Source organism: Microbacterium sp. SD291, assembly GCF_017355365.1.
Lineage (GTDB): Bacteria > Actinomycetota > Actinomycetes > Actinomycetales > Microbacteriaceae > Microbacterium.
This window is the reverse complement of record NZ_JADIJR010000008.1, coordinates 1-110,120: the sequence shown is the minus strand read 5'-3', so window position 1 is coordinate 110,120 and position 110,120 is coordinate 1. Positions and strand designations below refer to the sequence as shown.

Annotated in this window: 112 protein-coding genes, 1 tRNA gene and 4 pseudogenes (1 of these 117 running past the window's edge); 45 read left to right on the top strand and 72 right to left on the bottom strand. The window is 70.2% G+C overall.

What is annotated here, in order from left to right; translation table 11 throughout:
- Positions 1–323, top strand: the 3' portion of a protein-coding gene (locus tag IPV10_RS17300; protein WP_307861077.1) for an AraC family transcriptional regulator. 130 nt of this gene lie to the left of the window's left edge; 323 of the gene's 453 nt are visible here — the last part of the coding sequence; its start codon lies off the left edge, out of view; its stop codon occupies positions 321–323.
- A gap of 163 nt (positions 324–486) precedes the next feature.
- Here the strand turns inward: IPV10_RS17300 and IPV10_RS06745 are convergent, their stop codons facing one another.
- Positions 487–1,677, bottom strand: coding sequence for an MFS transporter (locus tag IPV10_RS06745; protein WP_207481835.1), 1,191 nt, complete (start codon positions 1,675–1,677; stop codon positions 487–489).
- Positions 1,678–1,913: 236 nt separating this feature from the next.
- Here IPV10_RS06745 and IPV10_RS06740 point away from each other — a divergent pair, with 236 nt between their 5' ends.
- A complete protein-coding gene (locus IPV10_RS06740; RefSeq protein ID WP_207481833.1) occupies positions 1,914–2,744 on the top strand; it encodes a serine protein kinase RIO in 831 nt (276 codons plus the stop codon).
- Positions 2,745–3,040: 296 nt separating this feature from the next.
- Here the strand turns inward: IPV10_RS06740 and speB are convergent, their stop codons facing one another.
- From speB to IPV10_RS06725, 3 genes are read right to left on the bottom strand one after another with little or no spacing between them, the layout of a single operon-like run.
- On the bottom strand, positions 3,041–3,988 hold the full coding sequence (speB, locus tag IPV10_RS06735; protein ID WP_207481831.1) for an agmatinase: 948 nt from the start codon (positions 3,986–3,988) through the stop codon (positions 3,041–3,043).
- Between the two features lie 25 nt (positions 3,989–4,013).
- Positions 4,014–5,612, bottom strand: coding sequence for a thiamine pyrophosphate-binding protein (locus tag IPV10_RS06730; protein ID WP_207481829.1), 1,599 nt, complete (start codon positions 5,610–5,612; stop codon positions 4,014–4,016).
- Positions 5,613–5,619: 7 nt separating this feature from the next.
- A complete protein-coding gene (locus IPV10_RS06725) occupies positions 5,620–7,290 on the bottom strand; it encodes an amidohydrolase (RefSeq protein ID WP_207481827.1) in 1,671 nt (556 codons plus the stop codon).
- Between the two features lie 45 nt (positions 7,291–7,335).
- Here IPV10_RS06725 and IPV10_RS06720 point away from each other — a divergent pair, with 45 nt between their 5' ends.
- The gene (locus tag IPV10_RS06720; protein ID WP_242684710.1) at positions 7,336–7,602 is read left to right on the top strand and encodes a hypothetical protein; all 267 of its coding nucleotides are present in this window, start codon (positions 7,336–7,338) and stop codon (positions 7,600–7,602) included.
- Between the two features lie 4 nt (positions 7,603–7,606).
- Here the strand turns inward: IPV10_RS06720 and IPV10_RS06715 are convergent, their stop codons facing one another.
- Entirely contained in the window at positions 7,607–8,182 is a 576-nt protein-coding gene (locus IPV10_RS06715) for an ATP-dependent endonuclease (protein WP_207481825.1), read from the bottom strand.
- 82 nt (positions 8,183–8,264) lie between these two features.
- Here IPV10_RS06715 and IPV10_RS06710 point away from each other — a divergent pair, with 82 nt between their 5' ends.
- Positions 8,265–9,665 (top strand): MFS transporter, encoded by a 1,401-nt coding sequence (locus IPV10_RS06710; RefSeq protein WP_242684709.1) that lies wholly within the window; start codon positions 8,265–8,267, stop codon positions 9,663–9,665.
- Between the two features lie 6 nt (positions 9,666–9,671).
- On the opposite strand, the gene IPV10_RS16945 is transcribed toward IPV10_RS06710, so the two are convergent.
- A complete protein-coding gene (locus IPV10_RS16945; RefSeq protein ID WP_307861076.1) occupies positions 9,672–10,229 on the bottom strand; it encodes a MarR family winged helix-turn-helix transcriptional regulator in 558 nt (185 codons plus the stop codon).
- Positions 10,230–10,334: 105 nt separating this feature from the next.
- Here IPV10_RS16945 and IPV10_RS06700 point away from each other — a divergent pair, with 105 nt between their 5' ends.
- Entirely contained in the window at positions 10,335–11,072 is a 738-nt protein-coding gene (locus IPV10_RS06700; RefSeq protein ID WP_207481824.1) for a MarR family winged helix-turn-helix transcriptional regulator, read from the top strand.
- 64 nt (positions 11,073–11,136) lie between these two features.
- On the opposite strand, the gene IPV10_RS06695 is transcribed toward IPV10_RS06700, so the two are convergent.
- Together IPV10_RS06695 and dcd are read right to left on the bottom strand one after the other, a co-directional pair.
- Complete coding sequence (locus tag IPV10_RS06695; RefSeq protein WP_207481822.1) at positions 11,137–11,907, bottom strand: hypothetical protein; 771 nt, start codon at positions 11,905–11,907, stop codon at positions 11,137–11,139.
- Positions 11,885–12,490, bottom strand: a complete 606-nt coding sequence (gene dcd / locus IPV10_RS06690; RefSeq protein ID WP_207481820.1) for a dCTP deaminase — start codon at positions 12,488–12,490, stop codon at positions 11,885–11,887. The genes IPV10_RS06695 and dcd overlap by 23 nt, the downstream gene beginning before the upstream one ends.
- A 93-nt stretch (positions 12,491–12,583) precedes the next feature.
- Here dcd and IPV10_RS06685 point away from each other — a divergent pair.
- Positions 12,584–12,657: transfer RNA gene (locus IPV10_RS06685), tRNA-Gly, on the top strand.
- A 209-nt stretch (positions 12,658–12,866) separates the two neighbouring features.
- Here IPV10_RS06685 and IPV10_RS06680 read toward each other — a convergent pair.
- The 3 genes from IPV10_RS06680 to IPV10_RS06670 form a co-directional block, all read right to left on the bottom strand.
- Entirely contained in the window at positions 12,867–13,511 is a 645-nt protein-coding gene (locus IPV10_RS06680) for an MIP/aquaporin family protein (protein ID WP_207481818.1), read from the bottom strand.
- 174 nt (positions 13,512–13,685) lie between these two features.
- Entirely contained in the window at positions 13,686–14,702 is a 1,017-nt protein-coding gene (corA, locus tag IPV10_RS06675; RefSeq protein ID WP_207481816.1) for a magnesium/cobalt transporter CorA, read from the bottom strand.
- A gap of 37 nt (positions 14,703–14,739) precedes the next feature.
- Positions 14,740–16,026 (bottom strand): serine hydrolase, encoded by a 1,287-nt coding sequence (locus tag IPV10_RS06670; RefSeq protein WP_207481814.1) that lies wholly within the window; start codon positions 16,024–16,026, stop codon positions 14,740–14,742.
- 104 nt (positions 16,027–16,130) lie between these two features.
- Here IPV10_RS06670 and IPV10_RS06665 point away from each other — a divergent pair, with 104 nt between their 5' ends.
- Together IPV10_RS06665 and IPV10_RS06660 are read left to right on the top strand one after the other, a co-directional pair.
- Positions 16,131–16,478 (top strand): DUF2470 domain-containing protein, encoded by a 348-nt coding sequence (locus IPV10_RS06665; protein WP_207481812.1) that lies wholly within the window; start codon positions 16,131–16,133, stop codon positions 16,476–16,478.
- A 32-nt stretch (positions 16,479–16,510) separates the two neighbouring features.
- A complete protein-coding gene (locus tag IPV10_RS06660; protein WP_207481810.1) occupies positions 16,511–17,158 on the top strand; it encodes a heme oxygenase (biliverdin-producing) in 648 nt (215 codons plus the stop codon).
- 88 nt (positions 17,159–17,246) lie between these two features.
- Here the strand turns inward: IPV10_RS06660 and IPV10_RS06655 are convergent, their stop codons facing one another.
- Positions 17,247–18,653: an ATP-dependent RecD-like DNA helicase gene (locus tag IPV10_RS06655; protein WP_207481806.1), complete on the bottom strand. Its 1,407-nt coding sequence runs from the start codon at positions 18,651–18,653 to the stop codon at positions 17,247–17,249.
- A 114-nt stretch (positions 18,654–18,767) separates the two neighbouring features.
- Here IPV10_RS06655 and IPV10_RS06650 point away from each other — a divergent pair, with 114 nt between their 5' ends.
- Complete coding sequence (locus tag IPV10_RS06650) at positions 18,768–19,838, top strand: hypothetical protein (RefSeq protein ID WP_207481804.1); 1,071 nt, start codon at positions 18,768–18,770, stop codon at positions 19,836–19,838.
- A gap of 253 nt (positions 19,839–20,091) precedes the next feature.
- On the opposite strand, the gene IPV10_RS06645 is transcribed toward IPV10_RS06650, so the two are convergent.
- The 10 genes from IPV10_RS06645 to IPV10_RS06600 form a co-directional block, all read right to left on the bottom strand.
- Entirely contained in the window at positions 20,092–22,065 is a 1,974-nt protein-coding gene (locus IPV10_RS06645; protein ID WP_207481892.1) for a cytochrome c oxidase assembly protein, read from the bottom strand.
- A 143-nt stretch (positions 22,066–22,208) separates the two neighbouring features.
- Complete coding sequence (locus IPV10_RS06640; RefSeq protein ID WP_045257248.1) at positions 22,209–22,496, bottom strand: HU family DNA-binding protein; 288 nt, start codon at positions 22,494–22,496, stop codon at positions 22,209–22,211.
- 309 nt (positions 22,497–22,805) lie between these two features.
- Positions 22,806–23,111: a 30S ribosomal protein S14 gene (gene rpsN, locus IPV10_RS06635; protein ID WP_017829734.1), complete on the bottom strand. Its 306-nt coding sequence runs from the start codon at positions 23,109–23,111 to the stop codon at positions 22,806–22,808.
- A gap of 3 nt (positions 23,112–23,114) precedes the next feature.
- Positions 23,115–23,285, bottom strand: a complete 171-nt coding sequence (rpmG, locus tag IPV10_RS06630; RefSeq protein ID WP_017203558.1) for a 50S ribosomal protein L33 — start codon at positions 23,283–23,285, stop codon at positions 23,115–23,117.
- Positions 23,285–23,521, bottom strand: a complete 237-nt coding sequence (rpmB, locus tag IPV10_RS06625; protein WP_017203559.1) for a 50S ribosomal protein L28 — start codon at positions 23,519–23,521, stop codon at positions 23,285–23,287. The genes rpmG and rpmB overlap by 1 nt, the downstream gene beginning before the upstream one ends.
- Before the next feature lie 158 nt (positions 23,522–23,679).
- The gene (locus tag IPV10_RS06620; RefSeq protein ID WP_207481803.1) at positions 23,680–24,402 is read right to left on the bottom strand and encodes a DNA-3-methyladenine glycosylase; all 723 of its coding nucleotides are present in this window, start codon (positions 24,400–24,402) and stop codon (positions 23,680–23,682) included.
- 14 nt (positions 24,403–24,416) lie between these two features.
- A complete protein-coding gene (locus IPV10_RS06615) occupies positions 24,417–26,072 on the bottom strand; it encodes a hypothetical protein (RefSeq protein WP_242684708.1) in 1,656 nt (551 codons plus the stop codon).
- Complete coding sequence (locus tag IPV10_RS06610) at positions 26,062–26,847, bottom strand: TIGR03943 family protein (protein ID WP_207481801.1); 786 nt, start codon at positions 26,845–26,847, stop codon at positions 26,062–26,064. The genes IPV10_RS06615 and IPV10_RS06610 overlap by 11 nt, the downstream gene beginning before the upstream one ends.
- Positions 26,840–27,874, bottom strand: coding sequence for a permease (locus tag IPV10_RS06605; protein WP_207481800.1), 1,035 nt, complete (start codon positions 27,872–27,874; stop codon positions 26,840–26,842). The genes IPV10_RS06610 and IPV10_RS06605 overlap by 8 nt, the downstream gene beginning before the upstream one ends.
- A complete protein-coding gene (locus tag IPV10_RS06600) occupies positions 27,871–28,287 on the bottom strand; it encodes a Fur family transcriptional regulator (protein WP_207481799.1) in 417 nt (138 codons plus the stop codon). Before IPV10_RS06600 ends, IPV10_RS06605 begins: the two co-directional genes overlap by 4 nt.
- A gap of 154 nt (positions 28,288–28,441) precedes the next feature.
- On the opposite strand from IPV10_RS06600, the gene IPV10_RS06595 reads away from it, so the two are divergent.
- Entirely contained in the window at positions 28,442–29,728 is a 1,287-nt protein-coding gene (locus IPV10_RS06595; protein WP_207481798.1) for an ATP-binding protein, read from the top strand.
- A 102-nt stretch (positions 29,729–29,830) separates the two neighbouring features.
- Here the strand turns inward: IPV10_RS06595 and IPV10_RS06590 are convergent, their stop codons facing one another.
- From IPV10_RS06590 to IPV10_RS06560, 7 genes are read right to left on the bottom strand one after another with little or no spacing between them, the layout of a single operon-like run.
- On the bottom strand, positions 29,831–30,685 hold the full coding sequence (locus IPV10_RS06590; protein WP_242684724.1) for a metal ABC transporter permease: 855 nt from the start codon (positions 30,683–30,685) through the stop codon (positions 29,831–29,833).
- The gene (locus IPV10_RS06585) at positions 30,685–31,548 is read right to left on the bottom strand and encodes a metal ABC transporter ATP-binding protein (protein ID WP_207481791.1); all 864 of its coding nucleotides are present in this window, start codon (positions 31,546–31,548) and stop codon (positions 30,685–30,687) included. Before IPV10_RS06585 ends, IPV10_RS06590 begins: the two co-directional genes overlap by 1 nt.
- Entirely contained in the window at positions 31,545–32,552 is a 1,008-nt protein-coding gene (locus tag IPV10_RS06580; protein WP_207481789.1) for a metal ABC transporter solute-binding protein, Zn/Mn family, read from the bottom strand. The genes IPV10_RS06585 and IPV10_RS06580 overlap by 4 nt, the downstream gene beginning before the upstream one ends.
- Positions 32,553–32,609: 57 nt before the next feature.
- On the bottom strand, positions 32,610–34,301 hold the full coding sequence (locus tag IPV10_RS06575; protein ID WP_207481781.1) for a glycoside hydrolase family 13 protein: 1,692 nt from the start codon (positions 34,299–34,301) through the stop codon (positions 32,610–32,612).
- Between the two features lie 60 nt (positions 34,302–34,361).
- A complete protein-coding gene (locus tag IPV10_RS06570) occupies positions 34,362–35,240 on the bottom strand; it encodes a carbohydrate ABC transporter permease (protein ID WP_207481773.1) in 879 nt (292 codons plus the stop codon).
- Complete coding sequence (locus tag IPV10_RS06565) at positions 35,240–36,151, bottom strand: carbohydrate ABC transporter permease (protein WP_207481771.1); 912 nt, start codon at positions 36,149–36,151, stop codon at positions 35,240–35,242. Before IPV10_RS06565 ends, IPV10_RS06570 begins: the two co-directional genes overlap by 1 nt.
- Positions 36,148–37,455 carry an ABC transporter substrate-binding protein gene (locus tag IPV10_RS06560; RefSeq protein ID WP_207481769.1) on the bottom strand — a complete coding sequence of 436 codons (1,308 nt, stop codon included), beginning with the start codon at positions 37,453–37,455 and terminating at the stop codon, positions 36,148–36,150. Before IPV10_RS06560 ends, IPV10_RS06565 begins: the two co-directional genes overlap by 4 nt.
- 101 nt (positions 37,456–37,556) lie before the next feature.
- Here IPV10_RS06560 and IPV10_RS06555 point away from each other — a divergent pair, with 101 nt between their 5' ends.
- Positions 37,557–38,777, top strand: coding sequence for an ROK family protein (locus tag IPV10_RS06555; RefSeq protein WP_207481767.1), 1,221 nt, complete (start codon positions 37,557–37,559; stop codon positions 38,775–38,777).
- Positions 38,778–38,810: 33 nt separating this feature from the next.
- Here IPV10_RS06555 and IPV10_RS06550 read toward each other — a convergent pair whose 3' ends face one another.
- The 4 genes from IPV10_RS06550 to IPV10_RS06535 all read right to left on the bottom strand — a co-directional run bounded on the left by IPV10_RS06550 (position 38,811) and on the right by IPV10_RS06535 (position 43,581).
- Positions 38,811–40,196, bottom strand: coding sequence for a dihydrolipoamide acetyltransferase family protein (locus IPV10_RS06550; protein ID WP_207481765.1), 1,386 nt, complete (start codon positions 40,194–40,196; stop codon positions 38,811–38,813).
- A 124-nt stretch (positions 40,197–40,320) separates the two neighbouring features.
- Positions 40,321–41,301, bottom strand: coding sequence for an alpha-ketoacid dehydrogenase subunit beta (locus tag IPV10_RS06545; RefSeq protein ID WP_207481763.1), 981 nt, complete (start codon positions 41,299–41,301; stop codon positions 40,321–40,323).
- Between the two features lies 1 nt (position 41,302).
- Positions 41,303–42,427, bottom strand: a complete 1,125-nt coding sequence (locus IPV10_RS06540; protein WP_207481761.1) for a thiamine pyrophosphate-dependent dehydrogenase E1 component subunit alpha — start codon at positions 42,425–42,427, stop codon at positions 41,303–41,305.
- 86 nt (positions 42,428–42,513) lie between these two features.
- A complete protein-coding gene (locus IPV10_RS06535) occupies positions 42,514–43,581 on the bottom strand; it encodes a histidinol-phosphate transaminase (RefSeq protein ID WP_207481759.1) in 1,068 nt (355 codons plus the stop codon).
- A 94-nt stretch (positions 43,582–43,675) separates the two neighbouring features.
- Between IPV10_RS06535 and IPV10_RS06530 the strand changes: the two genes are divergently transcribed.
- Complete coding sequence (locus IPV10_RS06530) at positions 43,676–44,080, top strand: phage holin family protein (RefSeq protein ID WP_207481757.1); 405 nt, start codon at positions 43,676–43,678, stop codon at positions 44,078–44,080.
- Positions 44,081–44,087: 7 nt separating this feature from the next.
- Here the strand turns inward: IPV10_RS06530 and IPV10_RS06525 are convergent, their stop codons facing one another.
- On the bottom strand, positions 44,088–45,431 hold the full coding sequence (locus IPV10_RS06525) for a hypothetical protein (protein ID WP_207481755.1): 1,344 nt from the start codon (positions 45,429–45,431) through the stop codon (positions 44,088–44,090).
- Positions 45,428–45,691 carry a hypothetical protein gene (locus IPV10_RS06520; protein ID WP_207481753.1) on the bottom strand — a complete coding sequence of 88 codons (264 nt, stop codon included), beginning with the start codon at positions 45,689–45,691 and terminating at the stop codon, positions 45,428–45,430. The genes IPV10_RS06525 and IPV10_RS06520 overlap by 4 nt, the downstream gene beginning before the upstream one ends.
- A gap of 203 nt (positions 45,692–45,894) precedes the next feature.
- Between IPV10_RS06520 and IPV10_RS06515 the strand changes: the two genes are divergently transcribed.
- Complete coding sequence (locus tag IPV10_RS06515; protein ID WP_242684718.1) at positions 45,895–46,344, top strand: low molecular weight protein-tyrosine-phosphatase; 450 nt, start codon at positions 45,895–45,897, stop codon at positions 46,342–46,344.
- On the top strand, positions 46,341–47,750 hold the full coding sequence (gene purB / locus IPV10_RS06510; protein WP_374192220.1) for an adenylosuccinate lyase: 1,410 nt from the start codon (positions 46,341–46,343) through the stop codon (positions 47,748–47,750). Before IPV10_RS06515 ends, purB begins: the two co-directional genes overlap by 4 nt.
- 113 nt (positions 47,751–47,863) lie before the next feature.
- On the opposite strand, the gene IPV10_RS06505 is transcribed toward purB, so the two are convergent.
- The 3 genes from IPV10_RS06505 to IPV10_RS06495 form a co-directional block, all read right to left on the bottom strand.
- Entirely contained in the window at positions 47,864–48,268 is a 405-nt protein-coding gene (locus IPV10_RS06505) for an MFS transporter (RefSeq protein WP_374192219.1), read from the bottom strand.
- Between the two features lie 148 nt (positions 48,269–48,416).
- Positions 48,417–48,785, bottom strand: coding sequence for a hypothetical protein (locus tag IPV10_RS06500; protein WP_207481749.1), 369 nt, complete (start codon positions 48,783–48,785; stop codon positions 48,417–48,419).
- The gene (locus IPV10_RS06495; RefSeq protein WP_207481747.1) at positions 48,782–49,447 is read right to left on the bottom strand and encodes an acyl-CoA synthetase; all 666 of its coding nucleotides are present in this window, start codon (positions 49,445–49,447) and stop codon (positions 48,782–48,784) included. The genes IPV10_RS06500 and IPV10_RS06495 overlap by 4 nt, the downstream gene beginning before the upstream one ends.
- Before the next feature lie 298 nt (positions 49,448–49,745).
- On the opposite strand from IPV10_RS06495, the gene IPV10_RS06490 reads away from it, so the two are divergent.
- Positions 49,746–50,666 carry a hypothetical protein gene (locus IPV10_RS06490; RefSeq protein WP_207481745.1) on the top strand — a complete coding sequence of 307 codons (921 nt, stop codon included), beginning with the start codon at positions 49,746–49,748 and terminating at the stop codon, positions 50,664–50,666.
- A gap of 4 nt (positions 50,667–50,670) precedes the next feature.
- Here IPV10_RS06490 and IPV10_RS06485 read toward each other — a convergent pair whose 3' ends face one another.
- Positions 50,671–51,507 (bottom strand): sulfurtransferase, encoded by an 837-nt coding sequence (locus IPV10_RS06485; RefSeq protein WP_207481743.1) that lies wholly within the window; start codon positions 51,505–51,507, stop codon positions 50,671–50,673.
- Between the two features lie 189 nt (positions 51,508–51,696).
- Between IPV10_RS06485 and IPV10_RS06480 the strand changes: the two genes are divergently transcribed.
- The 5 genes from IPV10_RS06480 to IPV10_RS06460 all read left to right on the top strand — a co-directional run bounded on the left by IPV10_RS06480 (position 51,697) and on the right by IPV10_RS06460 (position 55,384).
- Entirely contained in the window at positions 51,697–52,605 is a 909-nt protein-coding gene (locus IPV10_RS06480) for a DMT family transporter (protein ID WP_242684706.1), read from the top strand.
- A gap of 29 nt (positions 52,606–52,634) precedes the next feature.
- Positions 52,635–53,294, top strand: a complete 660-nt coding sequence (ribA, locus tag IPV10_RS06475; RefSeq protein WP_207481741.1) for a GTP cyclohydrolase II — start codon at positions 52,635–52,637, stop codon at positions 53,292–53,294.
- 41 nt (positions 53,295–53,335) lie between these two features.
- Positions 53,336–53,764: a MarR family winged helix-turn-helix transcriptional regulator gene (locus IPV10_RS06470; protein ID WP_242684705.1), complete on the top strand. Its 429-nt coding sequence runs from the start codon at positions 53,336–53,338 to the stop codon at positions 53,762–53,764.
- An 85-nt stretch (positions 53,765–53,849) separates the two neighbouring features.
- Positions 53,850–54,752 (top strand): helix-turn-helix domain-containing protein, encoded by a 903-nt coding sequence (locus tag IPV10_RS06465; RefSeq protein WP_207481727.1) that lies wholly within the window; start codon positions 53,850–53,852, stop codon positions 54,750–54,752.
- A gap of 266 nt (positions 54,753–55,018) precedes the next feature.
- Positions 55,019–55,384, top strand: a complete 366-nt coding sequence (locus IPV10_RS06460) for a helix-turn-helix domain-containing protein (RefSeq protein ID WP_207481725.1) — start codon at positions 55,019–55,021, stop codon at positions 55,382–55,384.
- A 43-nt stretch (positions 55,385–55,427) separates the two neighbouring features.
- Here the strand turns inward: IPV10_RS06460 and IPV10_RS06455 are convergent, their stop codons facing one another.
- The 4 genes from IPV10_RS06455 to IPV10_RS06440 form a co-directional block, all read right to left on the bottom strand.
- Positions 55,428–56,021, bottom strand: a complete 594-nt coding sequence (locus IPV10_RS06455) for a ClpP family protease (RefSeq protein WP_207481723.1) — start codon at positions 56,019–56,021, stop codon at positions 55,428–55,430.
- A complete protein-coding gene (locus tag IPV10_RS06450; protein ID WP_207481721.1) occupies positions 56,018–56,632 on the bottom strand; it encodes a ClpP family protease in 615 nt (204 codons plus the stop codon). Before IPV10_RS06450 ends, IPV10_RS06455 begins: the two co-directional genes overlap by 4 nt.
- A gap of 135 nt (positions 56,633–56,767) precedes the next feature.
- Positions 56,768–58,450, bottom strand: a complete 1,683-nt coding sequence (locus IPV10_RS06445) for a hypothetical protein (protein ID WP_207481719.1) — start codon at positions 58,448–58,450, stop codon at positions 56,768–56,770.
- A 162-nt stretch (positions 58,451–58,612) separates the two neighbouring features.
- Positions 58,613–59,842 (bottom strand): PLP-dependent aspartate aminotransferase family protein, encoded by a 1,230-nt coding sequence (locus tag IPV10_RS06440; RefSeq protein WP_207481717.1) that lies wholly within the window; start codon positions 59,840–59,842, stop codon positions 58,613–58,615.
- A 112-nt stretch (positions 59,843–59,954) separates the two neighbouring features.
- Between IPV10_RS06440 and IPV10_RS06435 the strand changes: the two genes are divergently transcribed.
- Positions 59,955–60,422, top strand: a complete 468-nt coding sequence (locus tag IPV10_RS06435; RefSeq protein ID WP_207481715.1) for an Lrp/AsnC family transcriptional regulator — start codon at positions 59,955–59,957, stop codon at positions 60,420–60,422.
- Between the two features lie 153 nt (positions 60,423–60,575).
- Here IPV10_RS06435 and IPV10_RS06430 read toward each other — a convergent pair whose 3' ends face one another.
- Positions 60,576–61,007, bottom strand: coding sequence for a hypothetical protein (locus IPV10_RS06430; protein WP_207481713.1), 432 nt, complete (start codon positions 61,005–61,007; stop codon positions 60,576–60,578).
- 118 nt (positions 61,008–61,125) lie between these two features.
- Positions 61,126–62,598 carry an MATE family efflux transporter gene (locus IPV10_RS06425; protein ID WP_207481711.1) on the bottom strand — a complete coding sequence of 491 codons (1,473 nt, stop codon included), beginning with the start codon at positions 62,596–62,598 and terminating at the stop codon, positions 61,126–61,128.
- 330 nt (positions 62,599–62,928) lie between these two features.
- On the opposite strand from IPV10_RS06425, the gene chvE reads away from it, so the two are divergent.
- The 6 genes and pseudogenes from chvE to IPV10_RS06395 all read left to right on the top strand — a co-directional run.
- On the top strand, positions 62,929–64,083 hold the full coding sequence (gene chvE, locus IPV10_RS06420; RefSeq protein ID WP_207481709.1) for a multiple monosaccharide ABC transporter substrate-binding protein: 1,155 nt from the start codon (positions 62,929–62,931) through the stop codon (positions 64,081–64,083).
- A 67-nt stretch (positions 64,084–64,150) separates the two neighbouring features.
- On the top strand, positions 64,151–65,692 hold the full coding sequence (gene mmsA, locus IPV10_RS06415) for a multiple monosaccharide ABC transporter ATP-binding protein (protein WP_207481707.1): 1,542 nt from the start codon (positions 64,151–64,153) through the stop codon (positions 65,690–65,692).
- Positions 65,689–66,866 (top strand): annotated as a pseudogene (gene mmsB, locus IPV10_RS06410) (multiple monosaccharide ABC transporter permease). Before mmsA ends, mmsB begins: the two are co-directional and overlap by 4 nt.
- A 40-nt stretch (positions 66,867–66,906) precedes the next feature.
- The gene (locus IPV10_RS06405) at positions 66,907–68,085 is read left to right on the top strand and encodes an ROK family transcriptional regulator (RefSeq protein WP_207481699.1); all 1,179 of its coding nucleotides are present in this window, start codon (positions 66,907–66,909) and stop codon (positions 68,083–68,085) included.
- Positions 68,082–68,680 (top strand): annotated as a pseudogene (locus IPV10_RS06400) (ABC transporter ATP-binding protein). The gene IPV10_RS06405 and the pseudogene IPV10_RS06400 overlap by 4 nt, the downstream one beginning before the upstream one ends.
- A gap of 173 nt (positions 68,681–68,853) precedes the next feature.
- Positions 68,854–69,192, top strand: a pseudogene (locus tag IPV10_RS06395) (GntR family transcriptional regulator); the annotation flags it as partial.
- A 3-nt stretch (positions 69,193–69,195) separates the two neighbouring features.
- Here IPV10_RS06395 and IPV10_RS06390 read toward each other — a convergent pair.
- From IPV10_RS06390 to IPV10_RS06380, 3 genes are read right to left on the bottom strand one after another with little or no spacing between them, the layout of a single operon-like run.
- Positions 69,196–69,819 carry a response regulator transcription factor gene (locus IPV10_RS06390; protein WP_207481689.1) on the bottom strand — a complete coding sequence of 208 codons (624 nt, stop codon included), beginning with the start codon at positions 69,817–69,819 and terminating at the stop codon, positions 69,196–69,198.
- Positions 69,816–71,072 (bottom strand): sensor histidine kinase, encoded by a 1,257-nt coding sequence (locus IPV10_RS06385; protein WP_207481687.1) that lies wholly within the window; start codon positions 71,070–71,072, stop codon positions 69,816–69,818. Before IPV10_RS06385 ends, IPV10_RS06390 begins: the two co-directional genes overlap by 4 nt.
- Positions 71,035–73,173 (bottom strand): MMPL family transporter, encoded by a 2,139-nt coding sequence (locus tag IPV10_RS06380; protein ID WP_207481685.1) that lies wholly within the window; start codon positions 73,171–73,173, stop codon positions 71,035–71,037. The genes IPV10_RS06385 and IPV10_RS06380 overlap by 38 nt, the downstream gene beginning before the upstream one ends.
- A gap of 113 nt (positions 73,174–73,286) precedes the next feature.
- Here IPV10_RS06380 and IPV10_RS06375 point away from each other — a divergent pair, with 113 nt between their 5' ends.
- Positions 73,287–73,940, top strand: a complete 654-nt coding sequence (locus tag IPV10_RS06375; protein WP_207481683.1) for a YigZ family protein — start codon at positions 73,287–73,289, stop codon at positions 73,938–73,940.
- Between the two features lie 25 nt (positions 73,941–73,965).
- On the opposite strand, the gene IPV10_RS17295 is transcribed toward IPV10_RS06375, so the two are convergent.
- On the bottom strand, positions 73,966–74,973 hold the full coding sequence (locus IPV10_RS17295; protein ID WP_207481681.1) for a DUF3039 domain-containing protein: 1,008 nt from the start codon (positions 74,971–74,973) through the stop codon (positions 73,966–73,968).
- A 45-nt stretch (positions 74,974–75,018) separates the two neighbouring features.
- Positions 75,019–75,417 carry a helix-turn-helix domain-containing protein gene (locus IPV10_RS06365; RefSeq protein ID WP_207481679.1) on the bottom strand — a complete coding sequence of 133 codons (399 nt, stop codon included), beginning with the start codon at positions 75,415–75,417 and terminating at the stop codon, positions 75,019–75,021.
- A 142-nt stretch (positions 75,418–75,559) separates the two neighbouring features.
- On the opposite strand from IPV10_RS06365, the gene IPV10_RS06360 reads away from it, so the two are divergent.
- Complete coding sequence (locus IPV10_RS06360) at positions 75,560–76,486, top strand: J domain-containing protein (protein WP_207481676.1); 927 nt, start codon at positions 75,560–75,562, stop codon at positions 76,484–76,486.
- A 167-nt stretch (positions 76,487–76,653) separates the two neighbouring features.
- A complete protein-coding gene (locus IPV10_RS06355) occupies positions 76,654–76,911 on the top strand; it encodes a hypothetical protein (protein ID WP_207481674.1) in 258 nt (85 codons plus the stop codon).
- A 29-nt stretch (positions 76,912–76,940) separates the two neighbouring features.
- Here the strand turns inward: IPV10_RS06355 and IPV10_RS06350 are convergent, their stop codons facing one another.
- Positions 76,941–77,213 carry a hypothetical protein gene (locus IPV10_RS06350; RefSeq protein WP_207481672.1) on the bottom strand — a complete coding sequence of 91 codons (273 nt, stop codon included), beginning with the start codon at positions 77,211–77,213 and terminating at the stop codon, positions 76,941–76,943.
- A 50-nt stretch (positions 77,214–77,263) separates the two neighbouring features.
- Here IPV10_RS06350 and IPV10_RS06345 point away from each other — a divergent pair, with 50 nt between their 5' ends.
- The 3 genes from IPV10_RS06345 to IPV10_RS06335 all read left to right on the top strand — a co-directional run bounded on the left by IPV10_RS06345 (position 77,264) and on the right by IPV10_RS06335 (position 79,928).
- On the top strand, positions 77,264–77,764 hold the full coding sequence (locus tag IPV10_RS06345) for an NUDIX domain-containing protein (RefSeq protein ID WP_207481670.1): 501 nt from the start codon (positions 77,264–77,266) through the stop codon (positions 77,762–77,764).
- Between the two features lie 173 nt (positions 77,765–77,937).
- Positions 77,938–78,357, top strand: coding sequence for a Fur family transcriptional regulator (locus IPV10_RS06340; RefSeq protein ID WP_207481668.1), 420 nt, complete (start codon positions 77,938–77,940; stop codon positions 78,355–78,357).
- Between the two features lie 68 nt (positions 78,358–78,425).
- The gene (locus IPV10_RS06335; RefSeq protein WP_207481660.1) at positions 78,426–79,928 is read left to right on the top strand and encodes a catalase; all 1,503 of its coding nucleotides are present in this window, start codon (positions 78,426–78,428) and stop codon (positions 79,926–79,928) included.
- A 112-nt stretch (positions 79,929–80,040) separates the two neighbouring features.
- Here the strand turns inward: IPV10_RS06335 and IPV10_RS06330 are convergent, their stop codons facing one another.
- Positions 80,041–80,454, bottom strand: a complete 414-nt coding sequence (locus IPV10_RS06330) for a helix-turn-helix domain-containing protein (RefSeq protein WP_207481658.1) — start codon at positions 80,452–80,454, stop codon at positions 80,041–80,043.
- Between the two features lie 86 nt (positions 80,455–80,540).
- Here IPV10_RS06330 and IPV10_RS06325 point away from each other — a divergent pair, with 86 nt between their 5' ends.
- The gene (locus IPV10_RS06325) at positions 80,541–80,906 is read left to right on the top strand and encodes a DoxX family protein (RefSeq protein ID WP_207481656.1); all 366 of its coding nucleotides are present in this window, start codon (positions 80,541–80,543) and stop codon (positions 80,904–80,906) included.
- 32 nt (positions 80,907–80,938) lie between these two features.
- On the top strand, positions 80,939–81,739 hold the full coding sequence (locus IPV10_RS06320) for an alpha/beta fold hydrolase (protein ID WP_207481653.1): 801 nt from the start codon (positions 80,939–80,941) through the stop codon (positions 81,737–81,739).
- 124 nt (positions 81,740–81,863) lie between these two features.
- Here IPV10_RS06320 and msrA read toward each other — a convergent pair whose 3' ends face one another.
- Both msrA and msrB read right to left on the bottom strand, forming a co-directional pair.
- Complete coding sequence (gene msrA / locus IPV10_RS06315; protein WP_207481651.1) at positions 81,864–82,400, bottom strand: peptide-methionine (S)-S-oxide reductase MsrA; 537 nt, start codon at positions 82,398–82,400, stop codon at positions 81,864–81,866.
- Positions 82,397–82,897, bottom strand: a complete 501-nt coding sequence (gene msrB / locus IPV10_RS06310; protein ID WP_207481649.1) for a peptide-methionine (R)-S-oxide reductase MsrB — start codon at positions 82,895–82,897, stop codon at positions 82,397–82,399. The genes msrA and msrB overlap by 4 nt, the downstream gene beginning before the upstream one ends.
- A gap of 164 nt (positions 82,898–83,061) precedes the next feature.
- Between msrB and IPV10_RS06305 the strand changes: the two genes are divergently transcribed.
- Positions 83,062–83,979, top strand: a complete 918-nt coding sequence (locus IPV10_RS06305; protein WP_207481640.1) for a DUF808 domain-containing protein — start codon at positions 83,062–83,064, stop codon at positions 83,977–83,979.
- Positions 83,980–83,992: 13 nt separating this feature from the next.
- Here the strand turns inward: IPV10_RS06305 and IPV10_RS06300 are convergent, their stop codons facing one another.
- Positions 83,993–84,979, bottom strand: coding sequence for an aldo/keto reductase (locus IPV10_RS06300; RefSeq protein WP_207481638.1), 987 nt, complete (start codon positions 84,977–84,979; stop codon positions 83,993–83,995).
- A gap of 144 nt (positions 84,980–85,123) precedes the next feature.
- Between IPV10_RS06300 and IPV10_RS06295 the strand changes: the two genes are divergently transcribed.
- Entirely contained in the window at positions 85,124–86,320 is a 1,197-nt protein-coding gene (locus tag IPV10_RS06295; RefSeq protein WP_207481636.1) for a hypothetical protein, read from the top strand.
- 19 nt (positions 86,321–86,339) lie between these two features.
- Here IPV10_RS06295 and IPV10_RS06290 read toward each other — a convergent pair whose 3' ends face one another.
- The 3 genes from IPV10_RS06290 to IPV10_RS06280 are packed head-to-tail and all read right to left on the bottom strand — an operon-like array spanning position 86,340 to position 87,726.
- Positions 86,340–86,717 (bottom strand): PIN domain-containing protein, encoded by a 378-nt coding sequence (locus IPV10_RS06290; protein WP_207481634.1) that lies wholly within the window; start codon positions 86,715–86,717, stop codon positions 86,340–86,342.
- On the bottom strand, positions 86,714–86,968 hold the full coding sequence (locus IPV10_RS06285; protein WP_207481625.1) for a ribbon-helix-helix protein, CopG family: 255 nt from the start codon (positions 86,966–86,968) through the stop codon (positions 86,714–86,716). The genes IPV10_RS06290 and IPV10_RS06285 overlap by 4 nt, the downstream gene beginning before the upstream one ends.
- Before the next feature lie 17 nt (positions 86,969–86,985).
- Positions 86,986–87,726 carry a hypothetical protein gene (locus tag IPV10_RS06280; protein WP_207481623.1) on the bottom strand — a complete coding sequence of 247 codons (741 nt, stop codon included), beginning with the start codon at positions 87,724–87,726 and terminating at the stop codon, positions 86,986–86,988.
- A 142-nt stretch (positions 87,727–87,868) separates the two neighbouring features.
- Here IPV10_RS06280 and IPV10_RS06275 point away from each other — a divergent pair, with 142 nt between their 5' ends.
- From IPV10_RS06275 to IPV10_RS06265, 3 genes are all read left to right on the top strand, one after another.
- Positions 87,869–88,414, top strand: coding sequence for an N-acetyltransferase family protein (locus IPV10_RS06275; RefSeq protein ID WP_307861075.1), 546 nt, complete (start codon positions 87,869–87,871; stop codon positions 88,412–88,414).
- Between the two features lie 121 nt (positions 88,415–88,535).
- Positions 88,536–89,909, top strand: a complete 1,374-nt coding sequence (locus IPV10_RS06270) for a phosphotransferase (protein ID WP_207481622.1) — start codon at positions 88,536–88,538, stop codon at positions 89,907–89,909.
- A 37-nt stretch (positions 89,910–89,946) separates the two neighbouring features.
- Positions 89,947–90,603, top strand: coding sequence for a histidine phosphatase family protein (locus IPV10_RS06265; protein ID WP_307861074.1), 657 nt, complete (start codon positions 89,947–89,949; stop codon positions 90,601–90,603).
- A gap of 6 nt (positions 90,604–90,609) precedes the next feature.
- On the opposite strand, the pseudogene IPV10_RS06260 reads toward IPV10_RS06265, so the two are convergent.
- The 4 genes and pseudogenes from IPV10_RS06260 to IPV10_RS06245 form a co-directional block, all read right to left on the bottom strand.
- A pseudogene (locus IPV10_RS06260) lies at positions 90,610–90,981 on the bottom strand (dihydrofolate reductase family protein); the annotation flags it as partial.
- 44 nt (positions 90,982–91,025) lie between these two features.
- Positions 91,026–91,721, bottom strand: coding sequence for a hypothetical protein (locus IPV10_RS06255; protein WP_207481617.1), 696 nt, complete (start codon positions 91,719–91,721; stop codon positions 91,026–91,028).
- Positions 91,722–91,730: 9 nt separating this feature from the next.
- Entirely contained in the window at positions 91,731–92,645 is a 915-nt protein-coding gene (locus tag IPV10_RS06250; protein WP_207481615.1) for a hypothetical protein, read from the bottom strand.
- On the bottom strand, positions 92,642–93,547 hold the full coding sequence (locus tag IPV10_RS06245; protein WP_207481613.1) for a hypothetical protein: 906 nt from the start codon (positions 93,545–93,547) through the stop codon (positions 92,642–92,644). Before IPV10_RS06245 ends, IPV10_RS06250 begins: the two co-directional genes overlap by 4 nt.
- 50 nt (positions 93,548–93,597) lie before the next feature.
- Here IPV10_RS06245 and IPV10_RS06240 point away from each other — a divergent pair, with 50 nt between their 5' ends.
- Both IPV10_RS06240 and IPV10_RS06235 read left to right on the top strand, forming a co-directional pair.
- Positions 93,598–94,413 (top strand): DNA/RNA non-specific endonuclease, encoded by an 816-nt coding sequence (locus IPV10_RS06240; RefSeq protein WP_242684704.1) that lies wholly within the window; start codon positions 93,598–93,600, stop codon positions 94,411–94,413.
- A 16-nt stretch (positions 94,414–94,429) separates the two neighbouring features.
- The gene (locus IPV10_RS06235; RefSeq protein ID WP_207481611.1) at positions 94,430–94,657 is read left to right on the top strand and encodes an RNA-binding S4 domain-containing protein; all 228 of its coding nucleotides are present in this window, start codon (positions 94,430–94,432) and stop codon (positions 94,655–94,657) included.
- A gap of 105 nt (positions 94,658–94,762) precedes the next feature.
- Here IPV10_RS06235 and IPV10_RS06230 read toward each other — a convergent pair whose 3' ends face one another.
- From IPV10_RS06230 to IPV10_RS06190, 9 genes are all read right to left on the bottom strand, one after another.
- Positions 94,763–98,179 carry a hypothetical protein gene (locus tag IPV10_RS06230; RefSeq protein WP_207481610.1) on the bottom strand — a complete coding sequence of 1,139 codons (3,417 nt, stop codon included), beginning with the start codon at positions 98,177–98,179 and terminating at the stop codon, positions 94,763–94,765.
- 66 nt (positions 98,180–98,245) lie between these two features.
- The gene (locus tag IPV10_RS06225; RefSeq protein ID WP_207481609.1) at positions 98,246–98,584 is read right to left on the bottom strand and encodes a hypothetical protein; all 339 of its coding nucleotides are present in this window, start codon (positions 98,582–98,584) and stop codon (positions 98,246–98,248) included.
- Between the two features lie 85 nt (positions 98,585–98,669).
- Positions 98,670–99,251 (bottom strand): hypothetical protein, encoded by a 582-nt coding sequence (locus IPV10_RS06220; protein ID WP_207481608.1) that lies wholly within the window; start codon positions 99,249–99,251, stop codon positions 98,670–98,672.
- A 66-nt stretch (positions 99,252–99,317) separates the two neighbouring features.
- Complete coding sequence (locus IPV10_RS06215; protein WP_207481607.1) at positions 99,318–99,944, bottom strand: uracil-DNA glycosylase; 627 nt, start codon at positions 99,942–99,944, stop codon at positions 99,318–99,320.
- 156 nt (positions 99,945–100,100) lie between these two features.
- Positions 100,101–100,721, bottom strand: a complete 621-nt coding sequence (locus IPV10_RS06210) for a TetR/AcrR family transcriptional regulator (protein ID WP_207481606.1) — start codon at positions 100,719–100,721, stop codon at positions 100,101–100,103.
- Positions 100,722–100,729: 8 nt separating this feature from the next.
- Positions 100,730–101,914, bottom strand: a complete 1,185-nt coding sequence (locus IPV10_RS06205) for an FAD-binding domain (protein ID WP_207481601.1) — start codon at positions 101,912–101,914, stop codon at positions 100,730–100,732.
- A 170-nt stretch (positions 101,915–102,084) separates the two neighbouring features.
- Positions 102,085–102,528, bottom strand: a complete 444-nt coding sequence (locus tag IPV10_RS06200; protein ID WP_207481595.1) for a DUF6069 family protein — start codon at positions 102,526–102,528, stop codon at positions 102,085–102,087.
- A gap of 131 nt (positions 102,529–102,659) precedes the next feature.
- Positions 102,660–103,340 carry a response regulator transcription factor gene (locus IPV10_RS06195; RefSeq protein WP_207481594.1) on the bottom strand — a complete coding sequence of 227 codons (681 nt, stop codon included), beginning with the start codon at positions 103,338–103,340 and terminating at the stop codon, positions 102,660–102,662.
- Complete coding sequence (locus IPV10_RS06190) at positions 103,340–104,494, bottom strand: sensor histidine kinase (protein WP_207481592.1); 1,155 nt, start codon at positions 104,492–104,494, stop codon at positions 103,340–103,342. The genes IPV10_RS06195 and IPV10_RS06190 overlap by 1 nt, the downstream gene beginning before the upstream one ends.
- 203 nt (positions 104,495–104,697) lie before the next feature.
- Here IPV10_RS06190 and IPV10_RS06185 point away from each other — a divergent pair, with 203 nt between their 5' ends.
- Together IPV10_RS06185 and IPV10_RS06180 are read left to right on the top strand one after the other, a co-directional pair.
- The gene (locus tag IPV10_RS06185; RefSeq protein WP_207481590.1) at positions 104,698–105,396 is read left to right on the top strand and encodes an ABC transporter ATP-binding protein; all 699 of its coding nucleotides are present in this window, start codon (positions 104,698–104,700) and stop codon (positions 105,394–105,396) included.
- A complete protein-coding gene (locus IPV10_RS06180) occupies positions 105,393–106,691 on the top strand; it encodes an ABC transporter permease (RefSeq protein WP_207481588.1) in 1,299 nt (432 codons plus the stop codon). Before IPV10_RS06185 ends, IPV10_RS06180 begins: the two co-directional genes overlap by 4 nt.
- A 320-nt stretch (positions 106,692–107,011) precedes the next feature.
- Here IPV10_RS06180 and dnaB read toward each other — a convergent pair whose 3' ends face one another.
- Positions 107,012–108,385, bottom strand: a complete 1,374-nt coding sequence (gene dnaB, locus IPV10_RS06175; protein ID WP_207481587.1) for a replicative DNA helicase — start codon at positions 108,383–108,385, stop codon at positions 107,012–107,014.
- Positions 108,386–108,894: 509 nt separating this feature from the next.
- On the opposite strand from dnaB, the gene IPV10_RS06170 reads away from it, so the two are divergent.
- The gene (locus IPV10_RS06170; RefSeq protein WP_207481585.1) at positions 108,895–109,851 is read left to right on the top strand and encodes a hypothetical protein; all 957 of its coding nucleotides are present in this window, start codon (positions 108,895–108,897) and stop codon (positions 109,849–109,851) included.
- Positions 109,852–110,120 lie beyond the last annotated feature (269 nt).

Genomic DNA, 110,120 nt, shown 5'->3' with positions numbered 1-110,120 from the left:
TCCTCGACCGCGTGGTCGCGGCCATCCACACCGAGCCCGGCCGCGAGTGGACCGTCGAGCGCCTCGCCGGCGTCGGCGCGATGTCGCGTTCCGCCTTCGCCGAGCGCTTCCGCACCGCCCTCGGCCGCTCCCCCGCCGACTACGTCACCGAGGTGCGCATCGACGCCGCGAAGCGGATGCTCGAGTCGGGACGCTCCGTCGCAGAGACGTCCCGCGAACTGGGCTACGCCTCCGACGAGGGCTTCAGCCGCGCCTTCCGCCGCCGCACCGGCATGACGCCGAGCGCCTGGCGGGCGGCGCAGCGGGTGCCCGTACCGGCGTAGCCCGCGGTTGCGCGCCCGCCGCCCGCGCCCCGCGCCCGCAGTCTGCCGCAGAAAACAGAGACCACCTGCTCGCCACCCGGCGTGTCCTCCCTCGACACGCCGCACCGACGCCACTCCGTCTCCGTTTTCGACGCGTGGGTGACGCGAGCCACGCCCCGGCCCCTCAGCCACGGACCCGGTTCGACGCCCCGAACAGCACCGCGCCGAGCAGCAGCGAGACCATGCCGACGACGTAGACCAGCTCGACGCTGAGCGTGTCGACGAGGAGCCCCCCGACACCGGCGGCGATCGTGATCGCACCCTGGAACCCGACCACGACGAGGCTGCCGCCGGCCTCGAGACGGTCCGGCATCCGGTGCCCCACCCAGGTGTTCACGACGATCAGCCAGGACGAGAAGAAGAAGCCCCAGACGAGCACGACCACCGCGACGCCGGCAACGGTGCCCGAGAGCAGGATCATCGACAGCACGGATGCCGCGATCACCACGGGCGCGAAGACGGCGAAGAACACGAAGGTCCGGTCGATGACGAGCCCGATCGCGATGTTGCCGGCGAGCCCGCCGAGTCCGAACAGGGCGAGCAGCACGACGATGGTCGAAGCGTCGACCTCGGGGATCCGCTCCAGTGCAAGGCGCACGTACGTGTAGGCCAGGAAGTGCCCGAGCACCACGAGGACGTGTCCGATCATGCCCAGCCCGATGCCGGGGCGGCGGACCGTGTCGACCAGCAGGCGGATGCTCGACACCTGCCCCGCCGGCACCGACGGGAGGGCGAACCGGAGGGCGACGGCGAGGACCACCATCAGCACGCCGGCGATCGTGAACACCGTCCGCCAGTTGACGAACTCGGCGAGCATGACGCCGAGCGGCACACCCGCGACGGTGGCGAGCGAGACGCCGGCGGAGGTGAACATCACGCCGCGCCCCAGCCGCTCGGGACCGGCGAGCGAGGATGCGACGGTGATCGACATCGACCAGAACGCGCTGATCGCGGCACCCAGCAGGAATCGCGCGATCAGCACGATCAGCAGGTTCGGCGCGATCGCCACGACGAGGTTCGATAAGGCTGCGGCGAGCGCCATCCACACCAGCAGCGACCGGCGATCGAGGCGCGGGAACATCAGTCCGATGGTGGGGGCGACCACGAGCCCGACCAGCGCCGTCACGGTGACGGTCTGCCCCGCCTGCCCCGGTGTCACGCCGAGGCCGTCGGCCATCTCGGTGAGCACGCCGTTCGGGAGGAACTCGGCAGTGACCAGCAGGAACCCCATCATCATCAGCACGATCAGCCCGCCGTAGCGCATGCGCTCGACAGGCGTGATCGCTGCAGTGGGGATGGGGGCGGTGATCGTCATGGTTCCACACTGGCAGGCGCCGGAGGTCGCAACCCGACGTGCCGTCCACGGCATCCGACCGATCGTCCGGCTCTGGACACGGCCCGCACCACGCCCTATGCTCGACGACGCACCGGGACGAGCCCGGAAGGCCGAAGCGAGAGGAGCCGAAGACATGACCACCGTCTTTGTCGCGCCCCTCGCCGACATCCTTCCCTGAGGCCACCGCCTGTGGCCTCCGACTCCGGAGCCACATCGTGTCTGATCCTTTCGCGTCGTTCGACGCATCCTCCCTCTCCTTCGCCGACGTCGAGCCCGGAGAGGGCCAGCGCTGGACCACCTGGCCGGCGACCATTCCCACCCAGCGCGGACCCCAGCCCTGGCCGGCGTGGGTCGTCACGGATGCCGGCGCGCTCGACACCGAGCTCGGCATCCTGAAGACCGGCAAGGAGGCCGACGTGTTCCTGCTGGAGCGCGCCGTGCCCGGCGACGCCGCGCAGCGCACCCTGCTCGCCGCGAAGCGGTACCGCGGCAGCGACCACAGCAGCTTCCACCGTTCGTCCGTGTACACCGAGGGGCGAAACACGCGCAACACGCGCGATGCCCGTGCCCTCGCGAAGAAGTCCGGGCACGGGCGGGCGGTCGCGGCCGTCGCCTGGTCCCTCGCCGAGTTCGAGGCGCTGTGCCGGATGCAGGAGCTGGGCGCTCCGGTGCCGTACCCCGTGCAGGTGAACGGCACCGAGCTGCTGATGGAGTTCATCGGCGACGAGTCGGGCATCGCCGCGCCGCGGCTCGCGCAGGTGCGCGACGACCTCGCGGAGCACTACGCCCAGGTCGTCGACATCATGCGGATCTTCGCCGCCGCGGGCTTCGCACACGGCGACCTCTCGGCCTACAACCTGCTCGTGCACGAGGGCCGGGTGCGCGTGATCGACCTGCCGCAGATCGTGGACATCATCGCGAACCCCCAGGGGCTCGACCTGCTGCACCGCGACTGCGTCAACATCTGCGACTGGTTCACGCGCCGCCGCGTGGCGTGCGACGCCGAGGATCTGTTCGCCGAGCTCCTCGCGGCGTCGTTCGCGTGACGACGCCGAGTCGACGTGCGCCGAGTCCGGATCTCCGGGTTTCCGGGTCTCCGCGTCTTCGGGTGCAGTTCGTGCCGCCCGATCGCCTATGCCCGATACTCCGGGTGCAGTTGGAGCCGCCGGATCGCGTCGCGCGCGGCACGAACTGCGCCCGGAACGGAGAGCGGATGCGCGCGGCACGAACTGCGCCCGGAACGGAGAGCGGATGCCGGTGACGGCACGAACTGCGCCCGGAACGGAGAGCGGATGCCGCCGGCAAGAACCGCGAGCTGCTCCTGCGGCGGGCTGCCGCGCGCCTACCGCGCGGCCTGCGCGGCCAGCAGCGTGACGAGCTCGTACACGACGTGGCTCGCGGCGATGCCGGTCATCTGCGCGTGGTCGTACGCCGGGGAGACCTCGACCACGTCGGCGCCGACGATGTTGCGCCCGGAGAGCGCACGCAGGATGCGCAGCAGCTCGCGGCTGGTGAGCCCGCCGGCCTCTGGCGTGCCGGTGCCGGGGGCGTGCGCGGGGTCGAGCACGTCGATGTCGATCGACACGTACAGCGGCTTGTCGCCGACGCGCTGCAGGATCCGCTCGATGCCGGCCACGACGCCGTGCTCCTCGATGAACTCGCTCGACACGATCGAGAAGCCGAGCCGCTCGTCGTCGACCAGGTCCTGCTTCGAGTAGAGCGGGCCGCGGGTGCCGACGTGGCAGCTCGCGGTGAGGTCGATCAGCCCCTCCTCGCTCGCCCGGCGGAACGGGGTGCCGTGCGTGATCGGAGCGCCGAAGTAGGTGTCCCAGGTGTCGAGGTGGGCGTCGAAGTGCAGCACCGCGACCGGGCCGTGCTTCGCTGCGACCGCGCGCAGCAGCGGCAGCGCGACGGTGTGGTCGCCGCCGATCGTGACGATCTGCTGCACCTGCTCGCCCAGTGCCTTGGCCGCGCGCTCGACCTCGTCGACGGCCGCGGTGATGTCGAACGGGTTCACCGGGATGTCGCCGGCATCCACGACCTGCGCGATCGCGAACGGCGACACGTCCTGCGCGGGGTTGTACGGCCGCAGCAGGCGCGAGGACTCGCGCACGTGCGACGGGCCGAACCGGGTGCCGGGGCGGTAGCTGACCCCGGAGTCGAAGGGGATGCCGACGACCGCGATGTCGGCGCGCGGCACGTCCTCGATGCGGGGAAGGCGCGCGAAGGTCGCGATGCCCGAATACCGCGGGTTCACGGAGGCGTCGATGGGGCCGACGTTCTCGGTCATGGTGGGTCCTGTCTGTGAAGCGGGATCAGAGAGAGTTCTGCGGGATGTGCACGAGCTGCACGCCGCCGGCGGCGATCGCGGAGCGGATGCTGGACGCGACCTCTTCACGACGTTCCACACGACGCCCGGTGGCGCCGAAGGCCGCGGCGAGCGCGGCCCAGTCGGGCTGCACGAGGTCGACGCCGATCGGCACCATCCCCCGGTCGACCTCGTTCTGGCGGATCTCGGCGTAGCCGCCGTTGTCGACGCACACGATCGTGACGTCGAGGCGCTGCTCGACCGCGGTCATGATCTCGTTGACGCAGAACATCAGCGCGCCGTCGCCGATCACGGTGAGGACGGGCCGCTCGGTCTGGGCCACGCGGGCGCCGATCGCGGCCGGAAGGCCGTATCCGAGGGTCGCGTACGTGGGCGTGTAGAGCAGCGAGTGCGGGCGCTCGTTCCGCAGCACGCTGCCGAGCGCCATGTACACGACCTGGGAGGAGTCACCCGCGACGATCACCCCGTCGGGCAGCCCTTCGGCGATGAGCTCGGCAAGCGCGACGGTATCGGGGGCGGTCCCTCGCATCTCAACGTCGATCGCGGCACGGGCAGCCTCGAGATCCGAAGCACGCCCGGAGTCCGGCACCGCCTCGAGCACCGCGGCCACGACCGCCGACGCGTCGCCCATGATTCTCACCTTCGCGGCGAGGTTCTTGTCGAGCTGGGCCGGCGAGATGTCGACGCGGATCACGGCGCCCTGCGCCTTGAGCCGGGGCGCCCACAGCTCGGCCTCGCCGAGCTTGGAGCCGACCACGAGCAGCACGTCGGCCTGCTCCGCCACCGCGCGGGCGGCGGCGAGCCGCAGGTTCGAGCCGAGGGCGAGCGGATGCCGTTCGTCGACGGTGCCCTTGCCGTTCAGCGTGGTGAGCACGGGGGCGCCGAGCCGCTCGGCGAGCGCGGTGAGCGCGTCACCGGCGCGAGTGGCCCCGCCGCCCGCGACGATGACGGGGTTCTGCGCACCGGACAGCAGCCGCGCGGCCTCGGCGATCGCGGCGACGTCGCCCGTCGCGCGCGGCGGCACCGGGCGGGCGCGGCGCGCCTCGGCGGAAACATCCGCCGGCGCCTCCAGCACGTCGAGCGGGATCTCGATGTGCACGGGCCGGGGGCGGCCGGTGCGGAACAGCGCGAACGCGTCGTGCACGGCATCCACCGCCTCGGCCGCACTGCTGACGCGCCGCGACCATTCGGCGATCGCGCCGACCATGGCGGTGGCGTCCTTCGTCTCGTGCAGGGTGCCGACGTCGGCGAACTCCGCTCCGAGCGGCACTCCGGGAGACAGCACGAGCAGCGGGCGCGACTCGCAGAACGCGGTGCCGATCGCGCTCATCGCGTTCTGCAGGCCCGGCCCGGAGGTCGTGATGACGACACCGGGGAGTCCGGTCTGCTGCGCCCAGCCGTCGGCGCCGTAGCCGGAGCCCTGCTCGTGGCGGTTCGTCACCGCCCGGATGCCGAGGTCGGCGAGCGGCCGGTACAGCTCGAGGTTGTGGGTGCCGGGGATGCCGAACACGGCGGTGACGCCATAGGCGCGGATCGTCTCGAGCACCGCGCGTCCGGCGGTGTCGGCGTACATGTCGTCGCTCATCACATCCTCATTCCACCCGGTGACGGCGTTCGCCGTCGACCCAGGTCTCGCGCACCGTGATCGCCGAGATGTCCTCGGCGGGCACTCCGAGCGGGTCATCGGAGAGCACCGCGAAGTCGGCGTACTTTCCGACCTCGAGCGAACCCAGGTCGTCTTCGCGGCCGATCGAGATGGCACCCTCGATCGTGTGGGCACGGAGCGCCGCGAGCGCGGTGATCCGCAGGTCGTCCGGACCCAGCTTGTGGCCTCGGCGGGTGACTCGGGTGACCGCGGTCTGGATCGCCTCGAGCGGGATGGGCTCGGCGACCGGGGCGTCGGAGGAGATCGTGTACCCCACACCGGCGCGCTCGAACTCGCCGAGCGGGTTGAATCGCTCCCCCGGCGTGCCGATGGCCTCCTCGACGCCCTCGCCCCAGTTGAAGTAGTGCTGCGTCTGGTTCACCGGGCGGATGCCGGAGGCCGCCATCCGCTCGATCTGCTCGGGCGTCGGCAGGCCGCAGTGCTCGATGCGGTGCCGCGCGTCGGCATCCGGCCGCTCGGCGAGCGCCGCCTCGATCGCCGAGACGACCATCTCGATCGCGGTGGGCGACTGCGCGTGCGTCGCGGTCTGCAGCCCCGCGACGTGCGCCTTGCGGATCAGCCCGGCGTACTCGGCGGGGTCGTGGTACAACTGGCCGGTGCGGCACGGGTCGCCGACGTAGCCGTCCGGGAAGTACGCGGTCCAGCCGCCGAGCGTGCCGTCGGCGTAGAACTTGATGCCCGCGAAGCTCAGGTGCGCGTTGCCGAACTGGCCGACGAGCCCCATCTCGAGCGCCTCCTCGAGCAGGTGCGAGAGCAGGTACATCGAGACCCGCAGCTCGAGGCGTCCGGCCTCGGCGAGCCGCAGGTACATGTCGAACTCGCGGCGCGTGACCTGCGCGTCGCCGATCGAGGTGACCCCGCCGGCGAGGAAGCGCCGGGTCGCGGCATCCAGCTGGCGCAGGTGCTCCTCGGGCTCGTCGGCGAGGTGGAAGTTCGGGCCGTGGTGCCCGATCTTCACGCCGTGCACGCCGGTGAGGATGTTGCACGCGGCATCCGACAGCTCGCCGGTCAGCTCGCCGTCCGCGTCGCGGAAGAACTCCCCGCCGTCGGGGTTCGGGGTGTCACGGTCGACGCCGCCTGTCTCGAGCGTGTGCGAGTTCACGACGCCGCCGTGGCCGGAGGCGTTCATCAGGTAGACCTCGCGGTCGGTCGCGACCTCGTCGAGCTCGAACCGGGTGGGGTGCCGCTTCTCGGCCAGGTTGCGCTGCTCGTAGCCGTAGCCGCGCACCGGGCGTCCAGCAGGAAGAGAAGCCGCCGCCTCACGGAGCAGCGCGACGATCTCCGGGATGCTGCGGGCCTTCTCCGGTCCGCAGTCGACCCAGCTCATCATCTGCCCGTACATGAGCGGATGCGCGTGCGCGTCCACGAACCCGGGGACGATCACGGCGTCGCCGAGGTCGACTCGCTCGACTGCGAGGCCCACCCCCGACGCTGCGTCCTCGCAGGAGGCGAGGTCGCCGATCGCGAGGATCCGGCCGCGGTCGATCAGCATCGCCGTCGCCGTCGTGGCACCGGCATCCGCCGTGTGGATGCCGCGGGCCGTGACGATCCGGGGTGCGGTCTGGGCGGAGGTGTCGAAGGGGGTGAGCTTTCTCATGCGGTCGGGTTCGCAGTCGTGTCGGTGCGGGCGTTGAAGGATGCCGTGACCGGCGCCTCGTCGGAGTGCTGCGGCGCGAGCCTCGTCGCGGACCTCAGGGCAGGGCGGGGCGTCGACTTCGCCGCGCGGGCGCTCGGACGCTTCGACGTGATCGCGACGCTCGTCGAGCCGTCGGCCGGGGCGCTGTACGCGAGCCTGGAGCGGCTGCGCGCTCTCCCCGGCGTCACCCGCATCGAGGCCTGGCTGCACCTCGCCGTGCTGAAGGAGGATTACGCCCGGACGCTCCGCGACCCGCACGTGTTCAGCGCGTAGCCCTTCACACGCGGCTCAGCGCCGCGTCCAGCAGCGCCATCAGCGGCCGCGGCATCCGCTCGACCGGGAGGGCGTCGATCACATCGGCGGCGAATCGGGCCTTGCGGCCGGCGGTCGTCCCCGCGAAGCGATGCAGCTGCGCGTGGATCGTCCAGGCGCGCTGCGCCGGCTGCGCCTGGAACACCCGGAAGCGCGTGAGCTCGCCGCGCGCTGCGATCGTCTCCACCACCAGGTCGGGCCCTGCGGCCGCGATCACCTCGTCCTCCAGGTCTCGCTCGCAGCCGAAGAAGCCGACGTCGCTCGGCGCGGCGAGGGACCCGGTGAGCATTCCGACATCGATCAGCACCTGGGCGACGTAGCGCCCCTCGGCTGTGTCGTACAGGCCGAGCACGCGCGGCGGCACGGCGGCGGCACGGAGCTCGGTGAGGCGCCGGCGCAGATTCGTGATGCCGTTCAGGTCCTCGAGGAGCAGCGCGCCGAGCTCCACGTCGCGGCGGCGCGCCACGGCCTCGAAGGCGAGGCGATCGCTCGCGCCCTCGAACAGCACCACCGCACCCGTCGTGGCATCCGCCCTCGGCATGCGTCGACCCTACTCGCCCGATCGACGACCCTCGGCGGCGCGCCGTCACCGGCCGTTCACCGCACCCCGCCAGACTGCGTTCATGAGTGAAGACGCGATGGTCCCGAAGCCGCAGGCTCCGGCCCGACCCGGGACGGTCGGCGTGATCGGCCTGGAGCTGCGCGGCGAGACGCCGGCGCCGAAGAAGCAGGTGTACTCGTGGGCGCTGTGGGACTGGGCGACCCAGCCGTTCAACACCGTGATCCTCACGTTCATCTTCACCGCGCTGTACCTGGTGAGCGATTCCTTCCTGCCGCCCGAGCTCGCGGCGCTCGACCATGAGAGCAAGGCCTACGAGGCCGCCGAGGCGGGGCTCGCCTCAGGGCTCGGGCTCGGCTCCACGATCGCGGCGTTCGCGATCCTGCTGCTCGCGCCGGTGCTCGGCCAGCGGGCGGATGCTGCGGGGAGGCAGAAGCTGTGGCTCGGCATCGGCACCGGCGCGCTCATCGTCTGCATGTTCGGCCTGTGGTTCGTCGAGCCGGTGCCCAGCCTGTTCTGGCTCGGGGTCGCGCTGATCTCGGCCGGCTCGGTGTTCGGCGAGATCGCCGCCGTGAACTCGAACGCCATGCTGATCGGCATCGCGAACCCGAAGACCGTCGGGCGCATCTCGGGGCTCGGCTGGGGCTTCGGCTATCTCGGCGGCATCGTCGCCCTCACGATCGTCGTGGTCCTCGACACCTTCGACTGGTTCGGCATGTCGACGGACAACGGCCTGCCGTTCCGGCTCATCGCCGTGGGCTGCGCGGTGTGGGCGATTGTGTTCAGCATCCCGATCTTCCTGAACGTGCCGGAGCCGTCGCTGGGCAGGCCGGAGCGCAAGGTGGGGTTCTTCGCCTCGTACCGGCTGCTGGTGCAGGACGTGATCGGGCTGTACCGCACCCCCGAGACCCGCCAGACGTTCTGGTTCCTGCTCGCGAGCGCGGTGTTCCGCGACGGGCTCAGCGGCGTCTTCGCGTTCGGCGCCGTGATCGCGGCGAGCGTCTTCGGCTTCGAGTTCCAGCAGCTCGTGATCTTCGGCATCGCTGCGAACCTGATCGCCGGCGTCTCGACCATCATCGCCGGGCGCTTCGACGACCGGTTCGGCCCGAAGCGCATCATCCTGATCTCGCTCGGCGCGATGATCATCGCGGGCCTGGCGGTGTTCTTCCTCGCTGACGGCGGCACGATGGTGTTCTGGATCGGCGGGCTCATCCTCTGCGCGTTCGTGGGCCCCGCCCAGGCGGCATCCCGCTCCTTCCTCGCGAGGGTGACGCCCGCAGGCCGCGAGGGCGAGATCTTCGGCCTGTACGCGACGACCGGCCGCGCCGCGAGCTGGATGGCGTCTGGAGCGTGGACGATCCTGATCGCCCTGACCGCGCAGACCGCGTTCGGCATCCTGGGCATCGTGATCGTGCTGATCGCCGGGTTCCTGCTGCTGCTGCCCGTGAAGACGCAGGCGTCCTGACCGGGCTCAGGCGTCCCAGTTGTCGGCGAGCTTCGTGAGCAGCCGGGAGAGCTCGGCCTGCTCCTCGTCGGTGAACGCGGCGAGCGCGCGGCCGAGCGTCTCGCGCCGCTCGCCGCGCATGCCTCGGGCGAGCTTTCGCCCCTCATCCGTGAGCGCGATGCGGGTGCGCCGCGCGTCGTCGGGGTCGGCCTCGCGCCGGACCAGGCCGCGCTCGACCCCCTGCTGCACGAGGCGTGACGCCCGCGGCTGATCGACGCCGATCGCGGCACCGAGGTCGCTCACGCTGAGCGGAGCGGATGCCGCGGCGAGCGCCTCGAGCATGCGCATTCGGGCCGGTCCGCCGAAGCGTCCTGAGGGGTCGCCCATCCACGGCGGCATGCCGGGGTGCCCCGGCCTGCCGGGGTGGCCACCATGCGCCGCGTGCTCGAAGGGATCCGAGTGCGGGCCGCCGTGCCAGCCGTGCGGGCCTCCATGCCCGCGCCCGCGTTCGCCGGGTCGCCGGCCGCGGAGCCTGGACAGGGCCCGGGCGATGGCCTCGGCTGGGTCGTTCTCTGCGGCGCTCACGATTCGATTTTACATGCGACTTGACATGTATCTGAACTACATGTCACACTACATGTACATGCAATGTGACAAGCACATGCACACTGACATACAAGGACTTCACTCATGAACAGCAATGACACGCAGAACACCTCCCGCCCCTCCCGCCCCTTCGGCTACTGGCTGAAGGCCGTCGACCGCCTGATGGCGGCCGAGTTCGCCACCGCCTTCGAGAACGAGGGCGCGAGCCGCCGCGACTGGCGGCTGCTCAACATCGTCGACGGCACGGTTCCGGCCAGGCGGCCGCTCCACCCGCGCAAGCTCGAGGGGCTCATCGCCCGCGGCTGGGTCGCACGGGATGGCGACGGCTGGACGCTCACCGACGAGGGACGCGCCGCAAAGGACCGCCTCGGCGCGATCGTCTCCGGCATCCGCGCGAAGGTCACGGACGCCGTGCCGGCAGAGGACCTCGCCACGACGATCGCCTCGCTCGAGCAGATCGCCAGGGCGTTCGGCTGGGACGAGGAGACGCCGCTCCCCCGCGGACGCGGACGTCGCCACGGCTTCGGTCGCGGTTTCGGCCGCGGCGTCCTCGGCCACGGCTTCGGCCGTCGCCCCGGGCACCACGGCCACCCGTTCGGGCGCGGCTTCGGTCCCGGCTTCGCTCACGGCGAGGACCACGGATTCGGACCGGATGCCGATCACGGCTGCGAGCACGGGCACGGGCGCCGCTTCGGCCACGGGTTCGCGTCGGAGTCCGGCCACGGCCACCGCGCGCGCCAGGGCCACCAGGGCCACCACGGCCACCAGCACGCATACGAGCGCGGGTTCGACGCGGGCTACTCCCGCGGCCGCGACGCCTGACCACCCACGGTCGTTGAGCGAGCGTCTCGCGTCGCTCGCTCAACGACCGGGTGGAGGAACTGCCTCAGAAGGGCAGCGCGAGATAGAACTGCTGCACCGCGTCGTCGTCAGGGCCCTGCACTCGCATGACCCACGGCTGCGCGTCGTCACTCAAGACCGTCCAGATCACGGTTCGCGACGAGTCGCCGTCGAAGGTGCTCTGGCTGCCGCTGCCGTTCTCGTACACGGCGCCCGAGCCGGAGGGCTCCCCGGTGTCCGACGACAGCTGCTCATACGCCTCCTGCGCCGCCGCGTCGCCGGAGAACCTCCAGACGGTGAACTCGAGCAGGCCGGCATCCGCCTCGTAGACCGCAGCGACCACCGCGTCGGCCGGAAGCGTCGCGACCTCGACGTCGGACCATTCCTGCGTCAGCTGCCAGGCCGAGCCGCCGTCGGCGCCGATCACACTCGTGCCGACGCGGGCCGCGATGTCGGCGCAGAACTCGCTGCACACACCCGTGGCGAGCGGCGCCTCCCCCGCGGCATCCGGGTTCTCCTGCTCCGGCGTCGTGACCGTGGCGTCCGTCTGCTCCGGCCGCGGCTCGTCGCCGAAGGTCGGCAGCGTGAACGACGTGTTCCCGGCCAGGTACACCAGCACCGCGATCGCCGCCCCGAGCAGGAGCAGCAGGAACGCGAAGATCATTCCGGTGAGGACGCCGTATCCGCCGGATGACGGCGCTTCGGGATCCGCAGCGGTCGGCGCCTCGGCGTCCGCCGGCCATTCCTGAGGCGGGACCGCGCTCTCGTCTGCCGCAGCGCCGCCGTCCGTCACGTCAGCCGCCGACTGCACCGACATCGGTCACGCCGACGTCGGTGCGGTGGAAGTTCTGGAAGGAGCGGGATGCCGTCGGCCCCCGCTGACCCTGATACCTGTTGCCGTAGGGGCCGGAGCCGTACGGGTTCTCGGCAGGCGACGTCAGGCGGAAGAAGCAGAGCTGGCCGATCTTCATGCCGGGCCACAGCTTGATCGGCAGCGTCGCCACGTTCGCGAGCTCGAGGGTGACGTGTCCGGTGAACCCGGGGTCGATGAAGCCCGCGGTCGAGTGCGTGATGAGGCCGAGGCGGCCGAGCGACGACTTGCCCTCGAGGCGCGCGGCGACGTCGTCGGGCAGCGTGACCTGCTCGAACGTGGCGCCGAGCGCGAACTCGCCGGGGTGCAGGATGAACGGCTCTTCCGGGTCGACCTCGATCAGTCGGGTGAGTTCCGGCTGATCCTCCGAGGGATCGATGAACGGGTACTTGTGGTTGTCGAACAGGCGGAAGTAGCGGTCCAGGCGCACGTCGATGCTCGACGGCTGGATCATCCCCGCCTCGTGGGGCGACAGGCCGATGCGGCCGGATGCGAGTTCTGCCCTGATGTCGCGATCGCTGAGAAGCACGGGTTCAGCCTACTGGTGGCGCGACGCGGCGCTTTGGCCATCAACGCGACGGAAGGTAGGCTTGCGGCATCCGCTCTCCAGGGATGCGGGTACGGGGCTGTAGTTCAATGGCAGAACTTCTGCTTCCCAAGCAGATAGCGCGGGTTCGATTCCCGTCAGCCCCTCCACTTCATCGCCGCGCTCAGCCGGGCGGGGCCCGGTCGACCGGGCCCCGCCCGGCGGTGTGCGGCTCCAGGTCGGTGGTCCCGGACATCGGCGCCCCAGCGGTCGTTGACGATGCCGTCGGGCACGGCCTCGCGGGCCCTTCCGCCGCCCCGAACAGCAGAACGCCGCGCTCTCTTGCGAGGACGCGGCGTTCAGATGGTGCGAGGAGCGGTCAGGCGCCGATCTTCTTGGCGTCGTCCGTGTTGAGCACGCGGAACAGCAGCGCGGCGATCACAGCGCCGACCACGGGGGCTGCGATGTAGAGCCACAGCGAGCTCCACGCGAAGTACCCGCCGACCGAGAGCCCCAGGGCCACGGCGGGGTTGAAGCCGCCACCCGAGATCGAGCCGACGGTCGCAGCGCCGACGAAGACGGTGGCGCCGATCGCGAGCCCGTAGAACGAGTTGCCGTCGGTGTCCTTCGAGGTCGCGGTGTTGAGCACGACCCACACGAGGATGAGCGTGAACAGCGCCTCCACGAGGAACGCCGGTCCGACCTCGATGACCATGGCCTTCTCACCGGCCGGCCACACGGTGAGGCTCGCGAGCGCGGCCAGCGCACCGCCGACGAGCTGCGCGACGATGTAGGCGATCAGGTCGATGACGCTGAGCCCGCCGCGCAGGAACACGCCGACCGACACGGCCGGGTTGAGGTGCGCTCCGGAGATGTGGCCGGTCGAGTACACCAGGACCGCGAGGGCGAAGCCGATCGCGAGCGGAGTCAGCGGGTTGCCGCTGTTCACCGCCGCGATGATGCTGAGGACGAAGAGGAAGGTGGCGACCGCCTCGGCGACCGCCTTGCGTGCTGTGCCGTTCATGAGAGTGCTCTTTTCTTGTGAGTTTACGAAGCGGCCACCCCGTCCGCCCGCGCACCCCGGCCGACGCACCCGCCATTGCGAGCATGAGGATATCTGCTCCGCACACGACGGCGAGGATGCCGCGCGGTGATTCTGTGAGAACGCTGAGTGCCCGCTATGGGTGCGCTGAGGCGGCTACAGCCAGCCCTTGCGCTTGAACACCCAGTACAGCCCGGCGCCCATCGCGGCCATCAGCGCGACCGCCATCGGATAGCCGAACCACCAGTGCAGCTCGGGCATGTGATCGAAGTTCATCCCGTAGACGGTGCCGACGAGGGTCGGCGCGAACAGGATCGCGGCCCAGCCGGAGATCTTCTTGACCTCGTCGTTCTGGCGGATGCTGAGCTCCGTCATCCGCCGCATCTCCTCGTTCTGCTTGCGCGCGACGATCGTCGACTCGACGGTCAGCGCGTTGTCGAGGACGGTGCGGAACGTGGTGGCGCGATCGGTCACGCGCAGCGTGTGGTCGAGCACGTCGCGCAGGTATCGCTGCAGCTCCTCGTCGACCTGATACTTCTCCGAACCGCGCAGCAGGCCCTCCAGCATCCCGGAGAGCGGCTGCGTCGCCCGCTGGAAGTCGATCACCTCTCGCCCCAGCTCGTAGATGCGCTGCGTGGCGTCGACCTCGTCTTCGAACAGCTGGCTCTCGATCTCGTCGATGTCGTTCTCGAGCCCTGCCAGCACCGGGGTGTACTTGTCGACGACCTCATCGAGGATGGCGTACAGCACCGCCTCGGGGCCGCGCCGCAGCAGCTCGGGGTCGTCCTCCAGCCGGCGGCGCACCCGAGCGAGATCAGGGGACTCGGCATGCCGGATGGTCACCACGAAATCGGGCCCGACCACGACGTGCACCTCGCCGAACTCGACCTCCTCGACGTCGTCGAGATAGCGAGCAGGGCGCAGCACCATGAACAGGACGTCGCCGTAGCGCTCGAGCTTGGCGCGCTGGTGCCCCGAGAGCGCATCCTCGACGACCAGCTGGTGGATGCCGAACTCGTCGGCGACCTCGCGGACCTCCTGCTCGCTCGGCCGGTACAGGCCGATCCAGCTCATGCCACCGCGCTCGCGCATGCACTCGAACGTCTCGGTGAGACTCTCCGGATTGGCGGTGCGGATGCCGTTCACGTAGATCGCGTTGTCGATGATCGCCATCATCGGCCCCTTTCCGGGTTCCGCATCACCGGTGGGATCAGCCCTCGGGCGGCGCGACGCAGATGATCGCCGCGTCCGTGATCGCCTGGTGGTACTGCTCGGCGCTGAACGGCAGACCGAACTCGGGTGCGGTCTGCCCCGCGGCCGCCGGCGCCTTCGACGCGAGCGCCGCGAGCTCCCACGCGAGCGACTGGACGATGGCCGAGCCCTTCGTCGAGTCGTTCAGCACGACGGCGACCGTGAAGCCCGTCGCCGGGTCGGAGTAGGCGGCCGTCGCATAGCCGGGAGTCCAGCCGTGCTGTCCGATCAGGGAGCCGGCGAGGTACGCCCCGCCGGTCGCCTGGAACCAGGACGGTGCGTCCGCATATGCGGGAAGGGGGGCCGCGAACCGGCCGGGGTCGTCCTTGGTCCGCAGTGCCTGCTTCGCCTCGGCCTGCGCGTAGCGGCCGAGGTCCTCGATGGTCGAGACGGCACCCGAGTCGGTGAAGCCGGTGCTCGAGGAGAGCTTCGTGATGTCGACGGGAGCCGTGCAGTCGTAGCCGCCCTCGACGGCGTTGAGGTAGTGCCCCTGCATCACGGCATCCTCCGCCGGCTCGGCCGCTGCCGGTCGCGGCAGCGACGTGCCCTCGAGGCCGAGCGGTGTGGCGACGTACTCGTCGATCAGCTCGGAGGCGGTCTTGCCGGTCGCGCGCTCCAGCGCGAGGCCGAGCAGGAGGTAGCCGGCATCCGCGTCCCGGAAGGTCGTGTGCGCGGCGACCCGTGAACGACCGAGGCCGTAGGCCGCGAGCTCGAGCGGCGACCACTCGCGCTCGGGGGTCTTCAGCCACGCCGACACCACCGATGGTTCGGACGAACCCACCCCGCTGGTGCCGTTGCAGAGGTCGAGGAGGGTGATGTCCTTCATGTCGGCCACGCCGGAGACGTACTCCGGAACGGCGGCGTCGAGCTCCACCACGCCCTCGTCGGCGAGCCCGTAGAGCACGTCGCAGGTCATCAGCCGCGTCACATCGGCGATCCGGAACGACATGTCGGTGCTCATCTCGGCACCGGCTCCCGGATCCTGCGTGCCGATCCCCGTCACCCAGCTGCCGCTCCAGGGCACCCAGACGCCGACGATCGCGCCGGTCGCACCGGATGCGGTCAGCGCATTGGCGACGGCATCCTGCAGCGCCGTGACGGTCTCACCGGGGAGGTCGCCGTCGACCTGCGCCGGAGGCGTGTAGCTGAGGGAGTCCGGCTCTGCCGTGCACCCGGTGAGCAGGAGTCCGAGCGCGGCGACGCCGGCCGCTGCGGCGCGGAATGCGCGCGACGAGAGAAGCTGCATGATGGGACCCCCGGAAGATGTGTCTCCCGAGTCTAGAACGCGGATGCTGAAAGCACGCATCGCGCCGGTGCCCGGCATCCGCGCACCTCCGTATGGTGGTGGACATGCCCCACACCTTCGATGCCGATGTCGTCGCCGCCGTCCTGCGGCACATGAACGGCGATCACGCCGACGACAACCTGCTCATCGCCCGCGCATTCGCCGAGCCCGATGCCGAGGGAGATGCCGAGGGAGATGTCGAGGGCGGCGGCGATGGGATCTCGGATGCCGTGATGACCGGCTTCGACGGCGACGGCGGCGTGTGGCGGATCACCCGGGGCGGCACGGCATCCGACCTGTTCGTCCCCTGGCCCGGCGGCCCGATCTCGGACCGGCCGTCCGTGCGCCACGAGGTCGTCGCGATCCACGACCTCGCCTGCGCCCGGCTCGGCGTGGAGCCCCGCCCGCACTAGACCGGTACTTAGGCAACCCTTACACTGAGGGCATGACCGAGATCCTCTCCTTCTCCGCGGCTCTGCGCGAGCGCTCCTCCGGGTCGCACTCCCGCAGCGAGCACGCCGGCTTCATGTCCGACCTTCTCGGCGGCGGCGGCTCGAGGAACGATTACATCTCGCTCGTCGCGCAGCACTACTTCATCTACGAGGCGCTCGAGAGCGCCGGCGAGCGGATGCGGAACGATCCGGTGGCCTCGGTCTTCCTGAGCGACAAGCCCACCCGGCTCCCCGCACTCGAAGCCGATCTCGAGTTCCTGCTCGGCGGCGACTGGCGCGAGCGGATCGCACCGCTGCCGACCACTCAGCGATACGTCGACCGGATCCGGCAGGTCGGCTCGACCTGGGCCGGCGGCTTCGTCGCCCACCACTACACCCGCTACCTCGGCGACCTCTCCGGCGGCATCTTCATCGGCCGCATCATGGCGCGCCGCTTCGGCTTCGAGACGAACGGCATCGGCTTCTACCTGTTCGACGACATCGCCGACCCTGCCGCGTTCAAGGACGTGTACCGCGAGCAGCTCGACGCCGCCCCGTGGGATGACGCGGAGCGCGAGCGCGTGATCGACGAGGTCCTGCACGCCTACCGCTTCAACACCGAGCTCTTCGAGGACCTCGACAGGGCGCGCGCCGTCGCCTGACCCTCGGCTCGCGAGACTTCACAAATGTCTCGAAATCGGGCCGCAAACATGACATTCGTGAAGTCTCGCGGGCTGAAGCGGGTTGCGGTCAGGCGCCCGGAAGCTGGGGCGCGGATGCCGCGAGCCACGCGTCGCGCATGAACCGCCGCACGTCCTCGTCGACCCGGATGTCGCTCGGGCGCAGTGCACGCGACAGGTACAGGCCGTCGAGGGACGTCAGCCGCGAGAGGGCGACATACGTCTGACCAGGGGCGAAGGCGCCGGATCCGAGGTCGATGATCGCCCGGTCGTAGGTCTTGCCCTGCGACTTGTGGATCGTCACCGCCCAGGCGAGCCGCAGCGGGAACTGCGTGAACTCGGCGACCACGTCGCGCGTCAGCTTCTTCGTCGCGGGCTCGTACGAGTAACGGAACCTCTCCCAGACGGCCGGCTCGACGTCGACCTCCTCGCCGTCGATCTCGACGCGCACGGTCTCGCCGAGGATGCGCGTGACCGTGCCGATCGTGCCGTTGACCCAGCGCGGCGGCTCGCCCGACATCGACGTGTCGTTGCGCAGGAACATCACCTGCGCCCCGATCTTGAGCTTCAGCTCGGACTCCGCCGGCAGCGCCGCCTCGCCGCGGCCGAACTCTCCACTCACCTCGGCGCGGGCGGTCTGCTCCTTGCCCGGCAGGGCTGAAAGATGCCTGCTGTTGATGCTGTTCACGATGTCGTTGCGCGTCGCGAGGGTGATCATCGGCACCTCGCCGGGCTCCGGGTCGGGAGGGGTGCGCGCGCCCTGCCCGTTCAGGGCCCCCGCGATCTCGGCGGTCACCCGGCCGTAGCGCACCGCGTTCAGCATCGCCTTGAAACCGTCGTCCGACTGGCGGTGGATCTGCACGAGCTCGCGCACGTGCAGCTCGGCCTTGGTGTCGACCGCGAACAGGGCCTGCTGGTCCTGGGTCCCTGAGCCTGTCGAAGGGTCCGCCGTCTCCCCCGCCCAGACCTTGGCGTCGAAGAACCAGAACGAGCGATAGTGATCCTTCACGTAGCGCAGCTCGTCCCCGCGCGGCGGCACGGGAGCGAGCTGATACGGGTCGCCGAACATCACGATCTGCACGCCGCCGAACGGGATGCCGCGTTTGCCCCGCGCCTGCCGGAGTGAGCGGTCGATGGCATCCATCAGGTCGGCGTTCACCATCGAGATCTCGTCGATCACGAGCGTCTCGATGGCGTTCAGGATGCGGCGGGTGTTGTCGTTCTGGTCGATGTCCGAGCCGCCGATCAGGCCGATCGGCAGGCGGAACAGCGAGTGGATCGTCTGCCCCTCGACGTTGAGCGCCGCGACGCCGGTAGGGGCGCAGATCGCGATCTGCTTCTTGGTGTTCCACGCGAAGTGCTGCAGCAGCGTGGACTTTCCCGTGCCGGCGCGGCCGGTGATGAACACGTGCTCGCTGGTGTCCTCGATCAGGCGGAACAGCTCTTGCTGCTCGTCGGACAGGGCGGGAAGGGACACGGCTCACTCACGGGATGGCAGGCGGATGCACGGACGCTCCCCCATGCTACGTGCCGACCCGTCTCCCGGCGTCACGCTCGGCATCGTCCCAGGACGCCCTCCTAGACTGGCGCCATGCAGCAGCTGGAGACGAAGGCGCCCCGGCGCCCCCGCCTCGGTGCCGACCTCGCGATGCTCGCCGTCGTCGGCCTCCTGCTCGTCGCCGCCCTCGGGGCCGGCGCCACCTCGCTGTACCAGCAGTTCTACGGGCCTTCCGCCTTCGTCGTGCGGTATCTCGAGCTCCTCTCCGACGGCCAGGCCGCCGATGCCCTCCGCGTCCCCGGCGTCGCGATCGACAGGGCGACGCTCGAGGAGGCGGGTGTCGACGCCGCGGCATCCGAGGCCCTGCTGCGCCACGCCGCGCTCGCCCCGCTGACCGACATCGAGGTGGTGTCGGAGAAGTCCGTAGACGGCCGGACCGAGGTCACCGTCTCCTACAAGGCCGCGGACCATCCCGGCCGGACCACCTTCAGCGTCGCGCAGGACGGCTGGGTCGGCGTGATGCCGAACTGGCGCTTCACGACCAGCCCGCTCGCCGTCGTCGATCTCACCGTGCGCGGGGCGGACCAGTTCGCCGTGAACGGGTTCGAGATGGACCGTCGCCAGGTCTCCGAGGCGGGGATCGACGCCGCTCCTCTCGATCCGCTGCCGATGCTGGTGTTCACCCCCGGTCTGTACGCGGTCACCGTCGACACGCCGATCGCGTCGTCGACGGGCTTCGGCATCCTCGCCGACACGCCGCTCGCCACCACGCCGGTCGACGTCCAGGCGATGCCGACCGACGAGTTCGTCGCGGTCGTGCAGAAGCGGGTCGAGGAGTTCCTCTCGCAGTGCACCACTCAGGAGGTGCTGCAGCCGACCGCTTGTCCGTTCGGGCTCGAGGTCAGGAATCGCATCACCTCGCTGCCGCAGTGGTCGATCAGCACGCAGCCCGTCGTCACCGTGGTCCCCGACGGCGGCCACTGGCGGATCCCGCCGACGGATGCCGTGGCGCACGTCGACGTCGAGATCCAGTCGCTGTTCGACGGGAGCGTCGAGGACGTGTCCGAGGACGTGCCGTTCCAGGTCAACGGCACGATCGTGATCCTCCCCGACGGCTCCGCCTCGATCAGGGTCGGATCCCCCGGCGAGGTCTCCGAGGGCTGAGCCTACTCACCGCGACCCTGGTTGCCTCAGGGGCCCCAGATGTCCGCCCCACCGCTCCGGACCCGGCAAAGCGAGGTCCCTGGCTGGCCTCCACTCCCTGGAGGGATCGCCCTGCGACCCAGTGCCGTGCCTCAGGGACCCCAGATGGCCGCCCCACCGCTCCGGACGCGGCAAAGCGAGGTCCCCGGTGCGGCGGAGCGGCAGTCCCCAGGCTAGGGCTGAGGGCTGAGGGCCGAGGGCTGAGAACTGAGCCTCAGCGCGCCTCGCGCGCGGCCTGACGGCGGTCGCGCTCGGCGAGGGCGGCGAGCTGGGCGTTGTACTCCTCGAGCTCGGCGTCGCCGGTGCGATCGGCGTGCCGGTCGCGTCGCCGCTGCAGCCGGGTGTCGCTGCGGCTCCACTGGATCGCGACGGTGATCGCGAGGATCAGCGTGGGGATCTCCCCGATCGACCAGGCGATGCCGCCGCCGATGTACTGGTCGTCCATCGGCGCGGGACCCCAGTCGCGGCCCATCGACCCGAACCAGTCGGCGACCATGAGCCCCTCCTGCATCATGATCGCGATGCCGAAGAACGCGTGCATCGCCATCACCGCGATGAGCGTGATGAGGCGACCCGGGTACGGCAGCCGGTACGGCACGGGGTCTGCACCGATCAGGCTCATCACGAAGAGGTAGCCCGAGATCAGGAAGTGCGCGACCATCCACTCGTGACCGAGGTGCTCGTACATCGACCAGCGCACGAGATCCGTGAAGTAGAAGGCCCACAGCGACAGGATGAAGATCGCGGCGGCGACGAACGGATGCGTGACGACCTTCGCGACTGGCGAGTGCACGGCCCACATGATCCACTCGCGACCGCCGCGGGTGCCGTCGTCGCGCTTGTGGATGGCGCGCAGCGCCAGGGTGATCGGCGCACCGGACACCAGCAGCAGCGGGATCGCCATCGACAGCATCATGTGTCCGAGCATGTGCACGCTGAACAGGTACTCCTGGTACGCGTTGATCGGCCCGCCGGTCACCCACACCAGCATGAGCATCCCGAGCACCCAGAACACCGTGCGGTGGATCGGCCAGCGATCGCCCCGCCGCCGGAGCCGGCGCGCACCCGCGAGGTACAGGAAGAGCCCGAAGCCGGCGGTGACGAGCCAGAGCACGTCGATGTCCCACGCCGTGAACCAGCGTTCCAGGGTGAACTCGGGCGGCAGCGGGGAGCGGGTGAGGTTCTCGGCGGGCGTCCGCACGAACGCCGCCTCCTCGCCGGTGGGCGGGGGCGTGCGGGCGAGAGCCGCGGCGGCGCCGGAGGCGAGGCCCATCAGCGCCACCTCGCACAGGACCAGCATCCAGAACGAGCGGGCGGCGTGCTCACCTGTGAGCCGCGGGATGAGACGGATGCGGTACCAGGCGCCGAACAGGCCGAGTGCGCCCAGCAGCGCGACCTTCGCGAGCAGGATCAGGCCGTACGGGGTCAGCAGCTGCGACCAGTCGCCGAGGGCGACGACCGAGCGGGTGAGGCCGGAGACCGCGACCACGGCGAACGCGGCGATCGCGAGGCTCGAGTACCGGCCGACCAGACGCTCGACACCGACCTCGGCCTCACCGCGCAGCAGCACCACGAGAAGGAGGCCGCCGATCCAGACGGCCGCGCCGATCATGTGCAGCAGGATCGAGTTCACCGCGACGTTGTGGCCGGAGAGCTCCCCCGAATGCCCTTGCGTGGCGAGCGGGAGGAAGGATGCCGCGGCGATGAGCGCCGTGATCAGCGTCGTGGTCCACGAGCGCCATGCGAACGCGAGGACCGTGATCACGGAGCCGGTGATCGTCGTGATCAGCCAGGACTGGCCGAGGGACGTCTCCAGCAGGAACCGGCCGAGCTGCACGCCGAACTCCCGCTCGGCGCTGAGCTTCGGGTTGAACGCGGCCATGAAGGTCAGGAAGCCGCCGAAGCCGGCGGTCACGGTGAAGACCGCGGCGCCGACCGAGGAGACGGTCAGCGCGAAGTCGAACGAGCGCTCCTCGCTGCGCAGGGCGAACAGCGCGAGGACCAGCGAGCCGAGCATCGCCGCCGCCGCGAGGTTCATCACGAGCTTCGCGACCGGGAGCATCCAGCGCACGAATGGGCCGGGATCCTGCAGGAGCAGGGGCGCGGCGCCGCCGCCGAACATGAGCGCCACGATGACGGCCGCGAATCCGGCGGCGACGAGGATCCCGATGCCGGCGGCGCGGTACATCGGGCTCGGCGGAGCCGGAGCGGTGCGGGAACTCACCCCACCAGCCTATGCCGCGCATCCGCGTGGCCCGACCGGCATCCGGATGGGCCCTCGCGGACGCACGAAGGCCGCTCCCGACGAGCGGGAGCGGCCTTCGAAAGGGCTTACTTGACAGCAGCCTTGAGCTTGGAACCGGCGGTCACCTTGACGCGCTTGCCGGCCGGGATCTTGATCTCGGCGCCGGTCTGCGGGTTGCGGCCCGTACGAGCTGCGGTCGCGACCTGCTCGAACGAGATCCAGCCCGGGATCGAGACCTTGCTGCCCTTGGCGACGGCGTCGGAGACGGAGCCGAACAGTGCGTCGAGGACACCAGAGACGGTGGCCTGGCTCTGACCCGTGGCGGAAGCGATGCTCGCGACGAGCTCGGTCTTGGTGATGGACTTGTCAGCCATGTCATCCTCCAGCGACGAGGATCCCGTCGCATTGTCGTTTTGATCGGAGCGGATGCCCCCTGGTCGAGTGACCGCCTTGAATGTATCAACGACCGCCCACATTTCCGCGTCATTTCGCGGGTTTTGGGCTTTTCCATGGCGTGTCGCGTCACTTTGGTCACTCCAGTCACAGATTTCAGGGGTTTCAGAGTGCCCAGCGGACCGATTCCCCGGCCGATCCGCGTGATTCCGCGGGTACGCGAAAGGGGCGAGGATCCGAAGATCCCCGCCCCTTTCGGCCCCTTCGACAAGCTCAGGGACCGGAAATGCTTACCAGCTGGACTTGGTCACGCCGGGCAGCTCGCCACGGTGTGCCATGTCACGGAAGCGGACACGCGAGATGCCGAACTTCGTGAGGACACCGCGGGGGCGGCCGTCGATGACGTCGCGCGAACGCACGCGAGCCGGCGACGCGTTGCGCGGCAGCTTCTGCAGGCCGACGCGTGCGGCCTCGCGGGCCTCGTCGGTGGCGTTCGGGTCGACCAGGGTCTTCTTCAGCTCGGCGCGACGCTCTGCGTAACGCTCGACGATGACCTTGCGCTGCTCGTTGCGAGCGATCTTGCTCTTCTTAGCCATTGATCAACGCTCCTCTCGGAATTCGACGTGCTGACGGATGACCGGGTCGTACTTCTTCAGCACGAGGCGGTCGGGGGTGTTGCGGCGGTTCTTCTTCGTCACGTACGTGTAACCCGTACCTGCCGTCGAACGCAGCTTGATGATCGGACGTACGTCCTGAGCCTTCTTGGCCATTAGAGCTTCACACCCTTCGCCTGGAGGTCCTTGACCACGTTCTCGATGCCGCGGACGTCGATCACCTTGATGCCCTTGGCGGACACGTTGAGCGTGATCTTACGACCGAGCGACGGAACGAAATAGGTCTTCTTCTGCACGTTCGGGTCGAAGCGGCGCTTCGTCCGGCGGTGCGAGTGCGAGACGTTGTGACCGAAGCCGGGAACAGCTCCGGTCACCTGGCACACTGCTGCCATGATGGTGACTCCTTCTATACCGTGAGACCGGACGGTCTCACCCAAGATCCCTTGTCTGCGCGCCACCCGTCTCGCGGCCCTTCGACAAGCTCAGGGACCGATGAGGGAGGGGAAGCACACGAACTGCGCACAGGAGTGTGCGCAGACAAAGAGTCAGTCTAGCACGGCAGGAGGCCGACCCCCTCCGCCCCCAGCGCCGACTCGGCCTGAGCCCCTCGGCCCCAGCGGAACGCCGAGACGGTCGGGTCGCCCGCGATCCAGAACCGCCACGGGAAGGCATCCGTCCCGGCCAGGCCCGCGACGCCGACCCGCGGGCCGGTCGCGACCTCCGGCACCGGCTCCTCGCGCAGCCAGAGCCCGGCACGCGCACCGTGCCGCTCGGCGCCGCTGATCGCGTCGATGCCGTCGTGCAGCGGATGACGCAGCCCCGATGCCTGCCCGAATCTGCCCGGGCCCCTGGCCAGGTCTCGCAGCGCGATCCGCGTGAGCGGCAGCGCAGCGCCGCGGCGGGTGGCCGCGGCATCCGCCCCGAGCACGACCTCGCCGGCCCGCAGCAGCACACCGCCGGCCTGGCCGTCGGGCCCGCAGACGACGTTGACGCAGGAGTGGATGCCGTGGCTGAGGTACACGTACAGATGCCCCGGCTCGCCCCACATCGTGGCGTTCCGCGCCGTCCGCCCCATGCGCGCGTGCGACCCAGGGTCGGGCAGGATGCCGGTGCCGTGCCCGTGATAGGCCTCGACCTCGGTGAGGCGCAGACGCACCTCGGCTGGTCCGATGAACGTCCGCAGCTCCGCGCCGAGCAGGCGCGGCGCGACCTCGACGGGCAGCCCGCTGAGCTCCGCGCGCGTCGCGCGGCGCAGGGCATCCGTCACGGTCATCGCACGGCGCCTTCTCAGAACTTGGGCGCCGTGTCGCACCAGGACGCATCGAAGCCGGTGAGCGCCACGAGCTCCTTGCCCGTGTCGAGGTCGATGAGGTGCGTCTCGAGGTTCTGCGGCAGCGGCAGCAGCATCTGGTCGTACGGGTTGTCGGTGACCTTCGGTGCGATCACGACGGCGGCGTACTGACCGCTCGGCGATGCGCACGCCTGCAGGATCGAGTCGGCGGGACCGACCTCGACCAGCGGCGTCGCGGCTCCCGCGTCGTCGACCCGGACGATCGCCTGGCCGACCGGGACCTCGTTCTCGTCGCGCGCGACGACGTGTCGCAGCGTGCCTCCGGGGAACGGGGTGATCGTCGTCGCCCTGCCGTAGTCGGGGTCCGACGCCTCGAGGGGCTCCTCCGAGCCGTCCGCGAGGTTCAGCTGCACGATCGAGCCGTCGATGCGCTCGACGATCGCGGTATAGGTGCCGCGGCTGATGCCCTGGATGGTGCTGGCGAGGCCGAGCGACTGCACGCCGGCGTCTGTGGAGCGATCGACGAGCGAGAGCGCCCCGTCGAAGTCGATGAACAGCACGGCAGCGGTGTCCGGCACGAACTGCCACACGAAGATGTTGGCCTCCTTGCCGGCGACCTCGGTCACGACCGGCTCGTCGTCGCCGCTCAGCGACTGGGTGACCAGCACGCTGGCCCGGCCCTCGGTGTCGCTGAGCTCCTTGTCGGAGTAGCTGTAGCCGACGAACCCGCCGCGGTCTGACACCTGGATCGCACCGACGTAGCCCACGCCGGGGAGTGTGAGCTCGCGGGGATCGGAGCCGTCCTCGTCCATCACGAGCAGCGTGGAGCCCTCGTCCTCCTCGACCGACACCACGAGCTGGTTCGAGGTCGCGCGGAAGTCGTTGATCCGGTCGGCCGCGAACACGGGGACGCCTTCGCCCGACACGTCGGTGCGGAAGATCTTGTCGTCGCCGTCGACATCGCGACGCAGCAGGAAGAGAGTGGTTGCCGGGGTCGAGAAGCTCGTGGTCAGATCGGCCTTCGGCCCCCCGCCGGCACCGGCCGCGCCGGCGACCCGCACGGTGTACTTCGTCTCGTCATCGAGCGGGACGGTGAAGCGGATGCCGATGCCACGGCCCGAGGCGTCGATCGTGAACGGCACGGCGGGCTCGACCGTCACCTGGGACTCGTCGATCGCCGCCAGCGCCTGGTTGGCGGTGAGGATGACGCGGCTGCCGGACGACTCGATGGCCTGCGCGGGCGCGACCTGCACACCGGTGAGACGCGGCCCCTGGGTGAGGCTGACCGCGCCGAGCCCGGCGCCGACGAGCACCAGGATGCCGAGCACGGCACCGAGCGCGATGAGGAACCGGCGGTTCGCGGCGGGGTCCGGGGTCTTCGCAGCGGGGGCGGACTCCGCGGCAGGGGCTGGCTCCGAGGTCGCCGGGACCGGGACCGGGGCATCCAGGTCCGCCGGGGCCGGGTCCGCCGGAACCGGGGCCGCCGGGACCGGAACCGCGGCATCCGGGTCCGCCGGGGCCGACGCGGCCGCGGCATGCTCGGCTGCCTCGCGCTCGGCCGCGGCGCGCTCAGCCTCTTCTCGCGCGGCGCGCATCTCCGCGCGAGTACGCGGGACGGCAGGCACCTCAGGGCGCTCGTCGTCAGTACTCATACGGATCCTTCGGCTCCTCGATCGCCTCGACCGAGGTCGGGTCGACGTGCAGCGAGCCGTCGGCATCCGCCTTCACCGTTCCGGTGACCTCGACCCACTGGCCGGTCTCGAACTCGCCGGCGTCGATCGTCACCGGCACCGTCGCGGGCTGCGCGTCGATCACGCAGTGCGTGATGACCATGCGCGTGAGGTTCACGCCCTCGGCATCCGTCGGCGTCACGAAGCCGGTGAGCGTGACCGACTCGCCGTCGTACGCCGTGGTGTTCGTGGCGGTGGCGAACACGCTCGCCCACTCGCCGATGCCGAAGGTCGACGTGTCGGCGACGCCGAGCGTCACGTCATCCGCTCCGGAGAACAGCGCCGACTGCTCCCCCACCCGCGACATCGCGAGCTCGACGGAGAGGGAGGCGGGCGGCAGGAGGATCGCCGCGGCCACGACTCCCGACGCCACGATGCCGCCGGTCAGCGCGGCGGCGCCCGAGAGCGCACGGTGCGGTGATGGAGCCGCTTCCGCCTCATGCTCGTCGCCGTGCGAGTGCGAGTGATCGCCCTCCTCGCCTAGTGGCAGCGTGCACGACCAGATCGCTCCGGCGACAGTCACGACCGCGGCGGCGCAGGCGAACCACACCGATTCGGGGCTGATGTAGAGCGTGAGGCTTCCCGTGAAGGCGAGGCCGAGTGTGACGACGGCGATCACCGTGGCGAGACCGACGCCGAGCCAGCGGAACCCGAGGGCCCGTGCGCGCGGGGACGCCAGGACGGAGAGCTCAGACAAGGACGTTCACCCCGATCCCGATCGCGAAGGCGGCCGCGACGACGACGCCGACGATGCCGGCGAGCGTGCGGGTCGTGAAGGTCGTGCGCATCAGCGCGAGCATCTTGACGTCGACGAGCGGGCCGACGAGCAGGAACGCGACGAGCGCACCCGAAGAGAACGTCGACGCGAACGACAGCGCGAAGAACGCGTCGACGTTGGAGCAGATCGCGACGGTCATCGCGAGCGCCATCATCGCCACGATCGACAACACCGGGTTCGAGCCGATCGCGAGCAGCACGTCGCGCGGGATCAGCACCTGCACCGCTCCGGCGAGCGCGGATCCGATCACGAGGGCCGGCATCACCGCGCGCAGCTCGATCAGGAACTGGGTGAGGCTGCGCCGCACCGGCGTGCCCGGCTCGTGCGTCACGAGTTCGCAGGTGTCGACGAAGCGCTGCGTGAGCAGGGCGTCGGGAGAGGGATGCCGGCTGTAGATCCAGCCGATCAGGTTCGCGATCAGGTAGCCGCCGACGAGGCGGGCCACGAGGATGCCGCCGTCGAACCCGAACGCGGCATGCGTGGTCAGGATGACGATCGGGTTCACGATCGGCGCGGCGATCAGGAAGGTCAGCGCCTCGGCGGGCGCGAGGCCGCGCATCATGAGTCCGCGCGCGAACGGCACGTTGCCGCATTCGCAGACCGGCACCAGCATTCCCAGGAGCGACAGCACGGCACGGCGGGCCCACGCCCGCTTCGGCAGCCAGCGATGGATGACGTCGGCCGGGAGCCATACCTGCACCACGATCGACAGCAGCACGCCGAGGATCACGAACGGGAGCGCCTCGATGAGCACGCTGAGGGCGAGCGTGAGCCCGTCCTGCGCGCGGCTCGGCAGCGACGCGGTGAACAGGCCCGGCAGGAACCGGTCGATCAGGAACAGTGCCGCGATGAGGGCGACTCCGATGCCGACGCCGATCCACGGCGAGCGCGGGGAGCGCGTCGTCCGGTGCGCGGCGACGGTGCGCGGCGACGTGGACGTGCTCACCCGGTCGCTGCCTCTTCGGCGTCGCGCCTGTTCGTGCACGGGGTGCACAGGCCGAAGATGTCGACCACGTGCGCGGCATCCGTGAATCCGTGCAGCGCCGCCGTGCGGTGCGCCCACTGCTCGACGTCCTTGGCCTCGATCTCGACGGTCAGCCCGCAGGACCGGCAGATCAGGTGATGGTGGTGCGCCTGCGTGGTGCACGCCCGGTAGAGGGCCTCGCCCTCGGGGCTCTGCAGCGAATCGGCATCGCCGGATGCCGCGAGACCGGCGAGTGCGCGGTACACCGTGGCGAGGCCGATGCCGGTGTTGTCGTCGCGGAGGGTCGCGTGCAGGCTCTGTGCGCTGACGAATCCGCGCGCGTCGGCGAGCGCTTCGCGCACGCGCTCGCGCTGCCAGGTGTTCCGCTGAGCCATACCCAGAAGTCTAGGCGCCAGGGCTTGCCGGGGGCTGGGAGCCCCGCTTCCCACGAAGACGCCTCTCTCCGCGGCAGCGGCACATTACGCCGCCGGGTGGTCGCTGCGGACCGGCCGCCGGTATCGTTGCGGCATCCGAGACGAGGGAGTCCAGATGACCGGCTGGCGGCTGCGCGAGTTCCACAACGACGATCTGGGCGGCATCCTGCATCTCTGGGAGGAGCTCAAGCGCGCCGGCTCCGAGCCCGTGTACGACCTCAGCGAGGTCGTCGCCTCGTGCCAGAAGGACCACGCGATCGTGGCCGTGCACGGCGACGAGGTCATCGCGGCGGTCGTCGGGCGCCGTGCACACGACCAGGGCTGGGTGGTGTTCTTCGCGATCGACGACGCGTGGCGCGGCCGCGGCATCGGCTCGGCGCTGCTCGCCGCGCTGGAGAAGAGCATGCAGCCGTACGGGCTGACCAAGCTCTCCGCCCTGATGCCGGAGGAGGAGACCCGGCTCGCCGCCTTCGAAGCGCGCGGCTTCGAGCAGAAGCATCACCTGCGCTACTTCGAGCGCCGCATCCCGGTGCAGCGTCAGGAGCTCACCTCGCTCGCAGAGCTCGGCGGCCGTCTCATGCCGCAGGGCCTGTGGGAATCGGTCTCCGGCATGCGACGCGAGAAGGAGATCCTCGAGCAGCGTCTCGTCCTGCCCCTGGCCGAGCCCGACCTGGCCGACAGCTTCGGCGTGGTGCCGCCGCGCGCCGTCGTGCTGTTCGGCCCTCCCGGCACGGGCAAGACCACGTTCGCGAAGGCGATCGCCTCGCGGCTGGAGTGGTCGTTCGTCGAGGTGTTCCCGTCCCGGCTCGCGGCGGATCCGAAGGGGCTCGCCGGGGCGCTGCGCGAGACGTTCACGAAGATCTCCGAGCTCGAGCACGCGGTCGTCTTCATCGACGAGGTCGAGGAGATCGCGGCACAGCGATCGGGCGAGCCGCCCTCCCCGCTTCAGGGCGTGACGAACGAGCTGCTGAAGATCATCCCGGCGTTCCGTGAGCAGCCGGGGCGCCTGCTGGTCTGCGCCACGAACTTCATCCGCGCGCTCGACAGCGCGTTCCTCCGGCACGGCCGCTTCGACTACGTCATCCCGATCGGCCTTCCCGACCGGGCGGCGCGCGGCGCGATCTGGCTCCGGTACATCCCCGCGCCGGTGGCGGATGCCGTCGACATCGACATCCTCGTCGACCGCACCGAGGGATTCTCCCCCGCCGACATCGAGTTCGCCGCGCGCAGCGCCTCGCAGCGCGCGTTCGAGGTCGCGCATGCGGCCGGTCCCGTGGCGTCCGCCCCCGACGGGCCGAGCACGCGGGACTACCTCGAGGCGATCGCCGGCACCCGGACCACGGTGTCGGCCGAGACCGCTGCCGAGTTCCTGGAGGACATCGACGCGCTCGCGCGGGTGTGAGCCGTGCAGAACTCCTCAGAGACGCACGGAGTGGAATCCGACCGCCGCAGGATCACGCTCGAGCGCAGCCGCCTGGTCGGCGTTCCTGAGGAGTTGTGAACGTCAGGCGCGCCGCACGCGGCCGCGGGTCCAGCTGATCAGCCAGCACACGCCGTAGATCAGGAACGACAGCGTCGTGATGTAGGGGCTCACCGGCAGCGTGCCTGCGAGGGCGAGCAGGATGCCGCCGACGGCGGAGGTGAAGCCGAACAGCGCAGCGAGCAGCGGCACTGCCACGGGCCCCGCGGTGATGCGCATCGCGGCGGCGGCCGGCGTGACCAGCAGCGCCATCACGAGCAGCGCACCGATGATGTGCACGCTGACGGCGACGATGAGACCGAGCAGCACCATGAACAGCAGGCTCACGGCGCGGGTAGGCACGCCGCGCGCCGCGGCGGACTCGGGGTCGAGCGAGTCGAAGCGCAGCGGGTTCCACATCAGCAGCAGGCCGATCAGCACGACGATGCTGATGCCGAGCAGCCAGCCGAGGTCGGGGCTCGACACCGAGACGATCTGCCCCGTGAGCAGGCTGAAGCGGTTGGAGCTGCGTCCTTCGTAGAGGGAGAGGAACAGGATGCCGAGACCGAGGCCGAACGGCATCAGCACCCCGACGATCGAGTTGCGGTCGCGCGCCTTCGCGCCGAGGATCCCGATCAGGATCGCCGCGGCGAGCGCGCCGCCGAGGGAGCCCACGACCACGCTGCCGCCGAAGAGGAGGGCGGCGGCGGCACCGGCGAAGGACAGCTCGCTGACTCCGTGCACCGCGAAAGCGAGGTCGCGCTGCATGACGAACACGCCGATCAGCCCGCCGACGATGCCGAGCACGGCGCCGGCGACGATCGAGTTCGCGAGCAGAGCGACGAGCTCGCCGTAGTCCTGGAAGGAGAAGATGTCGCTCCAGTCGACCATCGGGAGCATCATGCGGTGCCTCCGTGGTCGTGCTCGTCGTCCTCGTGGATGTGGTGCGGCTCGGCATCCGGGACTCCGACGACCACCAGCCGGTCGCCCGCGCGGAGCACGAACACCGGAGTGCCGTACAGATCCGTCAGCACGCGGGTCTGCAGCACCTCGTCGGGGGTGCCGAGCAGGAAGCGCCCGCCGGCGATGTACAGGATGCGGTCGACCCGGCCGAGGATCGGGTTGATGTCGTGCGTCACGAACAGCACTGCGGCCTCGCGGTCGCGTCGCTGCCGGTCGATGATGTCGGTGATGGCGAGCTGGTTCGCGAGGTCGAGGTTCGACAGCGGCTCGTCGCACAGCAGCAGCGACGGCTCGTCGGCGAGCGCCTGCCCGACCCGGAGCCGCTGCTGCTCGCCGCCGGAGAGGAGTCCCACGCGGCGGTCGGCATAGTGCGCGGCGCCGACCGACTCGAGAAGTCCGTCGACCCTGGCGCGATCGCCGCGGTGCGGGATCGGGAGGCCGAAGCGGCTCCCCTGCACGCCCAGCGCGACGAGGTCCCGCGCCCGCATGCTGGTGTCGGGGGCGAGCGTGCGCTGCTGCGGGATGTACCCGATGCGCGGGTTTCCGCGGCGCACCGGCTCGCCGCCGACCCGGATGGTCCCGGCGGACAGCGGCTGCAGTCCCAGGATGCTGCGCAGCAGCGTGGTCTTGCCCGACCCTGACGGCCCCAGCACGGCGATGAACTCGCCGGCGTTCACGGTGAGATCGAGGCCGGACCACAGCTCACGGTCGCCGCGGTGCAGGGCCGCACCGCTCACCTCGAGGATGGGGCCGGCCGCTGCATCCGGTCGCTGGGCGCGGGCGTCGCCGCCCGCACTCACGGCTGGAGTGCGTCGGCGAGGCTCTTGATCGCGTCACGCATCCACTCAGCGTACGACGATCCGTCCTCCAGCAGCTCCGTGAATGCGACGATCGGGATGCCTGCTTCTTCCGCGGCGTCTTCGACGCGCTGCGTCTCGGCGCCGCCGGTCTGGGCGTTCGTGAGCACCGCGCGCACCTCGCCGGCGTCGATCACGTCGAGTGCGGCGAGCAGCGTGGCCGGCGCGACGTCGGTGCCCTCCTCGACGGCCTCGGCGAAGCCCTCGGGGGTGATGTCGGTGAGACCGGCCGCCGCGGCGATGTAGCCGGGCAGCGGCTCGGTGATGAAGACGCTGGCGCCGCCGGCATCCGCCTTGATGGTCTCGAGGTCGGCCTCGAAGCCCTCGAGGTCGGCGTTGATCTTCTCGGCAGCCGCGGTGAACTCGGCCTTGCCGTCGGGGTCGAGCTCGGACAGCTCCTCGGCGATCGCCTCCACGACGTGGACCATCGTGTGCGGGTCGAACCAGACGTGCTCGTTGAAGCCCTCGATGTGGTCGTGACCCTCGTGATCGTGACCCTCGTGGCCTTCGGCCTCCTCATCGGCGTGCTCGTCCTCGGCGTGCTCCTCCTCGGAGTGCGCCTCCTCCTCGTGGCCCTCGTTGCCGGGGAACTCGTGCGAGTACTCCACCGCCGTGACCACCGCGGGGCCCTCTGCCTCCTCGAGGAGGTCGTCGATGAACCCGTCGTAGCCGCCGCCGTTCTCGATCACGAGATCGGCCTTCTGCACGGCCAGCCGGTCGCGGGCGCTCGCCTCGTAGGAGTGCGGATCCTGCGTCGCCGAGGTGATGATCGAGGTGACGTCCACCCGGTCGCCGCCGATCTGCGCCGCGAGCGAGCCGTACACGTTGGTCGAGGCGACGACCTCGATCGTGTCGCCCGAGCCCTCGGCCGCCGGTGTGCCCGAGCATCCGGCGAGGACGAGAGCGGCGGCGGAGGCGAGTGCGAAGGCGACGACGGGCTTGTTCATGCTCCCACTCTAAACGCTAATGAGAACCATTATCAAACTGACGTCGCCGCCGCACGCTCACCGACCGGGGTTCAGTCCCTCCGGTGCGATCCAGGCCGTCGCCTCGCCCGGCAGCAGTCCGCCCTCGACCTCGACGTTCGCGAGCGCGACGTGCTCGGCATCCGCCCCGAGGTCGAACGGCACGACGCCGAAGTTCGTCACGATCTGCCAGCCGTTCGGGCGGACGAAGCGCAGCACGTCGTCGCTCCCGGTGTCGACCCATTCCAGGCTCTCGCCGGCCTGAAGCAGGTGCCGCAGCCGCAGCGCCTCCCGATACAGGGAGAGCGTCGACGACGGATCGGCCGCCTCGGCATCCACCGCGTACTCCGCGAACCAGGCCGGCTGGGGCAGGTGAGCAGCGCCTGACCCGAACCCGAATGACGCGCCCGACGCCGTCCACGGCAGCGGCACGCGGCATCCGTCCCTGCCGAGCCCGTCGAACTCGCCGCCGCGGAAGAAGGCGGGATCCTGACGCTGCTCCGGCGCGATCTCGGCGACCTCGTGCAGCCCGAGCTCCTCGCCCTGATAGAGGTAGGTGCTGCCCGGGAGGCCGAGCAGCATCAGCGTCGCCGCGTGCGCCCTGCGGCGCCCGCCGTCGCGGTCGAGCCGGCTCTCGGGTCCGCCGGCGGCGACCCATTCGGTGCCCTGCTTGACCGGACGCCCGTTCAGCGCCGGCAGCCCGTAGCGGGTCGCGTGCCTGGTGACGTCGTGGTTGGAGAGCACCCAGGTCGTCGACGAGCCGCTCATCTTCGACTGCGCCAGGTTCTCGGCGATGATCGACCGGAACTGCGCGGCGTCGAAGTCGGCCACGAGCAGGTCGAAGTTGAACGCCTGGCCGAGCCCCTCTGCCGACGCGTATCTGGCCCGCCGCTCGGGCGTCGAGACCCAGGCCTCGGCCACGGCGGTGCGGGGCGGGTCGTACTCGTCGAACACGCGCCGCCACTCGGCGTAGATCTCGTGCACGTCGTCGCGGTCGATCAGCGGATGCTTGCCGTCCTGCGGGATGAGCTCGAGCTCGGCGCGCGACGGCAGCGGCTCGGTGAGGTCCTTCGTCAGCATGTGCGCGACGTCGATGCGGAACCCGTCGACCCCGCGGTCGGACCAGAAGCGCAGGGTCTTCAGGAAGTCCTCGCGGACCTCGCGGCTGTCCCAGTTCAGGTCGGGCTGCTCTGTGGCGAAGTTGTGGAAGTACCACTGGCCGTCCTCGACGCGCTCCCAGGCGGGGCCGCCGAACACCGACACCCAGTCCGTCGGCGGCAGCTCGCCGTTCTCGCCCCGGCCCTCGCGGAAGATGTAGCGCTCGCGCGCCGCCGAACCGCGTCCGGCGTCGAGCGCCTCCTGGAACCATTCGTGCAGGTCCGAGGTGTGGTTGGGGACGATGTCGACCACGACGCGGATGCCGCGGGCGTGCAGCGCCCGGACCATGGCGTCGAAGTCCTCCAGCGTTCCCAGCCGCGGGTCGACGTTCCGGTAGTCGGCGACGTCGTACCCGCCGTCGGCGAGCGCCGACGGGTAGAACGGGCTGAGCCAGACCGCGTCGATGCCGAGGTCTCGGAGGTAGTCGACACGGGAGAGGATGCCGGGGATGTCGCCGATCCCGTCTCCGTTCGCATCGGCGAAGCTCCGCGGGTAGATCTGGTAGACGGCGGCCTGACGCCACCATGCGGCGGCGGCGGCCTTGCGGGTCTCGACGAGTAGCGCGTCGGTCATGAGGGGTGGTGCTCCTTCTTGTGTGTGGTTACGAGTGTGCCCTGTTCGCGGCGGATCGGCTCAGCCCTTGACAGCGCCCTGCGTGACGCCCTCCATGACCCAGCGCTGCGTGAACAGGTAGGCCACGATGGCGGGGGCCATCGCCATCAGGTACGAGGCGAAGGACACGTGGTAGTTGTTGCTGAACTGCGTCTGGAACAGGTTCTGCCGCACCGGCAAGGTCTGCAGCGCCGGGTCGGAGATGATCAGCGAGGGCATCATGAAGTCGTTCCAGGCGTAGAGGAACGCGAAGATGCCGACTGTCGCGCTCATCGGCGCGAGCAGGGGGAAGATCAGCTTCCAGAACGTCTGCCACGTCGTCGCCCCGTCCATGCGCGCGCTCTCCTCCAGCTCCAGCGGGATCGACCGCAGGAACGCCGTGAACAGCAGCACGCTGAAGCTGAGCTGGAACATCGTGGCGAGGATGATGACGCCGAACGGGTTGTCCAGCCCGACCCTTCCGGTGAGCTGGATCTGCGGCAGCGCGACCACGGGGAACGGGATGAACATCGCCGCGAGCAGGTAGAAGAACGACCAGCGGAAAAGCCGCCGATCCCAGTTGCGGACGATCGCGTAGGAGGCGAAGGCCGCGAGCACGATCGTGGCGATCACGGTGCCGGCGGTGACCAGCAGCGAGATCCCGGCGCCGACGGGGAACTTTGTGAGGTTCCACGCGGCGACGAACCCCTCGATGCTGAACGGGGCCGGCAACGAGAAGGCGTTGCCGTCGACGGCCTGGCCCTGCGTCTTGAAGGCCATCGAGATCGTGACGTACAGCGGCAGCAGCACGGTGACGGCGCACAGGATCAGGATGATCGTGCCTGACCAGTTCACACGCTCCATCCTGATGCGGGGCCTGCGGCCGGAGGCGGTGACGGTGGTGAGGGTCTGCGTGGACATCAGAGTGCGTTCCTTCCGCGGGTCAGCGAGAGCTGCAGGACGGAGATGAGGACGGCGACGATGAAGAAGATCGTCGCGTTGGCCATCTGGTAGGCGTAGTCGCCGCCGTTGAAGCCCGCGATGACCGTCATCGCGATGCTGCGGGTGGAGGTGCCGGGGCCGCCGCCAGTGAGGCCGACGATGATGTCGTAGGCACCCAGGAAGCCCTTGAACCCGAGGATGACGTTGATCACGACGTACCCGGCCACGAGCGGCAGGGTGATGCGGGTGAGCTGCTGCACCTTGCTCGCGCCGTCGATGTCGGCGGCCTCGTAGACCTCACCGGGAACGGAGAGGAGGCCGGCGATGTAGATGAGCAGCGTGCCCGGCACCGCCTGCCACGCAGTCACGATCACGATCGCGACCCAGGCGAGGTCGGGGTTCGCCAGCAGGCTGGTCTCCAGCCACGGGATGCCGCTGCCCGCCGCCGCCGCGGGGAGCGAGTTCGAGAACAGGAAGTTGAAGACGTACGCGATGATGATGCCCGAGATCACCATCGGGATCACGAAGATCGTCCGCAGGCCCGTCTTGAAGCGGATGCGGGAGGTCAGGCCGACTGCGAGCAGGAACGCCACGACGTTGACGACGAGCACCGTGGCGATCGAGAAGCCGAACGTGAACAGGTAGCTCTGCAGGACTGCCGGATCGCTGAAGAGGGCGATGTAGTTGGTGAGCCCGTTGAAGCTCCACTCGCCGATGCCGATCGAGTCGGTGAAGCTGAAGAAGATGCCGATCACGCCGGGGAGGGTGATCGCGAGCGTGAACAGCGCCAGGCTCGGCAGCAGGAACAGGTAGTAGATCGGCTCGATGCGCTTCGCGCTGCGGCGGGCCGTGCGATCGCCACGGGTGACGATGGTCGTCGTGGTGCTCATTCTCCGGACTCCTCTGCCGTCGTCGTGGGCACGGGAGCACGGAACGCGAGTCGCGCCCAGTCCGCGTCCATGGTGCGCAGCATCGTCGTGGGGTTCGATCCCAGCACGATCGCCTGCGCGTAGTTGAAGACCGGGATGGTCTTGGGAACGAGCACGGACGGCCCCTGGTACACCTGACCGGCGTCGTAGTACTCGATCATCCCCTCGATCCGCGGATCGTCGGGGGCGGCGGCATCCGTCGTCGGGGTGAAGCCGAGCTGGGACGCGTTGTACGCCTCGACGTTCTCGGGCAGGTACAGGAACTCGAGGAAGTCGCGGGCGGCCTCCTGGTGCCGGGAGCCCTCGGGGATCATGGCGGCGAGGTCCATGTTGACCCGAACGGCGAGATCGTCCGGGTCGTCGGTCATCGGCAGCGGGAAGGTGCCGAGCTCGAGGTCGGGTGCAGTCTTGGCGATCTCGCTGAAGGCCCAGGGGCCCTGCAGGTACATCGCGGCCTCGCCCTTCGAGAAGGCGAGGTTGCCGTCGCCGTAGCCCCTGCTCGGCGCATCCTCGTTGACGTAGGTCTCGGTGAGCTCGAGCATCCGCTCCACCGGGTCTGCGAAGTCCTTCTCGAAGGAGGCGGGGGAATCGGGGCCGACGTCGGCGCCCTCCGCCGCCAGCTCGTCGTAGAAGTCGACGACGTCGAGCGAGCCGCCGACCGCGTAGTCGTACCAGCCCTGCCCGATCGTCCAGTCGTCCTTGAACGTGGCGTAGAAGGGGGTGACGCCCGCGGCCTGGAGCTGGTCGCAGACGGCGATGAGCTCGTCCCAGGTGGTCGGGACCTCGAGCCCCTGCGCCTCGAAGATCTCCTTGTTGTAGATCACCGACGAGGCCATCACCGAGTACGGCAGTGCGCTGGTGCGCCCCTCGCAGGAGCCGTACTGGTCCATCAGCGGCTGCAGATCCTCACGGACGGATGCCGCGGCATCCGTCCCCTCGAGGTCGCTGAGCGTGCACCGCTGCACGAACCGGGCGACCTCCATGTTGTAGTTGGCGAGCATGATGTCGGGCGGGTTGCCGCGGACGAAGCTCGCCGAGACCACGTCGACGCCCGAGGTGTCGATCTCGACGTGCACGTCGTCCTGCGAGGCGTTGTACTGGGCGACCAGCTCGGTCATGAACCCGATCGCCTCCCTCTTGCTGAACGTGAAGCGGATCGTCTCCGCCGCGCCGGCGCTCGAGCAGCCGGCGAGAGCCGTCCCGAAGAGCGTGAGCGCGGCGGCCCCGGCGGCCAGCCGGATCGCACGTATGGATTTCACAGACACCGTCGTCCTTCCGATTTATACATCCATTGATTAAATCTAGTGAGCGAATCTAGTTCGCTGGACGGTACTCTCTCATTGGAGGGAAGGGCAGGTCAAGAGCTGTGACAGAAGTCTCTGCAGATCTCGGCACCGGGCGCGCGAGCGTCGGCGCCGTTCTCGACTTCGCCTGGACGGCCGGCGAGTTCACCGCCACGGAGGTCATGACCGGCACCTCGGTGACCCGCTCGACCGCGATCGACGCGGTTGACACCCTGGTCAGCGCCGAGATCCTGAAGGAGCTGCCGAACGCCCGCGCGGCAGGCAGCTACCGCTCCGGCCGGCCGGCTCGCCGCTTCGTGCTCTCCCCCGACATCGGCATCGTGATCGGCGTCGACGCCGGCGACACGCATCTCGCGGTCACCGTCGCCGACCCGCTCGAGTTCACGCTCGTGCACCACCGCACCGCCCTCGACCCCGCCCAGTCTGCGGCCGAGCGGCGCGCCACGATCCTCGAGCAGCTGCGCCGGGCTGTCGAGGAGGCCGGTCGCGGACGCGAAGACATCCTCGCGATCTGCGTCGGCGTCGCCGCCCCGGTGAATCGCGACGGGATCTCGCCGCCGCATGTCGACGGGTTCTGGGAGCGCACCAACCCGGGGCTCGCCGAGGCGCTGCGCGACTGGGCCCCGGTGGTCGAGATCAAGAACGACGCCCAGCTCGCCGCGATCGCTGAGGGATCCCAGGGCGCGGCCATCGGATGCCGCGACTACGTCGCCCTGCTCGCCAGCGAGCGTTTCGGCGGCGGGGTCGTGGTCGACGGGCACGTGCTGCACGGCGCGCACGGCGGCGTCGGCGAGGGCGTCGTGTTCGATCACATCGTCGGCGTCGGCTCGGCGTTCGGGCTGCGCTACGCCCTGCAGGATCAGGTGCGCGCCGCGGTGGAGCGCGGCGAGATCAGCCGCGACGGGCGCGTCGGCCGGCTCGTGAGCGCCCGCCGCATCGACCCGCGCACGGTGCTCACACTCGCAGCCGACGGCGACGCGGATGCCGTGCTGGTCACCTCACGCGTCGGCGAGACGCTCGCCCGCGTGGTCGGCGTGCTCGGCAGCATGTACGACCCCGAGCGCGTGATCGTATGCGGCGCCGTCGCCGAGAGCATCGAACCGGTGATCGCCGCCGCGCGCCGCATCCTTCCGGAGCAGCTGCACCTCCCCGCCCCGAAGCTGCTCGCCTCGACGCTGGGCGCCGAGGTGGTGTCCCTCGGCGCTGTGGCGCTCGCGCGCCGCGCGGCGCGCGAGCGCGCCGTGCCGCTGCTGGCGGAGCGGCGGCTCAGCGCGCGGGGGTAGTGCGCGGCATCCGACGGCCGCGGCCCGCTGTGGTCAGTCGACGAGCAGTGCGGGCTCCTCGAGCACTGACGCCACGTCGGCGATGAAGCGGCTCATGCCGTCGCCGTCGATCACGCGGTGGTCGAAGGAGCCGGCGACCGTGGTCACCCAGCGCGGGCGCACCTCGCCGTCGACGACCCACGGCTTCTGGCTGATCGTGCCCATCGCCACGATCCCGGCCTCGCCGGGGTTGATGATCGGGGTGCCGGCATCCATCCCGAACACTCCGATGTTCGTGATGGTGATCGTGCCGCCCTGCTGGTCGGCGGGGCTGGTCTTGCCCTCGCGCGCGGTGAGCGTGAGCCTGTTCAGGGCGCGGGCGAGGTCCTTCATGCCGAGGTCCTGCGCGTCCTTGATGTTCGGGACCAGCAGTCCGCGCGGCGTGGCCGCGGCGATGCCGAGGTTCACGTAGTGGCGCACGGAGATCTCGGCGCCGTTCTCGGTCTCGATCCACGCGGCGTTCACCATCGGCGTGCGGCGGGCGGCCCAGATCACGGCGCGGGCCATGATCAGCAGCGGTGAGACGCGGATGTCGGCGTAGTCGGGCGAGGCCTTGAGTCGCTTGACGAGCTCCATCGTGCGGCTGGCGTCGATCTCCTTCCACACCGTGACGTGCGGGGCCGAGTACGCGCTCTGCACCATCGCCGACGAGGTCGCCTTGCGCACGCCCTTGACCGGGATGGACTCGGTGCGGCCTCCGCCAGTGGGTCCCTGAGCCTGAAGGGCGGATGCGGGAGTCGCGGATGCCGGTGCCGGAGCCAGGCCGCGCGCGACGCCGACCGGGCCGGTGTGCGGCGCGGGGACGGTCTCCTCGCGGACGTCGCCCCACTCCGGAGTCTGGATGTTGCGGAAAACACTGGCCTGCGAGGCGTGCGTCATCACGTCGTCGCGGGTCACCTCGCCGTCGGCGCCGGTCGGAGTGACCGTGGTCAGATCGACGCCGAGGTCGCGGGCGAGCTTGCGGATCGGGGGCTTCGCGATCACGCCCACCGAGGAGCGCACCTGACGCTCGGCGGGGCGCTTGCGGCGCGAGGTCGCACCCCCGCCGGTGCCGTAGCCGACCAGCACCGAGCCGCCGCCCTCCTCCGGGGCCGGCGCCTCGGCGGTGACGACCTTGCCGGGGCCGGCGTCGTCTCGAGCATCCGTCACGAAGGTGATGATCGGCGAGCCGACCTCGACCGTCGCGCCCTCAGCCGCCAGCAGCTCGCCGACCACGCCGGCGTGCGGCGAGGGCAGCTCGACGAGGGACTTCGCCGTCTCGATCTCGCAGATCACGTCGTTGATCGCGACCGTGTCGCCTGGCGCGACCTTCCACGCCACGATCTCGGCCTCGGTGAGACCCTCGCCGACGTCCGGGAGGTTGAAGTTCTGCGTGCTCATTGCGAGTCCTTTCGGCTGGCGCCGTGTCCATAACTCCGGAGATCATTGGCCCTGCCTCTACTCTGGCGCAGGTTCGAACTGCTTTCGCCGCGATTCTCCGGAGTTGTGGAGCCCAAGCGGGGCATCAGTAGGCCAGGGAACGGTCGACGGCCTCGAGGATGCGGTCGGCATCCGGGAGATACGCGCCCTCGAGCTTCGCGGGCGGGAACGGGGTGTCGTAGGAGGAGACGCGCAGCACCGGCGCCTCCAGGGCGTAGAACGCGCGCTCCATGACGGTCGCGGCGACCTCGCTGCCGATGCTCGTGAAGCCCTGGGCCTCCTGCGCGTAGACCATCCGGCCGGTCTTGCGCACCGAGTCGAGGATCGGCGCGTAGTCGATCGGCGAAAGCGAGCGCACGTCGACGACCTCGCAGCTGGTGCCCTCGGCCTCGGCGAGCGCAGCCGCCTGGAGCAGGGTCGTCACCATCGCACCGTGCCCAACGAGGGTGACGTCGCTGCCGGTGCGCACGACGCGAGAGGCGTGCAGCGCGACCGCGGAGGACTCGACGTCGACCTCGCCCTTCTGCCAGTAACGACTCTTCGGCTCCATGAAGATCACCGGGTCGTTCGAGCGGATCGACTCCTGGATCATCCAGTAGGCGTCGTTCGGCGTCGACGGCGACACCACGCGCAGGCCGGGGGTGTGCGCGAAGTACGCCTCCGGGCTCTCCTGGTGGTGCTCAACCGCGCCGATGTGCCCGCCGTACGGGATGCGGATCACGATCGGCAGCGAGAGCTTTCCCTCGTGCCTGTTGGTGAGCTTCGCGAGCTGCGTGGTGATCTGGTCGAACGCGGGGAACACGAAGCCGTCGAACTGGATCTCGATCACGGGACGGAAGCCGGCCATCGCGAGTCCGATCGCCGTGCCGACGATGCCGGACTCGGCGAGCGGGGTGTCGAGCACACGCTGCTCGCCGAAGTCGCGCTGCAGGTGCTCGGTGACGCGGAAGACGCCGCCGAGCTTGCCGATGTCCTCGCCCATGAGCAGGACCCTGTCGTCGTCCTCCATGGCCTTGCGCAGGCCCGCGTTGAGCGCCTTGCTGAACGGGATCGTCTCGAGAGCCATCTCAGTTGCCTCCTTCGAACGACGCTTCGTACTGCGCGCGCCATGCCTTCTGCTCGGCGATCAGCGGATGCGGCTCGCTGTAGACGTGGTCGAAGATCCTGTCCGCCGGAGGCGGCCCGAGCTCGACCGACCGGGAACGGAGATCCTCCGCGGCATCCGCCGCCTCCGCCTCGACATCCGCGAAGAACTGCCCGGCGGCGCCCCGGTTCTCCAGGAACGCGCGCATGCGGATGATCGGGTCCCGCTCGGCCCAGGACTGCTCCTCGTCGCTGCCGCGGTACTTCGTCGGGTCGTCGCTGGTGGTGTGCGCCCCGAGCCGGTAGGTCACGGCCTCGATCGCGCGCGGGCCCTTGCCGCTGCGCGCCTCGTCGAGGGCGACGCGGGAGACCGCGTAGCTGGCGAGCACGTCGTTGCCGTCGACGCGAACGCTGGGGATGCCGTAGCCGGCGCTGCGCTCGACGAGCGGCACCCGCGACTGGGTCGACACCGGGACGGAGATCGCCCAGTGGTTGTTCTGCAGGAAGAACACGGTCGGCGCCTGGTAGCTCGCCGCGAACACCATGCTCTCGTGCACGTCGCCCTGGCTGGACGCCCCGTCGCCGTAGTAGACGATGACGGCTTGATCGACACCGGGATCACCGGTCCCGCTCCTGCCGTCGAAGTTGAGACCCATCGCGTAGCCCGTGGCGTGCAGCACCTGCGAGCCGAGCACCAGCGTGTACAGGCGGGTGTTGCCGTTCTTCGGATCCGTCGGGTCCCAGCCGCCGTGCGAGACGCCGCGCATGAGCTTGATGATGTCGACCGGGTCGACGCCGCGGATGCGCGTGACCGCGTGCTCGCGGTACGAGGGGAAGATCGTGTCCTGCGCACGGGCCGCACGGGCGGAGCCGACCTGTGCGGCCTCCTGACCGCGGCTCGGCGGCCAGAGCGCCAGCTGGCCCTGGCGCTGCAGGTTCGTGGCCTGGGTGTCGATGGCGCGGATGACCACCATGTCACGGTAGAACTGCTCGAGCTCGGCATCGCCGATCGCCTCGATCAGGGGCAGGTACTGCTCGGCGGCGTCCGACGGCGCGAACCGTCCGGTCGCGTCGAGGACGCGCACGAGGGGGGTCTCGGAGGTAGTCACGGCTCTTACGCTACCGGCGCCGGCATGCCCGGTCACGCATACCTAGGACGTCCGAGTATCTGCCGGGAACCCGGAGAATACGCTGATCAGAGGGCTGCGGCCGCGACTTCGAGCACCCGGGCGACGGACGCCTCCTCGCCGACCGAGATGCGGATGCCGTCACCCGAGAAGGGCCGCACGACGAGATCGTTCCGCACGAACGCCGCGGCGATGTCATCCGTCCGCTCGCCCGTCGGCAGCCACACGAAGTTGCCCTGCGCATCCGGCACGTCCCACCCCTGCGCCCGCAGGCGCTCGACCAGACGGGTGCGGCGCTCGACGATCTGGGCGACGCGCTGGAGCAGTTCCGACTCCGCGTCGAGGCTCGCGATCGCGGCATTCTCGGCGGCGGACGTGACGGACAGCGGGATGCCGGTGGAGCGGGCGGCGTCCAGCACCTTCTCGTTGCCGATCGCGTAGCCGATGCGCAGCCCCGCGAGCCCGTAGGCCTTGGAGAAGGTGCGCAGCACGACGACGTTCGGATGCCGCTCGAAGACGCGCTCCTTCAGCCCGTCCACCGCGTCAGAAGCGGTGACGAACTCGGCGTAGGCCTCGTCGAGGACGATCAGGACGTCGGCGGGGACCCGCGCGACGAAGTTCGCGAACTCGTCGCCGGTGATGGTCGGGCCCGTCGGGTTGTTGGGCGTGCACAGCAGGATCGCGCGGGTGCGATCGGTGACGGCATCCGCCATCGCGTCGAGGTCGTGGCGGAAGCCGTCCGTCAGCGGGACCTGCACTCCGGTGGCGCCGGCGACCAGCGGAAGGCTGGGGTACGCCTCGAAGGAGCGCCAGGCGTAGATCACCTCGTCGCCGGGGCCCGAGGTCGCGAGGATCAGCTGATGCAGGATCGAGACGCTGCCGGCCGCGACGTGCACCTGGTTCGGGTCGACGGCGAACCGGGCGGCGAGCCGTTCGCGCAGGCGCCCTGCGGTGGCGTCGGGGTAGCGGTTGATCGGCGTCGTGTGCTGCAGCGCGTCGAGCACCGAGGGCAGCGGCTCGAACGGGTTCTCGTTGCTGGACAGCTTGAACGCCTCAGGACCCGCCTGCTTTCCCTGGCGGTACGGCGCGAGGGCGGCGATGGCGGGGCGGATGCGCGGCAGGATCGGGTCGGTCACGCTCCCAGTGTAGAAGTGGGCACGCCCGTCGACACCCGCTGACCTCCGGCATCCGCTCTTCGACAAACTCGGGAGCCGGTGCGAGACTCGGACCATGCGATTCATCATCCGTGTCGTCGTGAACGCCTTCGCCCTGTGGGTGGTGACGCTGATCCCCGTCCTGCAGGTGGTGATCACCCCGTTCCCGCCCGGCGGGACGCTGCAGCTCGTGCTGACCCTGCTCGCGGTGGCCGCGATCTTCGCGCTCGTGAACACGATCATCGGCACGGTCGTGAAGATCGTCGCGTTCCCGCTGTACATCCTCACCTTCGGCCTGATCGGCTTCGTGATCAACGGCTTCCTGCTCTGGCTGACCGCGTGGATCACCAGCGGCTTCGGCTGGGGTCTCACGGTGGGCCACTTCTGGTGGGGCGTGCTCGCCGCTCTGCTCATCTCGGTGATCAACGGCGTCTTCGGCTTCATCCTGCGCCCGCAGAGCAAGAAGTCCCGCCGCGACTGACTGACGCTCACCGCTCCAGCTGGTGCGGGAGGTCGAGTCGGGCGGCGGAGGACACCACGTCCGTCCGCACGGCCAGGTAGTCCGTCGACTCGATCCGCTCCGCCTGCGCGAGCCCGGTCCAGAACTCGTCCATCGCCTCGACGCGCGGGTCTCCGGAGGCGTCGACCTGCTCCGCCATCTCGACGTATGACTCGGTGAGATGCGGCGACACCGGATCCTTGAGCTGCTCGCCGATGCCGTCCCATGGCAGCGGCGGAGCATCCACCGCGGTGACGCTGATGCTCTCGGGGGAGCCGGTGCCGCCGGGAGATCCGCCCCCGGCCAGCGCACGGACGAAGTCGTCGGTGTGGCCCAACTGCACCAGCGTCTGATCCTCGTCGAGCGTGGGTTCGACCGGGCTTCCCGCGGTGATCTGCATCTTCACGTCGTACTCGCTCTCCATCGCCAGGTGCGCGGCGATCATGCCGGACTGCGAGTGCGCGACGACGTTCACCTCGTCACCCGGCTTCACTCCGGCAGCGGCGAGCGCGTCGAGGGTCGCCTGATACGACGCCGAGGTCTGCCCGGTGTAGAGCTCGGCATTGGACTTCATGTCCCAGGGCTCGGTGCCGCCGAACCCTGGACTCTGCGTACCCTTGAGATAGGCGACGTACTTCGGAGGGCCGCCGGCGAAGGTGTACTTCTCGATCCTGATCTGCGCATCCGGCGCCTTCGCGAAACCCCGGAGCGCATCCGCGAAGCCCGCCGGCGGCGCCTTCGGAGTCGAGGTCGCGACCGCGGTCACCTTCACCGCGTCCGCGGTGCCCGACAGCGTCCTCCCTGGCAGGACCTTCCCGAGGCCGGCGCGCGCACCGAGCAATGCGGCGGTCGAGAACAGGGGCGCCATGAGGCCGCCCCAGCTCGACTGCTCGCCGAGTCCCTCGAACCGATCCCGCTCCCACCCCGCGATGAGGCTCGCCGCCATCGGCAGGATGCGCTCATCGGATGCCGCGAGCTGCTCCATCCGCTGATGGAGGCTCTCCGCGTACGCGGCATCCCTGATCTCTCCCGCCTCCGCCGCGGCCTGCAGCTCGACGTACTCGTACACGTCGGCCATGAGCAGCGTGCCGGTGACGGCCTCCGCGCATTCGGCGCGCAGCGCCCGCACGCTCGCGGCACCCGCGTGGAGCGCGCCGGTGCCGACCTGGGCTGCGACCTCCGGAGCATCCGCGAGCATGGCGCACGCCCGCACCACGGCCCCCTGCGCGTCTTCGTAGAGCGCGGTCAGCGCGCCCATCCTGCCGGCCGCCGACCTCAGGTCGTCCGGGTCGACCGAGATCGCGCCGCCGTGATCGATCTCGATGCCGCTCACAGCCCGCCGAGCCTTCCCAGCTCGGCCCAGCGGAGGTACAGGTCTCCTGCCACCCCGTCGGTCCGGCTGCGGAACTCGGCGAGCTTCGCGTGCAGGGCCCGCACGCCCTGGGACTGCCACTCGGTGTCGGCGACCAGCGAGGCGAGCAGGCCGGCCGCGTCGTCGAGGGCGTCGAGCGCGTCCGACAGCGCGCGGCGCGCAGCGAGCGCCTGCCACGTCTGGTCCGAGATCCCGCCCGCGGCGGGTGCGAAGGAGTACATGCCGTCAGCATCCGCGATCCGCGCCGAAGCCGTGTCCGGCGGGTGCGCGAACGGCCGGAGACCAGGGAGTCCCGCCGGAATCGCGCATCCGTGCAGAACCGCTCGTCGCGAGATGCGCCGCGGACCGGCACAATGGAACAGTGACGTCCCCGGATCCCTTCCGCGTGATCTTCGTCTGCACGGGGAACATCTGCCGCTCTCCCATGGCGGAGGTCGTCTTCCGCGATCTCGCGGAGCGGCAGGGCCTCGCCTCGCGGATCGTGTCGCGCAGCGCCGGCACCGGCGACTGGCACCTCGGCGAGCGCGCCGACGAGCGCACGATCGAGTCGCTCGCACGCCACGGCTACGACGGGTCCCATCACCGGGCACGGCAGTTCACCGCCGCCTCCTACGCCGACAACGACCTGATCGTCGCGCTCGACCGCACGCACGAGCGGATCCTCCGGGAATGGGCGCACGACGAGGACGAGGAGGGCAAGGTCACGCTGCTCCTCGCCTTCGATCCGGAGGCGTCCACGCAGGACGTGCCCGACCCCTACTACGCCGGCGCGGAGATGTTCGATTCCGTGCTCGGTATGATTGAGGCGGCGACCCGCGGCCTGTACAGCCAGCTCGAACCCGCCCTGCGTCTCCCCCGCATTCCCCGCATCTGACGGGCCCGATCAGGAGGACTCCCCTGACTTTCCAGCCTTCGCTTCCGCCCCAGCCCCTGAGCCCCCTCGACGGCCGCTACCGCGGCGCCGTCACCGGACTCGCCGACTTCCTCTCCGAGGCGGGCCTGAACCGCGCCAGGGTCGAGGTCGAGGTGGAGTGGCTGATCGCGCTCACCGACCGTTCGCTGTTCGAGACGGCTCCGCTGTCGGATGCCGACAAAGAGCGCCTGCGCGCCCTGTACCGCGACTTCGGCCAGGCCGAGATCGACTGGCTCGCCGAGAAGGAAGCCGTCACCCAGCACGACGTCAAGGCCATCGAGTACCTGGTGCGCGACCGCCTCTCGACGCTCGGCCTCGACTCGATCGCCGAGCTCACCCACTTCGCGTGCACCAGCGAGGACATCAACTCCGCCTCGTACGCGCTCACCGTGAAGCGGGCGGTCGAGGACGTCTGGCTCCCGGCCCTCGACACCGTCATCGCGAAGCTCCGCGAGCTGGCCGTCGAGCACGCCGACGCCGCGATGCTCTCCCGCACGCACGGGCAGCCCGCGACGCCGTCGACCATGGGCAAGGAGCTCGCGGTCTTCGCGTGGCGCCTGGAGCGCGTGCGCGGCCAGATCGCGGCATCCGACTACCTGGCGAAGTTCTCCGGCGCGACCGGCACCTGGTCGGCGCACCTCTCGGCCGACCCGTCCGTCGACTGGCCCGAGGTCGCCCGCGAGTACATCGAGGGCCTCGGCCTCGGCTTCAACCTCCTCACCACCCAGATCGAGTCGCACGACTGGCAGGTCGAGCTCTACGACCGCGTGCGTCACGCCGGCGGCATCCTGCACAACCTCGCCACCGACATCTGGACCTACATCTCGCTCGGCTACTTCGCGCAGATCCCGGTCGCCGGCGCCACCGGCTCGTCGACCATGCCGCACAAGATCAACCCGATCCGCTTCGAGAACGCCGAGGCGAACCTCGAGATCGCCGGCGCCCTCCTGAACTCGCTCTCGCAGACGCTCGTGACGTCGCGCATGCAGCGCGACCTCACCGACTCGACCACGCAGCGCAACATCGGCGTCGCGTTCGGGCACTCGCTGCTCGCGATCGACAACCTGCGCCGCGGCCTCAATGCGATCTCGCTCTCGCGCGACGTGCTGCTCGCCGACCTCGACGTGAACTGGGAAGTCCTCGCCGAGGCGATCCAGACCGTCATCCGCGCCGAGGTCGTCGCCGGCCGCTCCACGATCAGCGACCCGTACGCGCTGCTCAAGGAGCTCACCCGCGGTCACCGCGTCGGCGCTGCCGATCTCGCGGAGTTCGTCGAGGGGCTCGAGATCGGGGATGCCGCGAAGCAGCGCCTGCTCGCGCTGACCCCCGCGACCTACACCGGCATCGCGGAGCGGCTCGCGCAGTAGCCACCATCACCGCAATCGACCCCGCGCCGGCGTCCGGCGCGGGGTCGATCCGTCTGCACAAGTCCGTGCGGGGTCAGAAACACACCGCACTCGCCTCGCCTCGCCGTGCGAGGTCACAAACGCACCGCTTCGGGCGGATTCGGATGCTCGATCGACCACCCACGCGTGCGGAGGCAGGTGCGGGGCCAGCGGAGCACCAGCCCGCGAGAACCCCCTGGGGCGACGGCTCCGGCGCCGAGCCCCTGGATGAGCCGGAACACGATGAGCGCCGGCATGCTCCAGGCGAAGCCGCACAGGATCGAGCCGAGCAGGAACAGCCCGATCCCGAGCAGGATGATCGGCTTGCGGCCGACTGTGTCGGCGAAGCGGGAGTAGATCGGCACGCTCACGCCCTGGGCCAGGAGGTAGATCGAGAACAGCCACGGGAACTGCTGATAGCTCCCGAGATCGCGCACGATGCTGGGCACCGCGGTGGCAAGGATCGTCGCATCGATGGCAATGAGCCCGGTGGCGAGCATGAGCGCGCCGAGTACCGGCCCGCGCTCGGAACGGAGTCAGGTGGAGGCGCGGTCGACGGAGGCAGTCACTTCAGGGACAAGCCGATCCGGGGAGCGACTATTCCGACGAGGGCACCGAGCGGATGCCGCACACGCCCTTCGAGCCGGATCAGGAGGACGCGCGCCCTGATGCCTCGGAACCCGCATCGCCCTCGACGTCAGCATCGCCGTCGTCTTCGGCGTCGAACAGCACGGGGCGATCGACGGTCTTGGTGACGTCGGCCGGGTCGATGACGAGCATCAGCATCGCGAGGATCAACAGCGTCACGATGAACGCGCCGCCGCCGACGACGAGCCCCAGCGCGAACGGCGTGAGTCCCTGGTAGGTGCCGTTCGCGATCGCCGTGTTCACGCGCAGGGTGAACGCGCCGGTCGAGACCAGGGTGACGATCATGGCGAACACACCGCAGGCCAGGGCGATGCCCAGCAGGTGCAGCGGTCGCAGGATGTCCCGCCGCGTCGGCTTCTGGTCGCTCATCGCTCTCCTCCGCGCTCCGCCGGGGTGGCGCTGTCATGGTCGGTCGTCTGTGCCGCGTCGTCCGCCGGCGTCACGGCATCCGCCCGCTTCGGGGTGAGACCCGCGATTCCGAGGAACACGGCGAGGATCGCGGCGTAGCCGCCGAGCATCCCGACGCCGAGGATGATGCCGGTCAGCACGAAGTCGCCGGCACCTTCGATCGCGTACGGCTGCGCGAATCCCGCGGGGATGACCAGGAGCAGGATGCCGAGGAGGATGCCGAAGCCGCCGACGGCGATCGCATCGCGCGCCGTCTGGTCGCCGGCGCGGCGGGCGCGCAGGCCCGCGATCAGCTCGGCGACCCCTGTGGTCAGGGCCCAGGCGGTGACCACGCCGAAGTACACGTCGTCGGTGCGCCACGCGGGGATGCCCGCGGCCATGCCGGCCACGAATCCGAGGGCGGCGAGCACGACGCACGGCCACCGCTGCCCCGCAGGAAGGACCAGCCACGCAGCGAGCACCAGCACGAGCGCCGTCGCCAGCACGAAGCCGCTGAAGACCGACAGCCCGACGGCGGCGGAGTGATCGGGCGAGAACGTGATCATCAGCGCGGCGGCGGCCGCGAACAGCGCGCGCAGCAGCTGGACTTGGCGCACGGTGAACGCGCGGGCAGGGGCAGACATGACGATCCAGAGTCCTCCGGGGTGTTCCTGCCAGTCTACGCGCGGGCGTGGAGCGGGAACGCCGTGCAGGCGGCCGTCAGGCCCGGCGGAGATCTCCCCAGATGATTCGCCGGGCCTCACGAGACACGCAGTTCGGGGGGTCTCACTGCGTAGGACTGCGTCGAATCAAGGTCGGTCGCCCTGCTTGCGTCGAGCCAGTCCGGTTCCCCACTCCCGTCTCTCGGTCCCCAGGAGAGCGGAGGTGTGGTCCTATGCTCACTGTAGAACCGGCATCTTCACATACCGGAGGGGGTCTGTGATGAGTTTCGAGATCGAGCCGCGCGGCACTCCGTCCGATCCGTTCGCGAGTGCGCTCCGCGACGCGATCAACGCCCGGGATGCGACGCTCTCCTGGCTGCACGACCAGCTCCGCGGCCGAGGCAACACGGTGTCGATGGCGACCCTCAGCTACTGGCGCTCCGGTGCGCGGCGACCGGAGGGCGCGCAGTCGATCGCGGCGCTCGCCGACATCGAGCGGCTGCTCGATCTGACTGACGGCACCCTGACGCGCCTGCTGAAGACCAGCAAGCGCACCGGGCCCCTCGGTCCTGTGCAGTTCCCGCTCGACGCCTCGGACCTCGAGCGCGCGGTCAAAGACGCCTTCACGGCTCTCGGGGCGCCGTATCCGACCATGTCCCGGGAGGTCACGACGCATTCGGTGTCGGACGTGGATGCCGACGGGAGCGTCGCGGTCACCTCCATCCGCAGCGTCGTGCAGGCGACCTCGGGCACCGTCACAGGCATCCCGTTCCTGGAGATGACGCCAGGAGTGCGCAGCCCTGCCCCGATCGTCACCGCAGTGTCGGGCGGCCGGATCTCTGCGCACTATTCGCATCCGAGCGGCGAGGTGCACGGCGGGCTCTTCGAGCTCGACGCCCCGCTCACCGCCCCCGACACCGCCATGGTCGAGTGGTCGGTCGCGTACCCGCCCGGCTATCCGCCGACGCTCGACACGGGCCACGCCCTGGCCCGGCAGTGCCGAGAGCTGCTGCTGTGGACGCGATTCCACCCCGGCGCGCTGCCGGACTGGATCGAGGAGCGTGTCGAGACGCCGGCGGGTCTCGTCGTCACGCCGCTGAGTCTCGGCGGACGCACGTCGATCCACCAGGCGCGCCGGGCCTTCGGCCCAGGCACACTCTCACTGCACTGGGGATTCGGCGCGAGGGATTCGCAGGGCTGAGCAGTCAGCCCGGCTGAGCGCCCGTCGCGACCGGCCGACCCGGCGTGTTCGACCACTGGCTCCACGAGCCGGGGAAGACCTTCGCGTCGATGCCGACCTCCACGGCGATCAGCGCCGTGTGCGCGGCCGTCACGCCCGAGCCGCAGTACGCGGCGACCGAGGCCCCTGGCGTCACGCCGGCTGCGGCGAACGTCGCCAGCACGGTGTCGCGATCGAGCATCCGCCCGTCCGCGTCGAAATGCAGCACGGTGGGGAGGCTCCTTGCACCGGGGATGTGGCCCGCCACCGGGTCGAGCGGCTCGGTCTCGCCGCGGTAGCGCTCGGGCGCGCGCACGTCGAGCAGGACGCCGGATGCCGGGAGCGCGGCCGCCTCGTCGATCGAGAGCGCGTCGGCGCCGATCTCGTCGAGCACCACGTCACCGGTTTCGGGCGCCACGTCATCCGTGGCGGTCTCGAGGCCGGCGGCCGCCCAGGCGCGGATGCCGCCGTCCAGCACCCGCACGTCGACGCCGGCCTGCCGCAGCAGCCACCAGGCGCGGGCGGCGGAGACGCCGTTCGCGTCGTCATAGGCGACGACGACGTCGCCCCGGTTCACGCCCCAGCGGCGCGCCGCCGCCTGCAGCGTCTCGGTGGACGGCAGCGGATGCCGTCCTTCTGAGGGCTCTCCGTGGGTCGACAGCTCTTCGTCGAGCGGCACGTACACGGCACCGGGGATGTGCCCTTCGCGGTATTCGTGGCGGCCGTCCGGCCGGTCGAGGCGCCAGCGCACGTCGATCACGCGCACCGGGGTGCCCTCAGCCAGCAGGTCGTTCAGCTCGTCGACAGTCACGAAGTTGCTCACCCTGCGAGGGTACCGAGTCGCGGCATCCGCCCCTCCCGGCATCCGCTCTGCTGCGCCTGTCAGGTCCGCGAGCCGACTGCCAGACGAGCCCGCGGATCTCACCTGACAGGTGTGCAGGACCCGCCGACGAAGGATGCCGGCACAACCCGGATAGGCTCGATGCGGCAGCGACGAGAAGAGAGGGCCGCGATGCCCACTCGATTCCGCTGGATGCGCCTCCGCCCGCAGGAGGCCGCCCTCATCGCCATCACGGCGGTCTGGGGCAGCACCTTCCTGCTCGTGCACTGGGCGATGGACCACTCCGGTCCGTGGTTCTTCGTCGGCATCCGGTTCCTGGTCGCCGGCGCCATCAGCGCCGTGATCTTCCGCCGCGCGTTCCGCGGCATGCGCTGGCGGGATGCCGGTGCCGGCATCGCGATCGGCGTGATGATCTACCTCGGCTACGGGCTGCAGACGGTCGGACTCCAGACGATCGACTCCAGCACGTCCGGCTTCATCACGGCCCTGTACGTGCCGCTGGTGCCGTTCGCGCAGTGGGCCGTGTTCCGCCGGCGCCCGCCCGCGATGGCGTTCGTCGGCGCCGGGCTCGCATTCGCGGGATTGATCCTGATCGCCGGCCCCGAGGCCCTCATCACGCTGTCGCTCGGGTCTGGCGAGATCGCCACGATGATCGCGACCCTGCCGATCGCCGCGGAGATCATCCTGATCAGCGTGTTCGCCACGAGAGGCATCGACCTCGGCCGCGTCACGATCGTGCAGCTGTTCACGGCCGGCGTGCTCGGCATCCTGACCATGCCGGTCGTCGGCGAGGGCGTTCCGGAGTTCTCCTGGGTGTGGGTCGGCGCCGCGGTCGGGCTCGGGGCGGCGAGCTGCATCATCCAGCTGACGATGAACTGGGCGCAGAAGTCGGTGTCCCCCACCCGTGCGACGATCATCTACTCGGCCGAGCCCGTGTGGGCGGGGATCGTCGGCCGCATCGCCGGGGAGCGGCTGCCCGTCACGGCGCTGATCGGCGGCGCGCTGGTGGTGCTCGGCATCCTCGCCAGCGAGCTGAGGCTGGTGAGGCGCCGGGAACGGGAACGACTCCGGCGGGAATAGACGGGCGCTCGTGCCGTGTTGCACCGGACATGATTGAAACTTCAACCGTCGTTCCGGTCGCCACCGAGCGGACTCGCGTGCGCGTGCCGATGCGCTTCGCCGACGGATTCGCCACCACGGCCGATGTGGTCACGTTCGACGGTCTCGTCGACGGCCGCGAACACCTCCTGCTCGGCGTCGGCGACTGGCGGTCGGCACTGGATCGACATGCCCTCGGAGGCGACGCCCCGCTGGTGCGCCCGCACAGCGAGTGCCTGACCGGCGACGTGTTCGGGTCGGAGCGCTGCGACTGCGGCCCGCAGCTGCGGGAGGCGATGGAGCGCATCTCCGCCGAGGGCGGCTTCCTGCTGTACCTGCGTCAGGAGGGCCGCGGCATCGGCCTCTACGCCAAGCTCGACGCGTATGCCCTGCAGGACTCGGGCCTCGACACCTACGAGGCGAATCTCGCCCTCGGGCACGGCGAGGACGAGCGCGACTACACCGTCGCCGCCCAGATGCTGCAGGCGGCGGGAGTCGGCGGCATCCGGCTGCTCAGCAACAACCCCGACAAGGCGGTGCAGCTCGACGCGCTCGGCATCCGCGTCACCGAGCGGGTTCCCACCGGCGTGCACCTCTCCGAGGCGAACACCCGCTACCTGGAGGCCAAGCGCGACCACACCTCGCACACGCTCGACCTGTCAGCCGCGTGATGTCGATGGAGCGGCCGGAACGGCGGCTCGAGGATGCCGAGATGCAGACGTGGCTGCCGACCATCCGGTTCGTGCAGCTGCTGCCGCAGGTGCTCGACCGCGCGCTGAAGTCCGAGGCGGGGATCAACCACGCGCACTACGCGATCCTGGTGATGCTCGCGGGGCAGGACGCCGACCCGATCCCGATGAGCGAGCTCGCCCGCATGGCGAGCCTCAGCCGCTCGCGTCTCAGCCACGCCCTCGACTCGCTCGAGGAACGCGGATGGGTGCGGCGCACCAGCTGCGGCAGCGACAAGCGCACCCTCACGGCACGGCTGACGGATGCCGGGCGCGAGGTGCTGCGCGCAGCGGCGCCAGTGCATGTGGCGCAGATCCGCGAGCTCGTGCTCGATCCCCTCAGCGCCGAGGAGCGCGCGCAGCTCGGCGCGATCCTGTCGACGCTGCTGCCGGGGGTGGAAGAGGCGCTCTGACCCGGTTCGCCGGCGAGCCGCGAGCTGCGGCCCAGGTACTGCCAGTGCCTGTCTCGGGACGGCCGCACGGCGTACGGTCGGAGGCATGGACAACCGCAGCGAGGCGCGCGAGTTCCTCTCCACGAGGCGCGACCGCATCACCCCCGATCGGGCAGGGCTCCCCGCTTACGGCGGAAACCGCCGCGTGCCGGGGCTCCGCCGCGAGGAGGTCGCGCTGCTCGCCGGCATCAGCGTCGACTACTACACCCGGCTCGAGCGCGGCGACCTGTCCGGTGCGTCCGACAGCGTGCTCGAAGCCCTGGCCCGCGCGCTGCAGCTGGATGAGGCCGAGACCGCGCACCTGTTCGACCTCGCGCGGGCGGCAGGCGCCTCCCGGGTGATCCGACGCCCGCGGAGGAAGGCGGGCGAGCTGCGGCCCAGCATCCTCCGTCTGCTCGATGCGATGACCGAGGTGCCCGCGGTCGTGCGCGACAGCCACTTCGACTACCTCGCCGGCAACGCGCTCGGTCGCGCGCTGTACGCGCCGGTGTTCGCGGATCCGGTGCCGAACAGCGCGCGCTTCGCGTTCCTCGACCCCGCGGCTCACGAGTTCTATCCCGATTGGGAGCGCGTGACCCAGGATCTCGTGGCGGCCATGCGCAGCGAGGCGGGGCGCAGCCCGCACGACCGGAAGCTCACCGACCTCGTCGGCGAGCTCTCCATGCGCAGCGACCGGTTCCGGATGCTGTGGGCCTCCCACAACGTGCGGTTCCACCGCACCGGCGTGAAGCGGATCGACCACCCCGTGGTGGGCGAGATCGAGCTGACCTACGAGGCGTTCGAGCTTCCCGCGGACCCGGGACTGCTGCTGTCGACGTACACCGTCGAACCGGCGACCGCCTCGGAGGAGAAGCTCAGGATGCTGGCGAGCTGGGCGGCGACGGATGCCGCGGCATCCGCTGCTGTGCTCGCCGCCCTGCGGGCCGAGGCCGACCGCACCGGGGCCTGAGCACGGATGCCCCGAATCCGGTCGCCCCGATCCGGGTGGCCTGAATCCGCGCGCTCGTGCTCGCGCTGCGCGCGAGGCCGCCCGCCACAACTCCGGAGAACTTCGACGGCTCCTCAGCCGCTCCCCCGGGGTTCCGCGGTTCTCCAGCGGACGCCGCCACAGGTTCGCGCGAATCTCCGGAGTTGTGGCGGCGCAGCCCGCGGCACCGGGTTCTGCTCAGAGCAGAACCGCTCGATCCGCATCCGAACTGCGGATTATCGTGAGGCATGGCCGACATCGTCCCGTTCCCCCGTGCACCCCGTCGCCCCTCCCCGCCTGCCCGTCGAGGCGATCCCGAGCCGCTCTGGCGTCAGCTGCTCGGCGATCAGCTGCGCCGGCGACGGCACGACCGCGACGAGACGCTGACCGAGACCGCCGAGAAGGCCGGCGTCTCGCCGCAGTACCTCTCCGAGGTCGAACGAGGGCTCAAGGAGCCGTCGAGCGAGATGATCGCCGCGATCGCCGGGGCCCTCGACACCTCGCTGATCGAGCTGACCAGCAGCGTGGCCGATGAGCTGCGGTCGACGGCGGTTCCGGCATCCGCCGCGGTGTCGGTGGCATCGTCCCGCGGCGCCTTCGCACTCGCCGCCTGAGCCGGGGCCGCTTCACTCTCTTCGGCCCCGATCAGCACGGCCCCTACGCGCCCCGCTCGCCCAGCACCGTGTCGATCAGCCCGTAGTCCAGAGCGGCGGATGCCGTGAACACCCGGTCGCGGTCGGTGTCGGCACGCAGCTCCGCGACGCTCCGTCCGCTGTGCCTGGCGAGGATCGCCTCCATGTCGTTGCGCACCCGCACGACCTCGTCGGCCGCGAGGATCAGGTCGGGGATCGCGCCCCGCGACTGCCCGGCCGGCTGGTGCAGCACGATCCGGGCGTGCGCGAGCGCGGCCCGCTGCCCTGGTGCACCGGCCGCCACGAGCAGCGCGGCAGGGCCGATCGCCTGACCGACGCACGTCGTCGCGATGCCCGGCCGGATGTGCTGCATGGTGTCGTAGATGGCCAGGGCCGCGCCGGGATCGCCGCCCTCGCTGTTGATGTAGAACTGCACCGCGCTGTCGGGGCTGTCGGCGTCGAGATGCAGCAGCTGCGCGATCAGCGCGTTCGCGACGCCCGCGTCGATGCCGGTCCCGAGGTAGATGACGCGCTCGGCGAGCAGGTGCGAGTACACGTCCATGACGCGCTCCCCGCGCGGATGCTGCGCGATCACGTTCGGGATCGTGTAGCTGCTCATGCGTCCATCCCCAGTCCGACGCGCGCCCGTCGGCGCGGCATGATCTCGCCGATCGAGCCGACGATCTCGTCGATGAAGCCGTAGTCCCGCGCCTGCGTCGCGGTGTACCAGCGGTCGTGCAGCGAGTCCTCGAAGATGCGGCCGATGGGCTGGCCGGTGTCGTGGGCGATCAGGCCGAGCACGGTGTCGCGCATGTGCCGCAGGTCGTCGGCCTGCGTCTCGATCTCGACAGCCGAGCCACCGATGCCCGAAGAGCCCTGGTGCATCAGGATGCGCGCATGCGGCAGCGCCCGCCGCTTGCCAGGGGTTCCCGCCGACAGCAGGAACTGCCCGGCGCTGCAGGCGAGACCCAGCGCCAGGGTGGACACGTCGTTCGGCACCAGCTGCATGAGGTCGCGGATGGCCAGCATCGACGGCACCGAGCCGCCCGGCGAGTGGATCCACAGGGCGATGTCGGCGATCGGGTCCTCAGCCGACAGCGTCAGCAGCTGCGTCATCAGCAGGGTGCCGTTGTCGTCGTCGAGGGCGCCGTCCAGCACCAGGATGCGGTCGTGGAAAAGCGCTCGGCGCGCCTCGGGGCCGAACTGCGGGATGGGGTTGTCTTCGCTCATGCCCCCAGCATCCGTCGCCACCGGCACCGCCGAGCCCGATTCTGCCCAAGGCGGCTCTGCCGTGAGCGGATGCCGGTGAGCGGCGTCCTCCCAGACCGGGGGCCGACACGCCTGGCGTGTCGGCCCTGCCGGGATCTACGCCGCCAGTGCGAGCGCGCGGCGGTGGCTGACGCGGTGACCGACCCAGAAGCCGATCGCGATGAGGCCGACCAGCGCGATGCCGAGCATCCACGGGAGCATCGACGGTGCCGCTCCGGCGGTCGCGGTCGCGAGCGTGCCCGAGCCATCGGCGATGAGGCCGTTGCCCTCGGCGAGGTCCGCGGCACCGGCTTCGAGCCGGTCACCGCCGGCCGCGAGCTGTCCCGTGCCGTCGGCGACGGTCGCCGCGCCCGCGGACAGCTCGCCGACTCCGGTGCTGAGGCTGCTCGCACCCGACTGGAGAGCGGCTGTTCCCGCGGCGAGTGCGGTCGCGCCCTCGTCCAGGCTCATCGCGCCCGATCCGAGCCGGACCGAGCCGTCGTGCAGCGAGGTCGCACCGGTGGACAGCGCCTGCAGGCCGCCGGTGAGAGTCGTCGCGCCCGCGGAGAGCTGGGCCGTGCCGTCCTTCAGGGGCTGGAGGCCGGCCGCGAGCTTCGAGGCCCCCGCGGAGAGCTGCGCCGTGCCGTCCTTGAGCGGCTGCAGTCCGGTGAAGAGCTTTCCTGCGCCCGCGGCGAGCGGCGTCGTGCCGTCCTTGAGCAGCTGCGCTCCTGCGACCAGCGCAGGGGCACCCGTGGCGGTGTCGACCAGTGCGACGGTGCCGGGCCAGCCCAGCGCGGCGTCCCCGTAGACGAGCGCGCCGGCGCCCGCGGCGACCTTCTTCGCGCCCTCACCGGCACGGATCGTGCCCTGGGCGAGCAGCGGCGCGGCGGCGGCGGCACCTGCGATGCCGTCGACCTGCGCGTCGACCCCGGCGGCCAGCTTCGCGAGCTCCTGGAGCTGCGCGTTCGCGGGATCTGCGGCGGCGAGCTGGGCAAGCGAGTCTGCGAGCTTCTGCGAGTTCGCGGGGACCGCTGCGGCCGCACCCGTGATCGCCGTGGCGGCCTGTTCGCTGGCCAGCCCCTGGAGCTGCGGGGTGATCGCGGCGGAGATCTCCGTGCTCAGCTGCTGGGCGCCGGCCTGCACGCTGCCCGCGATCTGATGGGCGCCGGCGACTCCGGCGGCGAGCCTGGTCGCACCGTCGAGCACCCGCTGCGCCCCGGCGTCCACTTTCAACGCGCCTTCCGACACCAGCTGCGCGCCGCCGAGCGCCGTCTGGGCACCCACGGCCGCCTTCTGCGCACCGGCGGCGAGCTCCTGAGCACCGCCGAGGGCAGTCTGCGCGCCGGCATCCGCCTTCGTCAGGTTCGATGCGAGCAGTTGCGCGCCCGACCATGCCGACTGCGCACCGGCGCTCAGCCGTCCCGCGCCGTCCGCGGCGTTCCATGCGCCGACGGAGAGACTGTCGGCACCCGATGCCAGGGCGGCGGCGCCGGCGGCGGCGCTCTGCGCACCGGCCGCGACCTTCTGGGAGCCCTCGTGCGCACTGCTGGCGCCGGCAGACAGGTCGTCGGTGCCGTCGGCGAGCTTGTCGGCGCCGCTCGAGAGCTCCTCCGCACCCGCGGCCAGTTCGGCCGAGCCGTCGCTCGCGGTCGTCGCGCCCTCTGCGAGCTCGCCGGCTCCGGCGGCGATCTTGCCGGTCGTGAGGAAGAACAGGACCACCATCGCGGCCAGCAGCACGCTGAGCACGATCACGGCGATGCGCATGCCGAGGCCGTGCGAGTGGGTATTTGCGCTCGTCATTGAGGGACTCCAGAGGGATCAGTGGCATCGTTGCCACCGGCGAGCGTATGGGCGCCGCCTTCGGGTCCCGCATGTTATGCACATCGAAACCAAGTCCCAGTCAAGTTGGGACTGAGTTTCTTGTGTCGAGTGCACAAAACGTGTTGACCGCGAGTCAACACATCATCCGACCGAGTGCAGCTCCTCTTCGAGAGCGGCGGCTCCGGCATCCGCCCCCTGCGGCACGGCCGCGAAGGCCTGCGCGAGGTCGGCGATCAGGTCATCCGCGTTCTCGAGCCCGATCGACAGGCGCAGCACATCCGCGCCAGGGCGAGCCTCAGCCGGAACGGGCCGGTGCGTGAGCGCGGCCGGATGCTGGATCAGCGAGTCGACACCGCCGAGGGATACGGCGTGCGTGAACAGCGAGGTGGCGTTCGTCACGGCGGATGCCGCGGCATAGCCGCCCTGCATCCGCATCGCGATCATCGCTCCGGTGCCGCGCATCTGCCGCTCGAGGATGCCGCGCGGGTCGCCGTCGAGACCAGGATAGAAGACCTCGGCCACCTCCGGGCGGTCGATGAGCCACTGCACTATGCGGCGGGCGGTCTCCTGCTGGGCGCGCATCCGCACCGGCAGCGTGGTCAGCCCGCGGTGCAGGAGGTAGGCGCCGAGCGGATGCAGCAGCCCGCCGGTGACCGCGCGCACCCGGCGCAGCGCCTCCGCGGTCTGCTCGCTGCACGCGACAACTCCCGCGATCACGTCGCCGTGGCCGCCGAGGTACTTCGTCGCGCTGTGCAGCGACATCGCCGCGCCCAGGTCGACGGGGTTCTGCAGCACCGGCGTCGCGAAGGTGTTGTCGACGATAACCGGCACGTCGCCCGCCTGCGCCACGACCGCGGCGATGTCTGCGATGTCGAGAGTGGGGTTCGCCGGCGTCTCGAGCACGATCAGCCCGGTGTCGGGGCGGATGCTCGCGGCGACCTCGTCGGAGTGGCAGTAGGTGGTCTCCACGCCGAGGAGTCCGGAGCCGAGCAGATGATCGGTGCCGCCGTACAGCGGGCGGACGGCGATGACGTGCGGCTTTCCCGCCGCGGGCCCGTGCGCGAGGATCACCGCGGTCATGGCAGCCATGCCCGAGGCGAACGCGACCGATGCCTCCGCGTGCTCGAGCTCGGCGAGCGCCTCCTCGAACCGGGCCACCGTCGGATTCCAGAGACGGGCGTAGACCATGCTGCCGTCGGCGGGAGGACGACCACCGGTGGCCATCGCCTCGTAGGAGTCGCCGCCGCGCTCGATGTCGGGCAGCGGGTTCATCGTGGAGAGGTCGATCGGCAGGGCGTGCACCCCGAGATCCTCGAGGTCGGAGCGGCCGGCGTGGACGGCGACGGTGTCGGGATGCAGCGGTGCAGTCATGCTTCCACGTTGCCGGAATCCCAATATGATCGCTCGGAATCGACAGGATTCGCTGCTTTCTGCCCGAGTCTCGCTATTCTGAGCAGAGTTCCGGCCCGGAGAAGGAGTCACGTTGGCGAAAGCGCAACTCGACGAAGTGGATCTCGAACTCCTGGCAGCACTCACCCGTGACGCCGAGATCACGAACAAGGCCCTCGCGCACCGGCTGGGCCTCGCCGAGTCGACCTGCGCCCACCGCGTGCGGGCGCTCCGGGAGCGCGGAGTCATCCGCGACACCCGCATTCGCGTCGACGGCGCCGCCCTCGGCTTCCCGCTGCAGGCGATCATCAAGGTGCGCCTCGCGAACCACACCGGCCCCAAGGTCATCGCGCTGTTCGACGCGCTCGTCAGCATCCCCCGCGTGCTGCAGGTGTTCCACGTCGCGGGCGTCGACGACTTCCTCGTGCACGTCGCGGTGCAGGATGCCACGGCGCTCCGCGACATCGTGCTCGAGCACATCACGATCCACCCGGTCGTCCGCGGCACCGAGACGCAGCTCGTGTTCGAGCTCCGCGACGGCAGCGGGCTGCTCGCCCGCTGACTCAGCGCCCGCCCGACCCGGCACGTGCGGCCCCAGCACCCCACCCACCCGTCTGTTTGCGTCAAATGCATGCTCCGGGACCCTCGGAACATGCGCTTGACGCACACAGACGGTCTTTGCGGCGAGCATGCTCCTGAGCGGGCTGGTTCGGAGTCAGGCGGCGCGGGCGGGATTCTGCCGTGCGAGCGTCGCCACCGTGCCGGTGAGCGCGGCGCCGACGCCGGCGCGCGGCGGCCCTGCCGGAACAGGCGGCGCAGCCGGAACCGCGACGCGCACGGCATCCGCAGTGTGCACCGGACGCGCCATTCTGCCGGCAGTCGCGGCGTGCATGATCGCCCGCACGATTCCTCCGACGGCCAGCATCGCGACCAGCACGATCGCCGACGCCAGCAGCGGCGTCCACTGGCTGGCGAAGCCCGCGGTCGAGCTCAGCACCGCGAAGGGGATCCAGACCCCCACCGCACCTCCGACCAGACCGCCCGCACCGCGCACGATCGCGACAGCGGCGACGATCGCGCACAGCGCGGCCAGCGCTGCCCCGGTCACTCCGATCGGCACCAGTATCGATGCCAGGTCATTGACCACCCTCAAAGACGACATGACGACCCCCCGTCAGCGGAACCTCCGCAGTACCAACACTATGAAGTGTCGGCAGAGGGTGCATCCGTCTCAAGGATGATGTTGAGCAATCGTGACGATCTGTTCAACGCCGCTTCAGCCGGGCGAGAGGCGACCTGCGGATGACGCGGACGGGCCGCGTCACGACGGCATCCACCACCATCGATCCGTCGACCGGCCCGACGATCGCGATCGCGGAGGTCTCCGTCGCCTCGACCGGGTCCACCGGCATCCGCCCGAGCGCACGATGGGCGCGGATGTAGGCCGGGATCAGCAGCAGGTTCGCGCCGACCCAGGCCAGCGGATTGCTGAGCGCGACCCCGGCGAACCCGATCATCGCACCGAGCACGACCGCGGCGCCGACGCGCATCACGAGCTCGACGACGCCGGTGACGGTCGGCACCACGGTGTGCCCGAGACCCTGCAGAGCGCCGCGGAGCACGAACAGCATCCCGAGCGCCCAGTAGCCGCATCCGTTGATGATCAGCATCAAGTGGGCCAGGTCGACGACGTCGTCCGACCCCTCGCCGATGAACAGGCGCACCATCGGCACGCCGAAGGCGATCAGCAGCACGCCGAGCACGACGCCCCCGCCGACCGCGATCCAGGTCGCCTCGATCACGCCGCGGCGGATGCGGTCGGGGCGACGGCCGCCGATGTTCTGCGCCGCGTACATCGACACGGCGAGGCCGATCGAGGACAGGAAGGCCACCGCGAGGCTGTCGACGCGCGAGGCCGTCGTGTACGCGGCGACCGCGTCGGCGCCGAGGGTGTTCAGCGCGACCTGCACCGTGAGCGTGCCGATCGCGATGATCGACGCCTGGAAGCCCATCGGAAGACCGAGGCGCAGGTGCTCGGCGATGTCGGCGCGGCCGATCCGCCAGTCGTCGCGGCGGAGATGGAGAAGAGGCAGCCGGCGACGGACGAACTCGAGGCACAGCGCGACCGAGACCGCCTGCGCCACCACCGTGGCCAGCGCCGCCCCGCCGACGCCCCATGCGAGCGGGCCCACCATGAGGATGACGAGGCCGACGTTCAGCGCGCACGACACGGTGAGGAAGATCAGCGGCGTGCGCGAGTCGCCGATCGCGCGGATGATCGCGGAGAGGTAGTTGAAGAACATCGTCGCGCCGGCGCCGATGAAGCTGATCTGCGTGAAGACGGTGGCCTCGGCGAGGAGCTCGTCCGGCGTCTGCAGCAGCACCAGGGTCGCCTCGGAGATGAGCGGGGAGACGACGGTCAGCACCACGCTGGTGATCCCGGTGAGGAGCACTCCTGTCGCGACGGATCGGCGGACGGCGGCATCGTCGCCGGCGCCGTAGGCCTGGGCGATCGGGATCGCGAAGCCGCTGGTCAGCCCCCAGGCGAACCCGAGGAGCAGGAACAGCAGGCTGCCGGTCGCGCCGACGGCGGCGAGCGAGTCGACGCCGAGATGACGGCCGACGACGATGGCGTCGGCGAACTGGTACAGCTGCTGCACCACGTTGCCGAGGAGGAGCGGGACGGAGAAGGACAGGATGACGCGCCACGGACGGCCCGTGGTGAGGGAGGTGGCCATGAAGGGAGCGGCTCGCAGGAATGAGTGGCTGATCGGGGTGCGCCAAGTTTATCGAAACGATTCGCGAAATCGATATCTCCGCCGCCGGAAATGTGCCGGGAAGTGCGATTTCCCGACTCTTGACTTCGAGACTCGAATTGTTTCGACCCTTGATCGAAACGAGCCTCGGGCACGCTCCCCAGGATTCCGGGCTGATCACGAATTGATCACGAAGGCTTGACTTCGAGTCTCGAACTCAAGGAAAGTATCCGAAGCGAGTCCCGAATGGCCGGGATCGTAGTCCCGCGGCGTGACCCGAGGACGACGCATTGCACAGCAAAGGAGCTCGGAATGAAGAAGAAGTATGCACTGGCCGCCCTCGGCCTCGCCGGGGCGCTCGCCCTCACCGGTTGCGGCGGCGGCGGCGCCGGCTCGACTCCGGGCGCGGGCTCCGAAGGCTCCGCCGACAAGGGCGACATGCTGATCGGCGTCTCGATGCCGACGCAGACCTCGGAGCGCTGGATCGCAGACGGCGAGGCGGTCGAGAAGGGCCTGGAGGACGCGGGCTACCAGGTCGAGTTGCAGTACGCCGGCGACGACATCCCCACCCAGGGACAGCAGATCGACCAGATGATCACCAAGGGCGCCGACCTCCTCATCATCGCCGCGATCGACGGCACGGCGCTCTCCTCCCAGCTCGACGCGGCCGCGGCGGCGAACATCCCGGTCATCTCCTACGACCGACTGATCCGCGACAGCGAGCACGTCGACTTCTACGTGACCTTCGACAACTACAAGGTCGGCGTGCAGCAGGCGACCTCGCTGCTCACCGGACTCGGCGTCCTCGACGCCGACGGCAAGGAGACGGGCGAGAAGGGCCCGTTCAACGTCGAGCTGTTCGCCGGGTCGCTCGATGACAACAACGCGCACTTCTTCTGGCAGGGCGCGATCGACACCCTGAAGCCGTACATGGACGAGGGCGTCATCGCCGTGCCGTCCGGCCAGACCGAGATCGAGCAGGCGGCGATCCTGCGCTGGCAGCAGGAGACGGCGCAGAAGCGCATGGAGGACCTGCTGACCTCGACCTACGGCAACGGCACGAAGCTCGACGGCGTCCTCTCGCCGTACGACGGCCTCTCCCGCGGCATCATCACCGCCCTGCAGGGCACGGGCGGCCTGGGCGCGAGCATCGCCGACGGCCTTCCCGTCGTGAGCGGACAGGATGCCGAGATCGCCTCGGTCACCCTGATCGACCAGGGCGTGCAGTTCGCGTCGATCTTCAAGGACACGCGCAAGCTCGCCGAGCAGTCCGTCATCGTCGCCGAGTCGATGCTCGACGGCGATGAGCCGGAGGCGAACGACACCGAGACGTACGACAACGGCGTCAAGGTCGTGCCGTCGCACCTCCTCCAGTCGGACATCGTCTACGCCGACAGCATCACCTCGCTCCTGGTCGACTCCGGCTACTGGACGCAGGCCGAGGTCGAATCGGGCGTCGCCGAGTAGATCCCGAACGACGGGGCGTGCTGTCGGCAGGCAGCACGCCCCGTCTCTCGACGGAAGGACATCGATCATGACGACACCGATTCTGCAGATGCGGGACATCGAGAAGAGCTTCCCGGGGGTGAAAGCGCTCCAGGGGGTCAGCCTCGACGTCAGCCGCGGCGAGATCCTCGCCGTCTGCGGCGAGAACGGCGCGGGCAAGTCGACCCTGATGAAGGTCCTCTCCGGCGTCTACCCGCACGGTAGCTACGAGGGCGAGATCGCCTTCGAGGGCGAGGAGGCGCAGTTCGGCTCGATCAACGACTCGGAGCAGCGCGGGATCGTCATCATCCACCAGGAGCTGGCGCTGATCCCGTACCTCAGCATCGCCGAGAACATCTTCCTCGGCAACGAGGTCAGGGGCAGGAACGGCCTGATCGACTGGGATCGTGCGAACTCCGAGGCATCCCGGCTGCTCGCCCAGGTGGGCCTCGACGAGAACCCCACCACCCCGGTCGCCCAGCTGGGCGTCGGCAAGCAGCAGCTCGTCGAGATCGCCAAGGCGCTGTCGAAGAACGTGCGCCTGCTGATCCTCGACGAGCCGACGGCGGCACTGAACGACACCGACTCCGCGCACCTGCTCGACCTGATCAGGCGCCTGCGCGACGAGGGGATGACGTCGATCATCATCTCCCACAAGCTCAACGAGATCGACGCGATCGCCGACCGCACCACCGTCATCCGCGACGGCCGCACGATCGAGACGCTCGACATGAGCGACCCGGCATCCACCCAGGAGCGGATCATCCGCGCCATGGTCGGCCGCGACCTCGCCAACCGCTACCCCGAGCGCGAGCAGGAGATCGGCGAAGAGGTCCTGCGGATCGAGGACTGGTCGGTGAACCACCCCACGCAGCCCGGCCGCGTCATGGTGGAGGGCGCCTCGCTCACGGTCCGCGCCGGCGAGGTCGTCGGCATCGCGGGGCTGATGGGCGCCGGGCGCACCGAGCTCGCGATGAGCGTGTTCGGCCGCACCTACGGGCGCGGCGCGAAGGGGCGCGTCTTCGTGCGGGGCAAGGAGGTCGACACCTCGACCACGAGCGCCGCGATCCGCGCCGGCATCGCCTACGCGACCGAGGACCGGAAGAAGTTCGGCCTGAACCTCATCGACGACATCCGGCACAACATCACGATGGCGTCGCTGCGCATGATCAGCCCCGGCGGCTGGATCGACGCCAACCGCGAGCTGCAGGTCGCCGAGCAGTACCGTGCGGACATGAACATCAAGTCGCCCTCCGTCCTCCAGATGGTCGGCAACCTCTCCGGAGGCAACCAGCAGAAGGTCGTGCTCAGCAAGTGGATCCAGACGGAACCAGACGTGCTGATCCTCGACGAGCCGACACGCGGCATCGACGTCGGCGCGAAGTACGAGATCTACACGATCATCAACAGACTGGTCGCCGAGGGGAAGGGCGTTCTGGTCATCTCCTCCGAGCTCCCGGAGCTTCTCGGGATCTGCGACCGCATCTACACTCTGGCTTTCGGCAGGATCACAGGTGAACTGCCGGCATCCGAAGCCACCCAGGAGAACCTCATGCACCTCATGACTGTCGAAAGGACGGCCGCACGATGATCGGCGTCACCAATCTGTTCAGCCTCGCGACCCGGAACCTCCGGCAGAGCGGCATCCTCGTCGCGTTCGTCGCGATCGTGGCCTTCTTCGCCGTCCTCAACCCGACGTTCCTCTCGCCGGGCAACCTCACCAACATCGTGCTGCAGTACTCGTACATCCTGATCCTCGCGATCGGCATGGTGATCGTGATCATCGCCGGCCACATCGATCTCTCGGTCGGATCGGTGGTCGCCCTCACCGGCGCCACGGCGGCCGTGCTCGTGATCCGGATGCAGCAGCCCTGGTGGGTCGGCGTGATCGCCGCCCTCGTGGTCGGGCTCCTGGTCGGCGCGTGGCAGGGCTTCTGGGTCGCCTTCGTCGGCATCCCCGCCTTCATCGTGACCCTCGCGGGCATGCTGCTCTTCCGCGGACTCACCTTCCTCGTGCTCAGCAACGTCTCTCTGTCTCCGTTCGGCGGCGAGTACTACGCGATAGCGAACGGCTTCTTCAACGGCATACTCGGCGGCTACGGCGTCGACGTGTTCACCCTGGTGATCTTCGGCATCGGCGTCGTCGGCTACGCGGTGTGGCAGGTGCGCAGTCGCCGGTCGAAGCTCGCACACCAGCAGTCGGTCGAGGCCCTCCCCTGTTCATCGCCAAGATCGTGCTCATCGCGGCCGTCGTGATGTGGTTCGGCTACCAGCTCGCGAGCAGCCGCGGCCTCCCGTTCGTGCTGATCCTGCTGGCCGTGCTGATCATGGCCTACGCGGTGATCACACAGAAGAGCGTCTTCGGCCGTCACGTCTACGCGATCGGCGGCAACCTGCACGCTGCGCTCCTCAGCGGCGTCAACGTGCGCAAGGTCAACTTCTGGATCTTCGTGAACATGGGCCTGCTCGCCGGCGTCGCCGGCGTCGTGTTCTCCTCGCGGACGAACGGGGCGCAGCCCGGCGCGGGCAACATGTTCGAACTCGACGCGATCGCGGCCTGCTTCATCGGCGGCGCGGCGGTGACCGGCGGAGTCGGCCGCGTCGGCGGCGCGATCGTGGGCGGCCTGATCATGGCCGTGATGAGCAACGGCATGCAGCTGATGGGGCTCGACCAGGCGACGCAGCAGGTCGTGAAGGGTCTCGTGCTGCTGATCGCCGTCGCGTTCGACGTCTGGAACAAGCGACGGGCGGGCGCCGCACGCTGACCTCGGCGGCGGCGATCTCTCGCGGTAGTAGGCTCCCGCTATGAGCAGATGGTCGAGCGGTTCCCAGTCGGGACTGCGTGAGGCCAACACCGCGAAGATCGTCGATGCCGTCAAGCGCTTCGGCGGGCTCACCCAGGTCGAGCTCGCCGAAGCGACCAGCCTCTCCACCGCGACGGTCTCCGCGATCGTCAAGGAGCTCTCGCTGTCGGGTCTCGTCGAGACCCATCCGACGTCACGCAGCGGCCGGCGCGCGCAGCTGGTCACGATCGCGCGACGCGCGGGCGTCGTCGCCGCGGTGCAGATCGGCAGCCGCAGCATGAGGGTGCGGCTGGCGGATGTCGGGCAGGAGGTACTCGCCGAGCGCGCGATGCCGCTGCCGGCGGATCACCCGGATGACACGGTCCTCGACCGCATCACCCTGCTCGTGATCGACATGCTCGCGATGATCGCGGCGGATGCCGAGGAGCTGCTGGGCGTCTGCATCGCGGTGCCCGCACCGGTCGACCCCGACTCCGGCCTCATCGCCTACCACGGGGTCATGCGCCGCTGGGAGGCTCAGCCGATCGCCGCGGTCGTCGAGCAGCGGCTCGGGTGCCCTGTCCTCGTCGAGAAGGATGCGAACCTCGCGGCCCTCGCCGAGGCGACGCTCGGCACCGCCCGCGACGTGGCGGACAGCCTGTTCGTGCAGGCGTCGTACACGACCAGTGCCGGCGTCGTGCTCGGCTCGCAGATGTACCGGGGGCGCTCCGGCACCGCCGGGGAGATCGGCCACGTGCAGGTGGATCCTGCGGGATCCGTGTGCCCGTGCGGGCAGCGCGGATGCCTGGAGACGGTGGTCGGGGCGGAGGCGATCACCGCGCCGCTGCGCGCGACCTACGGCCAGATCACGTTCCGCGACGTCATCGCCCGCGCGGCAGCGGGCGACCCCGGCTGCGCGCGGGTCGTCGCCGACGCGGCAGCCACACTCGGGCGCGTGGTGGCCGGGGTGCACCAGTCGCTCGCCCCCGAGGTGATCACGGTCGGCGGGGAGCTCATCGACGCCGGCCCGATCTTCCTGCTCCCGTTCGCGACCGCGCTCCGGGACCACGCCCCGCAGAGGCGCACGCCGCGAAGGGACCCGGTCCCCTCGTCGTTCGGCAAGGACGCGGTGCTCGTCGGCGCGACGATCCACATCCTGCAATCGACCGACCCGTCCCAGCTGCTCGAGGACCGTTCATGAACGTCACCGCGTCACAGGCTGAGCCCCTGCTCACCCTCCGCGGCATCACGAAGCGCTTCGGCGCCGTGGAGGCCCTCACCGACGTCGACTTCACCGTCAGCGCCCGCGAGGTGGTGGGCCTCGTCGGCGACAACGCGGCGGGCAAGTCGACGCTCGCGAAGATCATCGCGGGGGCATGCTGCGCGAGGGCGACATGGAGCAGGCGACCAGGCAGGCACTGAGCGACCTCGCCGCCAGCATCCCCTCGATCCGCTCGCCGCTTCGGACCCTCTCCGGCGGCCAGCGGCAGGCGGTCGCGATCGCGCGGACCCTGATCAGCCAGCCGCGGCTCGTCGTGCTGGACGAGCCGACCGCGTCGCTCAGCGTCGCGCAGACGGCCGACGTGCTGACCCACATCGAGCAGTTGCGTGAGCTCGGGCTCGGCGTCATCTTCATCAGCCACAACATCGGCGACGTGCAGGCGGTCTCCGACCGCGTCGAGGTGCTGCGTCACGGACGCAACAACGGCTCGTTCGCCGCGCAGGAGGCGCAGTACTCCGACCTCATCGCGGCCATCATCGGCACGTACCGGGGGCCTGCGGCGAACATGCGGTGACGGAGTCGCCACCGCATGCCCGTCGCAGCGGGTCGTCAGCCGGCGCTTCGATCGGACGCCGGCGGGGCCGTCGCCGGTTCGCCGGTCGGAAGCTCCGCCAGATCCTCCGCCTCCCGCACCCAGACCCGCTGCGCGCGCTCGGCGGATGCGATCGCCTCGGCGCCGACGTCGTCTACATCCGCCGCCAGCGCAGCACGGACGGCGTGCCCGTCGCGGTGCTGGAGAACTACCTTCCCCAGGAGTTCCGCGACATCACCACGGACGACCTGGGCGCCCGCGGGCTGTACCAGATCCTCCGTGCCCGCGGCGTGACGATCCGGATCGCGAAGCAGAAGATCGGCGCGCGACGGGCCGAGGACGACGAGAGCACCCTGCTCGACATCGACGAGGGCGGCCCCGTGCTCACCATGGAGCGCATCGCCTTCGACGATTCAGGCAGGGCCATCGAGTACGGGCACCACTGCTACCGCCCCGACATGTACAGCTTCGAGACGACGCTCGTCGCGAAGTAGCACTCAGAGGATGCCGGTGTCCCGCGCGATCGCGATCGCCCTGGCACGGCTGTCGGCGCCGAGCTTCTCGAACACGTGCACGAGGTGCGTCTTCACCGTGGCCTCGGTGACGAACAGCGTCTTCGCGATCTCGCGGTTCGAGGAGCCGGTGTCGAGCAGGCGCAGCACCTCGAGCTCCCGCTCGGTGAGCCGCACCCTTGGCGCCCGCATGACCGCGACGAGCCGCTCGCTGAGCTCGGGGGTGAGCACGAGGCCGCCCTCGGCGGCTCGGCGGATCGCCGCCACGATGACGTCGGGGGCGACGTCCTTGAGCAGATAGCCGGCGGCGCCCGCCTCGATGGCGCCGAGGATCTCGGCGTCCCGGTCGAACGTCGTGAGGATGATCACGGCGGGGGCGGGATGCTGCGCCCGCAGGGCGGCGGTCGCGGCCACGCCGTCCATGCCATCGCCGAGGCGCAGGTCGCACAGCACCACGTCGGGATGCAGATGCCGGGCGAGCGCCACGGCCTCCTCGCCTGAGGACGCCTCGCCGACGACCTCCACGCCGTCGCGACGGTCGAACAGCGAGCGCACGCCCGCGCGGACGATGGGGTGATCGTCCACGATCAGCACCCGCACGGCGGTCATGACCCGGCTCCGAGCGGCACGTACGCCGAGAGGGCGGTGCCGTCGCCCTGGGCGCTCTCGACATCGAGCCCGCCGCCGAGCTCGCGCAGTCGCGCCCGCATCGCGCGCAGCCCGTAGCCGCCGCCCGCCCCAGGGGCCTCCAGCCGCGAGGGGTCGAACCCCCGGCCGTCGTCGACGATGTCGAGGCGCACCGCGTCACCGGCGTCCGCGAGCGTCGCCACCACGAGCGCGGCGCCGGAATGCGTGCGCACGTTCGCCAGCGCCGACTGCGCCGTGCGCAGCAGCGCGACCTCGGCATCCAGGCCGAGCGCGGGGAGGTCGTCGGCGTGCAGCGTCGCGGCGATGCCCGTCTCGGCGGTGAGCCGCTGCAGCATCCGCCTGAGCGCATCGGCCAGCGCCGTGCCGTCGAGCTCGGCCGGCATCAGGTCGTTCACGATGCGCCGGGCGTCGGCGAGCGCCTCCGCGGCGAGCGCGCCGATCTGCTCGAGCGCGCGGATGCGGTCGGCATCCGCGTCCGATTCCAGCGCCGAGCGGGACAGCATCCCGATCGAGGAGGCGCTCTGGGCGACCGTGTCGTGGATGTCGCGGGAGACGCGCGTGCGCTCGGCGCTCGCGCCGGACGCGCGCTGCGTGCGGGCGAGCTCGTCCTGCAGAGCCGACATCTCCTCCTGCGCCGACACGAGCGAGGCGATGAGCCGCCGCCGCTCGCGACCGTCGCGGACCAGCTCGAGATAGCCGCGTGAGATGCCGAGCGCGAAGACCCCGCCCACGAGCGGGCCGATCACGTACGCATACGTCGTGGTGCCGTGATGGAGCACGGGCGCTGCGATCACGCCGGCCAGGATCAGGATGCTGAGCACCACAGCCCAGCGCATCGGGAGCACGAAGCCGGCGAGCAGCCAGAGCGCGAACGCGAGCCAGATGTACTCCGGCGAGATCGCCACGGCCCCCGCCCAGATGAGCGTCAGGCCGAGGAGCCACCACGACGCGAGCCTGCGGTCATCCGTGCGCTCGCCGAGCAGGAGGCCGCCGCCGTACCAGCCGAGGAAGATCGCCGAGACGGCGAGAGTCCACGGCAGCGGCACCCCGTCGATCGTCGCGCGCACCGTCCCGATCACCACGAGGACGACCGTGATGAGCGCCTGGCCGATGCGGATCGAGCCGATCAGGTTCAGCCACGTGCGCGTGCGGCGCGGCGGCGCGGCCGCAGCGCCGTCATCGGACGGCGTCGGCTGACTGCTGCTGCTCGGCATCCTCATATTCTTCCCCCTGCACGCCCGCTTCGTGCTGTTCCCTCGTCGGCCGCGTCGCGCGCGGAGCCCGGCCGGGCAGCCACATCGCCTCGCCGATCACCGCGAACAGCGCCGGGACGATCAGGGTGCGCACGACGAACGTGTCGACGATCACGCCGATGCCCACGATGAGGCCGATCTGGCCGAGCGTGACCAGCGGGAGCAGCCCGAGGGCGGCGAACACGGCGGCCAGCACCACGCCCGCACTGGTGATCACGCCGCCCGTCGAGGCGACCGCGTTCACCATGCCCTGCGTGGTCCCGGCGGATGCCGCCTCGGCACGTGCCCTGTGCACGAGGAAGATCGTGTAGTCGATGCCGAGCGCGACCAGGAACAGGAACGACAGCAGCGGCACCTGGAGGTCGAGCGAATCCCACCCGAACACGGTGCGGCTCACCCAGGCGCCCGCCCCGATCGCGGCGACCGCGCTCAGGGTGTTCACGATCAGGAGCACCACCGGCGCGACGAGCGCGCGCAGCAGCACGATCAGGACGAGCAGGCAGACCGCCAGCACGAGCGGCACCACCAGCAGGAAGTCCTGCAGGTTGCCGGCGCGCGCGTCGACGTCGGCGGCGACCGGACCCCCCACCAGCGCGTCCGCCCCGGGTGTGCCGTGCGCGGCATCCCGCACGTCCTCGACGAGCCGCAGGCTCTCGTCCGTGCCGGGTGCGGGCTCCCCCGTCACGAGCAGCCTGGACCGCTGCCCGTCGGCGCTCTCACCCGCCGGCGTGACGCGGACGACGCCGTCGACGCCCGCGAGCGCCTCGGTCACGGCATCCGGCGTCGAGCTGTCGACGAGAACGATCAGGGGCTGGGCCTCGCCGGGCGGGAAGTGCTCGCCGAGCGTCTCGAGCCCGGCCGCGGACTCGGACGGCACCCGGAACTTCTCCACCTGACTCAGCCCGACGGACGTGCCGATCACGCCGGCCGCGAGCACGCCGAGCAGGGCGAGCCCGCCCACGAGCGGCAGCCAGGGGCGGCGTGCCACCCCTGTCGCCACGGCCCGCCAGCCCCGTCCGCCTGCGGGTGCGCCGGGCTCGCTGACGCGCGGCACGAAGGGCCAGAACACGCCGCGCCCGCACACGGCGAGCGCGGGCGGCAGCGCCAGCAGCACCGCGGCGACCGCGATGAGAAGCCCGATGGCCGAGGCGATGCCGAGCCCGCGGGTGCCGGGGATGACCGCAAGCGCGAGGGTCAGCAGCGCGACCACGACCGAGACGTTCGAGGCGAGCACGGCAGGTGCCGTGCGCCTCCAGGCGACGGCCAGCGCCCGACGATGGTCCGGTTCGCGGGTCAGCTCGTCGCGGTAGCGGGAGACGAGCAGCAGCGCGTAGTTGGTGCCGGCGCCGAACACGAGCACGCTCACGATGCCGGTGTCGAACTGCAGCCCCATCGCACTCCCGATCGCCGCGGTCGCCTTGTTCGCGGCCTGGTCGGCGAGCGCGACGACGACGAGCGGCACGATCCACAGCACCGGGGACCGGTAGGTGAGGATGAGCAGCAGCGCCACGATCCCGAGCGTCACGAGCAGCAGCGTGAAGTCGGCGCCGTCGAAGGCCGCGGCGACGTCGACCCCGAAGGCGGGCCCGCCGGTGACCTGCAGCGTCAGCCCGTCGAGCGGATGCTCGTCGAGAAGGGCTCGCAGCCCGTGCACCGCCTCCGCCGCGTCGTCCTCGTCGTCGATCACGACGGTCGCGGGGATCACCGCGGCTTCGCCGTCGTCGCTCGGCATCGGACCGGATGCCGCGGCGCCGGTCTCCTTCTCGATCGCGGGGAGGAGACCGGTCAGCCCGACGAGATCATCAGCGGTCAGCGCACCCCCGTCGTCCCTGGTCGCCACCAGCAGGACCGTCTGCTCCCCGGCATCCGGAAAGGTCTCCGCCTCCGCGGCGGCCCTGGCGGATTCGGACGCCGGCGGCGCGGTGTCGCTCCCGGCCGGCAGCGACGCCCTGCCGAGCGCGCCGATCAGTGCCACGAGGGCGAGGATCCCGATCGTCAGCGCGACCCAGGCGCCACGGCGGGAGGTGAGTCGTTCGGGCAGGGAGCGGATTCCACGGAGCATGACTCCAGTCCAGCGGTCCCGGCACCGGCGCGGATCGGGGAGAGGATGGAACCCGATCTCCACCTTTCGGACGATGCCGCGGCGGGGGCGCATCGCTCGGTATCGTTGCGTGGATGACCGCTGCCCGCACCTACCCGACGACGATCGCGGCGACCGTGGCGCACGAGATCGTCATCCGGAAGTCGCGGTTCATCGCGCACATCTCGCCTGTGTCCTCGGTGGAGGACGCGGATGCCGTCATCGCGGACATCCGCAGGCGCTTCTGGGATGCCCGCCACAACTGCAGCGCCATGGTCACCGGCCTGCTCGGCGACCAGGCCCGCTCCTCGGACGACGGCGAGCCCTCCGGCACCGCCGGCATCCCGATGCTCGAGGTGCTCCGCCGCCGCGAGCTGACCGACCTCGTCGCCGTCGTCACCCGCTACTTCGGCGGTGTGAAGCTCGGCGCGGGCGGCCTGGTGCGCGCGTACTCCTCCGCAGTGTCGGAGGCCCTGGATCTGGCGACTCTGCTGCGGAGGCAGTCGCTCACGCAGGTCACGATCGACGTGGCGCACGCGGATGCCGGTCGCTACGACAACCTCCTCAGGGACTGGGTCGCGCGCAACGACGGCACGCTCGGCACGCCGCGCTACGGGGCGATGGCGACGCTCGAGGCGTGGGTGCCCGCGGCGGAGCTCGGGCGTCTGCATGACGAGCTCGCCGCGGCATCCGCCGGCACCGTCGCGCCCGTGTCCGGCGCGGTGCGGATCGTCGACGTCCCTGCATGAGAACGCGCCGGTTCGTCGAGCGGCGCTACGAGGCAGGTAGTCGCTCGTACTCCCGTGAGCAGCTCGGACATGACGGCAGGGTCGAATGGTCCTGGCGCGGGACGAAGAAGACTCCGCACAGGGCGCGTACTCCGGTGCCCTCGACCGTGCTGCCCGCGAGATGGATGTTATGCGCGTAGTGCGCGTGCGTGCCGGCGATGGATTCGCCGAGCTCCGCGCGATCCACCAGCTCTGCCAGCTCCGTCATACGTTCCGCGAACTCTCCGGGAGCTGCGATGTTCGAGTAGTCATCCCGATGCCTGTCCCATCCCTGTTCCGGCGGCGACAGCGAGATCAGAATGCGTAACACCATGCGCCACTCGAGGTTCGTACCGCGCTGCGGCGTTTCGGTGACCACGCTCACGAGGATCTCGTCGGCTTCGTAGTCAGGTTCGCGCACGGCGTTCAGCTCGAGGTCGATGCGTGCGAAGGTGTCGTCGACCTTGATCGGATGCCGGACATCGAAGGAGTGACGACCGCTCCCTTGCACCGCCGTCAACGCGTCGAAGGTTTGCTTCTGAAGCCCGATCTCCCACTCCGTCAAGAGACGCGCCGCGGTCTCCTGCTTGAGTAGCAGTGTGTCTTCAGCTGCGGGCAGCCAGGCGGCGATCGTCCCGGAGTCATCGGCGCGGCCCACCTTCGCGTAAAAGTCATCAGCATCTTTGTGGTCGCCTTTCGCGAGGCCGGCCACGATCAACCAGTGAACACCTGTCGCGGGATCGCGCCAGACTCCACCGCGCCATTGCTGCACCTTGATTTCACGCAGGTGGTACGTAGTGCTGCTCCTCACCTGGCCTTCATCACTGTCCTCGGATTCGACAGAACCAATGCACTCTGTCGCTTTGAGGATGAGCGGATGAGGCAGCTCGCTCATCGGATGGAGAGCTCGATAATCCCGCTCTTCAACGGCACGGCGCGCGAACGGCTTGTTCCATCCGTCGTTCAGATCCTCGGAGATGACCCGGATGGTCGGGCGGGCTCGGCGACTGTGCACACGCCTATTCTGCCCAGCGTCCCCGACAAGATGACGAAACCGCGGTCAAAGAAGCTCGGCGAGTTCGTCGATGGCCCCATCGCGGATCGTCTGCTGGTTCCCGAAGCGCTCCGCGAGCTCACGACGGCCATGCTGACGCTGACGCTCGAAGTCGACGAGGTCGACGACACGGATGCGGCGGTCGCGTCCGACGCGGTGCGACACGATCTCACCTCGATCCAGAAGCTTGTATAGGTGTGTGCGGCTCAATCCCAGTCGCTCGGCGGCCTGACTGGGTGTGAGCACAGCAGCGAGATCGAGAATCGCGATCTCACCGCCCTCGCGAAGACAGCGCTGAAGGCTCATGATCACGTCACGGAGCTCGGCGCCGGCTTCGGCTGCAGCGAAGCGCTCAAGCGCGTCGAGCTGTTCTGCGGGGATGCCGGAGGTCTGGATAGTCTGCATGGGGAACCTGCCAACGAATGTCACAGATGGTTCAGATGTCACAGATGACATTACCCCTCGATGGCGCATCCGTCAAACCCACTGAGCACCGCGGCCAACGCGCATCCGGGTAGCCTGGATGCCGCGGGTCGGAAGGAGAGCGATGTTCGACAGTCCGCTCTCGGCGTCGGCCTACGAGGTGCTCGGCGTCGCGCCCGGCGTCTCCGAGGAGGAGCTTCGGCGCGCGTACCGGCTCCGGCTGCGCCAGACCCACCCCGACACCGGCGGCGACGCCGCGCTGTTCATCCAGGTGCAGCGCGCGTGGGAGCTCGTCGGCACGACTGACGGCCGCGCCGCGTACGACCGCCGCAGCGGCGTCACCGCCGCGACCGGCAGCGGCGCGGACTGGAGCGGATGGCGTCCGCCGACGGCCCGCGCCGACACCAGGCCGAAGGCGCGCGTCCACGGCCACCCCGGCGGCTGGCGCCGCGAGCGCTACCTCGTGCTGATCAGGGAGTGGGCCGGACGCGGCGTCGACGTGCCCGACCCGTACGACCCTGCGCTCGTGCGCGGGGCACCGCGCGACCTGCGACGCCTGCTCGCGGACGCCCTCGCCGAGGAGGCGACCGCACGCACCGTCACCGACCTCGGCATCGGGTTCACCGTGTGGCACGACGTCGCGACCGGCGCCGATCCCGAGGACAAGCTCGACCACGTGATCCTCAGCCCCTCAGGGCTCTACGGCGTGATGTCGGAGGACTTCGGCGGCGTCGTCGGATTCCGCCGCGGCGAGATCACCGGCCCGAGCCTCGGTCATCGCGCCCCGGTGACGTCACTGCTCGCCCGGATGCGGTCGGTCTCCCGCGCCGCCAAGGTGCGCTTCGGCGGCGCGATCGTGGTGCTGCCCGACGACGACCTGTCGCAGCCGGTCACCCCTCTCGGCAGCATCCGCGGCGTCCCCGTCGTCGTCGTGCGCCGGAGCGCGCTCGCGATGGTGCTGCGACAGGGCGTCACCGGCGCCCGCCCGGTCGGCGGCAACGAGCTCTTCGACGTGCGCACGCGCCTGCAGCACAGCATTCGCTTCGTCTGACCTGCTCCTGCGCGGCGGGAGGACAGCGGATGCCGGAAACTCAACCCCGTTGACACCGCGAATGAGCCCGTTCCCGTTCGGCCTCATCGACGTCTCGACGTCACCTCTCACCGCTCCGTAGGCGCGAAGCCTGGCGCGCCACCCGGCGATCGGTATCGTGGTCCGACATGGACGACCTCGCCCGCGACCGCCCGTCCGCATCGGAGACACGGGCGCACGTGCGTCCGTGGTGGCGCACTCCTGAAGACGCGGTTCCGGTGGTTCTTCCCATCGTCGAACCGCTCGTCAGGGCACCGGCGGTCGCGATCACTCTCGTCGGCGCCCATGTGGGAATCTCACGCGAATCCGTGGCGATCGATACCCCGCACCTCATCGAGATGTCGCAGCAGTCCCGGCCCCTGTGGAGCGATGTCGAAGGCCGATGACCGGAGGGGCACCGGTCAGATGAGCCCTGTCATCCGGGCGACTGCTGCCGTTCGAGATCGGCGAGCTCCTTCCTGACTGTCGCAAGAGCTGCCGGCGTGAAACGCCGGACCTGCAGGTTGAGGATCGCCGCTGCCACGTCTTCTCCGACCCCGAATGCATCGGCGATCGCTGTCTCCGCACTGTCGCCGTCGGACACGCCGGCGCAGAGGGAGAGCAGCTCGGCTGGGCGCTCGAGCACGAGGATGTAGGCCTCCAGAATCTCGCGACGCTTCAACAGATTCGAGGACTCCTGGTCTTCCATGGGCCCACTGTATGCGCCAGCACGCGCCGAAGACCCGGAATGATGGGCAGATGCCGATCGATCGCTCCTACATCCGAGTCAAGGCCATGCTGGTCGCGCCGAGCGCCGACGGCTCGCACCACCTCGTCAGCAGCAACGCTCCGACCGACGAGAATCCGCTGGGTTTCCACCGGCTGATCGGCGGCAGCGTCGAACTGGGTGAGACGCACCGGGAGGCGATCATCCGCGAGGTGGACGAGGAGCTCGGGGCCCGCATCCTCGACCTCACGCATCTCGGCATGATCGAGAACATCTTCCGCTTCAACGGCGAACTGGGCCACGAGCTCGTCGCCCTGTACTCCGGCCGGCTGGATCCCGCACCCGCGGAGGAGGGCGGGACGCTCACCGAATCCGACGGCTCGGTGGTCCCCGTCGTCTGGCGACCGTTCGAGGACGCCGATCTGGACGTGCCGCTCTACCCCGCAGACGCGAACAGCTGGCTCCGCGGCTCCATCGCGTGGGTGGGCGACGAGAGCTCGGCTCAGCTCACCCGCAGGAGCGAGAGCGCGTAGACCGTCGGAGCACCCTCGAGGTCCATCAGGATCTGCATCCGGCGAGCGCGACGGCCGTCTCACAGCCATGCGACCACGGTACGGGAGCGGAATCAGGATGCCACCGCATGAGCGCAGACACGCCCACGGCATCCGCTCTTTTGAATTACTCAAAAAAAGGCTAGGGTCGAGGCATGGGCACGGAACTCGACTCGGCGCTTCGCGACGCAGGCCTTCGGGCGACTGCGGGCCGCGTGGCCGTTCTCGAGGCTCTCGAGTCCATGGCCCACACGGATGCCGAGCGGGTCTACCGCGCGGTGTCCGACGTGCTTCCGACCACGTCGATCCAGTCGGTGCACAACATCCTCGCGGACCTGACGACGGCGGGCCTGATCCGCCGGATCGAACCGGCAGGATCCGCAGCGCTCTACGAGCGGCGCATCGGCGACAACCACCACCACGTCGTCTGCACCCGGTGCGGTGCGGTCGGCGATGTGGACTGCGTCGTCGGCGCCGCACCCTGTCTCTCCCCGTCCGATGCGGGGGGATTCACCGTCCAGACAGCAGAAGTCACCTTCTGGGGCCTGTGCCCCAGTTGCCAGAACGCCGCGTAGGCGCGTCCCCCGGAGACACCCGTCGAGAGGCGGGGGTATTCGTCGCGCCCGCGCGCAGAAGGAGAACCATGACCGAGCCCACCACCACCGCGCACTCCACAACGACGCAGACCGGCACCCCGGTCGCCAGCGACGCGCACTCGCTCACCGTCGGCGCCGACGGCCCCACCGTCCTGCACGACCGCTACCTCGTCGAGAAGCTCGCCTCGTTCAACCGCGAGCGCGTGCCGGAGCGCAACCCGCACGCCAAGGGCGGTGGCGCGTTCGGCACGTTCACCGTGACCGAGGACGTCTCGGCCTACACCCGCGCCGAGGTCTTCCAGCCGGGAGCCACGAGCGAGACGCTGCTGCGCTTCTCGTCCGTCGCCGGCGAGCAGGGCTCCCCCGACACCTGGCGCGACGTGCGCGGCTTCGCGCTGCGCTTCTACACGACCGAGGGCAACCTCGACATCGTCGGCAACAACACCCCGACCTTCTTCCTCCGCGACGCGATGAAGTTCCCGGACTTCATCCACTCGCAGAAGCGCCTCGGCGACTCGGGTCTGCGCAATGCCGACATGCAGTGGGACTTCTGGACCCTCTCCCCCGAGACCGCCCACCAGGTCACCTACCTCATGGGCGACCGGGGCCTGCCGCGCAGCTGGCGCCACATGAACGGCTACGGCTCGCACACGTACCAGTGGGTGAACGCCGCAGGCGAGCGCTTCTGGGTGCAGTACCACTTCATGTCGAAGCAGGGCGTCGAGGCGATGAGCGCCGACGAGGCCGAGAAGCTCGCGGGTTCGGATGCCGACTACTACCGTCGCGACCTGTTCGACGCGATCGCCGGCGGAGACGCCCCCTCGTGGGACGTGTACGTGCAGGTCATGCCGTACGAGGAGGGCAAGACCTACCGGTTCAACCCGTTCGACCTCACGAAGACCTGGTCGAAGAAGGACTACCCGCGCATCAAGGTCGGCACGTTCACGCTCGACCGCAACCCGCAGAACTTCTTCGCCGAGATCGAGCAGGCGGCGTTCTCGCCCGGCAACCAGGTTCCCGGCACCGGCATCTCTCCCGACAAGATGCTTATGGCGCGCGTCTTCGCGTACTCCGACGCGCAGCGCTACCGCATCGGGGCGAACTACAACCAGCTGCCGGTGAACCAGCCGCACGCGGCCGAGGTGCGCAACTACATGCACGAGGGCCAGATGCAGTACAGGTTCAACGACGCCGCGCACCGCGTGTACACGCCGAACTCGTTCGGCGCGGCCGGCGGGCCGGTGGCCGATGCCGCAGCCGGTGCCGAGGCGAGCTGGGAGTCGGACGGGGCGCTCATGCGCTCGGCCGCGACCCTGCACGCCGACGACGACGACTTCGGCCAGGCGGGCACGCTGTACCGCGAGGTCTTCGACGACGAGCAGCGCGCCCGGTTCCTCGACACCCTGACCGGTCAGGGCCGTTCGATCACGATCAACGCGATCCGCGAGCGCTTCTTCCAGTACTGGACGAACGTGGATGCCGCGCTCGGCGAGGCGCTGCGCCAGACCGTGCCCGCCGATGACCTCGACCTGGAGCTCGCCAGCCTCTGACGCTGAGATCAGGACGACGGCCCGAGAACAGGACGGATCCTCAGGATCCTCCTGAACTCGGGCCGTTCTCCTGTTTCCGGACGGATGCCGCGGCGCTGCGAGGCGCTCAGCGTCAGGGGCGGGCGTCGTACTGGGCGCGAGACTTCTCGATCGTGGAGTGGTTCTCGATCGCCCAGTCGCCGATCGTCCGGGCGATCGTGATCAGCGTCCTGCCGAGATCAGTGAGTTCGTATTCCACCCGCGGCGGCACCTCGGCGTGCGCGGTCCGGCTGATCAGCCCGTCGCGCTCGAGCTGGCGGAGCGTCAGCGTGAGCATCCGCTGCGAGATCCCGGGGATGTGCCTGAGCAGCTCGCTGAAGCGCAGCCGGTCATTCCGAAGAGTCGCGATGGTCAGCAGCGACCACTTGTCGCCGACGCGATCGAGCACGTCGCGGATCGCGCGGCCGTCGTCCTCGTCGAGCGAGCACGAGCTCTCGTAGTCGGGGAATCCGGCCGGCGCACTCCCATGGATGTGCGTCAGTGACATCGATGTGCCTTTTGCATCCGTCATCCGCATGCTCCATTCTTGGTTACTGATCGTAACAAACGCACAGAACAGAACCTAGGAGAATCATGCTCATCGCCCTGTGGATCGTCAACGGACTCCTCGCCCTCGCCATGCTCGGCGGCGGTGTCATGAAGGTGCTCACTCCGAAGGCCGCCCTGGCCGAGAAGGGCATGGCCTGGACCGAGGACTTCTCGGCCGGCAGCATCAAGGCCATCGCGACCCTCGAGGTCGTCGGCGCCCTCGGACTCGTCCTGCCGCTGCTCACCGGCATCGCCCCGATCCTCACCCCGCTCGCCGGCGTCGGTCTCGCGATCATCATGATCGGCGCGACCGTCGTGCACCTGCGCCGCAAGGAGTCGTTCACCCCCTCGCTCGTGCTCGCGCTGCTGAGCATCGCGAGCGCAGTGCTCGGATTCCTCGTCATCCTCTGAGCCGAGGCCCCGAGAGCGGCCATGATGAGAGGATGGCAGCCCCTCTCTCCGACCTCACCGTCATGCCGGACCCGCAGCAGGTGTACGCAGCGGACGGCACACGCCTGGCCACGTACACGTGGGGCGACGTCGACGCCCCCGTCGTGGTCATCGTGCACGGCTTCGCCTCGAACGCCCGCGACAACTGGGTGCTCACGGGCTGGGTGCGCGACCTCACCCGCGCCGGCTACCGGGTGCTCGCGGTCGATCAGCGGGGCCACGGTCAGAGCGCGAAGCCGCACGAGTCGACCGGCTACGGCATCCGCACCCTCGCCACCGACGTGGAGACCGTCATGGACCAGTACCTCGTCGATGACGCGTTCTACGTCGGGTACTCGCTAGGCGCCCGCGTCGGCTGGGAGGTGGTGCGCGACCTTCCGCACCGGATCGGGCGGGCGGTGCTCGGCGGCGTGCCAGACGGCATCCCGCTGGCACGCCTGAATCTCGAACAGGTGCGCGCGTTCGTCGACGACGGCATCCCCGTCGAGGATCCGACCACCCAGAACTACATCGCCCTCACCGAGCGGGTCCCGGGCAACGACCCGCGCGCCCTGATCGCGCTGGCCGAGGGGATGCGCGCGTCGCGCATGATCGACCCCGACCCGACGAACGCCCCCGAGGCGCCGACGCTGTTCGCGACCGGCTCGAAGGACGGCATCATCGAGGGTTCGCGCGCCCTGGCATCCGCCGCGCCGAACGGCCGGTTCTTCGAGATCCCCGACCGCAACCACTTCAACGCCCCGGGTTCGCGCGCGTTCCGGGAGGCGGCGCTGGAGTTCCTCGCGCACGGGTGAGCGCGGCGTGACCGCAGGGCCCCGCCGACCCTGAGGGCCGACACGCCAGATGTCGGACGGACCACGCAAGAGGGGCCGACACGTGGCGTGTCGGCCCCCGGAACGTACCGCGTGCGAACCCGGCCTAGACCTCCGCGCGCTTCGGCAGCACCCAGCCCGCCCGCGGGAAGTGGCAGGTGTAGCCGTTGGGGTAGCGGATCAGGTAGTCCTGGTGCTCGGGCTCGGCCTCCCAGAACGGGCCCTCGGGCTCGATCGCGGTGACGGCTTTCCCGGGCCACAGACCCGAGGCGTCGACGTCCGCGATGGTGTCGCGGGCGACCTCCTCCTGCTCGGGGCTGAGCGGGAAGATCGCCGAGCGGTAGCTCGAGCCGATGTCGTTGCCCTGGCGGTCGAGGGTCGACGGGTCGTGGATCTGGAAGAAGAACGCCAGGATGTCGCGGTACGTCGTCTTCGTCGGATCGAAGACGATCTCCACGGCTTCGGCGTGGCCGGGGTGGTTGCGATACGTCGCGTGGTCGTTAGAGCCGCCGGTGTACCCGACGCGGGTGTCGAGCACGCCGGGCTGGCGGCGGATCAGGTCCTCCATGCCCCAGAAGCATCCGCCGGCGAGCACGGCGGTCTCGGTCCCGGGGGTTCGGGTGATGGTTCCGGTGTCGGTCATGACTGCTCCTCAGCGATGTCAGCGTTGCGGGTGGTGTCGGTGGTGCCGGTGCTGTCCGGGAAGAGGTGACGGTAGTGACCGTACCCCTCCTCCTCCAGCTTGTCAGCCGGGATGAACCGGAGGGCCGCGGAGTTCATGCAGTAGCGGAGCCCGCCGGCCTCGGCCGGGCCGTCGTCGAAGACGTGCCCGAGGTGGCTGTCGGCGCCGGTGGAGCGCGCCTCCGTGCGCTTCATCCACAGCGTACGGTCCGTGCGCGTGGTGACAGCATCCGCTCCGATCGGCCTCGTGAAGCTCGGCCATCCGGTGCCGCTGTCGTACTTGTCGGAGGACGAGAACAGCGGCTGCCCCGAGACGACATCGACGTAGATGCCCTCGTCGTGGTTGTTCCAGTAGGCGTTGCGGAACGGCGGCTCGGTGCCGTCCTCCTGGGTCACCTCGTACTGCGCGTGGGTCAGGCCGCTGACGGCCTCGGGAGTCCTGCGATAGTCGTTCGACATGATCTGTCTCCTTGTCCGGCGCCGCTGGCTGCGGCGTCTCTAAGGAGAACGGATGCCGGTCCCGTTTTGGTCCCGTGGGGCTGTGAGCGGGCTGTGAGTTTCGGCGGACTCGGTAGTCTGGCAGTTCCGCACCATCGAATGCATCGAACTCCGGGGGAACGCACATGTCGGTTGGACTCCTCGCCGTCGTCGACGACATCCTGAGCGCCGCGATGAAGGCCTCCGCCAAGGCCGCAGGCGTGGTGATCGACGATGCCGCCGTCACCCCGCAGTACGTGCAGGGCATCACGCCCGCACGCGAGCTGCCGGTGGTCGGCAAGATCGCGCTCGGGTCGCTGGCGAACAAGTTCCTCATCATCATCCCCGTCGCGCTGCTGCTCACCGCGTTCGCGCCGTGGGTGCTGCCGTACCTGCTGATCGTCGGCGGCACGTACCTCTGCTTCGAGGGTGCGGAGAAGGTGCTGGAGTGGTTCGGCGTGCAGCACGGTCACGCCGACGAGGGCGCCCGCGACGAGAAGCGGCTCGTGCTCGGTGCCGTGCGCACCGACCTGATCCTGTCCACCGAGATCATGCTGATCTCGCTCGCGAGCCTCGACAAGGGGCTCGACATCTGGACGACCCTGGCGATCCTCGCCGTGATCGCCGTGACGATGACCGTCGCCGTCTACGGCGCGGTCGCGCTGCTGGTGAAGATCGACGACATCGGGCTGCGGATGGCGAAGAGCTCCGACAAGCGGGTCAGCCGCAACGGCACCCGCCTCGTGAACGCGATGCCGGCGGTGTTCCGCTTCATCAGCATCCTGGGCACGGTCGCGATGCTCTGGGTCGGCGGTCACCTCGTCCTGGTCAACCTCGCCGAGGTCGGCGTGCACTTCGGCGCCGACATCCTGCACGGCATCGAGCACGCGCTCGAGCCGCTCGGCGGCGTGATCGTCTGGATCGGCGACACCCTGTTCTCGGCGATCGCGGGCCTCGCCATCGGCCTGCTCATCGTGGGTGTCGTGCTCGGCATCGGCCGGCTGTTCGGCAAGCGCATCGAGTTCCACGAGGGCGAGCAGTCTCCCGAGAGCGTGCACGCCTGACCCGAGGGGCGCGTCAGAGGCCGACCGCGCGCATGCCCGCCTCGTCGTAGCGCTCGCCGACCACGCCGATGCGGTCGACCAGCGCGTTCAGGTCGGCCATCTCGTCGGCTGACAGCGCCACGGCGGTGGCCCCGCTGTTCTCGTCGATCCGCTCGCGACGTCGGGTTCCCGGGATCGGGACGATGAACGGATGCTGCGCCAGCAGCCACGCCAGGGCGACCTGTGCGGGGCTGGCGCCGCGGTCTGCGGCGAGCGCGCTCACATGATCGACGATCGCCTGATTGGCGCGAAGGCTCTCCGCCTGGAACCGCGGGATCTTCGAGCGGATCTGATCGGGCGCGAACGTCGAGTCCGCGGTGAGGGTGCCGGTGAGGAACCCCTTGCCGAGCGGGCTGAACGGCACCAGGCCGATGCCGAGCTCGGCGAGTGCGGGCAGGATCTCCTCCTCGGGGTCGCGCGTCCAGAGTGAGTACTCGCTCTGGAGCGCGGTGACGGGGGTGACGGCGTGCGCGCGCCGGATCGTCGTGGTGCCCGCCTCGGAGAGTCCGAAGTGGTGCGCCTTGCCCTCGCCGATCAGCTCGCCGACCGTTCCCGCGACGTCCTCGATGGGCACGTCCGGGTCGACCCTGTGCTGGTAGAGGAGATCGATCGCGTCGACGCCCAGGCGCTGCAGCGATCCCTCCACTGCGCGGCGGATCTGCGCGGGGCGGGAGTCGGTGCCCTGCGAGCGCCCGTCGCGGATGTCGAAGCCGAACTTCGTCGCGAGCACCACCTGCTCGCGGATCGGCGCGATGGCCTCGCCGACGAGGATCTCGTTGTCGTACGGCCCGTACACCTCGGCGGTGTCGATCAGCGTGACGCCCTGCTCGACGGCATAGCGGATGACGCCGATCATGTCGTCCCGGTCGCCCGGGTTCGGGCCGTAGCTCTGCGACATCCCCATAGCGCCCAGCCCGATCGCCGACACTTCCAGTCCCTGGCCCAGCTTCCTCACGTGCATGTCGCTCTCCTCTGGCTCTGCGGCGTCGCCCCGTCCGGCGTCGCCGCTCTGCACGCCAACGTATTCGCCCGCGCCCTCGCCTGCCAGGCTCCGTCAGAACCCCCTTCGTCGTGCGGGCGTTCGCCTGCCGGTATCGTCGGCATCATGTCCTCCGCCACCCCGCAGCTCAGGAGCGCCAAGCGCGACGCCGACCGCTGGTTCCGCGAGCAGGGCCTGCCGACGTTCGTGCCGCTGCGGCGCTGGTTCACCGACCTGCCGCGGCGGGTCGCGCCGCTCGTCGCCTGCGTGACGATCGTCCGCTTCCTGATCGAGCTGTTCGACGCCGGCGTCGACGTGACGCTCGCGGCCTTCGGCGACGACGAGTCCGTCGTCGCCGTGCTCGTCCTGCTGCTGCTCGCGCTGGCGGTGGTGATCGCGTGGGGCGGGTACGCGCTGATGCGCGGGATGCTCCGCCGACTGCCGATCGGCACCGGCACGATCGTCGCCGTCGCCGTCATCCTCGTCTGCGCGTCCGCGATGATCGCCGCCGGCTACCTCATCCACCGCGACGCCACCGTCGGTCCGGTCCTCCAGTCGCTCGGCATCCTCGCGGTCTGCGTGCTCGTCACCGGGATGGGCGGCGGCGCGCTGATCTCCTGGGCGTCGCGTCTCGCGGTGCGCAACGCGTCGGCGATCGGGCACATGGCATCGATCGCCCTGCCGGTGATCCTGATGCTCGTCGTGTTCGCCTTCTTCTCCGCCGAGGTGTGGCAGATGGCGTCGGCGCTGCATCCGGGTTCGCTGGCCCTGGTCGGCCTCGTCGTGGGGGTGCTCGCGGTCATCATCGTGCTGCGGGTGAGCGCGTCCGAGCTCGACGACGACGGCCATGCGCCCACGCCGGAGCAGCGCGCCGCGCTGCTGATCGACACCCCGGCGGAGCATCGTGCGGCAGCATCCGACATCCGGCAGCCGCTGCGGCTCCCGCAGCGCGCCAACATCCTGCTCGTGATGACGTTCGCGCAGCTGCTGCAGGCGCTGTTCTTCGCAGCTCTCCTGTACGCGCTGCTGATCACGATCGGCAGCGTCGCCATCCCGTTCGGGGTGGCGGAGCTCTGGGTCGGCACCGGCAGCGACACCATGCCGCTGGTCGTGGAGAGGCTCGTCGTCGGCGGGGAGGAGCTGCCGATCACGGTCAACCTGCTGAAGGCCGCCTCGCTGCTCTCGCTGATCGCGACGCTGCCGTTCATCTTCTCGGCCGTCAGCGAGCCGCGGTACCGCGAGCGCTTCTTCGATCCGATCATGGCCGACCTGCGCCGGGCGATCGTGGTGCGAGACGCGCTGAGCCCCGTCACGAAGCGGTGAGGCACGGAGGCGAGCCCACTCAGTACGGCGCGACGAGGCCTTCGACCATCGGAAAGTGCTTCACGTTCCGCGTCAGAAGCTGAGCGTCGAGCAGCGCCGTCGTCGCAGCGACGATGAGGTCGGCCGCACCGATCCCCGAGAATGCCGGAATCCATCGCCGGCCGAGCGCGCTGGCGAGCTCGGCGACCTGGCGGTCGACCGGGTGCCAGACGATCACATCCAGCAATGGATCGATCTCCTTCAACTCGGCGTCCCGGATCAGCACCAGCAGCTCCGTGCGCACGATCTCGCTGGAGTGGAGCTCACCACTGAGGGCCGCGTTCTGGAGGGCTTCTCGCGCCTCGCGCATCCCTCGCGTGTGATCGATCAGCACCGACGTGTCGATGACGCTGATCATGCGAGCCCGGCGATCCGGTCTCCCGAGCGCAGCCGGTTCACGAGCTCGCGCCCGTCGGCATCCGTGGCGACGACGCCGAACGTCGCGTCCAGCGCAGCCGCGACCCGATCGGTCGCGCCGGCTCCCCCGTAGGTGGCGTGTATCGCGTCACGGATCAGCGCGCTCATCGACAGGCCGGTGCGCCGCGAGACCGCGTCGAGCGCGCGCCGGTCCTCGTCACTCAACGAGATCTGCGTTCGGGTGAGGGGCATGATGTAAGAATCATACATCATCGCTTGACATCATGACGGACCCAGGCCGGCTGGTGAGATCCGATGTGGAACAGCATTCCTGCGGCCTCGGCGTGGTCAGGATCGATGCGCAGCGCCTCGGACAGGTATCCCACCCCGAGTGCTCGCTTGCCCTGCGCCCACATCAGCCAACCGAGAGCGCAGAATATCGAAGGCCGCAGCGGATCGACGGCGAGCGCGGAGCTCCTGCGCAGCAGCGCCACGGCGGTGGCGATCCGGGCCGCGTCGGGTTTCCGGTCGATCTCTCCCAGGAACAACCGCAGGGGGATGTCGCGTGGGATCTCGTCCGCCGACGCCAGAGCTTCGATGTACTCGTCGAGGCTCAGGCCCCGTCGCTCGGCCCTGTTCGCCAGCCGCGCGATCTTGCGGAACTGCGCCTCACCCGCTCGTCGCCCGAATGCCGCCTGCAGAGCCAGCGATTCCGGGATCGACGGGAAGTTGAGCATCACGATCAACTGAGCGTGGAAGCGGATGCCGACGGTCGCCCGAGGGTCGAACAGCGTCTCCACGATCGGCACGATGAGTTCGAGCACCTCGGCGCGCGTGAGCAGGCCGTCGCCGCTCAGGAGAGGAGCACACCGCGCCAGCTCGGCGGTACCGACGAGGATCTCGATCGACGGGAGCCCCGCCGCCATCCTGGTGATCTCGTCGCATGTCTCGTCGCGTTCGGCATCCGATACGTCGGGCAGATGGATCAGGGGCGCTGAGGTCGATGACATCCTGCGAGCCTGGCGCGAAGCGAGCCTGCAGATTCTCTCCAGTCCGCGTTCGACCGGGTTCTGTGAACAACTCCTCCTCCGGTGCCGATGTGCGGGAACAGTGAGTGAGGAGGGAGGCGGGCCCTTCCTGATACCGTCATCCGTGCGCCACCCGACGGCGCGGATGCAGGAAGAGAGCCCCGTGCAGATCAGGGATGCCGAGAGCGCCGACCTCGAGACGATCACCGCGATACACAACGACGCCGTGCTGAACACCACGGCGATCTGGAACGAGGATGCCGTCGACGTGGCCGACCGCGCCGCCTGGCTGGCCGAGCGCACCGGGCGCGGCTTCCCGGTCATCGTGGCCGTCGACGACACCGGCGTGCTCGGCTACGCGACCTTCGCGCAGTGGCGTCCGCACAGCGGCTACCGGCACACCGTCGAGCACTCCGTGTACGTCCGCGGCGACCAGCGCGGCCGCGGGGTCGGGAAGGCGCTCATGGCCGAGCTCATCGGCAGGGCGCACGCCCTCGGCATCCACGCCATGATCGCCGGCGTCGAGAGCGGCAACGCCGGCTCCGTCGCCCTGCACGAGAAGCTGGGCTTCGCGGTGGTCGGCCGCATGCCGGAGGTCGGCGCGAAGTTCGGCCGCTGGCTCGACCTCACCTTCCTGCAGCTCACTCTCGACGATCGGCCGGCGCCGTGAACCTGCGCGCCTCGACGTGACGGCGCCGATCGCGATCCTGGAGCAGCCGGAAGGCCGCTGAAAGCCGCGCGCGCGACGCCGGCAGTCGACACCGGGCCTCCCGCGGCCCTACTGTCACGGTATGGATAGCACCCTCGCCTGCCTCACCGAGTGGATGCCGCGTCAGCGCTGGTACTCCGCGAAGGGGCGGGAGCCCGAGCTGGAGATCGTCGCAGCCTGGGATCTCTCGGCCCCGCCGGCGGCCGCAGCCGAGCGGGTCGTCGTGACGACGCTCCTCGTCGCGGATCGCGGCGCCCGGCCGGTCGTGCTGTACCAGGTGCCCGTCGTCGCGCGGCCCACATCGGCCGTCGATCCGGACGGCGCGCACGTGATCGGCAGCCCGGAGCCGGGCACCACCCTCGTCGACGGGCCGCACGACCCCGCATACGCGGGCGCGCTGCTGCGCCTGGTGCTCGAGGGCGGCTCCGGCGACGGCGAGCGCGCCTGGGCGCATGGCATTCGCGCGGCATCCGCCCCCGCCCTGGCCGGCGCCGACGGCTACGTGTCCTCTGTGCTCAGCGGCGAGCAGTCGAACACGTCGATCATCTTCCGCGACGGGGCGGGCACGCATCCGATCATCTGCAAGGTGTTCCGTCAGCTGCATCCGGGCGTCAACCCCGACGTCGAGCTGCAGACCGCCCTGGCCGCCGCCGGGTCGACGCACGTGCCCGGCGCCGTCGGCGCCGTCTCCGGGACGTGGGCCGGCCCGGTGCAGGGCGAGGTCGTCGAGGGCTCGCTCGCCTTCGCCCAGGAGTTCCTGCCGGGGGTGCAGGACGCACGGGTCGTTGCGCTGCAGGCGGCGACCGAGGGCGAGGAGTTCTCCGGCCGGGCCCGCGACCTCGGGGCCGCGACGGCCGAGGTGCACCTGGCGCTGGCGCGGCTCTTCGGCTCCTCGCCGGCGACCGGCGCCCAGCGCGACGCCATCGCCGCGAGCTGGCGCCGGCGCCTCACGATCGCCACCGAGGAAGTCCCCGTGCTGGCGGGCGCGCGCGACGCCATCGCCGCGGTCTACGAGCGCGCGCTGGAGGGCGAGTGGCCCGGCCTGCAGCGGGTGCACGGCGACTTCCATCTCGGGCAGGTGCTGTTCCAGCCGGGTCGCGGCTGGCTGCTGCTCGATTTCGAGGGCGAGCCGATGCGCCCCATGGCCGAGCGCCGGATGCCGGATCTCGCGATCCGCGACGTCGCCGGCCTCCTCCGGTCGTTCGACTACATCGCCGGGTCGATCGGCGCGGACCGGCCGGATCTCGCGGCCGACGTCATCCGGCAGTGGACGGATGCCGCCCGCGCGGCGTTCCTCGATGGCTATGCCACGGCATCCGGCGCCGACCTCGACGCCCACCGCGCGCTGCTGGATGCGCTCGAGCTCGACAAGGCCGTCTACGAGGCGATCTACGAGACGCGCAACCGCCCGGACTGGCTGAGCATCCCGCTGCAGGCGATCGAGCGGCTCGTCTGAGCACAGCCGGCGGTATCCGGCGCGGTACCGTAGCCCCGTGGATGCTCCCGACCCGCTGCCCGACCGCCCTGCTCCCGACAACCCGCAGGGCAAGCTCGTGCTGCTCCGGCACGGCGAGACGGAGTGGTCGCGCACCGGCCGGCACACGGGGCGAACCGACATCCCGCTGACGGCGCACGGCGAGGAGCTCGCTCGTGCGGCGGGCGCACTGGTGCGCGACTTCGACTTCGGCCTGATCCTCAGCTCGCCCCTGCAGCGGGCGCGGCGCACGGCGGAGCTGGCCGGTCTGGACGCCGAGATCGACCCGCTGCTGATCGAGTGGGACTACGGCGGCTACGAGGGCCGCGCGACGAAGGAGATCCGCGCCGAGCTCGGCTACGACTGGACCGCCTTCGCGCACGGCGTGATCCGCGGCGACACCCCGGGCGAGACCGTCGAGGAGGTCGCCGCGCGCGCCTCCCGCGTGCTCACGCGGGTGCTGCCGGCGATGGCCGAGGGCGACGTGGCGCTCATCGCGCACGGGCACTGTCTGCGCATCCTCACGGCCGTGTTCCTCCGGCAGGCGCCCCGGTTCGCCGCGCAGATCAGCCTGGACGCCGGTTCGGTGTCGGTCCTCGGGTTCTCGCGCGAGCAGCCGGCGATCCTCGCCTGGAACCACGGGCCGGAGCTGCCGCAGAAGCCGTCCGAGTCCTGAGGCGGGTCAGCGCCCCGGCGGCCCCTTCAGCACCGTCGGGACGTACTCGAGCAGTTGGATGCTCATGTCGAAGGTGCGCGCCTCCACGAGGTCGAGCTTCACGTCCGGGTAGCCGGCGAAGATCCGGTCGGTGCCGGTCTTCCCGGTGATCACGGGGAAGATCCCGACGCGGTAGCGGTCGACGAGCCCCGCCTCGAGGAGCGACCGGCACAGCGCGATGCTGCCGATGGTGCGCAGCGGACGGTCGGACTCCTCCTTCAGCCTGCGCACGTACTCGACGGCATCCTCACGCACGAGGACCGAGTTCTCCCAGGTCAGCGGCTCGGCGAGGGACGAGGAGAACACGTACTTCGTGATGCCGTCAAGCACGTCGGTGCCCGGCTCGCCCTCCGGGCCCGAGGGCGACGGAACCCCCTCGGCGTTCACCCGCGGTCGGCGACGACCTTCACCGAGATCCTGCGTCCGTCGGCCGGGGTGCGGCGCGGCGCCACTGGGCGCGGGCGGTCGTCGGGCGCCACGAGCGTCGCCGACACGGAACCGCCGTCGGCGAGTTCGACGATGAGCGGCTGACCGGCGTCCAGTGCAGCCTTGCGCGGCTGCCGGCCCCTTTTCCCGGAGACGAGCCGCACGGGCTCCTTCGGGATGCTCGGGTGTCCTCCGCGCTTCGGGTAGGCGACGACGACCTCGCCCTCGACCGCACCGCCGAGCCGGTACGTGCCCGGCCGCAACAGGACGAAGGCGACGAGATCGCCGGCACCGAGGCGCCTCGTGTCGAAGAGGGGCTCGGCGTCGTCGCCGGTGCGGATCAGCGCATGATACGGCCCGTGGCCGCTCTCGACGGAGAACGTGAGCAGCCCGCCGGGCGCGACGACGACCTCCCCGCCGCCGGCCTCCCCGCAGCCGCATCCGGGATCCTCTCCGGCGACGGCGAGATCGACGGCGGCCGACTGCGGGCCGGACTCGTCGACGACGAGAGTCGCGACGCGGACGGCGAGCCGGCCGGCGCAGACGAGCTGGTAGCGCCCCGGTTCCTCGACCACTCTGTGCGCGACCGAGTCGAGCACGCCCAGCGCGGCGCTGTCGCGGTCGATGTGGGTGATGAGCTCCTTGCGGAACATGATGTCCTCCTAGGCTCCGAAGTCGGCGGTGAGGGTCAGTTCGGTGTCGTCGATGCCGACGTCCAGTGCGTCGATCGGCACGAGGACCGGCAGCAGCGCGCCCTCCGCCTTCTGCACCGGATACGGCGTCTCCACCGCGTACAGGGGGAACTCCGACGCGATCGCGTCGGCGATGGCGCCGGCCACGATCTTCCACAGGTCGAAGTCGGTCCCCAGGATGTCGAGCAGCCACTCGCCGATGTCGTCCGGCAGGTCCAGCGCCCACCTCACGATGTCGATGAGGGCGCCGAAGGGCGCCAGCAGGAGATCGACGAGCCAGTCCGGAAGCGGGCTGAGCAGCGCCTCGAGCGCTCCGACGATCGCATCCTCCAGCAGATCGCCGACCGTGTCCGCGATGTCCACGATGTCGAGGTCGACGGCGTCGGGATCGAGGTAGAGCTCCCAGTGGTGCGGCGTGCCGCCCTCGTGGGCGGTCAGGTCGGAGACTCCCGCCGGCCGTGCCGGGTTCGGCGTGAACCTCAGGTCGGGACGCGCGTCGAAGGTGACCTCGGAGACGAGGAAGGACAGGTCGATCGTCGGCTTGATGTCGGGGTCGTCCTCGAAGAGCGTCACCGGCCCGATCGACCAGACGCAGCCCTTGATCGGGACCCACAGCAGGCAGATCCTCGGGATCAGCGCAATCGTGGGGATGTCGATGCCGACCCAGGCGTCGAGCGTGTCCCACACCACGTCGAGCTCCTCGACGTGGACGACGCCCGGCCGCAGGTCGACCTCCCCGCGCTCGAGATGCAGCGCGATGTCGTATCCGGCGGAGAACGGGCCGTAGTCGGCGCTGTCGCTCTTCGCGAAGGAGAAGCGATCGCGCGCGCTGGCGAAGAGCGCCTTGACGACCCGCTCGTTGAGGGCCACTGTGATGTCGCTCATGGCGCCACCCCCGCATTCACGTAGATCTTGACCTGGTCGTCTTCGACGGCAGGGTTGTGCGGAGCCGGGTTCGTTCCGCCGATGGCGGGTTCGATCGTGACAGCGCCGAGGCTGTCCGTCGCGCCCAGCGTGTAGCCGCGCAGCTCGAAGGAGAGCCGCGGCAGCAGCACGAGCTTGATCACGGTGCGCGCGTAGCACTCGATGATCGACTCGAGCGGATCGGGCGCGATGTCCACGAGTTCGAGCCCCTGGAGCTCCAGCTGCACGCGGTGCCGGCCCGAGCGCTCACGATGCACGAACCTGCCGACCACGAACGCCTCGAGGCAGAAGCAGGTCAGTCCGTCCGTGGGGACCGGGATCAGCGGCTTCTCGGGTTGTGGCCGGCGTTCGTCCTTCGCCTCGTGCTCCTCCCGCTGCTCGCGGTCGTGGCTCGCCTCGCGGTCGTGGCTCGCCTCGCCGTCGAGGATGTCGATGAGCCGTCCGCCGAGGTCGTCGAGCAGTTCCTCGAGGCGCCGGGACGGGCATCCGAGTCCGAAGCACGCCCGCAGCCGCAGGGCGAAGTGCTGGGGATCGAGAGCGCCGCCCAGCTCGGGCGGCAGCCCGAAGACGCCGCCCGGATGGAAGTCGATCTCGAGATCGGTCAGCTGCAGCGACCAGTTCATCCCGAACGGGGTCGTCGGGATCGGCAGCGGCCGCTCCACGGAGACGATCGGGAGACCCCGGTCGACGATGTCCGCGATCACGTCCGGTTTCGAGCACAGCCGCTCGAACGGCTCCTGTGCGACCCAGCTCGTGCCGTAGTTGACCAGCGTCGGCCGGTACCGCGCGAACCATCGGACGATCTTGTTGAATCCCGCCTCGTGCGCGGCCGCGTAGACGTCGGAATGATCTGTCAGTGCCATCTTGCACCTCCTCAAAGGAGAAGAGGCGCCCATCGGCCGCGTGATACACGATGTCGGCGGCATCCGGCACGATGGGGGGCATGGCGGACGGCTACGACCTCGACTTCCTCCCGACGCGCCTGCCGCTCCCCCGGCCGGCGCAGGAGACGCGGATGCTGGACTACCCGCGGTTCTCCGTGCTGCTCGACCCCTCCCGGCGGCTCGCCGCAGTCACCGGGGTGAACATCGACGGGGCGCGGATGCTCGACCTCCCCCGCGCCGGGGAGTGGCAGTTCGATCCGCGGATCGACGCCGGCGAGCAGACCGGACCGGCCGTGTACGCCAGCAACGACCTGGATCGCGGCCACCTGGTGCGGCGGCGCGACCCGGGCTGGGGGGATGCCGCCCGGGCGCGCGCCGCGATGGCCGCCACGTTCTTCTACCCGAACGCGGCCCCGCAGGCGGCCGGGTTCAACCAGTCGAAGGAGCTGTGGCTGGGCCTCGAGGACCATGTGCTCGCCTACGCGGAGTCCACGGATCAGCGGCTGTCGGTGTTCACCGCGCCGGTCCTCGGCGACGACGATCCGCCGTACCGCGGCATCCGGATCCCGCTGCGGTTCTGGAAGGTGGCCGCGTGGCAGGGCGCCGGCGGCCTGGCGGCAGCCGGCTTCGTGCTCGATCAGACGGAGCTCGTCGACACCGAGGACGGGCTGCTCGCCGCTGCGCCGCTCGGCGCGTTCCGCGCCTTCCAGGTGCCGGTGGCCGACATCGCGAAGCTCGCCGGGGTCGACCTCGGCCCCCTGCCGGATGCCGACGTGCTCCGTGTCCGCACCACCCGGCCGGCCGAGTGGCGGGCGCTGGCCGTCCCCGACGACATCGTGCTCTGACGGTTACGATTCAGGGATGACGACCTCCGATCCGATCGACGACATCTCCATCGGCGGCGAGATGATCCGCCTCGGGCAGTTCCTCAAGTTCGCGGGCCTGATCGACTCGGGCGGCGACGCCAAGGAGGCGATCATCGACGGCTTCGTGAGCGTCAACGGCGCGGAGGAGCGCCGCCGCGGACGGCAGCTCGTCGAGGGCGACCTCGTGTCGTTCCAGGGGCGCACCGTCCGGGTCCGCGGCTGAGCGCACGGTCGGCGCTCGAGGACTCGGTCGGCGGCAGCCCCTTCGCGCCGGGCCTGCGGGTGCAGCACGTCGTGGAGGCGTTCCGCAGTCCGCAGGCCGAGCGCGTCATCGCTCCAGACCGACCCATTCGCTGATGCAGGGCGCCGCCGAGTAGCCGCCGTTGAACTCGGCCTGCGCGACCCGGCCGCCCTCGACCCGCCCGCGGAACTCGAACGCGAAGTCGCCGTCTCGCACCTCGCCCGTGAAGACGCCGAGGTCGTCGCCGTCCACGTCATCCCGGATCGAGACGACGACCGAGCCCCAGGGGCCGTCGCCGTCCTCCTCCACCGCGATGCGCCCGGTCGCGTGCCCGTCTCCCACCCGGAGGTCGACGAAGCGGGTCCGTCGGCCGGCGACGACGTCGACGTGCGCGCCGCCGGTGGTGTCCCCGTGGCATCCCTCGCCCGCATCGGCGACGCCGGTCAGGCGCAGCCGGTTGGGGACCTCCCACGAGCGGGACTTGAGCTCCTCGGTCATCGCCTCGACCGCGGGATCGCCGATCATCGACTCCGTCCAGAACCGCACGCCGCGCTCCTCGCCCGGCTGCAGCACCACCCAGGCGTGCTCCAGGTAGGTGCGCGAGAGCGGGTCGGTCTGGCGCACCACCACGCGGCACCGGGCCTCGACGGGGTGCGGGTTGGTCACCTTGACGACGCCGGTCTCGCGGGTCGACGGCGAACCGGATGCCGAGATCATACGCGTGTGGTTCGACTGCGCCTCGTTGTTGTCGCGGGTGATCTCGTCGGGCAGGGCCGTGATCCGCGCGAAGACGCAGTAGTGCGGGCGGATCGTGAGGAACGGGATCAGCGAGAGCGCGGGCGGCCGCCACGCGGACGGCGACGTGATGTCGATGCTCGCACCGGCGGCGAGGGACGGCACGGTGACCGATCCGAGCCCGACCTCGGCACCGCCTCCGAGCGTGAAGTCCTTCACGCCGAAGACGACCTCGACGCCGGTCGCCGTGTCGCGGCCGTTGTTGCGCAGTGTCGCGACGATCCAGTTGTCGTGCCCCTCCCACGGCACGTCGCGCAGCGACGCGTCCTGCTGATTGCGGGCGTTCTCCACGCGCAGGTCGGGACTCTTCCACCCGGTGCTCTGCCCCCACGGGCGGAACGCCGGGTCGGGCTTGGCGTCGGCGTAGCGCAGGTGCACGCGCGCCGCTCCGTCGCCCGCCTGGGTGACCTCCAGCCGGAAGTCGTTCGGGTACGCCGGGTCGCTGGTGTCGGACTCCTCGTAGTCGTCGCCGAGAGCGAACGTCGCGCCGTCGGCATCCGCGTCGTCCCGCAGCAGGGTGAGCGGCCGGCGGTCGGTGGGAGGTGTGTCGCCCGACACGTAGTCCGTCCCGACGACGACGTAGTCCTCCGGGGTCGCCTGGTCGCTGAGTGCACTCGCGTTGCGGCGCCGGTACTCGAAGTAGTAGTTGCGGCCGTCAGCGATACGCAGCTCCACCGCCTGCTTGCGTCCGGCGGGAGCGGGACCGGCCGAACCCGCAGGATGCAGGTCCACGGTCTCGTCGACGTATCCGGCCACGCCGACCGAGAGGGTCCGCACGTCGGAGGCGGGCACCCAGCCCAGCTGCATCCGCTCAGCGGGGGAAAGTTCCGGCGACCCTCCCTCGTTGCCCATGAGGTCCCAGCCGCCGAGCTCGCGGGCCTGATACTGCGCGGCGTGCGTCGCCGCGTCGAAGTAGGCATCGTGCAGGCCGAAGTTGTGCCCGAGCTCGTGCGCGACGGTCTCGGCGAACGTGCGCCCGTTGCTGACCGAGGTCCACGTGGTGGGCATCGTGAGGGCCTGGATCGTGCGGCTGCGCGGAATGGCGATCTCGAAGCCGAGGAAGGACAGCACCGTCTCGCCCACGATGAAGCTCAGCTGATACCCGCCGGGGCGGGTGCCGCACGGCCACTGATAGCGGCCGGGGAACATGGCGGCCGGGTTCGCGGGGAGCGACCGCATGACGAAGACGAGCGAGTCCACCGCGTCGAGGTCGAGCAGCAGCGGACGGCCCGCCCGCGTCAGGTCGCGGTTCTGCCGCACGATCTCGGCCACTGCGGCCCGGCCGAAGATCGGCAGCCCGTCCGTGCCCGTCTCCCCGCCGGCGTCGGAGGTGACGTACGTGTCCCACTGGTTGGGCAGCCGTACCGGCACGACGATCCCGGCGTCGACGAGGTTCAGCCTGCCGCTGGACACCGCGTCGTAGAAGAGCCTGGACGATTCGGTCACGCCGCCGCGCACGACGCCCGTGAAGACCTCGTCGCGCAGGGTCTGCGTGAGAGTGGCCGCCTCCGCTGCGGTCAGGGTCGCCTGGTCGGAGGTCTCGACCACCACGATCGCCACCCGCCAGTCGCCGAGCCGGGGGCGGACGTCCATGTTCTGCGGGACGTACGGGTCGCCCCCTCCCCACGCCGCGTCCGGCGCCTCGTTCTCCGACGGGCCGACGAGCGCGAGGGGCGGGCCGTCCGGTCCCGGCCAGGCGTCGACCACGTGGAACGGCTGCTTTCCGAGGACCTCGCCGGTCGCGGCATCCAGAGCCAGCAGGGCGTACTCGCCGACGGTGCCGCCGATCGACATCACGACGTGCGGCGCGACCGGGTCGAATGAGGCGTCGCGGGATGCCGAGACGAGGCCGCCGTGCAACGGCTCGACGACGAAGGCGAGGCCGTCGAAGGCGATGCCGCCCCGGACCTTCACGTCGACCCGGGTCCACGATGCGAGGTAGTGCTCGGCGGGCAGGGACAGGTCGACGCCGGGGGGTTCCGTGAGTGGAACGGCGTCGATGTCGGAGCCGAAGCCGGCGACGAGGTCCACACCGTCGAAGGCGAGGCCCCAGACGGATGCCGGCAGCGTGGCGACCGTGCGTCCGGATGCCGGCGCCGCGAGGTCGTGCACGTCGACGCGCCCGTCGGAGAACCCGATCGCGACCCGCGCCTCACCCGTCCCCAGCCGGGTGAGGCGCGTGGCGCCGGGGACCGCGGCGAGCGCCACGGGCGCGGAGCCCGCGCGCAGCAGCATCAGGCGCCGCGTGGCCGCGGGCCCGGCGAGCGCGAGGGCTGCGGCATCCGTCGGATGAGCGGTCATGTCGACGACGCCCGACGGGGCCTTTCCGGAGTCGGTCGCGGCGGCGGTGACCGGATCGACCGACCACAGGCGCGCGCGCCGGCCCCGCGTCACCGCGAGGATGTGCCCGGCGGCGGATCCGGTGGCCGCGCCCGCTCCCGGGAGCGCGGCGAGAGGCGTCACGGCACCGGTGCGGAGCGCCTCGAGACCGCGCGCAGGCGAGACGAGGACGGCGGCCGACGCGTCCGACGGATGCGCCGCCACGTCGCCCACGCTGCGGCGGCGCCGCGCGGCGGCGAGGCGAGTGCCGTCAGGGGCGCTGTGGACGACGGTCCACGCGCGGGCGCCGGAGCGCTCGAGGTGCACGAGGGAGCCGTCGCCGAGCAGCGCGAGCGCGAACCCTCCGGTGATGCCGCTGATGAGTGTCATGCATCGAAGAGGCCGCGACGGCGGCGCTGATACACGTCGCGGCCCCCGGGTCGCCCGGGCCTGCTCTCACGAGCGACCGGGGGCAGCGGCTGCGCGTTCCGCCTGGGTGTAGCCGGTGCGGTCGCCGACGCGGCGCCTGGCCTGCTTGGCCGCGTGCGCGGCCATCGACGGGGCGATGGCGCCGATGTCGAAGGTCAGGGCGTCCTTGGCGTCGATCCCGATGTCCGCGGCGGCGAGCACGGCATCCTGATTCGCTCCGAGGAAGGAGACATCCCAGTCGTAGTAGCCGCCGTCAGGGTCTTCATCGTGACGTCCTCCCTGATGCCGCGCTGTGCCGGAAGCCCGAGCCGCGACGGCAAGGGGCCCGCCGACGCCACGCGCACGTCCGCTCCGGCACGGCGGCACGCCCGCGCCGGCGATGCGAGCGACAAGGGATCGTCGGCCGCGCGGACGGGCCCTGTGCGCTCTCCTCGAGATGACGGCGAGCTCGTCACTCCGCCGATGGGGAGCCGGATCGTCGAAGCAGGGCTATCCCGATGAGGAACGGCGTGACGAAGTGAACGATCGGGTAGTACATGTCGCCCGGCGAGAAGACCGCGAGCGCCGCGAGCATCCCCACGTTCCACACGACCGCCGACCAGCCGGTCCCTGACGGCACGAGCGCGGTTCTCACGAGCGCCAGGCCGAAGGCCGCCTGCGCGAGGAACGCCGACACGATCCACACGACGATCTGCGCGTACACGTGCGGGTGACCGCCGATGAACGAGGATTCCGCCGAGACCAGAATCGTCGCGCCCACGAGGTACATCACGAGTGCCAGGCGAGGAAGGACGATCGATCCCGCCGAGCGGAGCAGCAGCTCGAGCACGGCGAAGCCGAGCAGCGACATGAGCACGGAGCCGATGATGAGGGCGCGTTCCCCTGCGATGAACGAGCTGGGCGCCGGCCAGCCCCAGAACGTCCGCCCGGTGAACATGAGCACCGCGCAGAGGACCACGACGGCCCCGCCGATGAGCAGGACGGCGGCAGCGGTTCTGAGCGAACGGGCACTGCGCGATGCATCCGGATCCATGGCCGCATGCTACAGCTGCTCCAGCCCTGCTGGAGCTGGCGCGGTCACGCGCATCGTCCACCCGCGTCAGAGACCCCAGAGCTCGCCCACGGCCGCGATTCCGGACCTGAACTCCGGGGCGCCTGCGTTGGCAGGGTGCCGGAGGGCAACCGCGCGGCTGCTCGCGGACGCGCCGCCGACGCCGGGCACCCGGAGGCTGAGGAGCTTCTCGATGCTCGTTCGGGCCGGGTTGCCGACGCAGATGATTCGGCGGCCGGCGACGGCAAGCCGGAGCGCATCCCTCCCGGCGGCCAGTTCGGACTCCGTCGGAGTCCGGTTGCTCCGCGGCGAGCCCGCTTGATGGGGATGGAGCGCGAATGCGTTCCATAGCAGGGTGCGGCCGGCGATCCCGAGGTCGGCGAGCATGCCCTGCACGATGGTGGCGCTCGCCTCGCTGGATCCCTGGAGTCCGACGGTCTTGGCGGATGTGAACGGAACGCCAGACTGGCGCGCGCCCTTCCAGCCGGGAGCTTCGCCGACGATGACGATGTCTCCGTCACTCACGCGATCGAGGTGGGCGAGGAGACGATCACACCGTTCGACGGCCGTCGTGCGAAAGCCGCCCTCTGCGTCGCTGTCGGGAAGGTAGAAGTTCGTCGCCAGCGTGGTCGACGGGATCGCCAGCACGGACTCCAGCAGCCGATCTGCCCTCACCGCGGCTCCCTCCTGAGCTCCCGACGTCGCCGGCTCAGCGTATCGAGGACTTCCGACGTGCCGGAGCGCGAGTTCTCGGCGTTCGGATGCTGTCTATCCTCGAGCCGGCGGCGAGGATGATCTCGACTCCCGCACGCGGTTCGCAGGAAGGTGCGGTCACGGTTGCAGGGCCCGGCGCATGGCGTCCATGAGGGTGCGCACCGCCTCAGCGAGCTGTTCGTCGCCGGGTGGTCGGGTGATGAGCCAGGTGTCGATCGCCTGACCCATTCCCATCGCGAGGGCGATGATGAGTTCCGGGGGAAGGTCGGTGCGGACGGCGCCGACTGCCTGCCCGGTCGCGAGAGTCTTCTGCAGCCAGGGCAGGGTCGCCTGCTCGGCGTCTCGCTGTGCCGCACCGAGGGCGGGGGCGCCCGTTCCGCTGAGCCAGTCGCGCAGCAGTCCCGCCAGCCGGGGCGACGCGGCGAGGGTGCGCATGAGCTGCAGGTACTGCTGCTCCAGCGATGCCCAGAACGCGTCGGGGCCGCCGTTCCCGGCCGGGACGGGCGCACCGCCGCCGTCGACGAGGAGCTGCTCGAGGCCGGCCCGGATGACGTGGATGTAGAGGTCTTCCTTGCCGTCGAAGTAGTAGTACATCGAACCCTTGGAGATCCCGGCGGCGGCGATGATCCGATTCAGCGAGGCGTCGCGGAACCCGTGGGCAGCGAACTCGTCGAGGGCGGTGTCGAGAATTGTGGCCTGCTGTTCCGGGGCGAGCCGGTGGAAGCGCGGACGTGGCATGCCACCATTCAACCGGTCGGGACCGGGGGAAGCTCAACCGGATCGCGAAGACTCCGCCCCATCGAAAGACGGGCGACGAGGGGGATGCTCAGGAGGCCGAACACGGCGTTGCGCATCAGCAGCTGCGTGCGGTTGCGCGGCGCGAACGCGGAGCCGAGTCCGGCGGCGGCATCCTGCTTGGTGCGCACCAGCGTCGCCAGCCGGGCATGGGAGGCGGCGAACGCCGCCCGGTGATCTCCGCCGGTCTCGTGCAGCGCGCAGGCGAGGGTGTAGGCCTCGGCCATCGCCAGTGCGGAACCCTGGCCGGCCAGCAGCGACGGGGCCGCCGCCGCATCCCCGACCAGCGCGACGCGCCCCCGCGACCAGGACGGCATCCGGATCTGGCTGGCCCGGTCCATGTAGAACGTCCGCGCCTGCAGCAGCTGTTCCAGGATGCCGGGCACCTCCCAGCCGATCCCGCGCAGCCGCTCACGGAGCAGCGCCTGCTGCGCGGGCACATCGTCGACCGGCACGTCGCCGTCGTGGCGGAACGTGCAGCAGAACAACGTGGCGCCATCCCGCAGTGCGATCCGGAGCGTCTGCGCGCCGACCTCGGTGTGCATCACCGCGACGAGCTCGTCGCGCGGCCGGTAGCCGTCCAGATCGAAGGCGGCCACCGTGATGCCCAGGTACCGCTCGTAGTCCTGCTCGGGACCGAATGCGAGATCACGCACGCGGGAGTGCAGACCGTCCGCGCCCACGACGAGATCGAACTCGCGTTCCGTGCCCGACGTGAACCGCACCCGCACCCGGCCGCCGTCATCGGCCATCGAGTCCACGGCGTCGCCGAAGATCGTCTCCGCCTCGCCGCCGATCGCGTCGTAGATCGCCCGGGCCAGCTCCGAGCGCCCGACGGTGACGTACCGGCCGGCGGCGGCGCCCTCGATGACGCTCACAGGGTCGAAATGCGCGATCCGGCGGCCGCTGCCCGACACCTCCCGGGCCTCGCGGAACCGATAGCCCTCCTCGCGCAGTCGCGGGACGATTCCCATCCGCTCGGCGACGTCGAACCCGGCGCCCCAGAAGTCCACGACGTAGCCACCCTCCCGCAGCCGCGGCGCCCGCTCCACCAGCGTCGGCTCATGACCCGTGCGCAGCAACCAGTAGGCCAGGGTGGGGCCGGCCACCCCCGCACCCACGATGAGCACCTTCATGGCATCTCCAGACCATCGGTTCGACTGGTGGTCTAATTGTGCTGCGATGAGAGCGGGGATGCAAGGGGGAGGACGGTCAGTTGATGTCGGGCTGCTGGGCCGGTGTGGCGCGCGATGACGTACGCGAGCGATCCGTCGGCGCGATGTCGGGCGGTCTGGCAAGTGCCGGTTCAGACGGTGGTGTCGCGGGCGTCCTCGCGGTCCGAGAGGGGCATGAGTCGCCGGTACGTGAGGATGGCGATCGTGATCGTGGTCACGTGCATGCTCATGAGGACGGCGGCGTAGAGCCACCCGTCACTCGTGCCGGTGGTGACGCCGATGAGGATGTCGGGGATGAAGGACACGGCGAGGAACGACGGAACCAACCAGCGCATGACGCGGCGGGGGCGCTTCGCGAACCGGCCGATCAGGTGCCAGCCGACCGCACCGCCGATCGCTGCGACGACGGTAAGACTGAGATAGGCGATCGGCTGCAGCCCGGGGCCGGTGGCCCCGATGGCGCCGCCGACGAGCGCCAGCACGGCGTTGACGGCGCTCGCGAGGACGGCGACGATCACCATCGACAAGGGGACGGCGACGGTCGGGCTGTAGGTGCGGGGCAGTGTCGTGGACATGCTCTCCTCCTGGATCGGATGCCGTCGCGAGACGTTCTGCGACGGTGAATCCATGCTTGCGGCGCAGTGACGTGCGCGCGTCCCCTCGGGGGCGTATCCCGGGTACCGCGCTCGCGGTATTCCGGCGGGGATCAGGAGGCGCCTGGGCGGAGCAGGCCGCTCTCGTACGCGATGATCACCAGCTGCGCACGGTCATGCGCGTGCAGCTTCATCATGATCCTGTTCACGTGCGTCTTCGCCGTGTGCGGAGAGATGAACAGATCGGTCGCGATATCGGTGTTGGACAGCCCGCGCACGACGAGGACGAGCACCTCGCGCTCGCGGTCGGTGAGCTGGTCGAGCTCCGGCGGCGTACGCAGCGGGCGACGATCGGGCGGGCTGCCGGGTGCGCGCACGTACTTCTCGATGAGCGCCTTGGTCGCGAGGGGTGAGAGCAGCGACTCGCCGGCGTGGACGGCACGGACGGCGCGCGCGATCTCATCGGGCTCGGCGCCCTTGCCGATGAAGCCGCTGGCGCCGGCGCGCAGGGCGGCGAGCACGTACTCATCCTCTTCGAACGTGGTCAGGATCAGCACGCGGGTCTGGGTGAGCGCCGGGTCGCTGCAGATCGATGCGGTGGCGTCGATGCCGTTCAGTTCCGGCATCCGGATGTCCATCAGCACGATATCGGGCAGCAGGAGCGCCGCCTGAGCGATGGCGGCCGCACCGGTGGCCGCCTCGCCGACGACCTCGATCCCGTCGGCCTGGTTCAGGATGCCGGACACGGCCTGGCGGATGAGCGGCTGGTCGTCCACCACGAGCACGCGAGTCATCAGGGTCGCTCCTTCGCAAGCGGGAGCGTGGCCGCGAGGCGGTAGCCGCCTGCTGTCGTCCTGGTCTCGATGACGCCGCGGACCGAGGCGACCCGTTCGCGTAGGCCGGTCAGGCCGTGGCCCGCACCCGTACCGCCGCCCTCGGCAGGGCCGGCGGGAGGGCGAGTGGGATTGGTGACCACCACCGTCACCTGCTGCTCCGTGACCTCGACGAGAACGTGGGCGCGTTGGTCGGTGCCGTGCTTGAGTGCGTTCGTGAGCCCCTCTTGGATCACGTGGTACGCGACAAGGTCGACCGCGCCCGCGACCCAACCGGGATCGCCCTCCACACGGAGATGGACCGCCAGCCCCGACCGCGCGAACTGGTCCACCAGATCATCGAGCCGGCCCAGGCCCGACGGCGGCGTCATGGTCTCGGCATCCGGATCCTCGGCGCGGAGGAGGGCGAGCAGATCGCTGATCTCGCGCAGGACGGTGCGGGAGGCACTGCGGATCGTGCTCAACGCCTCCTGCGCCCGCTCGGGTGACTCCAGCGACGACGACGCGACGCCGGCGTTGAGGCTGATCACCGCGATCTGGTGTGCGACGGTATCGTGCAGGTCGCGGGCGATGCGCAGACGCTCCTCCGAGACGCGGCGCCTGGCCTCCGCCTCACGGGTCTGCTCGGCACGCTCGGCGCGCTCTGTGACCGCGACGATATACTCGCGCCGGGACCGGGTGGCGTCGCCGGCCGCCGCGGCGAACGCGACGGCGAGCGTGAACTGCACCATCCGCGGGTCGGCGGCGCTCACGACCGCGCCGAGCACGCTGAGCAGGAACACCGCCCCAGCAGTGATGGCGGCCGCGACGATCGTGACACGACGCGTCGACCGGTTCGCGAGTCCGAACATCGCAATCGCGACCGCGAGGATGATGCCGGGAGCGACGGTGCCGGTCACGGCGGCGAGGCCGTAGAGCGCGACGCAGCCCGCGAGCACGGGGATGGGCCATCGCCGCCGGAGCAGGAGAAGAAGGGCCGCGGCGACGACGGCGATCACCGCCACCTCCGACGCCGAGGGGGGTGCCTGCTGCGGGCCGTGCAGGAAGGCCGACGAGACGACGAGGACCACCCCGAGGGCGTCTCCCGCCCATCGCAGCATGCGCGTAGCCGGCATCGGTCTTCTCGTCGGCGACCAGGGATCTCGTCCGTCCGTGGTCGCGTTCACATGTCCAGTGTGGAGCAGAGCGGGGCGGCGCGCATCATCCCGCGGGGGCACATCGGGTACCGCAGCCGCGGTATCGAAGTGCCCGCGCCCGGGGGACGTGCTGGGAACGCGGCCCGACGACGCTGGAGTCCCAACCGATTCTGAGGAGTCCCATGAGCATCCCGATCATGTCGGTCACCGACGTGCACAAGTCCTACGGCCGCGGCCAGAGCCGATTCGACGCACTCCGGGGCGTGAGCTTCGACGTCCTTGAAGGCGAGAGCGTCGCGATCGTCGGCAAGAGCGGATCCGGCAAGTCCACGCTCATGCATCTCATGGCTCTGCTGGACGCTCCCTCGTCCGGCAAGATCGAGCTGGAAGGCGTCGACACCGGCACGCTCCGGGGCAGCCGCCTCAACCGGGCGCGCAACCGGACGTTCGGCTTCGTCTTCCAGCAGTTCTTCCTCACCGGCGACACCACGGTGCTCGACAACGTGGTCCTGCCGATGAAGATCGCCGGCTACGGGCCACCGGAGCGGAGACGCCGCGGGCTCGCCGCCCTCGAGCAGCTCGAGCTCGAGACCAAAGCCGGCAGCAAGGCCGCCGATCTGTCCGGAGGGCAGAAGCAGCGCGTCGTGATCGCCCGGGCCCTCGTGAACAATCCGCGCATCCTCTTCGCCGACGAACCCACCGGGAACCTCGACAGCCAGACCGGCGCCGTGGTCGAAGACATCCTGTTCGCCCTCAACCGCGAACACGGCATCACCCTGATCGTCGTCACGCACGACGAGGATCTGGCCGCTCGCTGCGACCGCCGGATCTCGCTCAAGGACGGGCTCGTCGTCCACGACACGATGGCGGTGGCGGCATGAAAGCTCTCGACCTCGCCCGGTCAGCCGTGTCGAACACGTTCCGCTCCAAGACCCGGACGACGCTGACGGTCCTGGCCATCTTCGTCGGCGCCTTCACGCTGACGCTCACCAACGGGCTCGGCACCGGCATCAACGCCTACATCGCCGACACACTCACCGCGGTCGGCGCGCAAGACGTGATGACCGTGACCAAGAACTCCGAAACGGCGGCGGCAGACGAGGGCTCCGGACCGGCCGAGTACGATCCGGATGTCATCGCCTCCGGCGGCTTCGACGATGCCACCGTCTCGGCGCTGACACCGGCCGACCTCGACACACTGGCCGAGGTGGACGGCGTCCTGGACGTCCAACCCACCAAGTCCATCTCGCCCGACTACATCCAAGCCGGCGACGGCGACCGGTTCGTGCTGAGCGTCGGCGCGCTCGTGGAGGGGCAGTCCGTACAGCTGGCGGCCGGTGAGGATCTCGATGACGCGTCGGGCGAGCTGCAGGTGCTGATTCCCGTCTCGTATGTCGAGCCGATGGGATTCGACACCGACGAGGCCGCCGTGGGGCAGACGGTGTCTATCGCGGTGACCGACGCCGACCGCGCGCAGCACGTGATCGACGCCACGGTGGTCGGCGTCGCCGAGGAGGCGCTGGCATCCCCGGCCGGCGCGTCGGTGACCACGAACGATGCCCTCACGGATGCGTTGTACACGGCGCAGACCACCGGGCTGCCGACCGACGAAACCGAGAGGTACCCCCGTGCCAGCATCTGGTTCAGCCCCGACGCCACCGATGATGAGATCGCGGCGCTGAAGGATCGGCTCGCCGCCACCGGTTTCACCGGCACCACCGTGGCGGATCAGCTCGGCGCCGTCACCGCAGTGATCGACGGAATCGTCCTCGTGCTCAACGCCTTCGCGGTCATCGCACTGCTGGCAGCCGGGTTCGGCATCGTCAACACACTGTTCATGTCGGTGCAGGAGCGCACCCGCGAGATCGGGCTCATGAAGGCCATGGGCATGGGCAGCGGCCGGGTCTTCTCGCTGTTCAGCCTCGAGGCGGCGTTCATCGGTCTCCTCGGCAGCAGCCTCGGCGTGGTCATCGCGATCCTCATCGGCGGCGTCGTCAGCTCCGCGCTCTCGGGCGGTCTTCTCACCAGCCTGCCCGGCTTGACACTCATCGCCTTCGATCCAGTCTCCATCACCCTGATCATCGTGGGGGTCATGGGCATCGCCTTCCTCGCCGGCACCCTGCCTGCGGCCAGGGCCGCGCGCGCCGACCCAGTGACATCGCTCCGCTACGAGTGACGCGGGATGCCGGGCGACCCAGCGGTTCGGGCGCCCCGCGTCCGTCTCCGCATCGCCCCTCGAGGTCCCAACGACGCTGGCTCAGCGTATCGAGGACTTCCGACGCGACGAGCGCGAATTCTCGGCTCAGTGGGGCGAGAATTCGGTCGCCGCGGCATTCCGAGTACGAGTCGGCGTTATCCCGATAGCGCCGCCGTAAGCGGTTTCGTGGCGCCGGCTTCTCGCAGCCTCTGCCCCGTCAGCCGTTCGAGTAGGAGCGACGGGACCTCGCCCAAACGGGACAATCTAAGTGGCGGGGAGACGATCTAGTCAGTCACCCGTCAGTTGAAGTCGCCGCCCGGCGCCATGTCCATGAACCGGGAGTAGTGCCCCTGGAAGGCGACGGTGATCGTCGCGGTCGGGCCGTTACGGTGCTTCGCGACGATCAGGTCGGCCTCGCCAGGGCGCACGTCCTTGTCGTAGACGGAGTCGCGGTGCAGCAGGATCACCATGTCGGCATCCTGCTCGATCGATCCGGACTCGCGCAGGTCGCTGATCGCCGGCTTCTTGTCCTGCCGCTGCTCGGGACCACGGTTCAGTTGCGAGAGCGCGATGACGGGCACCTGCAGCTCCTTGGCGATGAGCTTCAGGCTTCGGGAGAACTCGGAGACCTCCTGCTGTCGCGACTCGACGCGCTTGCCCGACGTCATCAGCTGGAGGTAGTCGATGATGACCATGCGCAGCCCCTCACGCTGCTTGAGCCGGCGGCACTTGGCGCGGATCTCGACGAGCGTCATGTTCGGGCTGTCGTCGATGTAGAGCGGCGCGTCGTTGATGCGGCCGCGGGTCGCGGCGACTGTCGTCCAGTCGCGCGGGTCGAGGTTGCCCTTTCGCATGTTCTGCAGGGGGATCGCACCCTCTGCGCTGAGCAGTCGCATCGCGATCTCGCTCTTGCCCATCTCGAGCGAGAAGAAGACCGACGGGAGGTCGTGACCGATGGATGCCGAACGTGCGAAATCCAGAGCCAGCGTTGATTTGCCCATAGCTGGCCTCGCGGCGACGACGATCATCTGACCGCCGTGCAGGCCGTTGGTCAGTTCGTCGAGCTCGCGGAAGCCGGTCGGGACGCCCGTCATCGAGCCGTCGCGCCCGTTGGCCGCCTCGATCTCCTCGATCGCGGCGTCGACGGCCGTCTGCAGCGGCACGTAGTCTTCGGCGGTCTCTGACCCGGTGATCGAGTAGATCTCGGCCTGCGCGTTGTTGACGATGTCGGTGGCGTCGCCCTGGCCGTCATAGCCGAGCTGCACGATGCGGGTTCCGGCGTCGACGAGACGTCGCAGGATCGCGCGCTCCGACACGATGCCGGCGTAATAGCCGGCGTTCGCTGCGGTCGGCACGATCGAGGTGAGCGTGTGCAGGTAGTCGGCGCCGCCCGCGCGGCTGAGCTCACCGGTCTTGATGAGCTCGTCGGTCACGGCGACGACGTCGGTCGGCTCGCCGTGCGAGTAGAGCGAGAGGATCGCCTCAAAGATCAGCTCGTGCTTCGGGATGTAGAAGTCCGCACCCTTGAGGGTCTCGATGACGTCGGCGACGGCGTCCTTCGAGAGCAGCATGCCACCCAGCGCGCTCTGCTCGGCGAGCAGGTCGTGAGGCGGGGTGCGCTCAGGCTTCCGCTGGCCTCCGAGGCGCTCCTCCGAGATGTCGGCGATCGACACTGTGTTCCCTTCGATGCGACGAGCTTGCGTGCGTTGCGCCGCCTGAGGGGCGGCGCTGCGCCCGGTGGCCTCCGAGGCCACGGACACAGCGAATCAGGACCCCCCGACATTCGGTCGCTCGACCACGTTATGCACAGGGGAAACGCGCTGCAACACACCCTGTGGATAACCTTGTGGAAAGCGTGCGGACAAACTCGGAGTGTCTGTGCAGAACCCATGTGGATAACCCCGTGCACTTCACTAGATTCGGTCACTGTTTTTAGCTTTGACCTGGCGTTTGCAGTTTCCCCACCCTGTGGACAGGAATCAGGTTAAAGCCGCGATTGAAGGTTGCCCTGAACGTGGCGGCATGTGCAGAACCTGGGGAAAGTCAAGCCGGACTCCTCGCCGGGCGCGTCCCTCGCCGGATCAACGGAGAAACCGGTGGACACAGCCGCCGCACAGGCGTATTCTCGGCATCCAGTGCATGTCGTATTCGCCGTGCGTTGACCTCGGAGGGGAGGCTGACGTTGGATTCACAAGCGACACGACGCGGCCTTCCGGCCGCCGTGGTCATCGGTGGTCTTGTCGCGCTCGGATGGGCGGCGATCAGCATCCTCACCGGCGGTGGTGCAGCACACGCCGATGACCGGGCAGACAGCCCCCTCGGCGACCTCACATCGGTCATCGGCTCCACGGTCACGACGGCGACGTCGGTCGTGGAGCCCATCGTGCCCGAAGTGGTCGCCCCTGTGGTCGTCACGGTCGTCGCTCCGGTGCAGCAGGTCGTTCAGCAGCCTCTGCCCGTGATCGGCGCCGGGACGGATGCCGGTACCGAGGCACCTGTGCCGACGGCGCCCGTGGTCGAGGACGTCACCGACGCGACTCGGGGCGTCGTCACGCGCGTGTCCGATCTCCTCGGGGACTCGCCGGCTTCTCAGATCGTCCAGCCGGTGACGGATGCCGTGGAGTCTCTGCCCATCGTCGACCGGCTCCTGGATGAGCTCGGCGTGAACAGCCTGCTCGAGACCGTGGTCGGCGTCGTCGACGACACCACGAGCATCGTGGGCGGCGTCGTGGAGAACACCGTTCCGCCGGTCCTCTCGGTTCCCGATGCGACTGTGCCTGACGCTCCGTCGCCGCTCGCCGGCCCAGATTCCCTCGCCCTGGTCGCCCCGGCCACGGCTGCGTCCGCGCCTCGCGCCGTCGATGCGTCGACCCGATCCGCTCCACCCGACGCCACCGGTTCCGCTCCGGATGCCGCCGCGCCTGCACCTGCGGGCGAGCGATCGTCGCCTCCGCCCGCCGGCGGAGCGCCCGCGATGCCGTCTTCGTCCGCCGGTCCAGGCGGAGGATCCATGATCTCCCACGCGCGCCTCAGCGACGTGGACCTTCCCGCGCTCCTTGCGATGGAGCGCTCCCCCGGTGCATCCGATGACGTCCTGCCGACGTCTCTGGTCGCCGACACCGACGTCTCTCCTGACTGACGGGTCGTCCCGTCGTTCCTCGTGAACGACAGATGCCGTGCTGCGCGCGCACATGCTCTCGCGCGCACTCGTCAAGACACCCGAAGTTCAGTCAGGAGAAGGAATCATGCGCACTTTCATCAAGCGCGCCCTCTGGGGTACGCTCCTCGCCGGCGGGATCACCCTGCTCGGCGCAACCACCGCGAACGCGGCCGACACGTCGGGAGACGACGGCCTGCTTTCAGGCACTCAGGCGGACACATCGATCTCGGTGCCCGTCACGATCGTCG

What these genes read in the sequence shown, in the direction of transcription:
- IPV10_RS06745 (WP_207481835.1), bottom strand. Translation starts at nt 1,677, where the DNA reads ATGACGATCACCGCCCCCATCCCCACTGCAGCGATCACGCCTGTCGAG.
- speB (WP_207481831.1), bottom strand. Translation starts at nt 3,988, where the DNA reads ATGACCGAGAACGTCGGCCCCATCGACGCCTCCGTGAACCCGCGGTAT.
- IPV10_RS06730 (WP_207481829.1), bottom strand. Translation starts at nt 5,612, where the DNA reads ATGAGCGACGACATGTACGCCGACACCGCCGGACGCGCGGTGCTCGAG.
- IPV10_RS06725 (WP_207481827.1), bottom strand. Translation starts at nt 7,290, where the DNA reads ATGAGAAAGCTCACCCCCTTCGACACCTCCGCCCAGACCGCACCCCGG.
- IPV10_RS06715 (WP_207481825.1), bottom strand. Translation starts at nt 8,182, where the DNA reads ATGCCGAGGGCGGATGCCACGACGGGTGCGGTGGTGCTGTTCGAGGGC.
- IPV10_RS06710 (WP_242684709.1), top strand. Translation starts at nt 8,265, where the DNA reads ATGAGTGAAGACGCGATGGTCCCGAAGCCGCAGGCTCCGGCCCGACCC.
- IPV10_RS06700 (WP_207481824.1), top strand. Translation starts at nt 10,335, where the DNA reads ATGAACAGCAATGACACGCAGAACACCTCCCGCCCCTCCCGCCCCTTC.
- IPV10_RS06695 (WP_207481822.1), bottom strand. Translation starts at nt 11,907, where the DNA reads ATGTCGGTGCAGTCGGCGGCTGACGTGACGGACGGCGGCGCTGCGGCA.
- IPV10_RS06680 (WP_207481818.1), bottom strand. Translation starts at nt 13,511, where the DNA reads ATGAACGGCACAGCACGCAAGGCGGTCGCCGAGGCGGTCGCCACCTTC.
- corA (WP_207481816.1), bottom strand. Translation starts at nt 14,702, where the DNA reads ATGGCGATCATCGACAACGCGATCTACGTGAACGGCATCCGCACCGCC.
- IPV10_RS06670 (WP_207481814.1), bottom strand. Translation starts at nt 16,026, where the DNA reads ATGCAGCTTCTCTCGTCGCGCGCATTCCGCGCCGCAGCGGCCGGCGTC.
- IPV10_RS06665 (WP_207481812.1), top strand. Translation starts at nt 16,131, where the DNA reads ATGCCCCACACCTTCGATGCCGATGTCGTCGCCGCCGTCCTGCGGCAC.
- IPV10_RS06660 (WP_207481810.1), top strand. Translation starts at nt 16,511, where the DNA reads ATGACCGAGATCCTCTCCTTCTCCGCGGCTCTGCGCGAGCGCTCCTCC.
- IPV10_RS06650 (WP_207481804.1), top strand. Translation starts at nt 18,768, where the DNA reads ATGCAGCAGCTGGAGACGAAGGCGCCCCGGCGCCCCCGCCTCGGTGCC.
- IPV10_RS06645 (WP_207481892.1), bottom strand. Translation starts at nt 22,065, where the DNA reads ATGTACCGCGCCGCCGGCATCGGGATCCTCGTCGCCGCCGGATTCGCG.
- IPV10_RS06640 (WP_045257248.1), bottom strand. Translation starts at nt 22,496, where the DNA reads ATGGCTGACAAGTCCATCACCAAGACCGAGCTCGTCGCGAGCATCGCT.
- rpsN (WP_017829734.1), bottom strand. Translation starts at nt 23,111, where the DNA reads ATGGCTAAGAAGAGCAAGATCGCTCGCAACGAGCAGCGCAAGGTCATC.
- rpmG (WP_017203558.1), bottom strand. Translation starts at nt 23,285, where the DNA reads ATGGCCAAGAAGGCTCAGGACGTACGTCCGATCATCAAGCTGCGTTCG.
- rpmB (WP_017203559.1), bottom strand. Translation starts at nt 23,521, where the DNA reads ATGGCAGCAGTGTGCCAGGTGACCGGAGCTGTTCCCGGCTTCGGTCAC.
- IPV10_RS06620 (WP_207481803.1), bottom strand. Translation starts at nt 24,402, where the DNA reads ATGACCGTGACGGATGCCCTGCGCCGCGCGACGCGCGCGGAGCTCAGC.
- IPV10_RS06615 (WP_242684708.1), bottom strand. Translation starts at nt 26,072, where the DNA reads ATGAGTACTGACGACGAGCGCCCTGAGGTGCCTGCCGTCCCGCGTACT.
- IPV10_RS06600 (WP_207481799.1), bottom strand. Translation starts at nt 28,287, where the DNA reads ATGGCTCAGCGGAACACCTGGCAGCGCGAGCGCGTGCGCGAAGCGCTC.
- IPV10_RS06595 (WP_207481798.1), top strand. Translation starts at nt 28,442, where the DNA reads ATGACCGGCTGGCGGCTGCGCGAGTTCCACAACGACGATCTGGGCGGC.
- IPV10_RS06590 (WP_242684724.1), bottom strand. Translation starts at nt 30,685, where the DNA reads ATGCTCCCGATGGTCGACTGGAGCGACATCTTCTCCTTCCAGGACTAC.
- IPV10_RS06580 (WP_207481789.1), bottom strand. Translation starts at nt 32,552, where the DNA reads ATGAACAAGCCCGTCGTCGCCTTCGCACTCGCCTCCGCCGCCGCTCTC.
- IPV10_RS06575 (WP_207481781.1), bottom strand. Translation starts at nt 34,301, where the DNA reads ATGACCGACGCGCTACTCGTCGAGACCCGCAAGGCCGCCGCCGCCGCA.
- IPV10_RS06570 (WP_207481773.1), bottom strand. Translation starts at nt 35,240, where the DNA reads ATGTCCACGCAGACCCTCACCACCGTCACCGCCTCCGGCCGCAGGCCC.
- IPV10_RS06565 (WP_207481771.1), bottom strand. Translation starts at nt 36,151, where the DNA reads ATGAGCACCACGACGACCATCGTCACCCGTGGCGATCGCACGGCCCGC.
- IPV10_RS06550 (WP_207481765.1), bottom strand. Translation starts at nt 40,196, where the DNA reads ATGAGCACGCAGAACTTCAACCTCCCGGACGTCGGCGAGGGTCTCACC.
- IPV10_RS06545 (WP_207481763.1), bottom strand. Translation starts at nt 41,301, where the DNA reads ATGGCTCTCGAGACGATCCCGTTCAGCAAGGCGCTCAACGCGGGCCTG.
- IPV10_RS06530 (WP_207481757.1), top strand. Translation starts at nt 43,676, where the DNA reads ATGCGATTCATCATCCGTGTCGTCGTGAACGCCTTCGCCCTGTGGGTG.
- IPV10_RS06520 (WP_207481753.1), bottom strand. Translation starts at nt 45,691, where the DNA reads ATGTACTCCTTCGCACCCGCCGCGGGCGGGATCTCGGACCAGACGTGG.
- IPV10_RS06515 (WP_242684718.1), top strand. Translation starts at nt 45,895, where the DNA reads ATGGCGGAGGTCGTCTTCCGCGATCTCGCGGAGCGGCAGGGCCTCGCC.
- IPV10_RS06505 (WP_374192219.1), bottom strand. Translation starts at nt 48,268, where the DNA reads ATGCTCGCCACCGGGCTCATTGCCATCGATGCGACGATCCTTGCCACC.
- IPV10_RS06500 (WP_207481749.1), bottom strand. Translation starts at nt 48,785, where the DNA reads ATGAGCGACCAGAAGCCGACGCGGCGGGACATCCTGCGACCGCTGCAC.
- IPV10_RS06495 (WP_207481747.1), bottom strand. Translation starts at nt 49,447, where the DNA reads ATGTCTGCCCCTGCCCGCGCGTTCACCGTGCGCCAAGTCCAGCTGCTG.
- IPV10_RS06490 (WP_207481745.1), top strand. Translation starts at nt 49,746, where the DNA reads ATGAGTTTCGAGATCGAGCCGCGCGGCACTCCGTCCGATCCGTTCGCG.
- IPV10_RS06480 (WP_242684706.1), top strand. Translation starts at nt 51,697, where the DNA reads ATGCCCACTCGATTCCGCTGGATGCGCCTCCGCCCGCAGGAGGCCGCC.
- ribA (WP_207481741.1), top strand. Translation starts at nt 52,635, where the DNA reads ATGATTGAAACTTCAACCGTCGTTCCGGTCGCCACCGAGCGGACTCGC.
- IPV10_RS06470 (WP_242684705.1), top strand. Translation starts at nt 53,336, where the DNA reads ATGCAGACGTGGCTGCCGACCATCCGGTTCGTGCAGCTGCTGCCGCAG.
- IPV10_RS06465 (WP_207481727.1), top strand. Translation starts at nt 53,850, where the DNA reads ATGGACAACCGCAGCGAGGCGCGCGAGTTCCTCTCCACGAGGCGCGAC.
- IPV10_RS06460 (WP_207481725.1), top strand. Translation starts at nt 55,019, where the DNA reads ATGGCCGACATCGTCCCGTTCCCCCGTGCACCCCGTCGCCCCTCCCCG.
- IPV10_RS06455 (WP_207481723.1), bottom strand. Translation starts at nt 56,021, where the DNA reads ATGAGCAGCTACACGATCCCGAACGTGATCGCGCAGCATCCGCGCGGG.
- IPV10_RS06450 (WP_207481721.1), bottom strand. Translation starts at nt 56,632, where the DNA reads ATGAGCGAAGACAACCCCATCCCGCAGTTCGGCCCCGAGGCGCGCCGA.
- IPV10_RS06445 (WP_207481719.1), bottom strand. Translation starts at nt 58,450, where the DNA reads ATGACGAGCGCAAATACCCACTCGCACGGCCTCGGCATGCGCATCGCC.
- IPV10_RS06440 (WP_207481717.1), bottom strand. Translation starts at nt 59,842, where the DNA reads ATGACTGCACCGCTGCATCCCGACACCGTCGCCGTCCACGCCGGCCGC.
- IPV10_RS06425 (WP_207481711.1), bottom strand. Translation starts at nt 62,598, where the DNA reads ATGGCCACCTCCCTCACCACGGGCCGTCCGTGGCGCGTCATCCTGTCC.
- chvE (WP_207481709.1), top strand. Translation starts at nt 62,929, where the DNA reads ATGAAGAAGAAGTATGCACTGGCCGCCCTCGGCCTCGCCGGGGCGCTC.
- mmsA (WP_207481707.1), top strand. Translation starts at nt 64,151, where the DNA reads ATGACGACACCGATTCTGCAGATGCGGGACATCGAGAAGAGCTTCCCG.
- IPV10_RS06405 (WP_207481699.1), top strand. Translation starts at nt 66,907, where the DNA reads ATGAGCAGATGGTCGAGCGGTTCCCAGTCGGGACTGCGTGAGGCCAAC.
- IPV10_RS06390 (WP_207481689.1), bottom strand. Translation starts at nt 69,819, where the DNA reads ATGACCGCCGTGCGGGTGCTGATCGTGGACGATCACCCCATCGTCCGC.
- IPV10_RS06385 (WP_207481687.1), bottom strand. Translation starts at nt 71,072, where the DNA reads ATGCCGAGCAGCAGCAGTCAGCCGACGCCGTCCGATGACGGCGCTGCG.
- IPV10_RS06380 (WP_207481685.1), bottom strand. Translation starts at nt 73,173, where the DNA reads ATGCTCCGTGGAATCCGCTCCCTGCCCGAACGACTCACCTCCCGCCGT.
- IPV10_RS06375 (WP_207481683.1), top strand. Translation starts at nt 73,287, where the DNA reads ATGACCGCTGCCCGCACCTACCCGACGACGATCGCGGCGACCGTGGCG.
- IPV10_RS06365 (WP_207481679.1), bottom strand. Translation starts at nt 75,417, where the DNA reads ATGCAGACTATCCAGACCTCCGGCATCCCCGCAGAACAGCTCGACGCG.
- IPV10_RS06360 (WP_207481676.1), top strand. Translation starts at nt 75,560, where the DNA reads ATGTTCGACAGTCCGCTCTCGGCGTCGGCCTACGAGGTGCTCGGCGTC.
- IPV10_RS06355 (WP_207481674.1), top strand. Translation starts at nt 76,654, where the DNA reads ATGGACGACCTCGCCCGCGACCGCCCGTCCGCATCGGAGACACGGGCG.
- IPV10_RS06350 (WP_207481672.1), bottom strand. Translation starts at nt 77,213, where the DNA reads ATGGAAGACCAGGAGTCCTCGAATCTGTTGAAGCGTCGCGAGATTCTG.
- IPV10_RS06345 (WP_207481670.1), top strand. Translation starts at nt 77,264, where the DNA reads ATGCCGATCGATCGCTCCTACATCCGAGTCAAGGCCATGCTGGTCGCG.
- IPV10_RS06340 (WP_207481668.1), top strand. Translation starts at nt 77,938, where the DNA reads ATGGGCACGGAACTCGACTCGGCGCTTCGCGACGCAGGCCTTCGGGCG.
- IPV10_RS06335 (WP_207481660.1), top strand. Translation starts at nt 78,426, where the DNA reads ATGACCGAGCCCACCACCACCGCGCACTCCACAACGACGCAGACCGGC.
- IPV10_RS06330 (WP_207481658.1), bottom strand. Translation starts at nt 80,454, where the DNA reads ATGTCACTGACGCACATCCATGGGAGTGCGCCGGCCGGATTCCCCGAC.
- IPV10_RS06325 (WP_207481656.1), top strand. Translation starts at nt 80,541, where the DNA reads ATGCTCATCGCCCTGTGGATCGTCAACGGACTCCTCGCCCTCGCCATG.
- IPV10_RS06320 (WP_207481653.1), top strand. Translation starts at nt 80,939, where the DNA reads ATGGCAGCCCCTCTCTCCGACCTCACCGTCATGCCGGACCCGCAGCAG.
- msrA (WP_207481651.1), bottom strand. Translation starts at nt 82,400, where the DNA reads ATGACCGACACCGGAACCATCACCCGAACCCCCGGGACCGAGACCGCC.
- msrB (WP_207481649.1), bottom strand. Translation starts at nt 82,897, where the DNA reads ATGTCGAACGACTATCGCAGGACTCCCGAGGCCGTCAGCGGCCTGACC.
- IPV10_RS06305 (WP_207481640.1), top strand. Translation starts at nt 83,062, where the DNA reads ATGTCGGTTGGACTCCTCGCCGTCGTCGACGACATCCTGAGCGCCGCG.
- IPV10_RS06300 (WP_207481638.1), bottom strand. Translation starts at nt 84,979, where the DNA reads ATGCACGTGAGGAAGCTGGGCCAGGGACTGGAAGTGTCGGCGATCGGG.
- IPV10_RS06295 (WP_207481636.1), top strand. Translation starts at nt 85,124, where the DNA reads ATGTCCTCCGCCACCCCGCAGCTCAGGAGCGCCAAGCGCGACGCCGAC.
- IPV10_RS06290 (WP_207481634.1), bottom strand. Translation starts at nt 86,717, where the DNA reads ATGATCAGCGTCATCGACACGTCGGTGCTGATCGATCACACGCGAGGG.
- IPV10_RS06285 (WP_207481625.1), bottom strand. Translation starts at nt 86,968, where the DNA reads ATGCCCCTCACCCGAACGCAGATCTCGTTGAGTGACGAGGACCGGCGC.
- IPV10_RS06280 (WP_207481623.1), bottom strand. Translation starts at nt 87,726, where the DNA reads ATGTCATCGACCTCAGCGCCCCTGATCCATCTGCCCGACGTATCGGAT.
- IPV10_RS06270 (WP_207481622.1), top strand. Translation starts at nt 88,536, where the DNA reads ATGGATAGCACCCTCGCCTGCCTCACCGAGTGGATGCCGCGTCAGCGC.
- IPV10_RS06255 (WP_207481617.1), bottom strand. Translation starts at nt 91,721, where the DNA reads ATGTTCCGCAAGGAGCTCATCACCCACATCGACCGCGACAGCGCCGCG.
- IPV10_RS06250 (WP_207481615.1), bottom strand. Translation starts at nt 92,645, where the DNA reads ATGAGCGACATCACAGTGGCCCTCAACGAGCGGGTCGTCAAGGCGCTC.
- IPV10_RS06245 (WP_207481613.1), bottom strand. Translation starts at nt 93,547, where the DNA reads ATGGCACTGACAGATCATTCCGACGTCTACGCGGCCGCGCACGAGGCG.
- IPV10_RS06240 (WP_242684704.1), top strand. Translation starts at nt 93,598, where the DNA reads ATGTCGGCGGCATCCGGCACGATGGGGGGCATGGCGGACGGCTACGAC.
- IPV10_RS06235 (WP_207481611.1), top strand. Translation starts at nt 94,430, where the DNA reads ATGACGACCTCCGATCCGATCGACGACATCTCCATCGGCGGCGAGATG.
- IPV10_RS06230 (WP_207481610.1), bottom strand. Translation starts at nt 98,179, where the DNA reads ATGACACTCATCAGCGGCATCACCGGAGGGTTCGCGCTCGCGCTGCTC.
- IPV10_RS06220 (WP_207481608.1), bottom strand. Translation starts at nt 99,251, where the DNA reads ATGGATCCGGATGCATCGCGCAGTGCCCGTTCGCTCAGAACCGCTGCC.
- IPV10_RS06210 (WP_207481606.1), bottom strand. Translation starts at nt 100,721, where the DNA reads ATGCCACGTCCGCGCTTCCACCGGCTCGCCCCGGAACAGCAGGCCACA.
- IPV10_RS06205 (WP_207481601.1), bottom strand. Translation starts at nt 101,914, where the DNA reads ATGAAGGTGCTCATCGTGGGTGCGGGGGTGGCCGGCCCCACCCTGGCC.
- IPV10_RS06200 (WP_207481595.1), bottom strand. Translation starts at nt 102,528, where the DNA reads ATGTCCACGACACTGCCCCGCACCTACAGCCCGACCGTCGCCGTCCCC.
- IPV10_RS06195 (WP_207481594.1), bottom strand. Translation starts at nt 103,340, where the DNA reads ATGACTCGCGTGCTCGTGGTGGACGACCAGCCGCTCATCCGCCAGGCC.
- IPV10_RS06190 (WP_207481592.1), bottom strand. Translation starts at nt 104,494, where the DNA reads ATGCCGGCTACGCGCATGCTGCGATGGGCGGGAGACGCCCTCGGGGTG.
- IPV10_RS06185 (WP_207481590.1), top strand. Translation starts at nt 104,698, where the DNA reads ATGAGCATCCCGATCATGTCGGTCACCGACGTGCACAAGTCCTACGGC.
- IPV10_RS06180 (WP_207481588.1), top strand. Translation starts at nt 105,393, where the DNA reads ATGAAAGCTCTCGACCTCGCCCGGTCAGCCGTGTCGAACACGTTCCGC.